Raw genomic sequence first — 115,343 nt, 5'->3', positions numbered from 1 at the left:
GCAGCAGTTTAACCAGCTTAGCCATCACACCGGCACGCTTGAGGGCAACACCCTGACTCTGCCTGGCTTTGGTTGCTGGTTCGCGCAGCTTTAAGCACGCTTTAAGCAAGCTTAAAACCGGTCAACAAGATTCACAGTGACTAGCGCACACCCACAAGAGCACCCTAAGGTGCTCTTTTTTTATCGGCAAATCTTACCTTGCATAACGGCGATTTTCTTTATCCTAACGATAAAAATAACTCACTTTTCTAAGTACCCACACTGAGCTAAAAATACAGCCATGTTGAATGGTTTTGCCCTTGGCAACCATGGCAACGATATTAATTCCTAGAGGATAAGAATATGAAATGCCAAGTTTTAAGTGTGTTATTTGCTATTAGCTTAAGCAATGCTTACGCCAGTGATGATTTACCAGTCGCCCCCGCGGAGACGATCAAGGAGTACACGCAGATGTGCCTAGACTGGGCCAGGGAAGATGACATCGACGAGCAAGGCTTGTACAAGTATGTTTTGGACTGCGTCAACGAGGAGTTGACCTCAGCGGGCTATCAAACTGTAGAAAAAGTAGATATCAAATAACCACTTAGCTTATTCATAGCAAGCGCTTTCAAACGCTTGCTATAAGCCTAGGGGAAAATAAAAGCCGCCTGGAATCCAGAGCGGCTTTTTTTATAGCGAGTTAGATGGACTTACTGCGAGCCCTATTTGGCCTTTTTAGCAGCGGCTTTTTGCTTTTCTTCCACCACCCATTTGCCATGCTCATAGGTTGCCTTCCAACCCGTGGCCTTACCATCTACCTCTGTCATCACATACTGAGACTTGGTTTTGCGGCTAAAGCGGACAATCGCCGGGTTACCATCCGAGTCCTCACTAGGCGCGTCGGCAAGGTAATAGAATTTCGGTGAAATTCGGTCACGGAAGCGTCGCAGCTCTTCCACTTTAGGCGCTCGTGTTTCCCTAGATTTCGGGAAGGTCGAAGCGGCAAGGAAAATACCTGCAGCGCCGTCACGTAACACAAAGTAGGCGTCCGATTTCTCACACTCTAGTTCCGGCAGGTGCACAGGATCCTCTTTTGGTGGCGCCGGCTCACCATTTTTCAACAGCTTGCGAGTGTTTTTACATTCTTCATTGGTACAGCCGAAGTATTTACCGAAGCGGCCGTTTTTCAGCTCCATATCGCTGCCACATTTATCGCACTCGATAATGGGACCATCATAACCCTTAAGCTTAAACTGACCCTGTTCAATAAGATAGCCGCTACAACCCGGGTTATTACCACAGACATGCAGTTTACGGTTTTCATCGATAAGGTAAGAGTCCATCGCCGTTTCGCACTTAGGACAGCGCTTCATCTGCATCAGGGTCGAGGTTTCTACGTCTTCCACCTCATCGGCGTTCACCGCTTCCTCACCTGGGGTAAGATTCATGGTGGTGGTACAACGCTCCTTCGGCGGCAGGTTATAGCCGGTACAACCCAAGAACACGCCGGTTGATGCGGTACGAATACCCATTTTACGACCACAGGTCGGACAATCGATATCGGTTTCCACCATCTGATTTTGGCGCATGCCGCCTTCGGCTTCATCGCCACCGGCAATGCTCAGCTGGCTGCTAAAGTCGGCGTAGAAGTTATCCAGTACCTGAGTCCACTGACGCTCGCCCTCGGCGATATCATCCAGACGTTCTTCCATTTTGGCGGTAAAGTCATAGTTCATCAGCTCGGTGAAATTCTCAAGCAGACGATCGGTGACGATTTCACCCATTTTCTCGGCAAAGAAGCGACGGTTTTCAACACGCACATAGCCGCGATCCTGAATGGTACTGATAATGGCCGCATAGGTAGAAGGACGACCAATGCCACGCTTTTCAAGCTCTTTAACCAGACTCGCTTCGCTAAAACGCGCCGGCGGCTTGGTAAAGTGCTGCTGCGGGTCAAGCTCAACCAAGGACAGTTCATCACCGACTTTTAATGCCGGTAGCGCCTGCTCTTCTTCGTTTTTCTTACGTACCGCTGGCTGCACTCGCGTCCAACCGTCAAAACGCATCACTCGGCCCTTGGCTTTAAGCTCAAAGTCACCGGCTTCTACGCGAATGGTGGTTAAATCGTATTGCGCCGGTACCATCTGACAGGCCACAAACTGGCGCCAGATCAGTTCATACAGCTTCTTGGCATCGGCGTCGACGCCTTCTACATGACCTGAAAGTATATTGACATCGGAAGGACGAATCGCTTCGTGCGCTTCCTGGGCATTGCCCTTAGCGCTGTAAATATTGGCGGTTTCCGGCAGATAATTAGCACCAAACTTGTCGTTAACATAGTCGCGACACATGTTTATCGCGTCTTGCGACAGGTTGGTCGAGTCGGTACGCATATAGGTGATATAACCGGCTTCGTACAGACGCTGCGCCAACATCATGGTTTTCTTTACGCCATAGCCCAGGCGCGTACTGGCTGCCTGTTGCATGGTCGAGGTAATAAAGGGGGCACTCGGACGGCTCTTGCTCGGCTTTTCTTCTACTTCGCTGACCACATAACGAGCATCTTGTAAAAGTGCCGTTGCGGCGTCGGCCTGTTCTTTATTTACAGGTTTGAATGCTTCACCTTGTTGTTTGCTCACCAACAGGCGCAGGGCTTCTTTCTTGGCGCTAACATCGGCGTGAATATCCCAGAATTCCTGAGGAATAAAGGCCTTGATCTCGCGCTCGCGTTCAACCAGCAAGCGCACGGCAACAGACTGCACGCGACCGGCAGACAAACCACGGGCAACTTTTTGCCACAACAGCGGCGACACCATAAAGCCCACAACACGGTCTAGAAAACGGCGGGCTTGCTGCGCCTGCACCATATCGGTGTTGAGTTCGCCAGGAGCTGAGAAGGCTTGTTGAATGGCATTTTTGGTGATTTCGTTAAACACCACGCGCTTATACTTATCTTTATCGCCACCGATAATCTCTTCGAGGTGCCAAGCAATGGCTTCCCCTTCTCTATCCAAATCGGTTGCGAGATAGATTTCATCGGCATCTTGGGCTAGCTTTTTCAGCTCCTGAACAACCTTCTCTTTACCGGGAAGGATTTCATAATGGGGCTGCCAGCCTTTTTCCGGGTCTATGCCCATGCGCGCAACTAGGTTTTGGTAGTCTCGCTTCTTTTTATAGGCCGCCTTTTCCTCCGGCGCCATTTTACGTACTTCTGCCGGAGACTTGCCTGCAGGTGCTTTGGCTTTACCCGAGCCAGACGTAGGTAAGTCACGGACATGACCAACGCTGGACTTAACGATGAAGTCCTTACCCAGGTATTTATTGATTGTTTTTGCTTTTGCAGGAGACTCTACAATGACTAGCGATTTGCCCATAATAGTCTAAGTTGACCCATCTCTTATATATAATGACTGCCCTTGTCCTGGGCACGAATAAATATAGGTATATCTACTATCACCCATTGTTACAAGCTTTAACACTAAACTTTTATCCAATCAGTGATTTTTTAACCAGCGCTTGCTGCGCTTTTAACCAGAGGCGAATTATGTAAAATAGCGGCCACTGGCTAGGGTCTGTTTATCTTTGCGGTTTACTTTATGTTCAATCTAAACGCATTCTGATCGCGACGCGAGCTATGCAGCTTAGTTATTCTATGTAAATAGTGAGCAACAAAGAGCAGGAGGCGTTTAGATGAACCCACAGGGCAGCGCTTGTAGTGTCTTTCTACTGTGTTATCGCATGCTCATGTAGAATAACTACACCACATATACTCTACCTTGTATAAATACACCTCAAACTGCTGCAGAAACAAACAGCAAAGGTCAACAGACCCTTTTGCGGGGCAAATATATAGGAATAAAAACAAAATTGCCAACCGCGCACCCTGCATTTACCTCCTAAAGCATAAAAACTGATTGTTTATCCCGTGTTCAGAGCCACAAAATCACGGTTAGCGGCCTGCTTATTTAGTGCGCAGATTGATAAAAAGTTATCGTTTTTCGCTGCATTAAAGCCGGTTCGCTGATAGGCTATAGCAAAATTATTATAATGAAGTTGATCGTTACTTATGTCTTCACAAGGTTCATTAAGTCTCACCACACGCATTATGCTGGGTATGGGACTGGGAGTATTTGTTGGCTTCCTGTTCAAATTTATCCTCGGCGGTGAACAAGAATTACTGTTGAACTTAGGGCTTTTTTCCCTGCCAATTAAAGCATTTTTCGTTGATGGCCTGTTCCATATCGGCGGACAAATCTTTATCGCCAGCTTAAAAATGTTAGTGGTGCCCTTGGTGTTTGTGTCCCTAGTTTGCGGTACCTGTAACTTAAGCGATCCGAAAACTTTGGGGCGTTTGGGCGGCAAGTCCATCGTTTTGTACCTTGCCACCACGGCCATTGCCATTACCGTTGCCATCACCCTGGCGCTGCTGTTTAACCCAGGTGAAGGCATCGCCCTGCCTCACGATGCCAGCTTTGATGCCAAACAGGCACCGACCCTGGCGCAGGTGATCATCAGCATGTTCCCGACCAACCCAATAGATGCCATGGCCAATGGCAACATGCTGCAAGTAATCGTCTTTTCTTTACTCTTTGGTGTCGCCATGGCCCTTAGCGGCGAAGCGGGACAGCGCTTAAGCGCAATTTTCGAAGACCTAAACAATGTGATTCTTAAGCTGGTGACCCTGCTTATGAACATCGCCCCATACGGGGTATTTTGTTTGATGGCAAAACTCTTTACCACCATAGAAATCGCACTGATCTGGAGCCTGGCCAAATACTTTGGCGTGGTGCTTTTGGCCCTGGCCATCCATGGTTTAATAAACTACTCGGTTATTTTCAAAGTCTTTACCGGCCTAAGTCCATTTAGATTCCTGGCGCAGATGAAAGACACCTGCTTGTTTGCCTTTAGTACCTCAAGCTCCAGCGCCACCATGCCGGTTACCCTTGAGACGGCAACCAAGAAGCTGGGCGCCAGCAACTCTGTGGCTTCTTTTACAGTACCTCTGGGCGCCACCATTAATATGGATGGCACCGCCATTATGCAGGGTGTGGCCACCGTATTTATCGCCCAGGTCTTTATGGTTGATTTAACACTATCCGATTACCTTATGGTTATTCTTACTGCAACTCTGGCCTCGGTAGGCACAGCCGGCGTACCCGGTGTTGGCCTGATCATGCTGGCCATGGTGCTTAACCAGGTTGGCCTGCCGGTAGAAGGGATTGCCCTGATCATAGGTGTTGACCGCCTGCTGGATATGACCCGCACCGCGGTTAATGTGACCGGCGACTGTATGGTGACCTGTGTGGTAGCCAAGTCCGAAGGTCAGCTCGATGAAGCCGTGTTTAACGACTTAGAATCGGCCAAGGAACTTGAAGAATACAACCCCAAGGCTAAGAGCTAACGGCTCAGGCCTACGGGCTGTGATCTGAAATAAAAAAGCCTCGCAACACGCGAGGCTTTTTTATCACACTATAAAATTAAGGCCTAAGACTTTTGCTCTTACTCCAAAGGCGCATCCCAAGCTGCTCAATGGTAATGGCAAAATTCTTCGCTACCTTCTCCGCCAGGCCTTTTTTCAGCTTATAGGTCACCTTGTAGGTTTGGTAGTCCTTCACCAGGTTTAATAGCTCATCGTCACTGGTGCTTATTCTATCCACCAGACCCTTGTTATGGGCATCCAAGGCAAACCAATGCTCCCCGGTGGCCACTTGCTCGATATCCAGCGCGGGACGATGCTCGGCAACAAACTGCTTAAATAAAGTATGAGTTTGCTCTATTTCTTCACGGAACTTTTCCCGACCCGCATCGGTATTTTCGCCAAACAGAGTCAGGGTGCGCTTATATTGACCCGCGGTGATCTGCTCATAGTCAATATCGTGCTTTTTAAGCACCTTATTAAAGTTAGGGATTTGCGCAATCACACCGATAGAGCCGACGATGGCAAAGGGCGCGGCGATTATTTCATCGGCCACACAGGCCATCATATAGCCACCGCTGGCGGCAACCTTGTCTATGGCCACGGTCAGCTTAATCTCAGCGTTTTTAAGACGTTGCAATTGCGATGCACCAAGGCCATAGCCGTGTACTACTCCGCCGCCGCTCTCTAAACGCACCAGCACCTGGTCTTTATCCTTATCCGCCAAGCTGATAATGGCGCTCACTTCCTGGCGCAAGGACTCAACTTCATGAGCATCCATAGAGCCTTTAAAGTCGATAACATAAAGCCGCCCCTTGGGCTCTTTGTCCGCCTCTTCCTTAGCCGCCTGCTTGCGCTCTTTATTAAGTACCTTTAACGCTTTTTTATCCAACGTATTGTCTAGGAAGTCATCCTTTATCTGCTTCATCTGCTCGGATAAATCATCTACTTCCAAAGTACCGGGTTTAGTTTTTGGCTTGGCCGCGGCGCCAACAATAAGAGCAATAACCACACCTATGGCCACCACTATGGTCAGGGCTTTAGCCAAAAACAGGCCATATTCAAACAAGTATTCCACTGAAATTCCTCTTAAATTTACTATGCAGGCAATGTAACACAGCGTACCGACATAAAAAAAGCCGCACCCTAAGGGTACGGCTTCAATCTCTAAGTTATACGCTTACTTGGCGATAACAGACGCATCTGAAATCGGCAATACCGTACCTTTAGTTGCCAGGTATGTAGCAAACTGGCGCTGCATTTCAGCGTTAGCCGCAGCACTGCTTTGCGCATCGGCACCTGCCATCTCATCCGGTGCCGGTGTTAGCAAGGAGCCATGGTGACCTTTAGCAAAGCGAACCAGGTAGCTGGCCGGCTCTGGAGTCATTTTCATCTCGGTAGCAACCGTTGCGCCCATCAAGAGCGACAAAGGAATGGTACCGGCGATCGGGTTGGTTGCCACTTGCACCGGAACCACGGTATCAGGTTTATTACCCGCACCGTCACCCACCACCGCAGTTGTCAGCACAGGTGTACCCTGAGCATTGACACGCATGGCGTAGTTGGTCGGATCGCCGGCATCAATAATGGTCTGCGCCGCAAATGAGAACTCACTGACCAGGCCTTGAATGTTCGCCAAGCTGGCACTGTCGCCTGTGGCTTGCAGTGAAGCCAGGAAGGCCTGATAACTACAAGTTACATAGGCTTCTTGGTTTTCTACATACTGAGCACAGCTGGCCAGGGCATCGCCTTGCATAAAGGCGCTAAAGGCGGCCGATTCTGCGCTACCTGCGCCTAACAATACCGAACCCTGGATAAAGGGACCGAAGGTATCGGAATTAAGTAAGATGCTGGCGGCACCGCCACCACCACTGCTCAGCGCTGCAGTATGCACCTTGAATAATGGGTCTACCTGAGGTGCCAGCGGCGTATTGGTTGTGGCCAAGAACGACGGCGACACGATAGAGCCCATAGAAATAGCACCCAGGCTCACGTCTTGGGCGTTTAGTTCAGGATCGCCACTGAAGTTTAAGGCCAAACGCAGACCCAATAGATCCGCAGTTGACTGGCGTACATTATCACGGCCCACCAACAAGGATTGCAGGTTCATATAGGCCAGGATAGAGCCGGTAGTAGCGTTAAAATCATCGGTACCGTCAAGATCCACATCGATACCGCGCTCACCGTGCGCCGGTAAATCTATGGCCACGGTTGCTAAGCCTTGCAGGCTAAGCGCACCAGTTAATGCCAGCATGTCTTCTTTTTGACGGGTAATACCGTGTTGTAAGATAACCACGGGCCAACCGCCTTCAGGCATGCTCATCGCTGGCAAGCCTAACTGACCACGAATGGCGTTTAGGGTGGCCAAATCGCTCGGCTTGGTGATCTGCACCGGCACATTGGCGTAACTTTGTACTTTCGGGATCTTGTTGTACTTGGTGAGGTGACGCTTATCATCTAGACCTAGATCGCGCAGTAACCCACCACTTAGAGCATGACATAAGGCATCCTCGGTCGTTTGTGGTTGCTCAGGGAAAGCTTCACCGACATTGGCTCTATGGGCCATCACCGCAACGGCATTATCGCAGGCACCCTGCCAGTAAATGTCGTTTAAATCGCTAAGCTCGGTGCCTTCAGGAGTCTTTAGATAGTTAGGAAGCAGCACGCTGCCTTTTTCATAACTGACCGCGTTAAACATCACAGGCACATCTTGCATGCCTTGCATGGCGAAGACCTGACCCACGGTAATAAGGGGCTGCTCTGGAATTTGCACCGCAGGCGTCGGCAGGCTTGGCTCTTGTATTGAGGCCGCCAGGATACTCTTAATGGTATTCAAGATTTCGCCGGCCGATTGCATGGTCATGGCCGCCGAATAAATAATATCGTCCTTGCTTAAATCTGTGCTGCCAACAATGACATTTTCATAGCTGTTGAGCACCGCCTGCAGTGATTTTTGCTCTGGCGTCACCAAAGGCTCTTCACCGCTGGCCAAGGCGTAAGTTGACGAAGACGCGATGGCGCGACCTTCACTGTCTTTCAGGCTGGTTGTTAATACCGTGATGTAAGAGCGGCCTTGCGTGAAAGGTTTCAACGGCACTACGGCCACTGCGTCACCACTGCCCTGGGTGATAAAATCTACGCCGAAGCCTAATTCTTTAACGAACTCACAAGCGATGCCAGCGGGCACCGCAGCACAGCTTTGCGAGCTTTGATCTGCGCCCATCACCACTTCAAAAATACGCACGCTACCCGGGGTGGCTGCCGAGGTTGGATCTAAGCTTACGCCGGCTGCGAATTTTAAGTCGATTTTAAATGGCGTTTGCGTCGACCAGCCGTCCAAGGCACCAAGGGCCAACTGGGGGCTACTGTAATCATCGCCTTCGCCGGGAATAGCTAAAGTACCGTCTTGAGTGCCGCTAAATAGCAGGTCGTTGGGAACCGACACAGCGCCGTTACTTGGGTCAAAAACCACGGTAGATAGTGGAATGACTGTTGGGGTTTCTGTTTTGATTTCTTCGAGCGTGTCTTCGCTGCCACAGCCAGCGAGAGCAGAAGCTACAGCGAGAGAAAGTAGCATTTTTTTCATTGTGTTGGCTCCAAACCTGTTCTTATTGTTCTGCGCAAATAATGTTAATCAAAATGATAGAAAATCGTTAATGACACATTAGACCAGTTTAACTTATCGTAAACAGGTACGTTTCGCTACTTAAATTTGTAATAAATCACTTACTTGTTTATTGACTGTGGTAAAATCCAGCAAAAATCATGCGCTAGGTGCTACTGATGCAAAACTACAATGCAAGTGCGAATGCACTAGACCAAAAAACTATACTTGTTACCGGAGCCGGCGACGGCATCGGCCGTGTTGCCGCCCTGACTTACGCCAAGCACGGTGCGACAGTGATCTTGCTGGGTAAAACCACCAAAAAACTTGAGGCCGTGTACGATGAAATCGTTGCCGCCGGTTACCCACAGCCTGCGATTGTACCTTTGGATTTAAAAGGTGCAACCAAGCAAAACTATCGCGACTTAGCCGCCACCATAGAGCAGCAATTCGGCAAGCTTGATGGCCTGTTGAACAATGCCAGTATCCTCGGCTCGCTAGGTCCCCTTGAGCACTTCTGCTCATCGACCTTTGAAAGCATTATGAAGGTTAACGTCACCGCCCAAGCGCTGTTAACCAAGGCCATGTTCCCTGTGCTGCGCAAGGCGCCGCATGCATCTATTATCTTTACCTCATCGGGTGTAGGCCGCGAGGGTCGTGAATTTTGGGGTGCCTACTCTATCTCTAAATTCGCCACCGAAGGCATGATGCAAACCTGGTCAAAAGAAGTGGGTAAAACCAACATCCGCATCAACTGTATTAACCCAGGTGCTACCCGCACCAGCATGCGTGCCAGCGCCTTCCCCGGTGAAGACAGAGATAAACTGGCGACGCCAGAAGATTTGATGCCGACCTACCTGTACCTGATGAGCGATGACTCAATCGAGGTAAATGGTCAATCGCTGGATGCGCAAACAAAAAAGTAGGCCAACAATTTAATTTGGCTTAGACATAAAAAACGCCGTATTACACGGCGTTTTTTATTGGCTGTTTCGCAGTGACTATCTGCGTTTCTTTTGCTGCTGCACACGTTGGTTGTGCTTTTTCACCGCCTTACGAATACGGTTCACCTGAGCGCGCTTATCCTTACGCTTAGGCTGCAGCTGCTCTACGGTCAACTTGGTTTGCTTTTCCGGGCGCAGGCCAACACTCTTACGTAGGTAGTTTACGCGACCCAGCTCCAGCTCTTCCCAGCCCCCCTGGGGCAAACGTTTATTCAGATCCAGCTCACCGTAGCGTACACGAATAAGACGGGATACTTCCACGCCCTGCGATTGCCACATACGGCGTACCTCACGGTTACGACCTTCACTCAGGGTTACATTAAACCACTTGTTGATCCCTTCACCACCCATGGGCTTGATGGTATGAAAGCGTGCCGGGCCGTCATCGAGCTCAACGCCCTTGGTCAGGGTTTTCAAGGTGTCATTGGTGACTTCGCCGAAGACACGTACCGAGTATTCACGCTCGATTTCATAGCTGGGGTGCATCAGGCGGTTCGCCAGTTCCCCGTCATTGGTAAACAACAACAGGCCCGAGGTATTGATATCCAAACGACCGATGGCAATCCAGCGATCGCCGTCGATACGCGCAGGCGGTCAAATACGGTGCGGCGGCCTTCAGGATCTTTACGGGTACACAACTCGCCTTCCGGCTTATGGTACATGATCACTCGACAAATACGCTCCGCCGGCTGCTCAATCTTGACGATATGGCCGTCAACACGGATCACCTGGTTTACTTCAACTCGGTCGCCCAAACGCGCCACCTTGCCGTCAACACTGACACGGTTCCCTTCGATGTACTTCTCCATCTCACGACGGGAGCCAACACCGGCACGGGCTAACACTTTTTGTAACTTTTCACTCATTAAGATGGTTCTCTCACAGAAGGATCATGTAATAGTTTTTCTATCTGGCTGTGCTGCTGCGCCGGTAAGGGCGGTAACTGCTCAAGGCCAGATAAAGAAAAATAGTCTAAAAATTCATTGGTGGTGGCATACAAGGCCGGTCTTCCCGGTACCTCTTTATGGCCTACCACCTTTACCCAGCCCCGCTCCTGCAGGGTTTTGATAATATTACTGGCCACGGTCACGCCGCGTACCTGCTCAATCTCACCCCGGGTAATGGGCTGGCGATAGGCGATAAGTGACAAGGTCTCCATCAGCGCCCGCGAATACTTGGGGGCACGCTCCACAAACAGCTGACTTAGCCAGGGGCTGAGACTGCTACAGGCCTGAAAACGATAGCCCGAGCCCACCTTGACCAGGCGAATGCCGCGGGTTTGATAATGCTCTTCTATGCTTTCCAGTGCCTGGTTCAGGCGCTTGGGCGCCACGCTGATATCACTGAGTAGGGTTTCTTTTAGTTGTTTTTTTGTCAGTGGTTGTGGTGATACAAAAATAGCCGCTTCAATAAGCTCGACCAGTTGCTCATCACTAATACGTCTGCTGCTCATGACTGCACCTCCGTCGCAGCGGCTATTATGGCAGAGCCGGGCCCGAAGGCAAAGCGCTTCATGCCTCTTGTGGTTTTAGGCGCACATGGATCAAAGACTCGCTCGTGGCCTGCTGACACAAGATCAGCCCTTCTTTGGTCAGCTCTAAAATGGCAATAAAGGTGACGACAACACCGGCACGGCCCTCGGATACGGTAAATAAGGCATGAAAGTCGAGGTAACCCGGCGCCTGTTGCAGCCGCGTGAGAATATCACTCATGCGCTGGCGGGTAGATAAGTGCTCCGGACTAATATGATGATGCTCAAAGGTTTTTGCCCGCGCCATCACATCACTCAGGGCCAGCATCAAATCCTGCATAGAGACATCGGGGAACAGCGGCTCGGGCTTGGCCTGCTCGTCAACCAGGGCATGAGCGGTAAAGATATCCCGCTCAAGGCGCGGAATTTCGTCGAGACGCTCTGCCGCCTTTTTAAATTGCTCGTATTCCTGCAGACGGCGCACCAGCTCGGCTCTGGGGTCTTCTTCGTCTTCCCCCAACTCCTGATGTACCGGTAACAACAATCGCGACTTAATTTGCGCCAACAGCGCCGCCATCACCAGGTATTCCCCCGCCAGTTCAAGCTGAAACTCGCGCATCATCTCCACATACTTCATATATTGTTCTGTGATGCTAAACACAGAAAGCTCCAGCACATCGAGCTTATGCTTTTTGATCAGATATAAAAGTAAGTCGAGGGGACCTTCAAAGGTTTCCAGTACCACCTCTAAGGCATCGGGAGGAATATACAAGTCCTCCGGCTTTTCTATCACGGCTTCGCCGCGGATAAAGGCCAGAGGTAACTTTTGTTGCTGGGGTATGACTTGCTCTGTCATTGAAATGGACTTGGGTCACCACAGCCTATGCGCAGCACCTCGATATCGTCTTCGGACATATCGATCACAGTCGTGGCCTGCTCGCTTAAATAGCCGCCGTGAATAATCACGTCCACCTGTTTTTCCAAACGCAGGCGGATTTCATCCGGATCTGACTCGGTAAACTGCTCACCTGGTAAAATTAGCGAGCAACTCATCAAGGGCGCATCCAGCTCTTCCAATAAAGCCTGGCTGATAGGATGGTCGCTGACGCGAATGCCTATGGTTTTCTTTTTCTCATTGAGGACCCGGCGCGGTACTTCTTTGGTACCTTTTAAAATAAAGGTATAGGGCCCCGGGGTATTGTTTTTAATCAGGCGGAACATCTGGTTATCGACCCGGGCATAGGTGGCAAGCTCAGATAAATCACGACATATCAGGGTGAAATTATGGTGCTTTTCGATGCCGCGAATGCGGGTGATGCGCTCCTGGGCTTGCTTTTCACCCAGTTGGCAGCCGATGGCATAGCCCGAGTCGGTTGGGTAGACCACCACCCCACCTTGGCGAATAATGTCCACCGCCTGCTGAATGAGGCGACGCTGCGGGTTTTGCGGATGGATATGGAAAAACTGACTCATGGCTGTCCTTGGTATTGTTTTATGACTGTGACTGCCAGCGTTGCCAGACGCCATCACAGTCTTTTGGTAAGTATAGGTTCTTTCCTAATTCTATGTAAGGTAAAGGGAAATGGAAATCAGAACCCTGTGAACCTAGCAGTCCATTTTCACGCGCCAGCTGGCCTAAAAACTGCCGCTCACACGGAGCCTGCTGGGTTTGTGCCACTTCCATGGCATCGCCGCCTAGGCCACTAAACTCGCCAATGAGCTTACGCAGCCATTTATTCGACATCTTGTAACGCCCGGGGTGCGCCAACACCGCCTGACCACCGGCGCTGTGAATGGCGTCGATAGCCGTGCCCATATCACACCAGGTACTTGGCACATAGCCGGTGTTACCTCGGCTGAGGTACTTTTTAAACACGCCTTGCATGGTTTTTGCGGCGCCCTGGGCCACCAGCACACGGGCAAAATGGGCGCGGGTTACCTGGGCTTTTTCAGCGAGCGCCAAGGCCTGCTCATGGGTGTTTTCAAAACCAGCTTTATCCAGACGTTCACCAATTTTAAGCGCACGTTCTCTGCGTTTTTGCTGCTGTTGACCTAGCAATTCGTTAAGCTCTTCGTTTTCAGTATCGACCTGCAGACCAACAATATGAATTTCAAAACTATGCCAGCGGGTGGATATTTCAACCCCAGGCACTAAGGTCAGCGGCAGGTTCAACTCGCTGATGGCGGCCTGCGCCGGTGCAATGCCCGCCAAAGTGTCATGATCGGTCAGGGCCAACACATCCACGCCCTTATCTGCGGCGCGCTGCACAAGCTCAGCAACGCTTAACTTGCCATCGGAAAATTGACTGTGGCTGTGGAGATCATACTTCAACGCGGTTATCCCATTGTGGTCTTTTGTTAAATCCCTGCCAGTGTACCATTTTATCCGGCGCCTAGGGGCAACTTATGTCATTGCCAAGGCCAGCAAAGTTTTCTTTGCACTTTTATGCCCCTTGGGGTTGACTCTGATGCCGAGGTAAGTTTTACTAACTGGCATAATTTTTCGGTTCAAAAAGAAATAAATATGCGCTCAGCAAAACTAATTCATATCACTTGGTGGTGGCACTCGAACTAGCGGGTGGGATTAGTCGTGGCTGTAGCCAGCACAGAACTGATAACAAACCCGCTCATGTCGCGGGTTTTTTTGTAACTAAATTTGGTAACTAACAATGATTTTTACTCAGTCTAAACACATGATGATTTGGTGGTGGCACTCGAACTAGCGGGTGGGCCTGATCATGGCTGAGCAATTTTCAAACCCGCTGCTTATCATTAAGTCAGCGGGTTTTTTATTATGTAGCGTTTAAAACCGAAAAAATCGGTTAAAACAAAAGGGAATGAGGACCTTTTTTATGATATTTAGTCACATCTCGACGACCGCCGGGCAAGTGACCAGCATTAGTTTGCGACGGGATTATATTCCGTCCGCGCTAAGCCTGTTTGCCAAGCTGGATAAGAGCAATGCCTTATTGCTGGAATCGGCGGAAATCGACTCCAAAGCCAATTTAAAAAGCCTGGTGCTGGTCGATGCGGCGCTGCGCATCGAGTGCAATGGCAACCAGGTACAGGTTCAGGCCTTGTCCAATAATGGTGCCCAGCTACTGCCTTATTTGCAGCAACACCTAAGCGATGCCAGCACCGAGTTGCAAAATGACACCCTGAATATTTGCTATCCAAGTGTTAACCAAAACCTTGATGAGCATGCCAAGCTCAAGGCCGCTAACGCTTTTGATACCCTAAGACAATGTATTGAGCGTATCGACAGCAACGGTGACAACCCCTTCTCGGTGTTTCTCGGTGGCGTAATGAGTTATGACATGGTCGCCAATGCGGAGGCTTTACCCAGCGTGCCCACCAAGGAAAACACCTGTCCCGACTATGTTTTTTATCTGGCAGAAACCCTGGTGGTGATTGACCATCAACAACAAAGCACAGAAATTATCGGCAATGTTTTTAATGGCCCCGAGGTTCATGCCAATTGTTTTGAGGTTGGGCAACAGGTTGAGCGCCTTAATGCGCTCTGTGACGACCTGAACGAATTCACGCTAGCGAGTACAACAAATCCCTTATCGCCAAGCCAGGCTCAGGTCGATATTGACGACGCCCTTTTTATGGCCCAGGTTAGCCAATTGCAGCAGCATATTATCGATGGCGATATTTTCCAGGTCGTGCCTTCGCGCACCTTTACCCTGCCCTGCACTGAGCCGCTGGCCGCCTACGCCAGATTGAAGCAGCAAAACCCCAGCCCTTATATGTTTTACCTGCGCGATCAGGATTTCAGCCTGTTTGGCGCTTCGCCTGAGTCGGCGCTGAAATATTGCGCCAGCAGCAACCAGGTTGAGGTCTACCCTATTGCCGGTACCCGACCACGTGGTAAAAACGCCGACGGCAGTATCAATCTCGACCTCGACTCGCGTATCGAGCTGGATCTTCGTGATGATGCCAAGGAGCGCGCCGAGCATATTATGCTGGTTGATTTGGCTCGTAACGATGTCGCCCGCATCAGCGAGGCCGGCACCCGTTATGTTAAGGAGCTGCTTAAGGTCGACCGCTATTCTCATGTGATGCACCTGGTATCGCGCGTTGTCGGTCAATTAAAGGATGATTTAGATGCCCTGCATGCCTATCAGGCCTGCATGAATATGGGCACCCTGGTCGGCGCCCCCAAAGTCAGCGCCGCCCGTCTTATTCGTGAGGTAGAGCAAAAACGCCGTGGCAGTTATGGCGGTGCCGTGGGTTATCTTACCGGCGATGGCTCCATGGATTCCTGTATCGTTATTCGCAGTGCCTTTGTAAAAGACGGCTATGCCCATGTCCAAGCTGGTGCCGGCGTGGTGTTTGACTCAGACCCACAAAGCGAAGCGGATGAAACCCGTGCCAAGGCCAGTGCCGTGCTAAGCGCTATTGCGGCTAGTCAATCTGCTCGCGAAAAGGAGACAAGGGCATGAAATATAAGATTTACTTCTTAGATAATATCGACTCATTCAGTTATAACCTGGTAGATGAGTTTGCCCAGCTAGGACAAGACCTGGTGGTGTATCGCAATACCGTCGATGCCCAGAGCATTTATCAGCGCATGTGCGCCGAAACCCAGCCCGTGGTGCTGGTGCTCTCTCCCGGCCCTGGTGCGCCAAGCGATGCCGGTTGCATGATGGCCTTAATTGAGCTGTGCCGTGGTCAATTTCCCATACTTGGCATTTGCCTTGGCCAGCAGGCATTGACTCAGGCTTATGGCGGCACTGTCGGTCACGCCAAGGAAACGGTGCACGGTAAGTCATCGGCTATTTCCTTGGCTCCACATCCGGCGTTTAGCGGCTTTGGCGATACCCTGGTGGTGGCCCGTTATCACTCCTTGGTGGCAACCAGCGTACCGACCCAGCTTGAAGTGATCGCCGAGTACGACGGCATGACCATGGCCATTTGCCAGGCGCAGGATAAGGTGCTCGGGTATCAATTCCACCCGGAGTCGATCCTCACGCCCAATGGCGCCCAATTACTGCGCCAAAGTCTAGACTATTTGACCGCTAAGGAGTAAGCCATGGACCTGTTAGCACAACTATACCAACAGCAGGACCTGAGCTTTGCCCAGGCAGAAGCGCTGTTTAACGACATTATGCAAGGACGTGTGGACGATATTACCCTGGCGGCCATCCTCACGGCACTCAAAATCAAGGGCGAATGCAGTGACGAAATCGCCGGTGCGGCCTCGGCCATGCGCGCCAATGCGGTGCCCTTTCACACCCAGGCCAAGGACTTAATCGACAGCTGCGGTACCGGCGGCGATGGCGCCAATACCATAAATATCAGCACCACCGCCTCTTTAGTAGCCGCAGCCTGTGGCCTTAATGTGGTCAAACACGGTAATCGCAGCGTCTCCAGCAACAGCGGCTCTTCCGACTTGCTTGCAAGCCTGGGCGTCAATATTAATATGACCCCAGAGCAGGCGGCTAATTTGCTTGAGCAAACCGGTTTTACATTTTTGTTTGCGCCCCTGTACCACAGCGGTGTAAAACACGCCATGGCGGTGCGCACCACCTTAAAAACCCGCACCCTGTTCAACCTGCTTGGTCCCTTGGCAAACCCGGCCAAACCTCAGGCGCAACTGCTTGGCGTGTACGACCCGGCCTTATGCCTGCCGATGGCAAAAACCCTAAAGCAACTGGGTTGCCAACGCGCCATGGTAGTGCACGGCAGTGGGACCGATGAAATTGCCCTGCACGGCGACACTAAAGTCGTAGAGCTAAATGATGGCCAGTTGCGCGAATATACCTTAAGCCCCAGCGACTTTGGCTTGGCACACTTTAGCCTGGACGAACTCAGCGGCCAGGGCCCAGAATATAATGCCAAGGCCACGCGCGCGATTTTAGCCGGCCAAGGGAGCGACGCGCATAACGGAGCCATTATTGCCAATGTCGCCGCCCTGTTGGTTATCAATAATAAGGCGAGCAGCTTTAAGGAGGCCGCCGAGCAGGTGCGCCAGGTTTTGGCCAGCGGCCAAGCACAACACACACTTAATGCCATTATCGAGGTGAGCCATGGCTAATGTTTTAGAAAAAATCGTCGCCGACAAGCGCATCGAAGTGGAAGCGCGTAAACAGGCACACCCACTGGCAAGCTTTAGCGCGCAAATCGTGCCAAGTCAGCGCGATTTTTATGCCGCCTTGAGTGCGGCGCCAACGAGTTTTATTCTCGAATGTAAAAAGGCCTCGCCCTCAAAGGGCTTGATCCGCGAGGTGTTTGACCTTGATGCCATCACCTCAGTGTACAAGCACTATGCCAGCTGCATCAGTGTGCTGACCGATGAAAAGTATTTTCAAGGCAGCTATGATTATCTGACCAAGGTACGTACCCTTGTGGACCAACCGCTGATCTGTAAAGACTTCTTTATCGACCCCTACCAGGTTTATCTGGCGCGCCTGCACGGCGGCGATGCCATTTTACTCATGCTTTCGGTGCTCGATGATGACACCTATCTGGAGTTGGCTGCGCTGGCGCACTCCTTAAATATGGCGGTGCTGACCGAGGTCAGTAACGAAGAAGAAGTCACTCGTGCTCTGGCCCTAGATGCCAAGATTATCGGCATCAATAACCGTGATCTTAGGGACTTAAGCACGGACTTGGCCACCACGGAGCGCCTGCGCTCACTTATTCCTGAAGATAAATTGGTGATCTCCGAGTCCGGTATCTACAGCCATCAGGATGTTAAGCGCCTAAGTCCCTTGGTGGATGGCTTCCTGGTAGGCAGCTCACTGATGGCCCAGGCAGATTTAGAAGGCGCCTGTCGCAGCCTGATCCTTGGCGAGAATAAGGTCTGTGGCCTGACTCGCATTCAGGATGCCCAGGCCGTGTACCAGGCCGGTGCCTATTATGGTGGCCTTATTTTCTACCCGGGCTCGCCCCGATATGTGGATATCGACTGCGCCTCTGCCATAGTCGACAGCGCACCGCTGCGCTATGTTGGCGTGTTTGTCGATGCCGATATTGCGCAGGTCAGCGAGTACGCCAATCGCCTTAAATTAGCTGCGGTGCAGTTACATGGTCATGAAGATGAGGCTTATATTCGCACCCTCCGTAACACCCTGCCCCTGACCTGCCAGATCTGGAAGGCCCAGGCGGTGGCCGACACCCTCCCCGTGGGTATTGCTGGGGTAGACAGAGTGCTGTACGACACCTATAGCAAAACGGCCAAGGGGGGTACAGGCGTGCAGTTCGACTGGAATTTACTCGGTGGCGCCACTGCGCCCTACATGCTCGCCGGCGGCATTCAAGCAGACAATATCGGCAGTGCCCAGCAAACCCAAGCTTTGGGCTTAGATTTAAATTCCGGGGTGGAGTCCACACCCGGGAAAAAATGTATTAATAAGATTAACGCTGCCTTTGCGGCAATTAGGAATTACTGAGGTAGTTATGAAAAATTCAGCCTATTTTGGCGACTTCGGCGGCATGTATGTGCCGCAACTTTTGGTCCCGGCGCTTAAGCAGCTAGAAGATGAATTTAACAAGGCGCAACTGGATGCCAGCTTCCAGAAAGAGTTCCACTCATTGCTAAACGAATATGCCGGCAGGCCAACACCCCTGACATTGACCCGCAATCTGGTCAAAAACCCTAAGGTAAAGCTCTACCTTAAGCGAGAAGATCTGCTCCATGGCGGCGCCCATAAAACCAACCAGGTGCTTGGCCAGGCCCTACTTACCAAGCGTATGGGCAAAAATGAGGTGATAGCGGAAACCGGTGCCGGACAGCACGGTGTGGCCACGGCCCTGGCCTGCGCCTTACTGGGCCTTAAATGCCGCATTTATATGGGTGCCAAGGACGTCGAGCGCCAGCAACCCAATGTCTTTCGCATGCGTTTAATGGGCGCCGAAGTGATCCCGGTCACCGCCGGCTCTGGCACCTTGAAGGATGCGGTCAACGAGGCGCTGCGCGACTGGTCTGCCAACTATAAAACCGCGCACTATTTATTGGGCACAGCGGCGGGGCCGCACCCCTTCCCGACCCTAGTTCGTGAGTTCCAAAAAATGATCGGTGAGGAAGCCAAGCAACAGGTATTGGCGGCGGAAGGCCGTTTGCCGGATGCGGTGATCGCCTGTGTTGGCGGCGGCTCAAATGCCATCGGCATGTTTAACGACTTTATCGACGAGCCTGGCGTCAAACTAATCGGCGTTGAGCCTGCGGGTAAGGGTCTGGACAGTGGCGAGCACGGCGCCACCTTGTGCAAGGGCACCAAGGGTGTGCTGCACGGTGCCTACACCTATATTATGCAAACCGAGCAGGGGCAAATTGAAGAGTCCTACTCGGTATCCGCAGGCCTGGATTACCCTGCGGTGGGACCGCAGCACGCCTATTTACATGAAACCGGGCGCGCCCAGTATGTGGGCATTACCGATGATGAAGCCCTGGATGCTTTTAAGGCATTGGCTCGCAATGAAGGGATCATTCCGGCGCTTGAGTCCAGCCATGCCCTGGCCTACGCCTTAAAGTATGCCGAGCAGCAAGAACAGGACACCATTTTAGTGGTTAACCTCAGTGGCCGAGGGGATAAGGATCTGGCCCATGTCCACACTGTGTTAGAAGCAAAAGGAGAGCAGTAATGAACCGCTATAGCACCACCTTCGCCAACCTAAGCGCCAACAACGAAGGTGCCTTTGTGCCCTTTGTCACCATAGGCGATCCCAACAAGGAGCAAAGCCTGGCGATTATTAAAAGCCTTATCGATGGCGGCGCCGATGCCCTGGAGCTGGGCATTCCCTTCTCCGATCCCATTGCCGACGGCCCGGTGATACAACAGGCCAATATTCGCGCCTTGGCGGCAAATATCGATACCGATACCTGCTTCGATATCATCAAGCAGGTGCGCGAGTATAACGCCGATATTCCCATCGGCCTGCTGCTGTATTCAAATCTGGTGTTTGCCAAGGGCATAGATAATTTTTATCGGTTGGCCAAAGAAGCGGGTGTGGACTCCATTTTGGTTGCGGATGTGCCTTTGCATGAATCCAAGGTCTTTCGCCGTGCGGCCATGAGCCAGGGCATAGCGCCTATTTTTATCGCCACGCCCAATGCCGATGATGACACCTTGCGCCAATGTGCCTCCTATGGCCGCGGCTACACCTATTTGCTCTCTCGCGCCGGGGTCACAGGCACAGAAACCAAAGCGCAGATGCCGCCCCAGGAGTTAGTCACTAAGTTGAGTGAGTATCACGCCGCTCCAGCCTTGCTGGGCTTTGGGATCAGCACCCCGGAGGATGTAAGGCAAGCACTGCAAAGCGGTGCAAGCGGTGCCATCAGTGGCTCGGCCGTGGTTAAAATCATTGCCCAGCATCTAGATGATGAAGCGGCCATGTGCCAGGCACTGCGCGAATTTTGCGCCGAGATGAAGGCGGCGACCCGCTAAGCTTGTAATCGGTCTTTAAGTGCCTTGGCGCACTTAAAGGCCACCTTGTTTTGCCCGGCAATTTCAATTTGTTCGCCGGTTTGCGGATTGCGGCCCATCTTGGTCGGATGATAGCTTAAGGAGAAGTTGCCAAATTTGGGAATAAATACCGCATCACCTTCGTGTAATGAACGACTAATGGCATCGAGCATGGCCGTAAGTGCCGCACCGCATTGCTTTTTCGTTAAACCGCTGTGTTGCCCCATGGCATCAATAAGCTGTTTTTTGTTCACTTGAATCCCTACTAAAAACTTTAAAGGCGCGCAGCCTAAAAGCGCAGCCCTTAAATGTCAAACCCAGCCTTTGTCCTTGAGCTTAGGGGCCGATGCTGGTAAAACACCTGCTACCAGAAGTAATGGATGTGGCTATGAGCACACTAATCGAATATATCCCGCTAATTTTATTTTTTGCCGTTTATAAAATGGTCGATATCTATTGGGCCACTGGGGTCTTGGTCGCTGCCAGCGCCATACAAATGGCCTACGCCTATTTTAAGGAAGGAAAAATCGGCACCCGCCACTGGGTGTTTTTCGCCATCGCCTTGGTGCTTGGCACCATGACCATCTTGTTTCGCGACGAGCACTTTATTCAGTGGAAGGCGACCTTCATCTACGCCATCTTGGCACTGACGCTTGTTATTTCGCGCTGTTTTTTCAAAAAGAACCTAGTACAAAAAGCCTTGGTTGGGCTCTTAAATTCCGTGGCCGAAAAGCAAAGTGACAGCAGTGCCGACAGTAACGCCGGCAGCAGTGATGCCAACAACATCTTGGTACCGCAAAAAGTGTGGGAGCAATTGAATATTTTTTGGGTGGTGTTGTTTAGTGCCATTGCCGCCCTCAATATCTATGTGGCCTATAACTTCTCCCTTGATTTTTGGGTGAATTTTAAGGTCTTTGGGCTGATGGGGATCACCTTTGTTGCCATCATCTTTACCATAGTGCGCGTCTACCCCTATTTTCCTGACGAACAGTCATAACCCTGCCTCAATCCATTGCTACACTTAATGCATCGCGCTGTAGCAATGGAGCGTTTCCTTGACTAATACCCAGTATCGCTGGCTTGAGCTTTTCTGCGTTTTTATCATATTGCCCCTGGTGGGCCTTGGCTTGCGTGAACATTTACAAAACTGGCTAATCCCGGCGCTGATCATTCTCACCGCTGTGTGTTGTTTTATTCTACTGACCGACCCTCATTTTAAACGCTTTCGCATTACCTCCATGGGCCAGTTTCCGGTAGTGAAAAAGCGCATGGCCACGTTTTTTCTGACCGGCGCCCTGCTCTCCGGGGTCTTGTACGGCATTATCAATCAGGAAAACTGGTTTAGTTACCCACTGCAATCGCCCATGAGCTGGTTGATGCTGCTCATCCTCTACCCCTTGCTCTCAGTCTTGCCGCAGGAGTTGATTTTTCGCACCTATTTCTTTCATCGCTATAAACCTATTATTCCCAATAAGACCAAGCGGGTGTGGCTAAGCGCCGCCGTATTTGCCCTGGCCCATGTGGTCTATGGCAATCTGGTGGCTGTGCTGTTGGCGTTTTTTGGCGGCTTATTGTTTTCTTACACCTATGCGCATTCGCGCTCGACTATCGCCTGCGTGCTTGAACATAGTTTATGGGGCTTGTGGATGTTTACGATTGGGGCGGGCAGTTATTTGGATGCGGGCGCCATATAGGCACCCGCGCTTGATTTAGAAACCAAAGATACTTACGGCGAAGAACTTGGTTGCCACGGTATTAATAAAGATCAGCAATAAGATCACTGGGATAAAGGTCGACAGTGAAAAGTTCACGTACTTTTCCATAAAGCTGCCGGCATAGCCGTCAGAGCCTTGTGAAAGCTCTTCGCTTAGCTTGGCCTTCTTCCAGCGATACATAACGAAAATACAGACCATCAGACCGTTGAGCGGCAATATGGTGTCATAAAAAACATCATATACCACATCGAACATGCTCTTGTCGCTGCCGCCATAATTGGTCAATTGTGTCAGCCAATCAACCATGCCAAAGGACAGGGTGCAGCCCACGGTCAGAATACCTATGGCGCCGGCTAACACCACAAGCGCTTTTTTACGGCTGTAGCCCTTTTCTTCAATCAAGGTCGCGGTAGGTACTTCAACGATCGACACCAAAGAAGTGATAGCGGCGAAGAACACCAATAAGAAGAATACAAAGGCGACGATGGATGCACCCACGTAACCTATATCGGTTTGCAGTGCCAGCAGAATTTTCGGCAGGTAAACGAAAATCATGGATACAGAAGAGTCGGATAACTCGCTTGGATCCGTGTTCGGATTAAAGCTGAAGATAGCCGGAAGCACCATAAGACCTGCGGTAAAGGCCACCAAGGAATCGGTGATCGCCACCATTTTCGCGCCACTGACGATATCATCTTTTTTCGAGATATAAGAGGCGTAGGTCATCAGGATACCCATGCCCAGCGACAGTGAGAAAAACGCCTGAGATAACGCGCCGTTTAACACACTGGCATTCATTTTAGAAAAATCAGGTACCACATAGTAACGCACCCCGGCCATGGCGTTGTCCAAGGTCAGTACATAGGCCACCAGGGCAATCAATAAAACAAACAGCGCGGGCATTAAAAACTTTGCCGCCTTTTCGATGCCGTCTTTTACGCCACCGACTAGGATAAGGTTGACCACCACGGCCACCACCAGCATATAGGCAAAAACGCTGTATTCATTAATAAAGCGCCCAAAGTTACCCGGATCGGCCAGGGCTTCAAGGTTACCGAAGGCAGTTTGTGCCAGATAGCCGAAGATCCATACGGTGATAACCATATAGAAAACGGCAATCATAAAGGGAGTCAATACAGCTAAAATGCCGGCACCACGCCAACGGGGTGAATTTCCCGATAGCTGGCGATAAGCACCGTAAGGGTCTTTTTGCGCCTTACGACCCATGGCCATTTCCGCCATCATCACAGGAAGACAAATAAAGGCCACAAACAGGGCATAGACGATTAAGAAGGCACCACCACCATTTTTGGTGGCCGATACAGGGAAACCAACCAGGTTACCGATACCAACCGCCGAACCGGCGGCTGCGAGAATAAAGCCCAGTCGCGAGCTAAAGTGTTCACGTTTTTCGCTCATAGAAAAACCTTGTTATTGTTTTAACCCGACTCTAGCAGTGTTAAACCGGCCTTTTCAAGCTTTATAGACGTATTTGCCCGAGTAAATCGGTGTGCATTTGTTTACAGCGTAAATTACGTGCATTCGTGTTAATACATGCCCTTTTATTCGTCAAGCGACTATGTCATTGCACGATAAAAATTTACAAGCGCCCTCAATGCTGGCTATCATAAAAGTAATTCATACCAACTACTTGGTTTTATTTATGTTGTACATGATTTACTCAACCGATGTTGAAAATTCGCTGGAAAAACGCCTTGCTGCTCGCCCTGCTCATTTAGCCCGTTTACAGGAGCTTGATAGCCAGGGTCGCTTGTATGTAGCCGGTCCGCTGCCTGCTGTTGACAGTAACGACCCAGGTGACGCCGGCTTTACCGGCTCACTGGTTATTGCCGAGTTCGACTCGCTGCAACAGGCACGGGAATGGGCCGCCGAAGACCCGTATATCGCCGCAGGCGTTTACGACAATTCTGTGGTTAAACCATTTAAAAAAGTACTCGGCGCATAAGTTCAGTAAAGGTTAATTGGTGTTTCGTATGCTAACCAATATGCCACCGCCTGTAGCTATGCCTACGGCTTAGCCTTTGGGATTATCCTCGGACTAATCCAAAGGATAAACCACAGGTTAACCCATATTAGGTTACCGAAGATTCACCGGGAGCTCTTTGAATCATGTTAAGACTAATCGCAGCCATCTTTATCACATTTACACTGTCTCTCTCTGCGGCCCATGCTGGTTCGCCCGCTAAGGTGGTCGATAAGAAGCAGGCAGTGGCGATTGCGAAAGAAGCCGAAAACGGTAAAGTTTTAAAGATTTCGGAACAAAAGGATAAATTCGTTGTTCGAATCTTAAACCCCAAAGGCCGAGTTATCGACATTATTGTCTCTAAACGCACGGGACAAGTTGAGAAGGAAAATAATTAATGCGTATTTTAGTCATCGAAGACGATTTGCATTTAGCAGATAACTTACGTAGCGCTTTAGAAAAAGAGCGTTATAGCGTGGATTTATGTAATGACGGCGAAGCCGGTTTATTCCACATTTGCGAATATCCGCTAGATATGGCGGTGGTCGACCTGGGTCTGCCAAAAATTGATGGTATCGAAGTAATTAAACAAGCCCGTAAAAACGGCGTTGATATTCCTATTCTAATTTTGACCGCTCGCGACCGCTGGCAGGACAAGGTCGAAGGCCTGGATGCCGGTGCCGACGATTACCTGACCAAGCCTTTCCATGTTGAAGAGTTGATCGCCCGTTGTAATGCCTTAATTCGCCGCAGCGCCGGACAGGCCAACCCGGAAATTAAAAATGGTCCTATCCGTATTCATACCCGCTCGCAGCAGGTCTGGGTTGACGACCGTGAGCTTAATTTAACCGCTTACGAATACAAGGTGTTGGAATACCTTATGGTTAATCCGCAAAAGGTAATTTCAAAATCGGAATTGACCGAGCACATTTACGATCAGGACTTTGACCTGGACTCCAACGTTATCGAGGTATTCGTACTGAGGTTACGTAAAAAGCTTGACCCTGAAGGCACGCTAAACCCTGTTGAGACCCTCCGTGGTCGAGGATACAGGTTGCGCTCCCAGTGGTAGTCAATCAAGTTTCACTGAAAATAAGACAAGGATTTATCCTTGTCTTTTTGTTGATCGTGGCAATGCCAATTCTCTTTGTCTCCATCGGCAATGCCTATCGCGCCTCCTTGATTGAGGCCACCGAAAAAACCCTCGAAGCACACCTCTACTCCTTAATTTCCGAAGTCGAATACTCGGAGCAAGGGGTGGAAATGCCACGCAGTATTCTTGCCCCAGAGCTCAACCGCGTTACTTCAGACACCTATGCGATGATCTACGCCGGTGAGCAACAGCTCTGGCAAAGTGAATCGGCGCTCAATACCGACTTTAAACCGGATCTCTTTATCACAGAAACCGGCAAGTCCGATTTTCGCCTGGTCACCCACAAGGGTAAAAAATATTGGCAGTTATCGCTTACCGGCATTCTTGGCAATCTCGACCAGGATATAGAAGCGCGCTTTATCCTGGTAAAAAGCAATGATGCCATTTTGCGCCTGATGGAAGGCTTTAAACAAACTTCCATTAACTGGATGCTGATCATGGGTGTGGTGATCACTGTATTGATGATTATCGGCTTTATCTGGAGCTCTCGTCCCCTGCAACGTCTGGATAAAGAAATTAAGGCCATAGAAAGCGGCGACAGCATGAGCATTAAGGGCCATTATCCAGTGGAGCTGCAAACCATTAAGGCGGATCTGAATCTGCTACTGGAATCACAGCTGCGACAAAAAGAACGTTATCGCGCTTCCTTAAGCGACCTCGCCCATGCTCTGAAAACCCCATTGGCGGTATTAAAGTCCAGCCCGCTGGCACAAGACAGTGATGCCCAGGAGCAACTCGACCGCATTAATGTGATGATCGAACACCAATTAAAGCGGGCCGCCACCGGCGCCTCCGATACCTGGAAAAAACAAACCCTGATCAAACCGGTTGCTGACTCCATCTTTAACGCCATGAGCAAGGTATATCGCGATAAAAATATCCAATTTAGCGTCGAGGTTAACAATAACCACTTCTTCCTTGGCGATAAAACAGATTTAATGGAACTGCTTGGCAACCTGGTGGATAACGCCTGTAAGGCCTGCGACTCAAAGGTGAGCCTTAAGGTAGTGCAGAAGAAAAAGCGCCTGCGCCTGATTATTGAAGACGATGGTCCCGGCGTTCCAGAGAATAAGCGTGAATTGTTATTGCAGCGCGGTACCCGCCTGGATAGCTATGAAAGCGGGCACGGTGTCGGTATGGCCATAGTTGCCGATTTGGTCAATGGTTACCATGGTCACTTAACCATAGGCGACAGCCCTCTTGGCGGCGCCCTGTTCGAACTAGAGTTTGATTATCAGGAAACCAGTTAAGCGCGGTGACACCCTATACACAGCGCTTTGTAGTTTCCTGGCCAGCCACAAACTGGAATAAGCGTACTAGGCCAATAAGTCGATGCTATCTAGCTCGACTTATACCAGTTCTGTTAAGTATGTGATCAGAGATAGCGTTGGATAAATGATATGCTAACTGCGTTGGAATTTTTCTTATGTAGTTATTCTCCATAGAAAAATTCCAACGCAGTTAGCATGATATTTAGCCCGCTAGAATGATTAGCTATTTAAGTGAATTGGTATTATTGGCAACTTGTGCATCGCTGCCTAACAAGGTAGCTATCCAGCGCCCTTCTTCACTCTCTTCAAGGGCGATCTTCACCACCATGGTCAGCGGCACCGACAACAGCATGCCGACACTGCCAAGCAGCCAACCCCAGAAAATTAACGATAAAAACACCACCAAGGCCGACAAGCCCAGGCCTCGCCCCATAAAACGCGGCTCTATCATGTTACCCATCACAGTATTGATAAGGATATAACCACCACCCACTATGGCTGCGGTCAGCGGACTTTGGGTAATAAGCGCCAGCAACACCGCGGGTACGGCGGCAATAATAGAACCTATATTGGGAATATAGTTGAACATAAAGGCAACCACACCCCAAAGCAGGAAGTAGTCGATATCAAGTAGCCACAGCATAAAGGTAACTAAGATACCAGTGGCCAGACTCACCAGGGTTTTAATCGCCAAATAGGAATTGATAGAGGCAAGAAAGCGGTCTATTTGCGCCATTTTCATGTCCGGATCATCCATCGCCAGGTGGATTTTATTGCCTATACTTGGCCCCTCAAACAGCATAAACACCACGGTGACTATGATTAAAAACAGGTTCGCCATCACGCCACCGAAGCCGGTGAGCATATTGGTGGCTACATCTATCATTTTGGCCGGGTCGAACATGGCCATAATTTGCGCCTTATCAAGAAAAATATTGTATTGCGCCAGGGTATTGACCAGCCATTCAAACTCGTTTTTTAACTGCTCTTTGTATTGAGGTAATTGCGCCGAAAAGTCATTAACCGACTGCCCTACCAAGCCTGCCAGGCTCAGAATCAAGCCAAAAACCAACATGATCACCAGAACAATGGCAAGCCCTTTAGGAATACGATAACGCCCCAAGGCATTGATCAGGGGGCTGCAGATCACCGCAATAAATACCGAGAGAATAAAGGGCACCACCAAGGGGCTGGCAATTTTAATCCCGGCCAAGACGATCACCAGGGACGCCAACACCATTAAACTTTTACTTGCTCCAATAAAGCTAGGCACAGTTAATTCCTTTTTGTTTTTCTGGGGTTAATTTGCGGTTTTTGAGCGCTAAATCGAAACAAACCTGATCGCGAAGCGACCTAGGCCCGTATACATCTTTCTTATTAACGCCTAGTTTAGGCGACTTACTAATGAAAATAAACTCTTGATATGGGACAAAAAATAGACGTAATCGGCACAGAGCCAGAAATGTCCTACACTTGTATAGAGCGGCTTGGCGTTATAGCGACATGAACATTCTTATTACCGGGGCCACCGGACTAATTGGCTCCGAGCTTTATAAACATCTGTTAAACCATCACAGCGTGACGGTGCTTACGCGCACGCCCGCTAATGCCTATTTGAAACTTGGGCACCGCATCGAAGCGGTACGCAGCCTGGACAAGGTTGATTTCAATGATACCGATGTGGTGATCAACCTAGCCGGTGAGCCCATAGTTAACAAACGTTGGACGCCAGAGCAAAAACAGCGGGTCTATGACTCTCGTATTACCCTCACAGAGGAAATTGCCGAGCGTATAAACCAGGCCGAGAAAAAGCCAAAAACCCTGATCTCCGGCAGTGCCATAGGCTATTACGGCCGCCAGGGCGAACAGGTGATTGGCGAAGATTATGAACATTGTTATGACGAGTTCAGCCACCAGCTGTGCAAAGACTGGGAGCAAGCGGCACAAAAGGCACAAACCCGAGTCTGTTTGCTGCGTACCGGCATTGTGCTTTCCGCCCGTGGCGGTGCGCTGACAAAAATGTTGCCGGCATTTCGCTGTGGTCTCGGTGGGCCTTTGGGCGATGGTCACCAGTATATGTCCTGGATCCACCTTGATGATATGGTGCAGGTGATCATGTATTTAATCAAATACGACCATATCAGCGGCCCCATCAATGCCACAGCCCCACACCCGGTGAGTAATGAAGAATTCAGCAAAACCCTGGCACAAATACTGCGTCGTCCCGCCTTTTTGCGCATGCCCAAAGCAGTGCTGCGACTGTTAATGGGAGAAATGGCCGATCTTATGCTGTACGGACAAAATGTGCAGCCCAAACGCATGCTCAAAGAAGGCTTTCGCTTTCGCCATCCCGAACTAAGACCGGCTCTTGCCCAAATCCTCAGCCGCCATTAGCGGCCTAGGCCAAAACAACCCCACTACATGATTTTACGCAGCAAACCACTGGTGTTTTTATTCAGTGTGCGGGCGATCATGGTGTAGCCCAGCACAGCCACAAATAAGGCACCGGACAAGGGACCAATCAACCAGATATCCGGATGCAACTTGCCCGGCAGTTCAAACAAGGTGCGCTGTACGATAAACAAGGCAATATCACTACTTAGCGCTGCAACCACACCAGCCACCAAACCGAGCAAGAGAAACTCATACAGGGTTGCATGACGAATAAGTTGTCCGCGAGCCCCCAGGGTACGAAGTATCACCACCTCCTGCATGCGCTCACCCAGACTCGCCTGTACCTGAGAAATAAGCACCAAGGCGCCGCAAACCACAACTATGGCAAGCACAAAACCAATCGCCAAAGAGACCTGCTCTATGGTTGAGCGAATTTGATCGACAAAGTTATCGACATCTATGGCTGTGATGGTCGGATACTGACGCAGCAACTGGGTAAAGGCCTTGCTTTGCCCCTCATCGATGCGCGCCGCGGCTATATAGGTTGCGGGGAAATCCGCCAGTACATCCGGGCTTAAAATCATAAAGAAGTTCGGCTTTAAGGTGGACCAGTTCACCTCGCGGAAGCTGGTGACCTTGGCCTCAAAGCTTTGTGCGCCAATTAAAAAACTCACTGAGTCGCCAAGCTTTATATCCAAACGTTCGGCCATGGACTGCTCCACCGACACCTCGCGACGGCTTTGCTCGTCAAACCATTGCCCGCCACTTAAGGTATTATGACTTGGCATCTCACTCACCCAGGTAAGGTTGAGCTCGCGGCCCACTCCCGAGCGCGCTTCCTCGTCTTTTTTCTCGTTGTCCTCTAACGACACCTCTCGGGCCACGGGCTCGCCATTGATGGCATTAACACGACCGCGAATAGTGGGGTAAAAACGTGACACTTCTATATTCTGGGCCGCGAGGTAATCACCGACCGGCTGCTTTTCTTCCTCGGTGATGTTCACTAAAAAGGCGTTCGGCGCATCCGCTGGCAGCTGAGATTGCCAGTCATTGATCATGTCGTTTTTCAGTACGATTAAAAACAGCAGCAACTTAATGGCCAGTGCAAAACTGATCAGTTGCACCGCATTGGCGTTGGCCCGCTTTTGAATCGAGGCAATGGCCAAAGACCAACTGTTTCCCGGGCTTAAGCCGAGCTTACGGCCACCGCCAAAAATCAGCTTGGAAAGGATAAAGAGCACCAAAACCACCGCCGCCGAGGATAAGAATAAAATGATAGTAATCATAATCTTACCGCTGAACAGCCACATTAAAGCAAAGACGGTAAAGGCAGACAGAGCAAGGTGAATCTTACTCACCAATAAACGGTCACCCAGGTTGCGACGCAAGACCCTTAGGGGGGGAATATCAAAAAGATCCAGCAGTGGTTTAATGGAGAACATTACAGCGCACACCACACCGATAAACACCGCACTTAACCAAGGGCGTATTGACGCCGGGGGCAACTGCACATCCATATTGGCGGCCATGTAATTGCCCGCCGCGTACTGCAGGCCATACCCTGCCGCTAAGCCAAGCAGCAGCGAAAAGCCACACACCAAGGCCAGGTGCAGCAGATAGATATTGCGAATTTGCGAGCGCGCTCCGCCTAAGGTTTTCATCATGGCCACCGGGTCGTACTGGCGCTCACAATAACGCTTTGCCGACACCGCAATGGCCACGGCTGCGAGAATAATGCCAAGCAAACCCGCCAAGAGTAAAAACCGCTCCGAGCGTTCAAGTGAGTTGGAAATGGGTGACTGTCTGTCTTTAACCCCATACCAGCGTTGATTCTCGGCCAGTTGGGGTTTTAACCACTGATAAAAGGCCTCAATCTTGTCGCTATCGCCGGCATACAACTGGCGATAAAACACCCGACTTCCGGGCTGGATGACCTTGGTTTTGTCAATGTCCGCTTCATTGAGCAGCACACGACGACTGCCGGAGAAAATATTAAAGGGCGCGTCCGGCTCTTCACTTAAGATGGCACTGACCTTAAAGGTCGCGGCGCCAAGCTCTAGGCTATCGCCCACCGCTAAATCCAGTGAATACATCACCGACTCATTGAGCCAAACCGTGCCTGGCTCTGGACCGCCCTTGGCAACCTGCTCTGGGGCATCGAAATCCCCTTTTATCAGCAACTCCCCCTTAAGAGGATACGCTTGTGAAGCCGCCTTGATGGCCGCCAATTGCATGCGCTCATTGGCAAACAGCATGGTATCGAAGAAGGTCAGCCGGGCGGTTTGCAACCCCATATTTTGCGCCTGCTCTTGATAATTCTCAGGCAAGGCATGATTACTGGCTAAGGCACGGTCGGCGGCGATAAAGGCGTTAGACTTTTGCAAAATAGCCTGGCCGATACGGTCGGTCACCGACGACAGGGTTAATACAGTCATCACCGCCAGAGCAATGGCGGCACAGATCACAGTCAGCTCGCCACGGCGCAACTCTCTAAAAAATAATCGTATCGCTAACTTAGCCCACATGCGCGCGCTCCTGAGGCTCACGTAGTTGGGTTAGCTCACCGCCCTCAATATGCAAGATGCGCTCACAGCGATGTGCCAGAGCTTCATCATGGGTTACCAGCACTAAGGTGGTGCCCTGCTGCTGATTAAGCTCAAATAGTAATTCTTCAATCAGCTTGCCGTTTTTGCTGTCGAGGTTGGCCGAGGGCTCATCGGCAAAGAGAATTTTGGGAGTGCCGACAAAGGCGCGGGCAATAGCCACTCTTTGCTGCTCACCACCGCTGAGTTGCGATGGGTAATGTTCAATACGATGACTCAAGCCCACTTTTTCAAGCAGTGCCAAGGCCTGCTCTTTGGCGTCTTTTTGATTGGCAAGCTCAGCTGGCAACATCACGTTCTCAAGGGCACTTAGGCTTTGTACCAGCATAAAAGACTGAAACACAAAACCGACCTTTTGCGCCCGCAAGGCTGCACGGCCTTCTTCATCAAGACTCTCAAGGGCGTCGCCATCAACAATAATGCTTCCGGATGTGGCTCTATCCAGCCCCGCCAACAGGCTTAGCAAGGTTGATTTACCCGAGCCCGAGGCGCCTACTATGGCCACCGACTCGCCCGGCTTGACATTAAAGCTGATGTCGCTGAGGATCGTTAAATCGCCGTCAAGCGTATTAACGGACTTGGTTAATTCTTTGACTTGAATAATGTTTAATTGAGATAACGCTGACATATGAATGCTTTAACCCTACGTATTTTGCTCGTCCTATTAGTTGTCACTAAACCATTTATGGCTTGGGCTGACAACCAAATCCTGATCCTAGGAGACAGCTTAAGCGCTGCCTATGGTCTAAAACAACACCAAGGTTGGGTGCAATTGTTACAAGATACGTATGAAGAGCAAAAAAAGCCCATTAAATTAATCAATGCCAGTATCAGCGGCGAAACTACCGGTGGCGCACTAAGGCGCCTAGAGGGCATTTTAGCCAGCCACCAGCCCAGCCATGTATTGATTGAACTGGGCGGCAACGACGGCCTGCGAGGTTTTCCTATTCCCAAGATGCAGCAAAATCTCACGGCCCTGATCAAACAAAGCCAGGCCGCCGGTGCCGAAGTGGCGGTGATGGCCATTCGCATCCCGCCCAATTATGGTCCCCGCTACACACAAATGTTTGAGGCCAGCTTTGCCACAGTGGCCGAACAACAGGGCGCTCATCTGCTGCCATTTTTTGTCGAGCAAGTCGCTACCGATGGCTCCTTGATGCAAAACGACAATATTCACCCCAATGCCCAGGCCCAGCCGCTGCTGCGCGATATTATGGCCGAGCATATCGAGGCCTGGTTAGCCGCCCCGCAATTAAGTGCAACTAATGCGGCTAAATAAGGCGCAAAAAGCGCTGTGATAACAGCGCTTTTTCAATAGTGGATAAAAAACCTTATCGATATGAATAATTTATAGGCAAACGATTCAACACCCACTTGCAATTGCAAAAATTATCCGTACTATTGCAGTCCTAGTCGGCATATAGCGCAGCTTGGTAGCGCACTGTCATGGGGTGTCAGGGGTCGCAGGTTCAAATCCTGCTATGCCGACCATTCTTTTCTCTCCCCAGTCAAATCTTAATTCGTTCTCGCACTCAAGGTGCGCTTTATTTCCTAAACAAACTTTTCCCCCCCTTAAAAAAATTTTTTCTTAGCGAAAACCTTACGTCCTTGTCTTTGTTTGCGTTTAGCCTTATTCCGACGTTATGCCCGTGTGTTGCAAATCCGCACCAGGGTAACGACAAAAAAATCCACGCCCTTACGTGATTAAGTTGATACGCTTAAGCGGTCAATTTTGCTCCAAGGGGATCACGATGCGTTTACCTAACTTACTGTTTCTACTCTTAACGCTATTTTTAGCGCCGCTGTTTTGCTCGCAGGCTTTGGCCACTGGCTCGGCGCAGCAAGCAGAGGACGAGGCCGCTATTAAGGCCCTCTTCTCCAGCTATATGAATAAGTACAACGGTTATATACAAGGAAAGTCGCTGGAACTTGTGGAGCAGTTATATATGCCCCGGGTCATGCTGATGTCCAGTGCCAACCCACCGGTGGCCATGAGTGCCGACGAGTTTGGCAAACAGGTGGTGGTCTTTCTCGATGGTTTAAAGTCCAAGGGGGTGGCCTCGGTCAACTGGCAACAGGTTAATGTGCGCCTGATCGATAAAAACATTGCCATAGCCACCAATGTGGCTGTTCGCTATCGCGATAATGGCGAGGTGTTCAATAAAGTCGGAGCAACCTACTTCTTGTATAAAACAGATGAAAATTGGCGTATTGCTAGTTTTGCGGTACATGAGCATACTGGAGTGCAAACTCTTTGATGTGATACATGGTTATGGAAGATTGGGATGCATATCGCCTGATACTGGCAATTCACCGGGGCAAGACGCTACGCAATGCGGCAAAAATACTGGCGGTGAATCACACCACGGTGGCAAGACGATTAGCACAACTCAATCACAGCCATGGCTATACCCTGGTGGAGTCTGCCCCCTCTGGGTACGCACTCACTCTGGCAGGGCATGCCTTATTGCAAACCGCGCAGCAAGTTGAGGCACTGGTACTCGCAGATAGGCATGCACAACGCGCAAATCACCTAGAACACAGCGGTCAAATTACCCTGTCTCTTCCCCCTGCCATTGCACAGTACCTGCTTCTTGAAGATTTGGGAACCTTTGCTAAACGCTACCCACAGATTCGCCTGGTGATGCAATGCAATTATCACCTTGTTGATATTGATAACTGCGAGGCGGATATTGTCATTCGCGTCGCCAATGAACCATGTGAGCACCTGGTTGGCCATCGCGCCGGCGCCGTGTATTTAAATTACTACGCCCAACGGGATTACCTCCTTAACAAAACCAGTGACGGGTACGCATGGCTGGTTGGCACAGCCGATGGTGCTCAAACAGATTGGATTAAGAACAGTCCATTTCCACACGCACCGGTGAGCTTAGTGATCGATGATTTAATAGTGCGCCATGATGCCGCCAGCAAAGGGCTTGGGCTTATACGCGGAGCCTGTTATATCGCCGATACCATGGAACAACTTACGGTAGTTGGAGATTCTGAGCCCCATGAATTTGCCCAAATGTGGGTTTTAACACATCCATCGCTTGTTGATGTTCCCAGAATCAAATTGCTAATGGGCGAACTCTACACTTTACTTAAGCAAAGACAGCATCGATTAATGGGGCGCGCCGCAAAGTTTATCTCTTAGGACCCTTTATTTATGGGTTTTAACCCAAAGATCGTTAACTAAACTACCAATAAGTCACTTTGCTAACAGGCCTATACAACCTACTATGCTATTGCTCATTGCTTTCGCCGTACTCTCTATCGCCGTGTCGTTTATGTGCTCTATTTTAGAAGCGGCATTGCTCTCCATTACACCTAGCTATATTGCTAAACAAAAATTAGAGAACCCGGTTCGCTATCAGGCACTGAAAAATCTCAAAGAAAGGATTGATCAACCGCTGGCGGCAATTCTCACCCTCAATACGGTGGCGCATACGGTCGGCGCTGCCGGGGTTGGCGCCCAGGTCACGGTCGTCTTCGGTAATGGTTATTTGGGTATCGCCTCAGCGGTCATGACAATTCTTATTCTCGTGCTATCAGAAATTATCCCAAAAACCATAGGCGCCCTGTTCTGGCGCCAGCTAGCCGTGGTATTGCCGCCAATCCTCGCCTTCTTAATCTGGACACTCAAACCCTTTATTTGGATTTCGGACAAAATAACGCGTTTACTCGGTGGCAGTGCCAGTGAAGAAGATCTGCGCTCAGAAATTAAAGCTCTGTCCTCTCTTGGCACCGAGCTTGGTAGTGTCGATGAGACCGAGCACAGAGCGATAAGCAACATTCTCGATTTACATACCATCAAGGTGCGCGAGGTTATGACGCCTCGCATCGTCTGTGAAACGCTCAAACCTGACTTGCCCCTTGATGACATTCGCGACAAGGTGCTCAAAAGCCAGTTCACCCGCTTTCCCATCCTGGATGAAGACGAGTCTCCCCACGGCATGCTTTTTAAGTCGGATCTGATTATGGTGGGCGACAAAAAATTCGCGATAGAGTTTGCTCGACCAGCTAAGGTCGTCTCTGACAACACCAGCTTGGAGCAATTGCTTACCCAGCTCCTAGAAGATCAGCATCATATGTGTTTGGTGTATGACGAGTACGGCTCGTGGCAAGGATTAATAACCATGGAAGATATTATTGAGACCATTATAGGCCGCTCAATTGTCGATGAAACGGATCAAATTGCCAACATGCGTCGCTATGCCCGACGACGCTGGCAGAAGCAGAAAAAAGCACAAAAGAAATCACAGGAATAATGTTTAAGGCAGGTCATCTCGCCAATTAGGATAAGTTGTCGATAACTAAAGCGTTTAAACATGGCTTTTTGGGGCGCTGATTTATTGTGCGTAAAATTTAAAAAATCTTTTTAAAACAACATTCATCACCTATAGTGTCGTATTCGTTACGTAATGATTTCGGGTGCATGTCGCAACCCTAACGTATTGCTGGAGGGGGTCTCTTGCTAATTTGAAGTCCAGTTAGCAAGGAGACCCACAAGATGAAAATGAAAGTAAATGTTCAGGTCATAAAAACCCTGCGTGATAGCCGCTGTTACTCGCAAGAGCAGCTGGCGGAGATGGCAGGATTGAGTTTACGCACGGTACAACGAATCGAGGCGAAGGGCGTTGCCTCATTGGAGTCGATAAAAAGCATGGCCGCGGCGCTGGATATCGATTGCCAGCAATTATTGGCTTTGGATCACAGTGTCCATATGCAAGACAGCGCATGTGCTGCCGGTGCGCCTGAGCACACTCAACCCTCTTCCACAGAGACTGGCTCAGAACCTGTCGCTGTGCAGGCTTCACAAGACCCGACTGCCGCTAAGCCGAAAACCAACAAGCACACCTATCTGTGGAGTATGCTATTGGTCATTGCCGCCAATGCCTTCGGTTTTTGGGGCATTTTTGATGCCTACAATGCCGGGCGCATCGATCAGGATACCATGCGTTTACTAAAAAACCTGGTGTCGCTGGCGCTGCTCTTTTCGGTGGGCCTGCTGGCCTACAAGGGCTACAAAGAAGGTATCTTTAAGTAATAGTCGCTTAACAAAAGCATCGGCGTTCTCCTTGCTAACTCCACTTTAACCAAAGGAGAAAACCCATGTTTAACAATAAATTAGAAATAAAACTTATCAGCGTAACCCTAGCAGTCTTTTTCATATACGTGCTTGTTGCAGGCATAGTATTGGTACAGTTATGGCTCCCCGATGGCATCGCACAAGAGCAAGCCATGATAATGGCCGAGCAGGACTTAGGCTTGCAAATTCAGAGCATGCTTGCAGGCCTTATTGGTTGTCTGCTTGTTGCTGCGATGAGTGTGCGTTTTGGTAAGGAGCTGGGATATAAAAATACCCTGGTGTGTGGCATCTTCCTCACCCTTTACGGAATCTTAGGAGTGTATTTGCACCCGCAACATGCTCTTTGGGCGCAATTTATAAAGGTGCTGGCACCATTGCCTATTACCCTGCTCACGGCCATGCTGCTTTGCAACATGCGTAAATGCTCCCTCAAAACCGCATAATTCTAAGTGACCCAACTAGGTGGCGACACAAGATGGCATAGCCATGTGTCGCCCCGCTCGCATACCCAGCACCGACGTTAAACTGTAATTCTCGTTCATTCACCGCCAATTGGTTAATTTTAATAGTGAAATAAGGTAAAAAGGCGCAACTTTGCGAATCTAGGAGAGCAATATGTCGCGTATTTTTAGTCTTAGTGCGGTTGCCGCCACACTCTTGAGTGCTCATGTTTATGCAGCAGATTTTAATTTTACTGGCCTAAGCGGCGCAAAAACCTTAGTGGTTATGCAAACCAAAGGGCAAGACTTACCTGCGGGTCAATTATCTGCAGCAACTCAGGCACAACTGAAAAAAGCAGCGGACGCCGCTCAATTTGATGCCAGCCAGGGTAGTACATTTGAGCTTCTAGCACCTATTGACTCGAACTATGAGCGCATTTTGGTTGTGGGTTTGGGTGACAAGGATGAGTTAAACGCTGCCAATCTGGCAAAGCTGGGTGGCAATGTTCATGGTCAGCTTAAAGCCAATAAAATCACCGATGTCGACCTGGCTTTCGCCGAGGTGCAAGGCCAATTAAGCAATGCGCAACTGGCAGCCCAGTTTGCCCACGGTGCCAACCTTCGCGATCACAGCTTCGATGTCTATAAAAAAGACGCCGATAAAACCACCGTCAGCTACCACTTTAGCGTTGCCAACGCCGAGCGCGCTCAAGCGGCCTACCAAGCCCTGAGTCATATCGAGCAAGGCGTATTTCTAGCCCGCGATCTAACCTCAGAAGTGGCCACAGAAATGACCCCGGTCGAATTTGCCAAAGCTGCTAAAGAGCTTGAGCAATACGGTGTCAAGGTAACTGTACTGGGACCAAAACAGCTTAAAAAGCTGGGCATGGGTGCTTTGGAAGGCGTTGGCCGCGGCAGTGAGCATGGCGCCCGCCTAGTTGTTGCCCATTACAAGGGGTCAGACGAGGCGCCTATCGCCCTAGTAGGTAAAGGCATTACCTTTGATTCCGGCGGCTACAGCATTAAAAGCGGCCCGTCTATCGCACGTATGAAATCGGATATGGCCGGTGCCGCCGCGGTACTGGGTACGGTTAAAGCCATGGCGCTGAGCAAGGCCGATGTCAATGTCGTTGCCGTCATGGGTATGGCAGCGAACATGGTTTCTCAATACGCCATTGCCCCGGGTGATGTACTACGCACCGCCGAAGGCTTAAGCGTAGAAGTGGTGAACACCGACGCTGAAGGCCGCCTGGTGCTAAGCGATGCCATGTGGTACGCCCGCGAGCATTATAAGCCGGAGATCATGGTGGATGTAGCCACATTAACCGGCTCTAAGGTACGCGCCCTTGGCGATCGCTACAGCGCCGTATTCTCTGATGATGATCAGCTTATCAGCGAGCTTACCGCCGCCGGTAAGGTAGTGAATGAGCAGGTATGGCGTCTGCCGCTGGGCTACAAAGACATGCTGAAGTCGGATATTGCCGACTTACAAAATGTCGGCTCGGGCGGTCCGGGTGCAACTACTGCCGCTTCTTTCTTACAACACTTTGCCGGTGACACCCGTTGGGTACATATAGATATCGCCGGGAATGCCCTGTCCAGCAAGGCCAAAGGCGAAGTGAATGTGGGCGGCACAGGTTACGGTGTGCGCCTGCTGAGCGAGTGGATTTTAAAAACCAAATAAGCGCACAGATGAAAAAGGTGGCTAAGGCCACCTTTTTTGTTGGTTGGGTAACCAGCTGGAAAGCCTAGCTAAAAAGCCCGGGTTAGAAGAAACCCAAGGCATTGTCTGAGTAGCTGACCAAGAGGTTTTTGGTCTGCTGATAATGTTCCAACATCATCTTGTGGGTTTCTCGCCCTACTCCGGACTTCTTGTAACCACCAAAGGCCGCATGAGCAGGATAATGGTGATAACAGTTGGTCCAAACGCGACCCGCTTCTATGGCGCGGCCCATGCGATAAGCGCGGTTCATATCCCGTGTCCATAAACCGGCGCCCAGACCAAACTCGGTGTCATTAGCGATGGCAATGGCATCGGCTTCATCCTTAAAGGTGGTAACACTCACTACCGGGCCGAAGATTTCTTCACGGAATACCCGCATCTGATTGGTGCCCTTAAACAGAGTCGGCTGAATATAGTAACCCTGACTAAACTCGTTATCGAAACGCTCCGCATCACCGCCAATAAGTACCTCGGCGCCCTCGTCGCGGCCAATGCTAAAGTAGCTCATGATCTTATCGAATTGCTGCTGCGATGCCTGGGCACCGACCATGGTTTCGGTATCAAGCGGATTACCGCGCTTAATTTGTTTGGTCCGCTCGACCACCTTGGCGATAAACTCATCATAGATACTCTCTTGCACCAATAAACGCGATGGACAAGTACAGACCTCGCCCTGGTTGAAAAACGCCAGCACAGCGCCTTCCACACACTTATCGATAAACTCATCCGATTGCTCAAGCACATCTTCAAAGTAGATATTGGGTGATTTACCGCCAAGCTCCACCGTTGACGGGATAATGTTTTCGGCGGCACATTTTAGGATATGCGCACCGACCGGGGTGGAGCCGGTAAAGGCGATTTTGGCGATGCGGGTACTGGTGGCCAGGGCTTGGCCGGCCTCGGCGCCATAGCCGTTAACCACATTAAGTACACCCGGGGGCAGCAAGTCGCCAATTACCTCGACCAGCTTTAAAATCGACGCCGGAGTTTGCTCGGCGGGTTTTAGCACCACACAGTTACCGGCAGCCAGAGCTGGCGCCAGTTTCCATGCTGCCATCAGCAGCGGGAAGTTCCACGGGATGATCTGTCCGACTACACCCAGGGGCTCATAGAAATGATAGGCCACGGTGTTTTCGTCGATATCACCGATACTGCCCTCCTGGGCACGAATACAACCGGCAAAATAACGGAAGTGATCCACCACCAAAGGAATATCCGCATTCAGGGTTTCTCGCACCGCCTTGCCGTTATCCCAGGTTTCCGCCACCGCCAACTGTTCCAGATTGGCCTCGATACGGTCGGCAATTTTCAGCAGCAGATTGCTGCGCTCGGTGACCGAGGTTTTTCCCCAGGCGGCTCTGGCCTGATGCGCCGCATCCAATGCCAGCTCGATGTCTTTGTCGTTCGAGCGCGGCACGCGGCAGAAGACCTCACCGGTAACCGGCGTGGTGTTATCAAAATAATTACCATCCACAGGCGGCACCCAGGCCCCACCAATGTAATTCTCGTATTGGGCGGCAAAAGACACCAGGGCGTCGGTTGAATTAGGTTTTGCATAGATCATTGTTATTGTCCTTCTTTGCTGCAATCCCTTTAACGCTAGACCAATTTGCCGATAAAAACTTGATTGTCATTCCATCTTGCTTGACTCCAAGTACACTTTTTGGCCATGCTAGAGCACGCCTTAAACAAGCTAAGGTCATAGCAAAGGAGCCTAGCCATGCCAGCAGCCACACACCCAGATGCACTCGAGCGCCTCGATACCTTGGTCGATCACCGCTCGGTGTTTAACGCCGATGGCGTGCAACTGTGTTTATACGACACCTATGAGCACAGTGACGGTGTGCCCTTTAAGGCAGACGAAATTATGTTTTGCGCCATGATCCAAGGGCGTAAGGTGATGCACCATTCGAGCCTGAGTCAGGGCCAGGACTTTATCCCCGGACAGAGCTTTGTAATTGCGCCACAAGAGCATGTAGCCATAGACTTCCCCGACGCCACCTTGAGCACACCGACCCGTTGTTTAACCATAGAAATAGACACCCAAAAGCTGCATCAGGTAGCCGGGCAAATGCGCCTGCAAAGCGATAGTGAGGCGTCCACGCAAACCGCCACCTTGCAACTGAATCACAGCGCCAGCACCCAGGGCGTGTATCAAAGATTAATTGAGGCATTTAGTGAAAATGAGAAAGACAGAGGCTTACTCATTGAGCTTGCCAGCACCGAATTACTGGTGCGCTTACTGCGTGAGCAAGAGCATAGCAAGTTACTAAGCTGTGCCCAGCAAGACCCTCAAGCCACCCTATGGCATGCTGTGGTCGCTCATATTGAGCACAACCTCGGCGGCCTTATTGATGTCGATACCCTGTGCAGCCTGGCCTGTATGTGCCGCAGCAAGTTTTTTAACGCCTTTCGCCTGCGCTTTGGGGTCAGCCCTCAAGCCTATATTCTTAAGCGCCGCTTAGAGCGGGCGCAGCTGTTGCTCAATCAGGGCAAGTCGGTGACCAATGCCTGCTTTGAAACCGGCTTTAACAGCGTCAGTCATTTTAGCCGTAGCTTTAAGGGCCATTTTGGGGTGTCGCCGCGGGGCTATCGCCAGCAAGGTGTGAGTTAAACGAAGAAGGCCGCATATGCGGCCTTGTTAGAGAAAATTAGCGCTTGGCTTAGTCAACCAAGTCTTCGGTGCCGACAATCAACCAAGGCGCCGCTTCGCTGTTTTTACGCTCCATATGCCAAATCTCATCGATACGCTCTTTAGCATGGGCAATACGGTCCTGATACTGGCCGCTAAAGTGGATGCTGATAGCCCACACATCATTGTCGCAGCTGGCGCGAACAATATTGGCATCAACAAACAACACTTCTGTCAGTACTTCACCCTGCTCGGCGCGCAGGGCCTTAAATTCCTCGATAAGCTCGGGAGCCAAATACTCCGACACCAGGTCAAAGTTATTGTCATTCCAGGCCTGCTGAATGGTGACATAGTGCTCTTTGGCAGCGCGTATAAAGCCGACCTGGTCAAAGTTTGGCGGTAGTTGCATGGGCACAGAGCTAGGTTGCGGCTGAGGCTGAGCCGAGGCGCTGCTTTGCTGCCACTGACCCTGGCTCGCATAGGCCTGGCCATGCGGCGTCGCCATCATGGGACGCGGCTGGTTTTTACGCATCGCCGAGCGAATAAACTTAAAGAGTAAAAATCCGATACCTGCAAGTAATAGAATTTCCAGCAGTTGCACGCCTTCAAAGTCATCACCCATCATGGCGGCAATTAGACCACCGGCCAGCAGGCCGCCAAGCACACCGGCCATAATGCCTTTTTTGCTCGAGGTTTTCTTCGCCGCCACCGTGCTGGTGTCCGTGGTTTGCTGTTTTTGTGTGGTCTGAGTTTGCTCGGTCTTACCGGTCGTGCGTTTCGAGCCAAACTTTTTACGCGCCTGGGCATCGAAGCTGGCGGTAAACAACACGCTCAATAGCGTTAACATAATTACCAGATTTTTCATGGTTATCCTTAAAAATAAATACTGGCGGCAGTGTACCTTAGCCCTAGGCTAAGGCAAGCAATTCGGGATATCAGGCAAGCTATATGCCCAGTTTTTAAGCATAAAAAGGCCCGTAAAATACGGGCCTAAATGCTCTGAAAAACCTAGAAGGAGTTATTCAAAAAACAGCTTAGTACGTGCTTTTTTACCCACTTCCGTCATGGTTTCGGCGTCATATAAACGACCGTTTATCATGGTGTATTGCACCTTATCGGACTGACGAATATCGCTGAGGATATCGCCGTCAATCACAATTAAGTCCGCCAGTTTACCTGCTTCCAAAGAGCCCAGGTTTTTATCCAAACCTAAGGTTTTGGCTGGGTCTAGGGTGGCGGTGCGGATCACCTCAAGGGGCGTCATGCCGCCTTGGGCAAACATCCACATTTCCCAATGCGCTGCCAGGCCTTCACGTTGACCGTGGGCACCCACATTCACTAACACACCTTGGTCTTGCAACTCGCCGGCAACACGGGCGTTATTGAAGTGGTTGTAGTGATGATCAGGCGCCTTGGTACGACGCATAGAGCGTGGCAATAACTGGTTTTTAGGGAAAATTTACTTAGACGCGGGTGGTTCCACACCTCGGTTTTATCGTACCAGTAGTTCTCACCCCAGATACCGCCGTAAGCCACGCCAAGCGTCGGCGTATAAGCCACGTCGCTTTGCGACCACAGCTGACGAATATCATCATAGATATTGGCCGCCGGAATAGAGTGCTCTATGGTGGTGTGGCCATCGATCACCATGGTGAGGTTATGCTGCAATAGTGAGCCACCTTCAGGTACCACCATCATGCCCAATTCGCGTCCTGCTTCAACCACCTGCTGGCGCTGATCGCGGCGCGGCTGGTTGTAAGATTTAACGCTAAAGGCACCGACCTTCTGCAAGCGCTCAAGATGGAATTTGGCATCATCCAGAGAATCAACGTGCGAGGTGTAACCCGGCATATTAGCACCATAGAGGATAGTACCGGTGGAGAAGATACGTGGGCCCACTATCTCGCCGGCTTTTTGCATTTCGCTGGCAGCGAAGATTTCCGTAGTATCGTTACTTGGGTCGTGAATAGTGGTGACACCTAGGGATAGACCGGCCAGGTTTTTCCAGTTCTGCTCGGGAATAATTTCATCACTACCCTGGCCGCCGTGGGCGTGGGCATCGATGATCCCCGGCATAATAGTTTTTCCGGCCACATCAATTATCTTAGCGCCTTCAGGGATCTGCACATCAGCCTGTGCACCTACGGCTTTAATATGCTTGCCATCGGTTAGCACCACGCCGTTTTCGATAACCTGCTCACCCTTCATGGTGATCACCTTGGCACCAACCAGGGCAATCATGCCCTTAGGCTCGGCCATGGCTTTTTTGAAACCAATATTTTCGCCGCTTTTCACCTTAAAGTCGGCATCGGCATCGCCTTTAATATTGAACATACCGTCGAGAGAAGCATGGTAAAGCTCAGGGCCCAGGCTCCAGTACAGGCGATCGCTGCTACCGCTCCAGCTGATGTTCTCACCAGCGCGCACAGAAAGCTGTTCAACCGGGAACTGGCTGTCTTTCGGGCCAATGCTGATGGTTTTGCCGCGCTCAACGAAAGGCGTTACATATACCTTGAAGCGCTCGGCAAATGCCAGGTACTGACCATCGGGCGAGATGCGGAATTCGGTGGCATGCTCGGACTCATACAGCTTACGAATTTTCTTACTCTCTAGCTCAACCACGCTGAAGGTCGGCTTAGGCCAAGGGCTCATCACATAAACGCGGTCATTGTCTTTACCGAATTGCGGCTGATAGCCGTGCTCGGTGATTAGCTCAGGCTTTTTCGGCTTATCCACATTGACCGCATAGATACCCGGTTTAAGCGACCATTCTGGCGCCAGCAAACTGCTGCCGGATGACTTTCTAAAGACCAGGGTTTCACCATCCGGGCTAAATGCCGGTTCCACATATTTGCCCGGCTCTGTGGTTAGGGTATCACCGCGGCCCGAGCGTGCAGAAACAACACGCACACTGCCCTGCTTTTCGTCGTCCCAGGTAACATAGGCGATTTGCTTACCATCACGTGAGAAGGTTGGGAAAAACTCAAAGTGATCGTCTTGCTTGGTCAGGCGTTTGATTTTGCCCGATTCAAGGTCGCGCTTGTAGATATGACCCATGGCCTCGAAAATCGCGGTTTCACCGTCCGGCGACACCTGCACATTGCGCAGCATTTTTACGTCAAATTCATCGGTATCCAGGTTTTGCGTAAAACGCAGCGCCTTTTGAATCGACTTGGTGGTTTCAACCTCAAAAGCGATTTCTTCGCTCTCGCCATTGTCTACGTCCAGCTTATGGATTTTACCGCCGGCCCAAAATACCAATGAGTCATTATCCGGCGTCCAGGCCATGGTTGGATACACGCCGTGAATGGCCCAGGTTTCCTGCATATCACGCTCAAGCTTATCGTACAGCTTGGTTTCTTTACCTGACTCTAAATCATAGAGGTAAAGCGTGCTTTGGAAGTCATCGCGCTTGATATAAGCTAGGGTCTTGCCATCGGGGGATGGCGTTGGACGAATGGCGCCGCCTGTGCCGCTTAGTATGGTCTCTATTTCGCCGGTTTCGCGGTCATAACGCTTAATTTTGTAGATGCCTTGCACCGAGTCTTTGGAATAGTGGAAGGTCTTACCTGGAGTGTCATCCTGAGAAAAATACACATAACGGCCATCCGGTGAAAACGCCGGCTCGCCCAGATCTTTTTGGTCATTTGGGCGCTCCGTTAACTGCACACCCGAGCCACCGGCCTTGTGATACATCCATACTTCACCGGCGCCCAATGAACGACTGGCGGTAAAGTGTTTACGGGCAACGATAAAGTCGCCGTCCGGGCTCCAGGCCGGGCTATTCAACAGGCGGAAGGATTCTTTGGTCACCTGGGTTTGCTCTGAGCCATCGACCTTCATCACCCAAATATTGTCGCCACCGCCTTGGTCTGAGGTAAAGGCGATATGTTGGCCATCAGGGCTAAAGCGCGGCTGCATTTGCCAGCCGATGTCCGAGGTCAGCTGAGTGGCCTTACCGCCGCTAATCGGCATGGTATAAATATCACCGAGCAGGTCAAATACCAGGGTTTGACCATCAGGGCTGATATCCACGTTCATCCAGGTGCCCTGGTTGACGCTGATTTTCGCATCCAAAAATTCGCCCTGTGGGCTGTCTACTTGCCATTTTTGTTCTTCTTTTGCGGCTTCCTCGGCATAAGCATTTGGCTGCGCCAAGGGCAGAGCCAGGGAAATTGCCAGTGCCAAGGCACTGTATAATGGAGTCTTCATAGAGTTCTCATCGGATTTAGTTATTATCACCCCCCTACTAAAACAAAATGTGTGACAAAGGGAAAGTCAGTTGGGGTTAATGGGCGAAAATGAGGGATGGATGTCCCCCCATTGCTCTCATTGCTAGGTTTGTGTTTAATCAAGCTTAGCTTATGCGTCAACTAGCGCTGCCAGTCACTGGGATCAAACTGATAATAGTCTTTAAGGACATTAAAAAGCTCGGCATCAAATTGGCGCATGGCGACGGGCTTCTCGATAAAGGTTTCGGTGGCTACGGCGAAAAACTCCGCCTCATTGGTGGCTCCATAACCATGCATAACATGAGGCATATTGTAGGCGATATGGCTCTTAAGCTTATTAAAGGCGCGCGAACACACCTCACCCCAACGCTGGTAGCTTTGCCTATTTGCCAATAAAGGTGTGCCATTGGTTTGTCCGGTCACCTGGTCGAGTTGATGGGCAAATTCATGAAACACCAGGTTGTGGCCATCGCCGGGCAAGCGATTGCCCTCAAGCACATCATGCCAGCTTAATACCAGGGTGCCGCCAGGCCAGGATTCGCCTTCACGTACCACCTGATGGTAACTGACCAGACCGGCCATATCACGCTCGGTCACATCGGCATAATAGGCACTGGGGTACAGCAATATCTCTTTAACATTGGGATACAAAGGCCAGGGTTTATTGAGCATAAGCAGACTGGCATTGGCCGCCACTACCAGCTTCATGGCCTCATTGACCCTTAAGCCATCGCGACCTAAAAAACGTTTTTCTCCTAAAAACCAACAGATATGACGCTCCAGCTTAGCCCTATCTGCATCCGTCATGGCGCGATAGATAGGCATGGCCCTTTGCAGTAACTGCTGTTGTGCCTGGTTTAAAGCGGCACCTTGATATTTACGTCGCCATAGACGCAAACGCAACTCGTCCTGGCGCCAATACACAAGCACAAACACCAGCATCAGGCCTATCAATACGACATTTATCATCTGTTAATTCCTTGACATAGTTACTTGTAAATATGACCCTTAGCCCGCTATTTCAATCTCAACGACACAAATTCACGTATAAAAACACATCATGACGCTTCCCATCTACGCGATAGAGCAGGCCTTTTTAGCCGCCCTAGAAAACCACAATGTCATAGTTCATGCTCCCACAGGCAGTGGTAAATCAACCTGCTTACCCCTTTGGGCCAAGGCTCGAGGGCGCGTTTTGGTGGTGCAGCCTAGACGCATCGCCGCCACTTCTCTGGCGGACTATCTGGCGATGCAAAGGCAGCAAAAGCCTGGGCAAGAAATTGGCTTTGCCATTCGCTTTGAGGCCCAACTGAGTGAGCAGACTCAGGTGGTGTTTGCCACTCCAGGGGTGGCCTTGCGCTGGTTTTTCGAAAATAAACTAAGCGATTATGATGTGGTGATGCTGGACGAATTCCACGAGCGTCGCTGGGATACAGATCTGTTATTGGCACTGCTAAAGCAGCATAACAGCCATCGCCTAATCGTCACCTCGGCCACCCTCAATGATAATCGATTGGCCGGCTATTTAGGCGCCAAAACCCTGCACAGTGAAGGCCGAATTTTCCCAATAGACTGTGAATATCTGGCTGACAACAGCCAAAGTATGCCCTCGCGTTTTGACTTGGCCCCACGGGTGCGCCAGGCCTGCGCTTATGCGTTAGAGCACAGCAACAAAGATATCCTGGTATTCTTACCCGGCCGCGCGGAAATTAACAGCTGCCTCAGTGCCTGTCGCGACCTGCCCGCCGAGGGCATTGCCCTGCATGGTGCCAGCCCAGTGAGCGAGCAACGCTGCGCCATGCAAGAAGGCACGCTGCGCCGCATTATATTCGCCACTAACGTTGCCGAAACCTCACTGACGGTACCGGGAATAGAGTGTGTGATAGACTCCGGCCTTGAACGGCGCACTCATCTACGCAAAGGCAAAACCGTGCTTGGGCTCGATGCCATAGCCAGAGACTCGCAACTACAGCGCAAGGGGCGGTGTGGGCGCACCGCACCGGGTCTTTATATCGCGCTTTTTGGTGAGCATGCGCCGCTATTGGTACAGACGCCGGTAGAGATAGAGCGCGAAGCCCTGGATGAGCTGGTTTTGGCCAGCGCCTGTGCTGGTATCGCCATAGATAATCTTGAGCTGCTGACGCCGCCGGCACCTTCCAGTCTGGCTCGGGCAAAACAGACCTTGAGCAAGCTCGATGCCATTGATGCCCAAGGCCTGGCCACCGAGTTGGGGCGACGCATTTATCCCCTGCCCGTGGATGCAGAGCTAGGTTACCTGATAGAAAAAATGCCCAGCTCCACCTTGCGCCAGGCCATGATAGACTTGGCTGCGGTTATCGCCACACCGGCGCAGCTTTATTCGCTGCCAAACCAAGACACACTTGCCGAGTTAGCCAAGGCCTTGGGTGAGCACCTTAAACACAGTGATATCGCCCTGTGCATTGCCGCGCTACGCGGCCAGTGCAATGAGCACCTGCACATAGAAGAGACGGCTCTGACTGAAGCACAAACCTACAGCAATTATTTACGCTCGGCCTATCAATTGCCAGAGATTGAACGCTGCGCCCGTTTCGATTATCAGGCGCTGATACAGGCCATAGCCAGGGCGCGCCCGGATTGTATATTTATGCGCCGAGATAACCGCCGCGGCGGCTTTGGCAATGGCGAACTGGAAATTCGCCCGGCAAAAAACTCCTTGTTAACCGAGGACCAAGAAGCTGCTCTGGTCCTGGCCACCTTTGCACTGGCGGGCAAAGGCAAAAAACACGCCGATACTTTGGCAACCTTATGCGCGCCTTTGACCTTAAAGCAGGTGTTGGAATTTGCCCCGACCACACCAAGACTCAGCAACTATTACTGGCATCCTGATGAGGTAAATACGGACGAGGGACTGGCGGGTGAAATAAGAGCCACCCTGACATACAGCTACGCCCAAGTTACCCTTACAAGCATGGATACCCGGGTAGACGATGAGCAGCTACTGCCAGCGCTAACCGAGTTGATATTAGATGGCAGCTTATTTCCCGGGGTTGCTCAGCAGGTGAGCGACGCCCTTGCCTACCATAATCTCTATCTGCTTTATCACCAGCAGGAGCAAGGCCTTGCCACCGCTGGCGAGCATTTACGAGCCAGACTTGTTGAATTAGGAATTCAAAGCCAGGAAGATTTAATGCTTATTGAGGCGGAAGATCTATATTACCAAGGGCTTGAGCCCTGGCAGAGCAAGGAATTTATGGAGCGTTTTCCGCTGCAACTGGTGTTGCCGGGGATGACTCTAGATATTGAGTATTTATTTAAGGCCAAGCGGGTCATAGCCCATTATCACTGCGGTGAGCGCAAAGACCCCCCCAAACGCTGGGAGTTACCGAGTTGGAGCGGTCTGCAAATTCGTTATAAAAAAGCCAGTAAGGTGGTAGATATTCGTTAATACCAATTCTGTTGAGTATGTGATCAGATATAGCGCTGGATAAATGATGTGCTAACAAGGCGAAATTTTTCTTATGTAGTTATTCTGCATAGGCGAGCAGACCCTAGCTATTTAAGTGAATTGGTTTAAGGCAGCTCTTCGCACAAGAGGTAATCCCGGCGATGACCCAGGCAGCGATTGCGGCCCTGCTCTTTGGCCAGATACAAGGCTTTATCGGCGTGCGATAACAATCTATCAGCATTGACCGCGCAGTCGATATCGGCGGCGCCGATACTGACACTGACCTGCAGACCGTGGGCCAGCACCGAGTAATCATAACTGGCTATCTGATGGCGAATGCGTTGTGCCCAGCACAGCGCCCCATCCTCATCAAGGCCTGGGAATAAGATGGTGAACTCTTCACCGCCCCAGCGCGCAAACAGGGCTTGTGGCGGTAAACAGCGGGCGATAATCTGCACCACGGTGGCAATGACCTGATCACCAACCAGGTGCGAATAATGATCGTTAATTTGCTTAAAGTGATCTATGTCTAATAACAGCAGGCTCAGCGGCTGCCCGTCACGTTGAGCTTGGACAAAATGCACCACTAGCCACTGGTCGAAGGCACGGCGGTTAGCAATGCCGGTCAGCTGGTCGTGAGTGGCCTGATGCTCAAAGGCCTGCGCTTGCTTCGCCAGCACCTGAGTTTGCTCCTTCACCCGCTTTTTCAATCTCGCCTCGGAGCGTTTAAGGTGATAAAAACGCAGTCGATAAACAAGCAGCAAGAGCAATAACAAGAGGGCCACAACAAATATTTTGAAGCCTAAAGTTTGCCAGACCTTGGGCGCTACTTTAATCTCTACCGCAGCACCGCTTGCTTGCCAGATGCCATACGGATATCGGGCGCGCACCTCGAAGCGATAACTTCCCGGTGGCAAGTTAGTGTATTCGGTAATATGCAGGTTGCCACGGTCAACCCAGTGTTGCTCGTAGCCCAATAAGCGGGTTTGATATTCAATACGCTCGGTCATCACATAACCGAGTCCCGCATAGGTAAAAGAAATACGGTTATGCTCCGGGGGCACATCAACCACGGTATTTTGATAGGCCTGTTGCGGATGGCTATCGAACTGCACCGCCTCTATGCTCACTGGCAACGCCATATTAGCCATACGGGTGAGTTTATTAGGGTCCACCATGACGGCGCCACGCGCAGTGGCTACCCAGACATTATTGTCGTTATGCAAAATAGCCGGATACTGAGAGCCGCCATTGGCTTGCGAGCTCAGCATGCCATCCCCCTGATCAAACAAGGTGTATTCCATTTGCCGCGCGGGCTGCTCCATACTGGCGATGATACTTGCACGGCTAACGCGCATAACGCCTCGGTTGCTGCTGAGCCAGAAGTAATCGAATTCGTCCACCACCACGGCAAACAGTTTATCAACGGGTAAGCCTTGCTCCTTGCCCACCTTCTGCAATTGTCCGGTCTCGCCGTTATAGCGTACCAGGCCGCGGTCAGTGGCCATCCATACCTGCCCTGGCTCCATTAGAAAGCCAAAGGCATACTCTGTATCGAATTGCTCATCTAACGACAACCGATAAAACTGGCCCTGCTCGAAGTAGCCCAAGCCAACCCCAGTACCAACCCAAATACGCCCCTTATAATCTTCGCTTAAGGCCATAATAAAGTTGCCCGGCAAACCGTCCTCATCGGTAAAGAACTGCAACTGCCCGTGTCTATCTCGGTGCACTAAACCCCCTGCGGTGCCTATCCAAACACCACCGTCATCCTGCTCCAAAACGGCGCGCACTTCATTGCTGGGCAAGCCGGTATCACGGTTTAAATAGCTGGTTAACTTCCGCCCATCGAAATACATCAGGCCGTCGGTATAGGTGCCGACAAAAATACCGCCGTCACTGCCCGAGGTCAGACTTAATACCGAAATGGGCGCGCCAGGGCGCTGCCCCAGGGGCGTGGCTCGGCCATTTTGATAGCGATTTAAACCATTGCTGGTGCCTAGATACAGGTATCCGTCGCTATGACTTAACAGGGTTCTTACATAATCGCCGGAGAGCCCCCGCGAGTGGCTTAGAGTGGTAAAAGGAGCCTGACGCAGGCGAAATAGTCCGGCATTGGTGCCAATCCAGATACTGCGTTCCTGGTCTTCTAATAAAGAAAGAATACGGTTGCTCGGCAGGCCAACATTGGCATCGAGTTTTTCTAGGCCGAACTCACTGTAGCGAAACAAACCGTGGTTAATGGTGCCAAACCAAATATCACCACGGTAATCGACCATCACCGCCGACACAGACTCATGCTTAAGCGCTTTATCCAGCAACTTGAAGCCTCTGTTCTCCTCACGCCAAATGCCCTGCTCAGCACCCACAAGCAAGCGCTGGTTATGATCCAGCGCCAGCTTATAAGTCATGCCATTGAGGGCATTGTTAGTCGTTTCAGGGCGCTGCATTTGCCCGTTTTGATAAACATATAAGCCATCACTGCTGGCCACCCACACCTTATCGCCCTGCTCGAGAACATGGTAAGTGCTGGCTCCGGTGAGAAAATGCAGATCTTGCCCTTGATAGCGACGCACTACGCCTCCGTCTTCAAGCGCCAGCCATAATGCGCCATCGCTTACACGCAGCGCAAAGTTGATCATATAGGCTGCAGCAGGCAAGGCCTGCCAAAAGTTGCCCTTGACGCTGCTCACACCGCCGCGAGAGCCGGCTACATACAACTCATGAGTTTGACTATCCAGGCTCAGGCTGCGTATCCCGGAATCGGGTAAACCCGTTTCCTCACCGCGAGTAAACAAGGTGAATTTACGGCCATTAAAGCGCGCCACCCCTTCCCAGGTACCAGCCCAAATATAGCCATCAGGAGTCTGTGCTAGGGCATTAATACTGTTGTGAGGGAGGCCATCACGGGTATCCCAGGTTTCAGCAAAATAATGACTCAGGGGGACATTTTCAGGGACGTTAACAGCCGCATTTGCAAACACGGGGGCAACTTCAGAGCCGGGGGAGCTCGTAGGGATCTGCTCAACTGCCTGTAAAGAAGCAGCAAGAGTCAAAAATACAAAAGTAAATATGCTGAAAATTAACGTCATGGAAATAAAAGTAAAGCGCACCTAGCCTATTTGAATTCTTAATTCTTGGTTTGAGGCAACATTAACATAAGATGAACGTATCACTTTACACGCTTGTGGCGTAATTACAAAGGATTACCTGATCATTTAGCGTCCACCTTCACATTTTTCATGGCTTAACTGTTAACTAGCCGGTTAGGTAGCGCTGCGGATCGCGAAATTTTTGCTGTAATTGTCCAATAAACTGGCCGCTATGCAGGCCATCCATCAGCGCATGGTGCACATCTAAAGATAAGGTCATGCTGCCCGTGCCCTTATCATATTGGCCAAATACCAGCTTAGGCACACCGCTGGCATTACCCTCATGGGTGGCGTGAGAAAAGGCGGAAAAGTTAAGCCAAGGCAGCACAGACACATGAATTAAATCACAGCGCCCTTCACTTTCGGCAAAGCATTCACTAAACAAGGGCTGTTGTAAGGCTCGGGTCTTGGCCTGAGCGTGCTGCTGACAATACTCGCTAAAACCTTGCACCGAAGGCAAATAACTAAAACGGAAGGTGTCATCGTCCGCCAATTGCACCACGCTGATACTGGGGTTGGCACAATGCACCGGACGGCCATCGACAATGCGCAGACCCATGGGCCAATATTCGGCGGCGCTAATATGTGCTAAATAAAGATAGGCTAAGAAAAAAGACTTTTGCTGAACACGACAATAATCGTACAAGGGTTCTGCCCTGAGGCTGACGCACACATTAAAGTAAGGTTGTTGGAAATCTTTAAAAAAGGAAAAGTGCTGATGCCTTTCCCAGTTATCTAAATCGACATAAGTGTAAGATGTTGACATAAGGTAATTACGTATAAAAAAGGCACGCTCTGGAGCATGCCTTATTCATCATTGCGGCGCAATCTATTACGCGCAAGTAATACCAATTCACTTAAATAGCTAATCATTCTAGCGGGCTAAATATCGTGCTAACTGCGTTGGAATTTTTCTATGGAGAATAACTACATAAGAAAAGTTCCGCCTTGTTATCACATCATTTTTCCAGCGCTATATCTGATCACATACTTAACAGAATTGGCATAAGAAAAGATTAAAGCCCGTTGGCAATAATTTCTTCAGCCAGTTCGTCAGCAACCACGTGCGTAGAAACCTGTTCAACGTCTGAACGTTGGAAGATTTCGATAAGGGTATCGTAAATGCCCTCAACGTGCTTGGTAGCCGCTTCTGCGCTGTAACCTTCTTCTTTCGTCTCGTAGTATACGTTGATGATACCACCAGCGTTGATCACGTAATCCGGTGCGTAAAGAACGCCCTTCTCACGCAGAATTTCACCGTGACGAGACTCGGCTAGCTGGTTGTTTGCACAACCGGCAATGATGCCAGCCTTAAGGCGTGGAATGGTATTGTCGTTTACCGTTGCGCCCAGGGCACAAGGTGCGTAAACGTCTACATCCAGGTCATAGATTTCATCGATGCCCACGGCAGTCGCATTGAACGCATTAACAACACGGGCAACCGACTCTTCATTGATGTCTGTTACGAATAGCTCAGCACCGGCATTGTGCAGGTGTTTACATAGGTCGTAAGCAACCGCGCCCAAACCTTGTACTGCAACCTTGACGCCCTCAAGGTTTTGGTGACCGTGCTTGTGCTGATACGCTGCTTTAATACCTAGGAATGTACCTAGCGCGGTGAAAGGCGAAGGGTTACCACTTTTACCTTCAAGACCCATTACATAGTTGGTCTCTTTGTGCATAACCATCACATCACCTGTGGTGATGTTTACGTCTTCGGCCGAGTAGTAGCTACCACCCATACGCTCTAGTTGCTTACCAAAGGCACGGAACAAAGCTTCCGATTTAATCGTTTTCGCATCACCTATGATCACCGACTTACCACCGCCGAACGGTAAACGCGCTACCGCGTTTTTGTAAGTCATACCCTTAGACAGGCGCAGAACGTCTGTTACTGCGTCTTCATCACTGGCGTAGTTCCACAGACGACAACCGCCTACCGCTGGACCTAGCTTGGTGTTGTGAACTGCGATAATTGCCTTAAGGCCTGATTCTTTATCGCTACAAAATACCACCTGCTCGTGGTTATCGAAGTCAACTTGATTAAAAACAGCCACTATTATTCTCCGAACTTTATACCCGAGATACGGGTGCGCTGAAATTGCCGCTGACTCTATCACTAAGTCACGTCTCTTACCACTCAATGAGATGATAAAGTCTCGACTGGTTAACAATGCAAATATTGCTTCCCACTTACCTTAATTATTTGAAAAAATTATGCAGGTAAATACCAAAAAGCAAATTTAGGAACCACTTCAAGCCAGCTTAGTAATAACATCTACCCCTTAGGTAGTGACGTTTACGTCAACGGCAATAATGATGTAAATATTTTAATACGCATTGGGGAATTGTCTAACCCCGAGGTGGCGGGAGCTGGCGCCGAAAAAGCGCCAGCCCAAGGTTACTGGTCAGACTTGATGATATTACTGAGTGTATTTCGCCATCCAGGTAAATACTTGCTCATACCAGTGTTTAAGATTATCCGGATTGCGGATCCAATGGTTTTCATCCGGGTAAACCACCAGGCGTGAGTCGATGCCCTTGCGCTGCAAGGTAGTAAAGGCACCCAGGCTTTGCGCATAAGGCACGCGATAGTCCTTCAGGCCCTGAATCACCAACATAGGAGTTTGCCAGTTTTCAACAAAGTTGGCCGGGTTATAACGCTTATAGTCCGCGTCTTTAGCCCAGAATGGCCCGCCCATTTCATGCTCGGCAAACCACAGCTCTTCGGTGCTTTGGTGGAAACTCGGCATATCGAACAAACCGGCGTGGTTTACCAGGCAGTTAAAGCCGGTCGGCCAGTTGCCTGCTATCCAGTTCATCATATAACCGCCGTAAGAGGCGCCGAGCGCACAACCGTTATCGGTATCAAGCCACTTATAGTTGCTCTTCACATAGGCCAGACCTTTTTGTAAGTCCTCAAGCGGCTTACCGCCCCAATCCCGGGAGATAGAGTTGGTGAATTCTTGGCCGTAGCCCACCGAGCCATGGAAATCTATCATCACCACGCCATAACCTTGTGCCGCCCACAACTGCGCATTCCAACGGCTATGGAACATATTGCCGAATGAACCCTGCGGGCCGCCGTGCACTAAAAACGCCAGCGGGTAACGTTGCTGCGGGTCGAATAAGGCCGGTTTAACCAAATAACCATACACCTGCTCATCGTTGGCGCCGGTAAACGAAAATTGCTCCGTCTCACCCAGTTGCAGGGTTTCCAGGTTGGCTTTATTCACCTGAGTCAGTTGACTCAATCCCGCACCATCGCGATTAATACGATACAGCTCTTTGGGAGAATTAAGGGCGTGGCGGGAGAAGATGATCTGCTGACCCTGCACCTGCACATCGCCGACGTAACCGTCGGAGAACAGGCTGCGCACATCGCCAAAGGCGGTGCTGATTTCAAATAAGCTGGTTTGTCCTAAATCTTTGGCGGTGGCATAGATTGCACGGCCATTAGGACCAAAGCTAAAGCCCTCGACGCTTCTGTCCCACTGCTGTGCCATGGACTGACGTTCACCAGTGCGCAGGTCAATCAATTGCAGGGTAAACTTATCCGCTTCAAAGCCGGGTTTACTCATGGCCTTATAGGCAAGATAACGACCATCACTGGAAAACTGTGGGCTTGAGTCCCAGGCTTTATTTTCCTCGGTCAGGTTACGCACCGCACCGCCTTCAATGGCTACTTCGAACAAGTCAAAGTTGGTGCTCCAGGCATTGTCCTTGGCCTTCACTTTGGCGCTAAACACCACCTTTTGCCCATCCGGACTAATGGCTACTTCTTCCATGCCGGAAAATGGTTTGGCCGGCACATCAGTTTGCCATTGCGGCGTCAGGTCTTTGGCATCTTTAATGATCTCCTTGCCCATGCTGGCAACAAACAAATGTCTGACCTTATCATCATTCCAGTGATCCCAATGACGCACCATCAGGCTATCGTAGACCTGTGCATTATGGGCAACACTCTGCTGTTGCTTCTCTTTGTCGAGTGAGCAGGCAAGCGTGTCACATTCGGGATACACATCAAAACTCACCACCAAGGAGCGGTTATCAGCGCTCAAACGATAGCCTTCGATATCCAGCGGGAATTGGGTGATAGGCTTGGCTTCACCGCCGGCTAATGGCAAATACCAAAGTTGCTGTGAGCCGGAACGCGACGATAGAAAATAGATGCCCTTACCGTCGGCACTAAAGCTGACGTCCGACTCGGTGCCGGTGCTGTAGGTTAATTGCTTTACTTGTGGCGGTTGCGCTTGCAGCGACGAGGCCATCGCACCAATTGCGGGTAGCGTCTGGGCGTAAAGCTCACTACCCTCAGGCGTTTTAATGGCGTAGATCAGGGTATTACCATCGGGTGACAGCGCCACGCTGTGAATTTTGTTTAGGTTATTAAGTTTATCTACCGTCAGTACATCAGCCTGAGCACTTTGACTGAAACCACTGAGACTGAGACCACTTAGCGCCAATGCAGCGGCGATACGAGTTGTTGTTATCATTATTTTACTCCATAAAAAAGAGCGCAAAAGCGCTCTTTTTCTAAGGTTTAGACATTACTTTAAAGCGCCGTCCAATTCTTCGATTTTTGCTTTCCAAATAGCTGGACCTTGAGTGTGCGCATTGGCACCTTCACTGTCTACCGCTACGGTTACAGGCATGTCTTCCACTTCAAATTCGTAGATGGCTTCCATACCCAGGTCTTCGAACGCCACCACGCGGGCTTTCTTGATTGCTTTAGCAACCAGGTAAGCGGCGCCGCCGACGGCCATCAGGTAAACCGCTTTGTTTTCTTTGATTGACTCAACGGTTGCCGGGCCACGCTCTGCTTTACCTATCATGCCGATAAGGCCGGTTTTCTCCAGCATCAGGTCGGTGAATTTATCCATACGCGTTGACGTTGTTGGGCCTGCTGGGCCTACCACTTCGTCGCCAACGGCATCAACCGGGCCCACGTAGTAGATAAACTTGTTGGTGAAATCCACACCCTCTGGCATGCCTTCACCGCTTTCGATCATGCCTTGCAGGCGTTTGTGCGCAGCATCACGACCGGTGAGGATTTTACCGCTTAGTAGCACGGTCTCACCCATTTTCCACTCTTTGATATCTTCTTTGGTCAGGCTATCAAGGTTTACGCGACGCGTGTCTGCACCTACTTCCCAAGTCACTTCTGGCCAGTCTTCAAGCTTTGGCGCTTTAAGGTCGGCCGGGCCGCTGCCATCTAGCGTGAAGTGTACGTGACGGGTCGCCGCACAGTTAGGGATCATCACCACCGGCTTAGAGGCCGCGTGCGTTGGCGCAGTTTTAACCTTGATATCAACAACCGTGGTTAAACCGCCCAGACCTTGTGCGCCAATACCGGTTTTGTTAGCGCGCTCGAAGATTTCCAGACGCAGTTTTTCTTCTGTAGTCTCGGCGCCACGCTCCATTAGCTCGTGAATATCAACCGGATCCATAAGAGATTCTTTTGCCAGTACCGCGGCTTTTTCTGCGGTACCGCCGATACCTATACCCAACATGCCCGGCGGACACCAGCCTGCGCCCATGGTTGGTAAGGTTTTTTCAACCCACTCGGCGACATCGTCAGACGGGTTAAGCATGACCATCTTGGTTTTGTTTTCAGAGCCGCCACCCTTAGCGGCGATCATCACTTCCACTTCACCACCTGGTACCAGGTCGATGTGCACAACAGATGGCGTATTGTCCTTGGTGTTCTTACGTGAACCGGCAGGATCGGCAACGATAGAGGCACGCAGTGGATTATCCGGATTTAGGTAAGCGCGACGGGTACCTTCGTCAACCATTTGCTGCACCGTCATGTCCGTTTTATCCCACTTCACGTCCATACCCACTTTTACGAAACAGGTCACGATACCCGTATCCTGACACAGTGGACGTTTGCCTTCAGCAGACATACGAGAGTTAATTAGGATTTGTGCAATGGCATCTTTTGCCGCTTTGTTTTGCTCTTTGTTATATGCTTTTTCAAGCGCCTGAACAAAATCCAAGGGGTGATAAAACGAAATGTACTGCAACGCATCGGCAATGCTGTCGATGAAGTCTTGCTGACGAATAGTGCTCATAAATCTTCCTTCATACTGGGTCGTGGTGCCATTAACAAGCAATGGCAGGCACGACAACTCGGTGACGTGCGCACGGTGAGAGACCGCGACTTCTGAAAAAGTGTAACTTATGATACCCTCCCAGCCCGTTTCGGGCTAGCTCTTCGAGTTGAAGATAATGACAAAATCGCAATTGCACTGCATCAAGGCGCCAATACAGGCACAACCCTGTGATGTTTTTACCCATTTTCACCATTTGCCGGGGGCTATTTTCCTCGACTCGGCAAGCGATAGCCATGTCAATAGTCGCTATGACATCATCGCCTTTGCGCCTACCAAGTGGCTCAGTGTTGAAGATGGCAAGGCTATGTTGGACAACCAGCCCCTAGAACAAGACGTTTTTGTGCAAATGCAGGCCGAGCTCGGCGCACTATGCCCGGACAGAGCCCCTTATGGCCTGCCCTTTAACGGCGGTTGGCTTGGCTATTTTGGCTATGATCTGGGTCGCTTATTGGAGCGACTGCCCGAAACCGCCGAAAAAGATATTCACCTGCCCGAGATGCAAATTGGTTTGTATCTCGATGCGCTGATTTTTGATAAGACCGCCAAGCAATGGTATTACCTGGCGCAGCCTAGTATCGACGCCGAAGCCGGATTACAAAAATACCTCAACCAGCTTGAAAAGGCCCCCAAGGCCGGTGACTTTGCCCTGAGCTCAAAGTGGCAATCGAATATGAGTTATGCGTTTTATGCGCAGCAATTTGCCAAAATTCAGGACTATTTGCGCAGCGGCGATTGTTACCAAATCAACCTGGCACAGCGCTTCTGCGCCCAGTACCAGGGCTGCGAATGGCAAGCCTATCAGCGTCTGCGCGAGCATAACAAAGCGCCCTTTTCCGCTTTTATTCGCCTAACCCAAGGCGCCATTTTGTCCATCTCGCCGGAGCGCTTTATCGAGGTAAAAGACAAGCAGGTGGAAACCAAGCCCATCAAGGGCACACTGCCGCGTAGTAAGGACGCGCAAGAAGACAAGGCGCTGGCCGAGCAACTTGCCAGCTCGCCAAAGGATCGCGCCGAAAATGTCATGATAGTGGATTTGCTGCGTAACGATTTAGGTAAGGTCGCTAAACCCGGCAGCGTCACCGTACCCTCGCTGTTTGCTATCGAGAGCTTCCCGGCGGTGCATCATTTGGTCAGCACGGTGCAATCCCAACTGGCGGAAGGTAAAACCGCCATAGATCAGCTGCGCGCCGCTTTTCCAGGAGGCTCGATCACCGGAGCGCCGAAAATCCGCGCCATGGAGATCATCGAAGAGCTGGAGCCACACAGACGCAGCCCCTATTGCGGCTCCATCGGTTACTTGAGCGCCTGCGGCGATATGGACACCAGCATTACCATTCGTACCTTGGTTGCGAACGAAAATAAGCTCTACTGCTGGGCCGGCGGCGGCATAGTCGCGGACTCAAATGTTGATTTGGAATACCAGGAAACCTACCATAAGGTAAATAAAATCTTACCCGTATTAGAGTGAGTATCGCCTTTTGCCAGCCAGTACCTGTGCCCAGTTGATCAGCCGCTTTAACCTCTCGCAGGTTATAGATCCGCAGCCCAAGCGCCACCCAAAACGGCGCAGCGCTGTGGTTATGCTGCTTAGCGACTCGCCCCAGGGCGCTCAGGTCCTGCTGTGTAAACGCCCTCGCCATTTACGCAGTCACCCCAGTCAATTATGTTTTCCCGGCGGCAAGCAGGAGCGCCAGGACGCCAGTCTCAGGCACACCGCACTGCGAGAATTGCATGAAGAACTCAATATTGCCCCGCGCGAGGTGGATATTATCGGTCACCTCGAGGACATCGAAACTCTAGGCGGCATGGTCATTACCCCCTATCTGGCCTATCTGCACCCAGGTGCCCATTGGCAGCTGGATCGCAATGAAGTGGATGCCGCATTTTTTATGCCCTTTTCAACCCTGGTTGAGCGCCAAAACTGGTACCCTCTTCGCGTTGAGCGCAGCGGTTCCCCGTTAGAATTCCCTTTACTGAACACGCCCTACGGAGTGCTATGGGGCGCTACCGAGCGCATCATCAACCAATTCATTCAACAGCTTGGCCTGAACAGCTAAAAAACACCGCAAAGAAAATCAGTTCCCGGGATTACATCTATAATTATTTAACGTTATCATGGCCGACCGTTCAAAGGTTATGTGAGTAATAGGTTATATGATCAGTGCATTCGATATGTTCAGCATTGGTATTGGACCCTCCTCGTCGCACACAGTAGGCCCTATGCGTGCCTCGCGACTGTTTGTCCAAGCTCTTGAGCAGCAAGGTAAGCTTAAGGATGTTACCGAAGTTAAAGCCGAGCTGTTTGGCTCGTTAGGCCAAACGGGGGTCGGCCACGGCTCGGGTAAGGCGGTGATCTTAGGATTAGCCGGCTATGATCCTGAAACCGTTGATGCCGATGCGGTACCGGATATCCTAGACAAAATCGAGCAAGAGCAAGTCATTCACCTCGACAAAAAGCATCAGGTCAAATTTCCCAAGCAAGGCGCGATTGTCTTCCATCGCCGTAAAACCTTGCCCAAGCATTCTAATGCCATGGAGCTGATAGCCTTTAAAGACAAAGAGATTATCGCCTCCCAGGTGTACTACTCCATCGGCGGCGGCTTTATCGTCAGCGATGAAGATTTCGATAAAGAAAAACAGGCGGCACTGGATATTCGCGAGCAAAATCCGGCGCCCTACCTCTTTGATAGCGCCCAAGAGCTTTTAGAGCTGTGTAAAGAGTCAGGGCTAAGCGTCTCCAGCCTGATGATGGCCAATGAAAAAACGCTGCGCAGCGAGAGCGATATTCGCGATGAACTCTTCCATATCTGGGAAGTAATGAAAGCCTGTACCGAGCGCGGCATACGCACGGAAGGTATTTTACCCGGTGGTCTTAAGGTACGCCGTCGTGCCCCAAGCCTGTATTTAAAGCTCAATGTTGAGAGCAATAACGACCCACTGCGCGCCATGGACTGGGTTGATTTATTCGCCTTGGCGGTGAATGAAGAAAATGCCGCCGGCGGCCGCGTGGTTACGGCACCGACCAATGGTGCGGCGGGTATTTTGCCTGCGGTGCTTATGTACTACCACACCTTTATCAAGGAAGTGGATAAGGAAATCGCCACCCGTTACCTGCTCACCGCAGCGGCTATTGGCATCCTGTATAAGAAAAACGCTTCTATCTCCGGCGCCGAAGTAGGCTGTCAGGGCGAAGTGGGCGTGGCCTGCTCCATGGCCGCCGGTGCGCTCACCGAAATCATGGGTGGCAATGCCACTCAAGTTGAGAATGCTGCGGAAATCGGCATGGAACACAACCTGGGCCTAACCTGCGATCCGGTTGGTGGTCTGGTGCAGGTACCTTGTATCGAGCGTAACGCCATGGGCGCGGTGAAAGCCATTAATGCCTCTCGTCTGGCCATGCGTGGCAGCGGCGAGCAAAAAGTGTCCCTGGACAAGGTGATTAAGACCATGTGGGATACGGGCAATGATATGAAAACCAAGTACAAGGAAACCGCCCGTGGTGGTCTTGCGGTTAATATTATTGAGTGTTAACTCGGCTTCGAGTTACAAATAAAAAAGGCGACCTAGGTCGCCTTTTTTAATACGCTCAAAAGCGCCAGCGCTTAGCGTACCGGCAGCTCAATATTGGCAAACATGGCATCCACATCGTCCTGGTTGCGCAACAAACAGGCTTTTTCTACTCTGTCTTTAGTCAGATGCGGGGCAAAACGCTCGATAAAGTCGTACATATACCCGCGCAGGAAGGTGCCCTTTCTAAAGCCAATCTTAGTGGTGCTGGCTTCAAATAAATGACTGGCATCGATACAGACCAGATCTGTGTCGCTCACCTGATCTATGGCCATAGAGGCAACCACACCCACTCCTAATCCTAAACGCACATAGGTTTTAATCACATCTGCATCGGTGGCAGTAAAGACGATATGCGGCTCGTGACCATGGGCGTTAAAGGCCTTGTCCAGCTCGGAGCGACCGGTGAAACCAAAGACATAGGTGATAAGTGGATATTGGGCAATATCGGCTATGGTGAGGCTATGGGCCTTTTTCGCCAAGGGGTGATCCTTAGCCACGACAATACTGCGATTCCAGTGATAACAAGGCAGCATCACTAGATCCGAATACAAATGCAATGCCTCGGTGGCAATGGCAAAATCCGCATCACCGCGGGCGGCGGCGTCAGAGATTTGCTGTGGCGTGCCCTGATGCATATGCAAGGACACCGCCGGATACTTTTTCATAAAGCCCTGGATCACACCAGGTAAGGCATAGCGGGCTTGAGTATGGGTGGTGGCAATATTGAGTTTACCCTGATCCGGCAAGGTATGCTCATTGGCCACGGCTTTAATGCCCTCAACCTTAGAAAGAATTTCTCGAGCAATATTAATAATGTCGTTACCGGCGCTGGTAACATGGGTCAAATGCTTACCACTGCGGCCAAATATCTGCACACCGAGCTCGTCTTCAAGCATACGAACTTGCTTAGAAATCCCCGGCTGGGAGGTATAAAGACTCTCTGCGGTGGCGGACACATTGAGGTTATGATTAAGCACCTCAACTATGTACTTTAGCTGCTGTAATTTCATGATATTTACTTTCTTTTATTATTTTACTTAAAAACAAACACAAGCAGCGGCCACAAGGGGCAGCGCTGGGCGCCGCAACGCGTATGTCAATTTAGACAGCCAAACGACGAATCGGTAAACGTCAAAATGAGCCAACTATTGCGGAGGGTTAGGCTAGCATATTTAATTGCCACTCGGTACTGTTGATTTAGCTGTCAGCCCCAGAGGTCTTACCATTACGCACACTGTGCTTACGCTAACACCCTCATGTTAACAGCGAGTACATTATCGCAAGGGAAGAAAAAAGCCGCTTAACAGCGGCCTTCTTAATTAAGACAGGAAGATAAACTTGAGCACAAATAAGGCACTGAGTATCCAGACACTGATACTGACCTCGTTGGCCTTATTACAAACCACCTTCACCGCGGTATAAGCGATAAAGCCTAGCGCAATACCATGGGCAATCGAGAAGGTCAGCGGCGTCATTAGTAATACAACGGCCACAGGGATGGCGTCTGTCATATCGTCCCAATCAACCAGTTTCAGGTTTTGCAGCATCAAGATAGAAACATACAAAATCGCCCCCGCAGTGGCATAGGCCGGCACCATGGAGGCTAATGGCGCAAAGAACATCATCAATAAGAAACACAGGCCCACCACAACGGCGGTTAAACCTGTGCGTCCACCGACGGAAACACCGGCCACCGACTCAATATAAGAAGTCGTAGTTGAGGTGCCCAGCATGGAGCCGGCTATGGTAGCGCTACTGTCGGCGCTCAATGCACGACCCAGGCGCGGCATACGCCCTTCATCATCGGCCAGGCCCGCTTTTTGCGTTACCGCAACCAAGGTGCCCGAGGTATCAAATAAGTCAACGAATAGGAATGCAAAGACCACACTGAGCATAGAGAGCTCAAGGGCACCGGCGAAATCCAGTTGCATAAAGGTCGGCATAATAGATGGCGGCGCCGAGACAACCCCCTGATACTCAACCAAGTCCAACCCAAGGGCCACCAAGGTAACCAGCATAATACTGATCAAAACACCGCTTTTGATATCGCGATACAGCAAGGCGGCAATAATAAAGAAGCTCAAAATAGCCAAAAGCGGACCACTGCTGGTGATATCGCCCATCTGCACCAGGGTCGCCGGGCTGGCAACAACAATGCCGGCATTTTTTAAGGCGATCAAGGCTAGAAATGCACCTATACCCGTGGCGATGGCTCTTTTTAACACTAAAGGAATGGCGTTGATAATCCATTCCCGCACCTTAAACAGGCTTAGCAGTAAAAAGATACTGCCCGACATAAAGACCGCGCCCAATGCCGCTTGCCAGGTGTAACCCATGCCTAGCACCACACCATAAGTGAAAAAGGCGTTCAGCCCCATTCCCGGCGCCAAGGCCAGCGGATAATTGGCCCAAAAACCCATAATAAAACAGCCAATTGCTGCGGCAATACAGGTAGCGACAAAGGCCGCGCCTTGGTCCATCCCCGCTTCCGCCAGCATCGCCGGGTTAACAAAAACAATGTACACCATGGTGATAAAGGTAGTGATACCGGCAATCACCTCACGTTTCACAGAGCTTCCATGCGCTTTGATCTTAAAAACACTCTCTAGCATTGGTCTTTTTCGAGCTAATAAACAAGCCGGCAATGCTAGCACAAATACGGACAAATGACCGCATAAATAGCCGCTTTAACCCATATTTCCGTGCAAACTTTTAATCTCGGCTAAAAAATACCGTTTAAAAAAGAGGCAAAAAAAAGCTTGCACCCAACAACTGTATAAACTACTGTATATAAATACTGTATAAAACACTGTATATCGTTTACTTTACCCCCAGCGAGGCAATTATGTTACATACAGCAGCGGTTCGACACGTAAAAAGCTATCATCAAGAAAACCCGGTGGCCATTAACCTGGTGCATACAGAAGATGAGATCTCAGCATCTTTTGAATTACTGAAAATTATCCATCGCTACAATAGCAGTAATGGTTGGACCCTGCTGGTTGCACCGGATCATATCCCCAGCCGCGACCTGCTAGATTCTTGCTCTATCGACACCAGTAAGCTCTTGGTTATCCGCCGCAAACACATTGTTGATTGCGAATATATGCTTAATTGTGCACTGCAAAACGGTCGCTTCGCCGCCATTGTTACCTGGACGGATATTGTTACCTTGGCGCAACTTGAAGCCATGCAACTCAATACCCATCAGGCCAAGGCGCAATTATATTGCTTTGCCTCCGATGCTGACGCGGATTCCGATGCCGTTCAGACCAAGCTGCCCCAAGCCATGCAAATTTGCTAATACCAATTCTGTTAAGTATGCGATCGGGTATAGCGCTGGATAAATGATATGCTAACAAGGCGAAATTTTTCTTATGTAGTTATTCTCCATAGAAAAATCACAACGCCGTAAGCATGATATTTACCCCGCCAGAGCGATTAGCTATTTAAGTGAATTGGTATAAAATGCGGCTTTTGCCTTTGTGGGATCATGTATGTGTTATTGTGGGTCTGAGAAACAGTATACCGATTGTTGTGGCCGCTTTATCAGCGGGAGTGAACAAGCTGGTGATGCCCTTACTCTGATGAAATCGCGCTACAGCGCCTTTTGCACCCAGGCCATTGAGTATTTAGTTGCCACTTGCTCGGCGGCAGCCCTCAAGAATAACCAGGCAGAAGATGTCGCCGAATTTGCCGAAGCGGCTAAATTCACCAAACTTGAGATAGTCGACACCGACCTCACTGCCTATCCAGCCGAGGTTGAATTTAAGGCCTATTATCTATTTGCCAATAGCCTGTGTTGTATTCATGAGCGCTCGACCTTTATCCAACAAGATGGTCATTGGCTTTACGACGCGGGTACCCTGATGCCCACAACAGAACGTAAACTCAGTCGCAATGACTCCTGCCCCTGTGGCAGCGAAAAGAAATTTAAAAAGTGTTGTGGAAGCTAGAATAAAAAAACGCCCTCACTGGGGTTGTGTGGGCGTTGAGAAGAGCACTTATTCTCTTGGGCCAACCGGCACCATAATGTGCGCATAGGGAGTTCCTTTCCACATAACATAGGGACCACCTGCATAGGGATCTGTGGGTAAGCTATCCAAAAGAGCGTTATCCGGCATAATAATCATCAAATGTGGACCTTCTACGATCCATTGATTATCTTCCGTCTCCCCTTCTGCATAAGGGTCGGTATTACTGGCACCACCATCTCCGGCCAGCATATAGGAAATACCTACCGCTTTAGCCTGAAACGGCTTTTTATTGGTCCAGGCATCCGCCCACTCCATCCAAGGCCCATCCATACACATGGGTGCGGTACCGCTTAGGCTTGGTGGTGTAGGAAAACAGGTGTAATTACTGCTGCCTTCTTGCAACACATTTTGTTGCCAGTCCATCACTGTTACCTTATCTCTTAACGTCGGCGGTGCGGCGCTCAAAGCATCCTCTAATAAGGCTTGTTTATCTTCATCAGCAATGGCTGAGCCGGCCAAAGCGGCCAGTGATGCACTCAGCAGTAGAGCGTTTGTTTTGTTCATAACACTATCCTCAGGTGAGTTTTACTACCTTTAATACTGCCTTAATGAGTATAGACGTACCTGACCCAGTGCCCAGTATTTATGGTTTGTGTTGGCGTGTTATACGCTGACAAATTGTTTCTGTGCTTTCATATCGTGATTTTATCTTAAAAAGCGACGACCTTGATTTGCATAAACTTTCGACAAGATGACTTATATCTATGCGGTTATCGGCATAATTTAGTATTTCTTTAGTTTTTTTCTTTACTTGAAAGCTCAGTTTGCTATTATCGCCGCCGTTGCTTAGGAGGGGTTCCCGAGCGGCCAAAGGGATCAGACTGTAAATCTGACGGCATTGCCTTCGCTGGTTCGAATCCAGCCCCCTCCACCACTTTTCTAAAGTTTAATAAGCACGCATCCATTTTTAGTGGAGGGGTTCCCGAGCGGCCAAAGGGATCAGACTGTAAATCTGACGGCATTGCCTTCGCTGGTTCGAATCCAGCTCCCTCCACCACTTCTTTCTTACTAGTTTCCAGTAAATAAAGCCTAGCTCATAGGTAAACTGCTATAACGCATCGAGCCTAACCATGGCATCGCTTGGTATTAAAACGCCAATTCTAAACTCGTTCCCTGCTCTCGTAACCAGGCCTTAGCTTCTTGCGTCTGTGCACAATGTTGATTAACCAAATGCCAAAACCTTGGACCATGATCCATATATCGAATATGGGCCAGCTCATGCACTAAAACATAATCGATCACCCAGGTTGGTGCCCCCGCCAGCAGAGTATTTAAGGTCAGCCTGTGCCGACGATCACAACTGCCCCAGCGGCGTTTATATACACGTACCTTAATGTCCACAGCCTTTACGCCCATGCGCGATTGCCAATAATCTAATCGCATATAAATAAAGCGCGCTAACTCCTCGGCCATAAATGCCAGTAAGAGCTCTTTAGCTTTCTCCTGCTGATGTCGGACTCGAGCGCTAATACACAGCTCAATGCTGTTATCTTGTAATCTCACCGAGCTGGCCTTAGCACCTTTGATCACCACAGGCACAGACCTACCGAATAAACTTAAGGTTCCATCATCCAGGGGGCGACTTTTAAGCCTGTACAGTTCACCCTGACGATCTAGTTGTTTGCTGATCCAATCTCGTTTACTGGCGACAAACTCGGCGATAAAGCGCTCACAGGTGCCCGTTGGCGCCTTAACCAGAAGTTGTTGGCGTTTGACTATTATGGCGACGGTCGAGCGTTTCCCGCTGTAGGTGATTTGATAGTCCATCGGCACATCGGGTGCCAAATTTGGGAGCACAATAAGGCCTTGTCTAAAATGTTAGCTAATCGTTCGGGTGAATGATATCAGGCTTTTGCAGACAGTGGTTAGCCGCCCCAAGCCAAGGTTAAAGCAATTTATGCACCGCTTCATATTCAAAGCAGGTGATCTCATGCATATTGGCACTGGGGTCGCGAAAATAAAGTGAATGTGAAACCAGGTGATCCGCCAAAGTTACCTTAACATCCTGCCCTTCTAGGTGGCGACGCCAGTGGACAAAGGCCTGCGCATCGGCGGCAAAGGCAATACCATTGCTGCTGCGGCTGCCTTCAAACAATGCCAGGCAAATGGTCTTTGCCTGATCTTGCAACATAAGTGGACCATCGTCCTGATGGTGATACCAAAATTCCAGCTCCGGGACTATCTCAAAGCCCATCACATTACGATAAAACACCAGGGCCTGCTGCATGTCTTTTACCTGCAGGTGACAATGATGCACGCCTCGTAGTAATGGTGCCTTAGTCATAACTCATCCCAATCTCGTGTCCGAGTTGACGTAAAAAGTCCTGCATATAGGCGGTGCGATGCTCGGCTTCAATGCGAGCACTGTGAGTGTTCATGGTGCTGGCTAAACCCAGTAACTTAACGAAGAAATGATCGAGCGTGTATTTGCCATCATCCGCCTCGCGCTCATGGCAAAAAGGATCGTTAGGATGATACAAGCCGCGGCAAATGGCACCGCCCACCTTCATACAGCGGCTGATCCCCACCGCGCCCAAGGCGTCCATACGGTCAGCGTCTTGCACTATTTGTGCTTCCAGCGTCAGCGGGGTGACATTGGCGCTAAAACTATGGGCAACAATGGCATGATGAATGGCCTCTAAATATTGCGTTTCGTAGCCTATGCTATGCAAAAATGTCAGCGCCTTATCGGCGGCCAGCAAAGAAGCCTTGGCACGATCCGGATGGTTTTTCGCTACCGCCACACAATCATGCAGCCAGGCTGCCGGTAAAACCACCGCCATTTCGGCCTGCTCTTGCACACACAAGCGTTTGGCCACCTGCACCACGCGCTCGATATGGGTGATATCATGGGCCGCATCGGCACTGCCGCAATCAAGGATAAATTCTCGGCATTGTTGTTCTAATTGCTGCATTGCTTCGGGCAATATTAGGGCCTGATTATTCACTGTTTCTCGCTCTGTGCTTGGCTTAGTTATAGGCTTATTCAGGCGCATTATAAAATTAGCGCCCAGGTCATTGTAACCGACAATAAAGGACTGATAGCTAATTGGCAAAATTAAATTTGAGTATCGGCCTGCGACTACCTAGAATAGCGCCTCAATTTACTATCAGGAGCTGCAATGGCCGGCGCAATTTATCTTCAACCTGGGCGCGAAAAATCACTTAAGCGCAAACACCCTTGGATTTTCTCCAAGGCAGTCAAAAAAGTGAAAGGCAATTTGGCCCTAGGCGATACAGTGACCGTCTACGACAGCCAGGGTAAATTCCTTGCCACCGCCGCTTACAGCCCAGAATCACAGATCCGTGCCCGCGTATGGAGCTTTGACGAGCACGAGCAAATCGATGTGGAGTTTTTCCACAAACGCCTATTGCGTGCCCTGGATGCGCGCCAACACACCATAGCCGAAGGCGGCTTAACCGGTTACCGCCTGTGTGCGGCCGAGTCGGATGGCCTGCCTGGTATCACCATAGATAAGTTCGCCAACTACCTGGTTTGCCAGCTGCTTAGTGCCGGTGCCGAGCGTCATAAGGGCGATATTGTTGCCGCCTTGCAGCGTATCTTCCCAGATTGCGCCGTCTATGAGCGCTCAGATGTGGATGTGCGCAAAAAAGAAGGCCTGGCGCCGACCACGGGGCCATTAATTGGCGAAGCCCCATCGGCTCCGGTACTGATCGAAGAAAATGGCCTCACCTGCGAAGTGGACATTATCGGTGGCCATAAAACCGGTTTTTACTTGGATCAGCGTGACAGCCGCGCCGCCCTTGAGCGCTATGTCAAAGACAAGGACGTGCTTAACTGTTTCTGTTACACCGGCACCTTTGGCCTGTATGCACTGCGCGGCGGTTGTAAGGAAGTCACCAATGTTGATGTATCACAAAATGCCCTGGATATAGCCAAACGCAATGTTGAGCACAACCAGCTGGACATGAGTAAAGCGCACTTTGTTAAGCAGGACGTGTTTAAGCTGCTGCGCGAATACCGCGAGCAAGGGCGTAAATTCGACACTATTGTGATGGATCCGCCGAAGTTTGCTGAGTCTAAGGCCCAGCTTACCGGCGCTTGTCGTGGCTATAAGGATATCAATATGCTGGCGATGCAATTGCTTAAGCCTGGCGGCACCTTATTGACCTTCTCCTGCTCGGGCTTGATGGAGCAGAACTTATTCCAAAAAGTGGTGGCTGATGCGGCGCTGGATGCGCACCGTGATTTACTAATTGTCGAGCGTTTAAATCAGGCCGCCGATCACCCCATCTCCGGCCCCTACCCGGAAGGCTTTTACCTTAAAGGCCTTGTTTGTAAGGTCTACTAGTCACCTCTGCAACCCGAGAGTGAGTGCCATTTGGCGCTCACTTTTGCTATCGCTTCTGGCTAGCTCACTTCCAGCATCTGCACACCGACACTATATTGACCGTCGTCTTCACGGGTGCAACGCACCACACGGGTTAAGGCATTTAAGGGAGCCACACTGGCTGTGGCAGATTGAATTCGTACCTTGATGGTAGCGCCGGGATCGACGGCAGTATCGAGAAATAATTGCATCCCGGAAGCGCTTAAATCATGGCAAATTGCCGTGCGACTAAACACCTCCTGGCCCTGATTGACTTCAACGGTAGCCTGGGCATCCACCAACATGCGGCGGAAATTGCGTTGCTCTTGATGATAAAGCATAAGGATCTCCTCAAGCTCTTTAAATCAGTGTCTGCAAGCGCTCCATTAGCTCATTCATCGCCAAAGGTTTAACAAAAAACCCATCACAACCAACCTCAAAGGCGTGTTTTTTAGCTGCCTCAGACTCCAGTCCAGACACCATTAAAATAGGGATGTCTTTGGTCTCTGGCGTGTTTTTCAGTATACGACAGGTGTCGAACCCATCCAGCCCGGGCATACATACATCCAGCATGATGGCATCGGGATGAAAAGTAAGCGCTTCTTTTAAGCACTGCTCACCTGATTTTGCGTACTTCAACTCAAACTGCTCACCTAATACATGAGTGTAGAAGGTAAAGTTAAAATACTCATCATCAACAACCAGCAACCTGGCTTTATTCTGTGTACGCAACACGACCTCCGTCCTTGTCTATGCGCTTATCATAATTGTAATTATAACCCAGCAGACATTAAGCTCACTGCGGCTTAAGTCTTACTAAGGTATTCACTTATAACATTAAGGACCCGCTTGGCAGACACCGGATAAGGGGTACCCAAGGTTTGCGCGAATAAAGAAACGCGCAGCTCCTGCTGCATCCAAAATATTTCTGTTAATGCCTCAGGTTGTGGCTCCCCTTTAGGGTGCTTGGCCAGGCATTTTTTATAGGCCTCAGCGACCTTATCCAGCTCCAGGGTGCAGAGACGATCACGATTCGGATCCACCGGCAGTTTTTCCAAACGGCGCTCAATGGCCTGCATATAACGGCTCAGGTCGGCCATTTTATCGGCGCCATGATGACTGACAAAGCCTTTAAAAATCAAGCTCTCAAGCTGGTTTTTTATATCGCCATGGGCGGTGATCATACTGAGATCCACCTTACCGCGCATGCGCTTATGAATGCCATGGGCACGACTGAGCACCTGCTCCACCTGCAAGGCGATAGCAACCACAGTATCGCCAAGCTCGCCGCGGATATGCTCCTTGGCGGCATTAAATTGCTCGGCGTCTCGAATATCGCCGAAGTTTGCCAATAGTTTATCCACGGCGGCGGCGATACAGTCATCAATCAGCAACTGCACCTTGCCAAAAGGATTAAAATACAGGCCCAGCTTGGCTTTATTGGGCAGGTTTTGCTGCAAGTATTTTATCGGCGATGGAATGTTCAACAGCACCATACGACGTAACCCCTGCTGATGAGCCGCCTGCGCCTTGGTCGGCGAGTCAAACAGCTCAATGGCGGTGCTGTCTTTTTTATCTACCAGGGCCACAAAGGCTTTAACCTCGTATTGCCCCTGTTTTTTCACATAGGACTCGGGCAGCGCCTCAAATTGCCATTCGGTCAGCCCTTGGCGCTCAATGCCTTCATCGGCCACCTGAGACAGGGTATTACTGACCTTATCCGCCAGCTGGGCCTTCAGCGCATCCAAATCATAGCCGCGCGCCACCAAGGTATTTCTATCGTCGCGCACCTCAAAGGCCATGCGCAAATGCTCATCCACCGCCAATGGGTCAAATTGCTCGGCTTCAACCTTGGCTCCGGTCATACGGAATAGACGCAGTGCCAGGGCATCCACCAGCTTACCTTGCAGCGGCTCCACCGAGCTCAATACCGCATCGGCATAGTTAGGGGCTGGCACAAAATTGCGGCGCTGGGCTTTGGGTAAGGACTTTATCAGCGCACAAATAAGCTCATGTCTAAAGGCGGGAATATGCCAGTCAAAGCCCTCATTTTGCACCTGGTTAAGCAGTGCCAGAGGGATTTGCACCGCCACACCATCGACATCCTGCCCCGGCTCAAAGCTGTAGCTCAGCGGCAATACCAGGTTGCCCTGCATCCAAATATCCGGGTAATTATCGGCGGTGATCTCATCGGCACCATGGCGCATCAGCGCTTCCTTGCTCATATGCAAGAAGCGTTTATCTTTGCGCTTTTGTTCCTTATACCATTTCAAGAAGCTGACGCGGTTACAGACATCCGCCGGAATATGCTTATCGTAGAACTCGTACAGGGTATGCTCGTCGACCAAGATATCGCGACGGCGCGCCTTGTTTTCTAAGTCCTGTACTTCCTCAATAAGCTTGCGATTCACCTGCAAAAAGGACTCGTTAGCGCCTAACTCCTGCTCCACCAAGGCGGTGCGGATAAAGATTTCACGGCTGACAACCGGGTCGATTTTGTCATACTGGCTGCGCTTTTTCGCCACTATGGTCAGGCCATAGAGGGTTTGTTGTTCGAAGGCGATAACCGCCCCGGCTTTTTTCTGCCAATGGGGTTCGCTGTAGCTGCGCTTGACCAGATGCTGTGCCAGTGGCGCCAGCCAGGCGACATCGATTTTGGCATTGATACGGGCGTAGAGTTTGGACGTTTCCACCAGCTCCGCCGACATCAGCCATTTTGGCCGCTTTTTAAAGAGATTAGAGCCCGGGAAGATATGGAACTGGCTGTTGCGTGCACCCTGATAAAAGGCGTTTTTATCGTCCTTTTGCCCCACATGACTCAGCAGGCCGCTAAGCAGGGCCTGATGCAGAGTCTCAAAGCTGGGCTCATTGCTCGCGTCTTTTAAGCCCATTTCTTCGCAGATGGTCGATACCTGATAAACGATATCCTGCCATTCACGAATGCGCATATAGGCAAAGAACTCCTGCTTGCAGAGCTTGCGGAACTGATTATTGGTCAGGGCTTTTTGTTGCTCTTCGAGGTAGTTCCACAGGTTTAAAAAGGCGATGAAGTCCGAGTCATCATCATTAAAACGCCCGTGCAGTTCATCGGCCTTGCCTTTTTTATCTTGCGGACGCTCGCGCGGGTCTTGAATGGCCAGGGCCGCGGTGATGATGATCACCTCACGCATAGCCCCAAGCGGCACGCTTGCCAGCACCATTTTTGCAAGACGGGGGTCAAGCGGAATGCGCGCCAAATCGCGACCCATTTTGGTGAGCTCGATTTGACTGCGTTGCTTCGCCGGTTTAACCGCCTCAAGCTCTTCAAGTAACCGCACGCCATCATTGATATTGCGGCTATCCGGCGGCTGCACAAAAGGGAAACGGCTGATATCACCAAGGCCAAGGCCAAGCATCTGCAAGATAACCGAGGCCAGGTTTGTGCGCAGGATCTCAGGGTCGGTAAACTCCGGACGCCCTAAAAAGTCTTCTTCGGAATAAAGACGAATACAGATACCCGCTTCCACACGTCCACAACGACCCTTACGCTGATTGGCACTGGCCTGAGAGACCGCTTCAATTGGCAGGCGCTGTACCTTGGTACGATAACTGTAGCGGCTAATACGGGCGGTACCCGGGTCTATCACATAACGGATCCCCGGCACGGTTAACGAGGTTTCCGCCACATTGGTGGCAAGGACAATACGGCGCTTATTACCTGGATGGAAAATTCGGTTCTGCTCGGCATTAGATAAGCGGGCATACAAGGGCAGTATTTCGGTATGCTTGAGGTTGCGCTTGCTAAGGGCATCGGCGGTGTCGCGAATTTCCCGCTCACCATTCATAAAGATCAGGATATCGCCCGGGCCTTCGTCGTAGAGCTCGTCTACGGCATCGAAAATGCCTTGCAGTTGGTCGTTTTCATCCTGCTCCTCGTCGCTGCCGCTAAGCTCTGTGATCGGCCTGTAACGCACTTCCACCGGGTAGGTACGCCCGGACACCTCGATAATAGGTGCGTCGTTAAAGTGACGAGAAAAACGCTCCGGATCTATGGTCGCCGAGGTAATAATGACTTTTAAGTCCGGGCGCTTGGGCAGCAGATTCTTCAGATAACCGAGAATAAAGTCGATATTCAGACTGCGCTCGTGGGCCTCATCGATAATGATGGTGTCGTACTGGTTGAGATAGCGGTCGTTTTGAATCTCCGCGAGCAGGATACCGTCTGTCATCAGTTTAATATAACTGCGCTCGCTGACCTGATCGCTAAAACGAATTTTAAAGCCGACGGTTTGACCAATTTCGCTTTCCAACTCTTCGGCAATACGGGCGGCAACGCTACGTGCCGCTAGGCGACGTGGTTGAGTATGGCCAATTAAGCCTTCAACGCCACGACCTAGCTCTAGGCAGATTTTCGGGAGCTGAGTGGTTTTACCCGAGCCGGTTTCACCGGCAACAATCACCACCTGATGCTTGGCAATCGCCGCTTTAATATCTTCGCGTTTTTCACTAACGGGTAAGGCCGCTGGGAAACTGGGCTTAGGCAACTCGGCCAAACGCTTGGCGCGAGCAGCAATACTGGCATCAATACTGGTGGCAATCTTAGCAAGAACACCCTGCTGTTTTTGGGCGTCGGCTATTTTTTGCACCCCTTGTAGGCGTTTTTTGAGTATAAATTGGTCTTTTTTTAAACACTCATTGAGCTTGGCATACAAGGATTTGCTGGCAGACACACAGGCCTCTAAATAACGGCATAAAATGGCTGCTCAGCTTAGCAAAATATCGCTCTAAAGTGTATCGTTAGACAAAGCGTTTTCCAGGCGCATAATTGTCATGCAAGTGCTTGTCCAGCGCCAACAAAATATGGGCCCGAGTGATGATCCCCATGAGCTTGCCTTGCTCATCGCACACCGGATACATTTTCGGCTTATCTATCTTCATGTTTTCGGCGACCGTCATCACGCTATGATCAGGCGTGACACACAAGGGCTCCTTGGTCATCACATCACCAACCACGCAGTGTGCTTCGTTTTGATAGGTAGAATTAAGCATTTGTTGCAAGCAGTCTTGCTCAGAAACAAAACCAATGACGGTACCGAGATCATCGATCACTGGGCCACCGGTTTGACAGCTTTGAAGAAGTTTTTCCACCGCGCTTTCAATGGACATATCGGCTTTGAAAGTCACAGGTCTGTGGTTATAGTAATCAGCGACTTTAATAGATTGCATACGCACCCCCAAAATTATTAGCGCCAACATTGTAAATATAGTTGGCGCCAGGATTTTTGCGTAGCTAGGGGAGTAATTATTCGTCTTTAAAAATAGCCACATAGGTTGGGGTTGTACTGCTCTTACTGGCGCGATACATACCGCCGTATTAAACGGCATGCTGATGTTGCCCTTGGCATCGACTATGATCACCCCGCCTGTGCCACCGGCTTCGAACATGGGCCCAAAGATCACCTCGTTACCGGCCTGCTCAATGCTCTTGCCTTGGTATTGCACTCGAGCACAAATATCACTCGCCACCTGATAACGAATAAAGTACTCACCATGCCCCGTGGCCGATACCGCACAGGAGGCATTATCGGCAAAGGTACCTGCGCCTATTACCGGTGAATCACCAATGCGGCCAAAGCGCTTGGCCGTCATACCGCCGGTGCTCGTGCCTGCGGCGATATTGCCGTGGCTATCGAGGGCAACAGCACCGACCGTACCCATCTTGTATTGGCTTGGCAATGCCTGATGCAGGGCCTGATAATCCTTGGTGGCCGATTTGGCCTTATCCAGCTTTTCCTTGGCTTTAAGTAGCGCCTCATAACGGTGCTCGGTATCAAACACACTGTTTTCCACCAACTTCATACCCTGCTGCTGGGCAAACTCTTCCGCCCCTTCTCCACTTAACATCACATGCACAGAATTGGTCATCACCAGACGAGCTAAATCGATGGGGTTTTCAATATGTTTGACTCCGGCTACGGCGCCCGCTGCACGGGTACGACCATCCATAATCGAGGCATCGAGCTCATGCTCACCCTCGTAGGTGTACACCGCGCCTTTACCGGCGTTAAAGTAAGGGGAATTCTCCAGCACATTAATGGCCGCATTGATGGCATCCAGACTGGCGCCCCCTTGGTCTAACACCGCATAGCCTGCTTCCACCGCTTCGCTCAATTTGGCGCGATACGCCTTTTCTTGCTCCGGCGTAAAGCGTGCCTTTTCAATGGTCCCGGCACCGCCGTGAATGGCGATGGCTATGGGATTCGCAGGGGTATCGGCTAGCGACGAAAAAGAAGAAAGACTAAGAAGTGCCAAGGCACCGAGTAAAGACGATTTCATATCTTGCTCTAATGATGGAAATAAGAGCATTCCACTATGCGCATTCTTCCTAACGGGCGCAAGCACTTGCGATAAAGCGTTTTCCTTTTTTCCGCAACGAGTTGCAGGCATAAAAAAAGCCCGAGTGGTTAGCTCGGGCTCAAAGTTGGGATTTTTTTACCTGTTACTTGCTTAAATCCAGCATCAGCTTATTCAAGCGGGTTACAAATCCGGCCGGGTCTTTTAAGCTGCCGCGCTCGGCAAGCAAGGCCTGGTCCAGCAGTACCTCTGACCACTGAGTGAACTTGTCTTCGTCCTGCTCATTGTTAAGGTGCTTAACCAACTGGTGCTCAGGGTTTAGTTCGAACACAGGCTTGGTTTCCGGCACCTTTTGACCGACGGACTCCATAAGCTTGATCATCTGTGAGCTCATATCGTGCTCATCGGCAACCACACAGGCCGGTGAGTCCGTTAGGCGATGGGTAAAGCGTACTTCCTTGACCTTATCGCCCAGCGCCGTTTTAATGCGCTCAAGCAAGCCTTCCACTTCCTTCTCAGACTCTTCTTGGGCCTTTTTACTCTCTTCGTCGTCAAGGTCACCTAAGTCCAAATCACCGCGGGTGATCGACTGGAACTGCTTGTCTTGGAACTCGGTGAGGTGGCTCATCATCCACTCGTCAACACGGTCGCTCAGTAGCAAGACTTCGATGCCCTTCTTGCGGAAGATCTCAAGGTGTGGCGAGTTCTTCGCCGCCTCAAAGCTGTCGGCCACCACGTAGTAAATCTTGTCCTGGCCTTCGCTCATGCGCTCGATGTACTGCTCAAGCGACACATTCTGCGTCGCTTCGTCCGTGTGTGTTGAAGCAAAGCGCAACAGCTTGGCAATGGCTTCTTTATTCGCCATGTCTTCCGCCGGACCTTCTTTGATAACGCTACCGAACTCATCCCAGAAGGTTTGATACTCTTGCGGTTTGTTCTTACCCATGCGATCCAGCATTTTCAACACGCGAGACGTACAGCCCTTACGAATTGTTTGGGTGATCTTGTTGTCTTGTAGAATCTCACGGGACACGTTTAGCGGCAGATCGTTCGAGTCCAGCAGACCTTTTACGAAACGCAGGTAGCTTGGCATAAACTGCTCGGCGTCATCCATGATAAATACGCGTTGTACGTAAAGCTTTAAGCCGCTTTGACGCTCGCGGTTATACATATCAAAGGGGGCACGCTTAGGAATGTACAGCAAGCTGGTGTATTCGGTTTTACCTTCCACCTTGTTGTGTGCCCAGGTCAGCGGCTCTTCCCAGTCGTGACCTACATGCTTGTAAAACTCCTGGTATTCTTCATCGCTGATCTCTGACTTATCACGAGTCCACAGCGCCTCTGCCTTATTGATGGCTTCCCAGTGACCCGGTTGTGCTTCGATTTTCTCGCCATCCGGGCCTTCTGATTCTGGCACTGGCTCACGGTACATCTCTACCGGAATGGCGATATGATCTGAGTATTTATTAACGATGCCGCGCAGGCGGAAATCATCGAGGAACTCTTTTTCATCGTCGCGCAGGTGCAGGATGATTTCGGTACCACGGCTGTCTTTGTCGATCTCGGCCAGGGTGTAATCGCCCTCGCCTTTTGATTCCCACTCGATAGCGTGCGTTTCACCGGCTTTGCGCGTGCGCACGGTTACTTTGTCGGCCACGATAAAGGCCGAGTAGAAACCCACACCGAATTGACCGATCAGCTGCGAGTCTTTGGCTTGGTCGCCGGTCAGGTTTTTGAAAAATTCTGCGGTGCCTGATTTAGCAATGGTGCCTAAGGCGCTGATCACTTCATCACGGGTCATACCGATACCATTATCGGCAATGGTTACCGTGCCCTTGTCCTTATCGGCGCTGATACGCACCTTGAGTTCTGCATCGCCTTCGTACAGGTCGCCATTTTCAAGGGCTAGAAAGCGCAGTTTATCTGCGGCATCAGAAGCATTCGATACCAGCTCACGCAGGAAAATCTCTTTGTTTGAATACAAAGAGTGGATCATTAAGTTAAGCAGTTGCTTTACTTCAGTCTGAAAGCCAAGCGTTTCTTTTTCTGATGTTGCTGTCATTTCTCTCTCCGTTAGCAAACAGGTTCAACTGAGTAGGTTGATAACCAGATATGCTCTTGTATATGGGGTGATGCGGTTGGGATTCAAGAGAGAAAAAACGAAAAAAGCGCCAAAAGGCGCCTTTTTGCTGGATTTTAGAGCAAATCAATCGTCAAAGGTGACCTGCTTACGACCGTTAAAGGCATGGGATAAGGTCATGCCATCCACCAGGTCTAATTCGCCACCGACAGGCACGCCATGAGCGATACGCGATGCGCCCACCTGGTATTGCTTACACAGCTCGGCAATATAATGGGCTGTGGTCTCGCCCTCTACCGTCGGGTTAGTCGCCAGGATCACCTCGTTGATCCCTCCCGCAGCCAGTTTTTGCTCGAGCACATCCAGGCCAATTTCTTTTGGGCCTATGCCATCAAGGGGTGACAAGTGACCCATTAATACAAAGTACAGGCCCTGATAGTGCCCGGTTTGCTCCACTGCTAATACGTCGCTGGGCGATTCCACCACACACAGCAAGCCGGAATCCTGGCGTTTAATATTACCGCACAGCTCGCACTGCTCTTGCTCGGTAAAAGTACGACAACTGTTGCAATGACCAATATCCACCATGGCCTGGCTTAACGCAGCCCCCAATTGGCTGCCGCCCTCACGGTCACGCTCCAATAAGTGAAAGGCAATCCGCTGAGCCGATTTCGGGCCTATGCCCGGTAAACAACGCAAAGCATCAACAAGTTGAGTTAATTTTGGCGAAAGCTGCATGTAAATTCCGATTAAGCTGCGACACTGTGTAATTCAGCGCTCTATTATGTGGCGTTAAGGTACCAAAGCCAAGCGCAAAAGTATAAGGGAGTTGTTAGCCCTAGTTTGAGGCCGACTCGATTAGCTCTTGATATGGCGTAACTTTAAGTTCTGACTGAGCACTGTGTTTCTCATACAAGAAAGTGGTCGAGCCACCACCCTCTTTGTAGGCATTTAAAGGGCAATCATCGGAAAGGTTATCGCGAGTGCCGCTCAGCAGCAAGTCGGCCTTGCCATCGCCGTTAAAGTCGGCGATTAATTGCACAAACAATTTAAACGTATCCTTGACCACGCCACACTCTCGCGTGTGTGAGCCAAGCACGGTCTCAAACAAGCGTGGGTTACTTTTGTTATTAACAAGCGAGAGCTCACCTAGGGTCTTGCCTTTAACTAGGGTTTCAAGCTCACGTTGTGCTTGCTGCTTCATTTCGTCGCTCTCAATCCCACCTGGTAATGGAATGATGCTGGCGGGAATATGGTGCCACCAATTGGCAGAGTCCATATCAAAATGATTTTCCTTGGCCACCTTGACCTGATCAAGCAGGGTCAACTCGGCGCACGCTGCACCGTAGACGAGTTCCCGGCCAAATTCCTCTCGTGATTTGCCATAGCAACCGCGCTTGATCAAGGCTGAATACTCCTCGCAACTGGCATATTTGCTTAGGCTTCCTTCCCCATCCGCATCCGGGCAAAAGAATTCGCCACCGTCCTCAATCATACGTTTATAGGGGACTTTATATTCTTCGATTGCCTGGAGGGCTTTCAAGCTTCGGTCGTCGGCTTGAACGTGCGTCACACCAAGCGCAAGCAGTGTCGTCGTCATTAAAATTGGGGTTAGTTTGAACTTCATAGCTGAGTATCCTTTCTCTTGGTTTTTTATGGTGATGCCAATGATAAAACATCGGGGTACATGTGAGTATTGGTCTTAGGGACTAATGGACAAAAAAATAGCGCCATAAGGCGCTAATTTTTATATGGTTCTTTATTAGAACGGCATTTTGAAGCCAGGAGGTAGATTCATACCACCGGTTACTTCTGACATGCGTTTTTGGCTTTCTTCGGCTACACGACGTACGGCGTCGTTACAGGCCGCGGCAAGCAAGTCTTCAATCATGTCCTTGTCGTCTTCCATCAAGCTCTCATCTAGCTCAACGCGACGTACATTGTGGCTACCCAGCATGGTTACTTTAACCAGGCCGGCACCGGCTTCACCTGTTACTTCTAAGTTTGCGATTTCTTCTTGGGCTTTTTGCATGCGCTCTTGCATCATCTGCGCTTGCTTCATCATGTTACCCATTCCACCTTTAAACATAGTGTTCTCTCTTCATTTAAATCTATGCTGGCAAAGATAAGGCCAGCGAGGAAAAATTACAATGGCTGCACCGAGTTTTCATCAAGGTTCGCCGAAAATTGCGTCATTAAGCGCTGCACATTGTGATCGCTGTGCATGGCCGCCACCGCCTGTTGCAAACGCTGGGCGTCGAGCGCTTCTTGGATCAGTTTCGGTGTACCCGCTACCTCGGGGCTAAACTCTATATGCAATTCTATGGGCTCGCCCAGTTGCTCGCTAAAACACTGCACCAAGCGTTCGCGCAACGCCGGGCCATCCAGGTGTTGCTGACTGGCGTCGACCTGCAAAAACACCTGATTTTGTTCCTTACGGTAGCAGCTTTGCAAAGCAAACTGACGGGTACGCCCACCTAAATTCATCTCGTCTATCAAGGCCGCCCAGGCATCTTGCTGATGGGCGAATTTGATGTCGCTGATACTGCTGGTAAAGCCCTCAGGCACAGGGATCACCAAAGGCTGCTCTTGCGCCTCGGCATTTGTCACCGGTGCTTGTAGCTGTTGCAACAGCTCAGGGGCCAGCTTTTGCGGATCCGGCTGATGCCTATCAAGCAGGCGCTGCGCCGGCGTTTGCTTACGCTTGGCCGCTTCTTGCTGTTGCTGTTGCTGTTGCTGTTGCTGAGCAGGCTCTGCCGTGGCAACTGCGGGGGCAACTGCAGTTGCTACTGCGGTATCAAAATAACCTGGTGATGCGCTTAGTTCGGCCCGCTCACCCCGGGCCGCTGCCTTTTTTAGGTCATCGCCGCCTTGGGTCACTTCATTGCGGCTTTGCGCCCTTTGGCCAGCTGCGGCTGCAGGCGAAGGCGTTGCCGAAGGCGTTGCCAGCTTACGGTTTTGCAGAATACGGGCGATGGCCGATTGAGTTTGCTCTTCCAAGGCATGCAGCTGCTCGGCCGGCGCCGCCTGACCTTGACTGTCCTGCTCAGGGCTTACTGGCTGCATTTGCTCAGCGCTTACTGACTGCATTTGCTCAATGTGGGGTTGCGCTTGCACTTGGTCTTGTTCTTGAACAGCACCCTGAGGTACTTGCTCTAACGCTGCTTGGTGCTGGAACCCAGGCTCTGCTGTATTAGGCTCCGCTGGCTCGCCGCCCTGATAACCTAACTCTTGAGCCTGTTGTAGCACGGCATCAAATTGCGCCGCCGCTTCTTGCTCCTGCGCCACTTCCTCATCCATTTCTACAGTGGGTGCAGAGGATGCAGAAGGTACTTCAGGTGCAGACACAGGCTCTGGCTTAGCAGCCTTGGGCGCTGAGGCCAGCTCATTATTATTGCGGGCCAGCATGGCACGCAAATTAGCCGCTTGCTCTTGACCCGAGGCCTTAGGGCTGGCCATCTCGGCCACATTCGCTGGCGCTGTTGGCATGGAGGCCAAGGCCGCAGGCTCGAAGGCCAATAAACGTAACATCAGCATTTCAAAGCCCACCTGTGGTGAGCTGCTCCATTGCAAATCACGTTTACCGCTTAACAGCAATTGGTACAGAGTGTGAATATGCTGAGGGTCGGCGCTGCGGGCCGCCGCACTTACGTATTCGGCGTCGCGCTCGCTAAGCGCCGCGGCGCTGGGCACCAACTGAGTCAGCTGAATGCTATGCATCAGATTTAATAAGTCATCCAGCACCGCAACATAATTTGGGTTACGCTGCGCTAAGGCTCGGGTTTGCTGCATCAGCTCGGCGCCATCGTGCAGGAGCACGGCACTCAGTAGCTGCTGGGCAAAACGCACATCCATCAGGCCGAGCATGTCTTTGACCGCTTCTTCCACCAGCTGCCCATTGGTTTGGGCTATGGCTTGATCGGTCAGACTTAAGGCATCCCGCATACTGCCGTCGGCAGCCTTAGCCAATACAGCCAGTGCCGAGTCTTCGTAATGGATTTGTTCCTGGCCAAGAATATGCTGCAGCTGGGTGCTGATCTGCGGTACAGATAAGGCGCTTAAATTAAACTGCAAACAGCGAGATAAGATGGTTACCGGTAATTTTTGCGGATCGGTCGTCGCCAGCAGGAACTTCACATGTTCGGGGGGCTCTTCCAAAGTCTTTAACAGCGCGTTAAAGCTGTGTTTGGAAAGCATGTGCACCTCATCGATAAGGTACACCTTAAATTGACCTCGTGTTGGTGCATATTGCACGTTATCGAGGATTTCCCGCGTGTCTTCAACCTTGGTGCGCGATGCCGCATCGATTTCGATAAGATCTATGTACTTACCCGCTTCGATATCTAAGCAGGTGCTACATTGGCCGCAGGGCTGAGCGGAAATGCCCTGCTCACAGTTCAGGCTCTTGGCAAAGATACGGGCGATGGTGGTTTTACCCACGCCTCGCGTCCCGGTAAACAAATAGGCATGGTGCAGACGCTGCTCATTTAGCGCGTTAACCAAAGCTTGTTTAACATGGTCTTGACCAACAAGTTGGTGAAAGGTTTGCGGTCGCCATTTCCTGGCCAGAACCTGATAGCTCATTGCTTAATCGCCTTCGAATTCGACTAGTTTAAATACGTCAATTCCCTGTTGGCGCACGCGTTGCTCACCACCTAAATCAGGTAAGGAGACAACAAACGCAGCATGTGTTGCTTCGCCGCCAAGCTTGGCAACGAGTTTAGCGGTGGCTTCAATGGTGCCGCCAGTTGCTAATAAATCATCAACTAACAATACCTTATCACCGGCCACTATAGCGTCTTGGTGCAGCTCCAGGGTATCTTCACCATATTCTAACTGGTAGCTTTGTGCAATGACCGCACGAGGTAATTTGCCCGGCTTACGCACCGGAATAAAAGGCACACCTAACACATAAGCCAAAGGTGCGGCAAAGATAAAGCCACGAGATTCGGTACCAATGATCTTGGTAAAGCCCAGGTCTTTATACTTATTCACCATGTGATCTATGGTCAGTTGTAATGCCTTGGGGTCGGCTAACAGGCTGGTAACGTCACGGAACATAATGCCCGGTTTAGGATAATCGGCAACCGTGGCAATGGATTGCTTGATGTAATCAAGATCAGCAGCGCTCATAACTCATTTCATGTTTTGTTTTGTTTAGCGCTGCATTATATACCCAAACGATTTGAAGATACATGCTTGGGCGCTATCACAGGGGGTCAATACACGGGGGGATAATGTGCCGGCGAGCCCCTTTTTAGTTGCTTTAACACAATGTGAAAAACAAAAAAGCCACCTGGCTAACAAGTAGCGAGGTGGCTCAAACACGGAAGTATTTAATTACAGAGCAGCAAAAACCGCGTCTGTTTTGGCCGCACAGATGAAATCATTCTTGTGCAAACCTTTAATAGAGTGTGACCACCAAGTGATGGTTACCTTGCCCCACTCGGTCAGAAGACCTGGGTGGTGACCTTCTTCTTCAGCCATGGCGCCTACTAGATTAGTGAACTCTAGTGCTTGCTTGAAGTTTTTGAACTTAAATACACGCTCAAGCTGCATAATGCCATCACGTACTTCAGGCACCCACTCAGGGATATCTCTGATCAATACTGCCAATTCATCATCTGACACCTTAGGCGCATCCGCACGACACGCTTCACATTTTTGTGCGCTTAATTCAGACATTACTAATTCCTTAACTTGCTAATTTTTCTTTAGGGGGAAATTTTGGCTCAAACAAGCCTAATTCTTTTGCTTTAGCTACTAACGCCATTAAATCCATTTGAGAAATATCAAATAAATCATGGATAGAGTTAATGGTGTAGTAAACAGGTTGCATAATATCGATTCTGTAAGGCGTGCGCAGCACATCCTGTACATTCATTGGGTTAATTTCCGGCTCATCACCGTAAACATACTGAGTCTCACCCGGGCTCGATAAGATACCGCCACCGTAAATACGCAGACCTTTTTCGGTTTGCATTAGACCAAACTCAACGGTAAACCAGTATAGACGCGCAAGATATACGCGGTCTTTTTTATCCGCCGCATAGCCTAGCTGGCCGTATTTATGAGTAAACTCGGCAAAATCCGGGTTGGTCAGCATGGCGCAGTGACCAAAGATCTCGTGGAAAATATCCGGCTCTTGCAGATAGTCGAACTCTTCACGGGTACGAATAAAGGTCGCTACCGGGAATTGCTTGTTGGCCAACAGGCGGAAAAACTCATCAAAGTCGATAAGCGCTGGTACAGGGGCAACCTGCCAGCCGGTTTCACGCTCTAGTACTTCGTTCAGCTCATGCAACTGCGGAATACGATCATGTGGCAGGTTAATTTTCTTTAAACCTTCCAGGTACTCATCACACGCCTTGCCTTCGATACAGGCCAGTTGACGCTCAACCAGTTCTGCCCAAATTTGGTTTTCTTCATCGCTCCAGTGGATCACGCCGTTTTCATCGGGTGTCTTGGAAACATACTTGCTTGACTTAGCCATAATAACCTTTGCATCTTCGACCAACCGCGCACCTAAATACGCCATTGGCAGCTAATCTGTGTTAACCAGATACTAAGTAAAAGTACGAAAATTTGTAATAGATGGAGTCGATATGGGTTTTGGGCAAACCCGCAAACACGTAAAGATAAAAATACACCTGAGTTTCGAAAAATAAACACCCCTTTATTTTAAAGGGGTGAACAATAAATACTTGTAACGTTTTTGATACAGTCGATTTTAAATGGACGCCAAGCCCATTTCTAAATCCGCAATAATTTCATTAACATCTTCAAGACCAATGGAAATGCGTACCAGGCCATCGCTTATCCCGGCGGCGCGGCGCTGCTCAGGCTCATAGGTGGAGTGTGTCATCGAGGCCGGATGCTGTATCAGGGTTTCGGTGTCACCTAAACTCACGGCCAAGGTGCAAAGCTCAAGCGAATTTATAAAGGTCTCCGTCTTTTCTAACGAGGCTTTAAGCTCAAATGCAATCACCCCGCCTGCGTCTTTCATCTGCGTGCCGATAAAAGCATGGCCGGGGTCCCCTGCCAGACCAGGGTAATACACCTTTTCAATTTTTTCGTGAGCGGCCAAATACTCGGCCACCTTATGTGCCCCTTGGCAATGCGCCTGCATGCGTACCGACAGGGTTTTTAAACCACGCAGGATCAACCAGGCGTCGAACGGGCTCATGGTCGCGCCTATGTCCTTAAGCACGGTAAATTTTATGGTTTCTATATGCTCGGCGCTGCCACATACCAGGCCTGCCACTACATCGCCATGACCATTTAGGTATTTTGTGGCGCTGTGTACTACTAAATCCGCACCCAAGGTGGCCGGTTTTTGCAACAACGGGGTCAAGAAGGTGTTATCAACAACGCTTATCAACTGATGCATTTTGGCAAAAGCACAGATCTGCTCAAGATCATACACCCTCATATTCGGGTTAGCCGGGGTTTCCAGAAATACCATTTTAGTGTTCGGTCGGCGCGCCGCCTTAATGGCGTCCAGATCACTGAAATCGACAAAGGTCACTTCTACACCATAGCGAGTGAGCAGATGACTGAATAAGGCATAGGTGCAGCCATACACTGTGCTGGAGGCGATCAGGTGATCGCCGGCGCTTAAAAAGCTCATGACCGCCGCCGATACCGCGCCCATACCCGTGGCGCAGGCCGCTGCATCTTCACATTGTTCAAGTGCCGCCAGTCGCTCTTCAAGCTCGCGTACCGTGGGGTTGCCCAGGCGCGAATAAATATAACCCGCTTCTTCACCGGCAAAGCGTGCGGCCCCTTGCGCTGTATTGTCGAAAACAAAAGTAGAGGTTTGGTATAAGGGCGCGGCCAGCGCCCTGTGAGGATCCTGTCGACCTTGCTCGCTGTGGATGCAAAGGGTTTGGTCTGTGTATGTGTGTTTGCTCATAATGCACCTTTTTTCTTTTAAAATAGGGGCATAATTGTTTGAAAAACAAGCACGCTAGCCGCTTGGACGGCCAGCTAACACCATTTTAGGGCCAAAAAAGCGTCAACCTTAGTTGACGTTTTTTTGCTCTTCATTATTTTGCTTATCGGCGCGAGCCAGACGACTGGCCAAACTTTTCACCGTGGCCCTAAGCAGCGAAGGTTTGGCTTCAAGCCGCGGTAAGGGACGACAGAGCTCCATGGTTTTATAGCCGATACGTGCGGTGAGCACGCCGGCACTGAGGCCCTGCGCCGCCCGAGTCGACAACACGCTCAACAACTTGCCGCCAAAGGCAGTGGCGGCCAAATCTGCGAGCATTTCGGTGGAACCGACAAACAGCATCTGCTTAAGCAAACTGCGGTATAAGCGCACCCGGCTCATATAACCGAGCGCCAGGCCATAGTTATTAGCCAAGGTATCCACAAGCTTTAAACCGCGCCACAGCACCGCCAGCATATCGACCACGGCTAAAGGGCTGACCGACACCAGCACAGCAGACTCCACCGCATAACGATTGATCAACTTCTTGGCTTGTTGGTCCTGACTGACCAACAAGGTATCGCGATATAAAATCATCACCTCGCGGTCGCTTAAATGATCGCCAATGCGGGCCTTAAAAGTTTCAAATTCTGGGTGGGTTTGAATTTGATTCACACTTTGTAACCAGGGCAAAGCCTGCCCTATTTGCTCGCTCTCGAGCAAACGCTCGGCCTGCTGCTGATGATGTTGGTTGACTTTTAAACGCTTTAAATTCACCAGTTCACGCCATAACAAGCGCCCCATTAATAGTACAGCCAAGGCGATCACGGCGCTGTATAAGGCACCTAACCACCATGCGGTGGCAAAGCTGGCCATAATGCTTAGCCCGGTCTCCACCAGGATTAAACTCAGCAGTAAAAATACGAATAAGCGTTTTAACAAGGAGCCCTTGCGGCCCTTGATTGTCATTTCAATACTTTGTTCAAGCTCAGACTCATCACCAAACACAGCTTCTTCATCGCTGATTGGTGCCTGCTCGGTGCGCGCCACTATCTGTGCACCTTTTAGTTCTTCTGCGACCTGCTTAGGGCCTTGCTCTTGTATGCGGCGTCCGGCGCTCAACTTTACTTCGTCGCTCATCGCAGCTTATCTCCCAATAAAAATTCTAAGGCATGGTCGAGGCGCATATGACGCAACTTGCCGTCATTGCCAGGCAGCGGCGCAAAATCAATATAATCAAAACCTTGCTTTGGCCACTGGCCTTCGCTTAGACGATGCCTCGGCGGTTGCGGTGGTAAATAGGTGAGCCAGTTTCCTTCATTCAAGGGTTTACCGTAAATACAGTGCAGATCACGCCCTTGCTCGCTCACCATCTTGCTTTGGGTGGCACACACCCCGGCCATGGCCATGGTGTCCACTTCAACTCCGGCAAAGGCAAGCTCGTTGGCCTTGGCCTTTACTAAGTCATGAAGCAGCAAGGCTAAATCCTGATGGTAATTAACCCCCACCTGATCCGCCTTATTGGCCACAAACAACAGCTTATCTATATTGGGGCGGAACAAGCGTCGCAACAGGTTGCTTTTACCGTATTCGAAAAACGCCAGTAGCTCGGTAATGGCTTCGGCCTGCTCGGCAAAAATGTCCGGACCGAGTTTTAATGCCTGAAGTAAATCCACCAGCACCACCTGGCGGTCAAAACGGCAGAAATAGTCCTTATAAAACGGCTTAACCACCTGATTTTTATAGGCCTCAAAGCGCGCTTCCAACTGCTTGTACTGGGTGTTTTCGCCCTGTAGATCCGGCGTTGGGCATGGGAAAAAAGCCAACAGCGGCGCCCCTTCCAGTTCACCTGGAATAAGCATGCGCCCGGGCTGCAAATTGGCGGCATGGGCATGGGCCTTTATGGCCGTAAGCGTCTGCTTATATTCATTGCTGAGCGCCTTAAGCTGCCCCTCGTCCACCTGAGCCTGACTATCAAAGTCAGCCAGTTGCGCTAAAAAAGCCTCGCTATGGACGCGACGCACTCTGGAATTGAGCATGGTGAGCTGACGTTCACTCCAGGTGGCGTAATCCATGTTCAACATGGGTAAGTCCATTAACCATTCGCCGGGGTAATCGATTAAATCTATGGTCAGGGTTGCGGTGTCGCCAAGTTGCGCCCGCAGCCCGCGTTCGGGACGATAGCGCATGGCCAAGCGCAATGTATTAATGCGCTTGGTGGATTGTGGCCATTGTGGTGGCTCCTGAGTAATGCTTTCAATCGCATGACGATAGCCAAAGGTTGGAATATTCAGCGCTTTTTGTGGCACCTGGGCGGTCGCTATATGGCGTCCTTCACGCATAACGCGAAAAAACGGCAGGTTTTTATCATTGGCCTGCTCGCTTAAATGATGTACCAAGGCGGTAATAAACGCAGTTTTTCCGCTGCCTGACAGGCCGGTCACCGCCAGTGTGATATGACCATCAAGGGTGCGCTGCAGTGTTTTCTTAGCTTTATCTTTAAGTGTGTCAAGGCGAGAGTAGGACAAATTAGCTCCTTTATCCTTATAACAATAAAAGGATAAGCCGACGGGGTCAGCTTATCCATTGGGCAGGATGGGATTATTAGAGTTTGTTTATTTCTCGGCTCACCGTAAAGGTTGGCGAGGTCACATGGGTTTCCATACGTTGAATACGTGTATCCAAATCCGTCATAAACTCTTTTAAATCTTTCAGTGCCCTGCGCGGCGGCTCACCCTTTTGCCACACCTTGGCTTTTACTTCGCCCACATGTGCCGCTTTCTGGGCTTCACCTTTGGTATCCTCGGCAGGTTTGGTGTCAAGAATAAACCAGGCGGCAATATAGGCGACGACAGGCAGTGAGCCACCGGAAAGCAGTACGGCGGTCACAAAAATAATGCGTACCAGCCACAGCTCGATATTAAAGTAGTCGCTGAGCCCCGCACACACCCCGGCTAATTTACCGCGTTTGGGGTCGCGATAGAGTTCGCGTTTAGTGCTCATACCTTATTCCTCCACTGCGGAGATTCCTGATCGAGCAAGGTTTCCAGCGTATGAATACGCTCGGCCATTTTTTCGGCCTTATGCGCCAGCTCATTCAATTGACGATGCTCGTGTTCGCTCAAACCCTGGCTTACTTGCTTTTTACTGCGGTAGTGCAGAATAAGCCACAGCGGCGCCACGAATATCATAAATATAACTATGGGGGGCATTAATAAATCAAAATCAAACATCTTCCTCTCCTGCCTGTTGCTTCGGCGTATTATAAGTGTGGGCGTAGCCGTGAAACTTGTCGAGCTCGCCCACTAATCATTGTTATTCTGCTTTATCACTTTTACCCATTTTCGCTTTAAGCGCCGACAATTCGTCGTCGATCTTCTCGTCTTTTTCCAACTGTTCAATCTCGTCGGATAGTGACTTTTGACCTAGCTCGTAAGACTCAACCTGGGCTTCTAAACCGTCGATTTTAGTTTCGTAACGCTCAAACTTATCAAGGGCATCCTGCACCTTGTTACCATCAAGGGTTTTCTTCACATCAAGGCGCGATTGCACCGAGCGCTGACGTAAAATAATGGCTTTTTGACGGGCCTTGGCATCGCTTAGCTTTTCCTGCAAGGTGCTGATCTCTTGCTGTAGCTTATTGATGTGCTCTTCAACGTGCTCCATCTCGCGCTCTAAAGCCACTTGGGCTTCCGCCGCCTTGTTCTTTTCGATAAGCGCAGCACGAGCCAGGTCTTCACGGTCTTTCGACAGCGCCAGCTCGGCTTTTTCCTGCCACTGCTCAACCTGTTTGTTCAGTGTTTCTAAACGACGGCTAAGGTCTTTCTTTTCCGCCAGTGTTTTTGCCGAAGTAGAACGCACCTCAACCAAGGTGTCTTCCATTTCCTGAATGATCAGGCGTACCATCTTTTCAGGATCTTCAGCCTTGTCTAAAATGGCATTGATATTCGAATTAACGATATCTGCAAAACGTGAGAAAATTCCCATAATCTTATACCTCAAATGTAGAAGTCTTCGTTGACTACTCTAGGTGGTATCAAGTAGCTTGCCAACTTTAAAATAACTTAATAAAGCCATATTTTTCATTTAGTTATACCACTTTTAACAAACCTCTTTCTAATCGTCAAATAATGAAATACACTAAGCTTTAGCAAATATTACTAAGAGTTAGTGTAAATGAGTCAGTTTAGTAAAAATGACAATCTACTCGGCCAATCAGACAGTTTTTTATCCGTACTCGATCAGGTTTCGCAACTGGCGCCGCTGGATAAGCCCGTACTGGTTATTGGTGAGCGCGGTACAGGTAAAGAGCTGATCGCCGCCCGTTTGCACTACCTCTCGCGCCGTTGGGATCAAAACTATGTCAGCCTGAACTGCGCGGCTTTAAATGAAAACCTGCTTGAAAGCGAGCTTTTCGGCCATGAAAGCGGTGCCTTTACCGGCGCCAGCAAACGTCATGAAGGCCGTTTCGAGCGCGCCAATGGTGGCACCCTGTTCCTCGATGAACTCGCCAATACCCCCGCCGCGGTGCAGGAAAAACTACTGCGCGTTATTGAATATGGTGAGTTTGAACGAGTCGGTGGCCGCGCGCCTATCAAGGTCGACACCCGGTTAATATGTGCCACCAATGAAGACTTGCCCAGCCTGGCCGAGAGCGGGCACTTTCGCCATGACCTGCTCGACCGCCTGGCCTTTGATGTGATCACCTTGCCGCCACTACGTGAGCGCCAGGAAGATATACTGTTATTGGCAGAGCACTTCGCCATCAACATGGCCCGCAACCTAGGCTGGGAGCTTTTCAGCGGCTTTACCACCCGCGCCAAACAAGCTCTGTTGGAATATCACTGGCCCGGCAATGTGCGCGAATTGAAAAATGTTATCGAGCGCAGTCTTTATCGCCACGGCAGTGAAGACCTGGCGGTACACAGCATACATCTCGACCCTTTTGCCAGTCCATTTCGACCGCAAGCCTCGAGTAACCGTAAAGCTGCTATGCCCTTATCAAGCGCTCACGAGCAAACACCAAGTTCTGATGTTCCAGCCGCGGCAACCGCGCCGAGCAGCCCGACCCTGCCTGGCTTTAGCTTCCCGTGCGATCTAAAGCAGCTATCCGCCGAATACGAAACCGAACTGTTGCGCCAAGCGCTTAAATTTAGTCAATTTAATCAAAAGAAAACTGCACAAATGCTCGGATTAACGTATCATCAACTGAGAGGATATTTAAAGAAATACAATTTGCTTGATTCGCAGCAAAAACAAGAGGCTTAGCCCGTGTATAAATGGTTGTTAGGCACTGTGGCGGTGGTTCTCGCCGGGTGCCAAAATGAAGATGCCCGCTATGCGCCCATAGAAGGCATGGTGTACTGCGCCGAAGCCAACCCGGTGTCATTTAACCCCCAGGTGACCACCTCCGGCTCCACCATAGACCTCATTTCCAAACAACTGTACAACCGCTTGCTGCGTATCGACCCGGTCACCGGTGAGTTTATTCCCGAGCTCGCCACCAGTTGGCAAATCAACAAAGATGGCACAGAAATCACCTTTAAACTGCGTGAAGATGTGCAGTTTCACACCACCGCCTATTTTACGCCAACACGCCTGCTTAACGCCGATGATGTGGTTTTCTCCTTCAATCGTTTATTCGATGTTTATAACCCCTATCACTTTGTCGGTGAAGCCAATTACCCATATTTTCAAAGTGTTGGCTTAGATCAATTGATCCGCAATATTCGCAAAGATTCAGAATATCAGGTGACCTTTGAGCTTTTTAACGCCGAGAGCAGCTTTTTAGCCAACCTGGCCACCGACTTTGCCGCCATCACCTCGCGGGAATATGCCATGAAGCTGATGGAAAGCGAGCGTATGGAGCTGTTTGATCAGTATCCGGTGGGCACAGGTCCCTTTGTTTATCGCGAGTTTCAACGGGACCGCTTTATTCGCTATTACAGCCACCCGGATTACTGGGAGCATCAGGTGAACCTCGACCAGCTGGTGTTCGATATCACCCCCAACGGTACCACGCGCATCGTTAAGCTGTTGACCAAGGAATGCGACGTTACTCCGCACCCCAGCGCCACTCAGCTCGATGTATTACGCGAGCGCAGCGACATAGACTTGCAGCAACAGGATAATTTAAACATCGGCTATTGGGCCTTTAACACTGAGCGCGTGCCCTTTAACGACCCCGATGTGCGCCGCGCCCTTGCCCACGCCATTAATGTCGATAAAATCATGCAGGCGGTGTATTACGGCCAGGGTGTTAAAGCCACTTCTATGTTGCCGCCCATCAGCTGGGCCTATCAGGAACAAAACAACCTGCCCGAATACAATCCGGACAAGGCCCGGGAGCTGCTGACCGAAGCCGGTTATGAAAATGGCTTTGATATGAGTATTTGGGCCATGCCGGTAAGTCGAATCTACAACCCTAACGCCCGCAAAATGGCGGAGCTGATGCAAAGCGACCTGCGCGAGGTGGGTATTAAGGTGCGTATCGTCGAATACGAATGGAACACCTTTTTGCAGCGTGTTGATGAGCATCGCCACGACAGCGTGCTATTAGGCTGGGCTGCCGACACCCCGGATCCGGATAACTTCTTTAGCCCCTTACTCAGTTGTGCCGCCACCTTCAGCGGTAAAAACCCGGCCAACTGGTGTAACCCGGAATTCGACTTTTTACTCACCCAGGCCCTGGCCACCACAGATCAAGCCCAGCGCAAGGCATTTTATGTTAAGGCGCAGCAAATGATCGCCGAGCAGCTGCCGTTGCTGCCTCTGGCCCACGGTAAACGCTCACAGGCTAATGATGCGAATATTCAAGGCATTACCCTGAGCCCCTTTGGCGGTATTTCCCTGGCCCACGCGAGTAAAATGCCATGATATTAGAGTTTGCCATTCGCCGCTTTTCCTTGCTGCTATTTATGCTCTTTACCTTGAGCCTGTTCACCTTTTCCCTGGGCTATTTGTTTCCCGGCGAGCCACTGACCAATTTCAGTGGTATAGAAACCGCGGGCTTTTCACAAAGTGCCGAGCTACGCGCCAAGTATCACCTCGATGAGGGCTATATCAGCCAGTACCTGGCCTTTGTCGGGCGTATTTTACAGGGAGACTGGGGCTTGTCTTTTGCCTCGGGGGATTCGGTTTTTAGCCATGTGCTCACCCTGGCACCGGCCACCTTTGAGCTTGCCGTGTATGCGTTATTGGTATCTGTTATCGTTGGCGTGCCCGCCGGTATTCTCGCGGCGCTGTCGCAGGGGCGTTGGCCCGATAAACTGATCAGCGGCATCACCCTAGTGGGTTATTCGGTGCCTATATTTTGGTTGGCGCTTTTGTTGATCATGATGTTTTGCCTGCAACTAGGTCTGTTCCCCATGTCTGGGCGCATCAGCTTGTTGTACGAAATACCCGCCAGCACTCACTTTATACTTCTCGATGTAATGATCGCCGGTTTTCCCTATGGCGGTCAGGCCTTTGCCGATGCTCTGCATCACCTGGCGCTGCCAACCTTGGTGCTGGCCACCTACCCAACCACGGTATTGGTGCGTTTTACCCGCGATTCCATGCTTAATGTGCTGGAGCAAAATTACATTAAAACCGCTCGCGCCAAAGGTCTTAGCCGCCGCCAGTTGATCATGCACCACGCCTTGCGCAATGCCTTACTGCCGGTAATTAAACAAATCGGTTTGCAGTTTAGCGCCTTGATCACCTTGGCGATGATCACCGAAGTAATTTTCTCCTGGCCGGGCATAGGCCGTTGGCTTATCGACAGCATTTATCAGCGTGACTTCCCCGCTATTCAGGGTGGCCTGTTAGCCATTTCGGTGTTTATTATTTTTGCGACTATTTTCACCGAGTTACTCTACACCCTGCTCGACCCGATCTCACGGAATCAAGCGCATGGCAAACTTTAAATTATTTACCGAGCAATCCAATATCTCGCCGCTTTCAAGACTGTGGCGTAGGTTTAGGGCCAATCACGTTTCCCTGGTCGGCCTATGGTTGTTCTTGGCGCTGACTGTGTTAGCCGCCACCGCCCCCTTGTTAGCGCCTTATGGTATCAATGAGCAGCACGCCGATGCGCTGCTGATCCCGCCCTCCTGGCACGAAGACGGCGATGTACGCTTTATTCTCGGCACCGATGACTTGGGTCGCGATGTACTTTCCCGATTGATGAACGGTGCTACCTACACCTTTGGTTTATCCATAGTGGCGGCGCTGATGGCCACCCTGGTCGGCGTGCTGGTGGGCACGGTTGCGGGGATCAGCCGCGGACTGCGAGCCAGTTTTTTAAATCACCTGCTTGATATCACCTTGTCTATCCCCTCGCTGCTGCTGGCTATTATTATTATCGCCATTCTCGGTCCGGGTTTGATGAATACCGTCTGGGCCATTATTTTTGCATTGCTGCCACAGTTTATTCACTCGGTTCGAAATCTGGTGGTGGAAGAGCTGGGCAAGGACTATATCAGTGCCTTTCGTTTGGACGGTGCCAACCGTTGGCAAATTTTGGGGCGCGGTATTTTCCCCAATATTTACGAGCACATAGTGGTTATCTTCACCATGGCCTTGTCGCTGGCTATTTTAGATATTGCCGCCTTAGGTTTTCTAAAACTCGGCGCCCAACCCCCAACCGCGGAATGGGGCGCAATTTTGGCGGAAAACCTCGGCTTAATTTATCTGGCGCCTTGGACCGTAGCCCTACCGGGGATCTTGTTATTCTTGGCCGTGCTGTCCACCAACCTGGTTGGTGATGGCCTGCGCAATGTGCTTAAAGAGCGACGGGCGGACTGATGCAGTTACTTGATATTCGCAACCTCACCATAGAACTAAAGACCTCGAACTCCATTATTCGTGTGGTCGACGGTGTGAACTTCAGCCTTAAAGAAGGTGAAGTGCATGCCCTTATTGGTGAGTCCGGCTCGGGGAAAAGCCTAATCGCCAAAGCCCTGGTAGGTGCCTTAAACCAACGCTGGGAAGTGCGTGCAGACCGTATGCATTGGCGCGGCGTGGATCTAATGCGGCTGTCCGATGAAAAGCGTCGTAAGCTGGTAAGCCAAGACCTGGCAATGATCTATCAGGAGCCGAGTCGCTGCCTCGACCCGACGGCAAAAATCAGCGATCAGCTCGAAGAAAGTATTCCCGAAGCGGATTACAGCGGTAATATTTTCCAACGTCGCCGCGCAAAGAAAAAACGGGTGCGCGCCCTTTTACATAAGGTGGGGATCAAGGAGCACTCCAAGGTGCTCTCAAGCTACCCCCATGAGCTCTCCGAAGGCATATGTCAAAAGGTGATGATCGCCATGGCCATCGCCCGCTCACCGCGCTTACTTATTGCCGATGAGCCGACCACGGCACTCGATAGCACCACGCGGGCTCAGGTATTCAGACTGTTAAAAAGCTTAAACCAGCTGAAAAACATGTCCATCTTGATGATCTCCCATGAACTAGAAGAGCTCACCGATTGGACTCATGGTATAAACGTACTTTATTGCGGCCAGATGGTGGAAGCTGGGCCGACCGAGCAAGTATTTGCCCATCCGCGCCATCCCTATACCAAGGCGCTGTTACAAAGCCTGCCCGACTACGATATTGCACTGGGCCATAAACAGCCGCTGTATGCCCTAAAAGGCACCATACCTACCTTGCAGCACCTTCCCATAGGTTGTCGTCTGGGTCCTCGTTGTCCCAACGCACAAAAAGCCTGTGTGGTAACGCCCAAGCTGGAAAAAGAGCATGGCCACAGTTATGCCTGCCATTTTCCACTGCATAAGCAGGAGCAAGACTGATGCAACCACTCCTAAAAGTGCAAGCACTGAATAAGCTGATCAATGTCCGTGCCGGTTTGCTTAACCGTAAAAAGGTGGCCCTGCTCAAGGATATCTCTTTTTGCATTGGTCTGGGCGAAACCCTGGCAGTAATAGGTGAAACCGGAGCCGGTAAAAGTACCCTGGCCAAGGTATTGGCCGGCGCCGATGAATTCAGTAGCGGGCAAATTATTCTCGAAAGTGAGTTAATTAAGGATGGTCCCAAACATTTAGGCGATAGCAGTGCCATCCGCCTGATATTTCAAGACCCGACCACCTCGCTAAATCCGGCACTGACCATAGAGGAAACCCTGGACGATTGTCTGCGCTTTAACACGGATTTAAGCGCTGCCGAGCGTCTGGAAAAAATTAAACAAACCTTGTCTAAGGTTGGCCTGCTGGTCGAGCACCGTCATTATTATCCGCATATGTTTTCCGGTGGTCAGCTACAACGGGTGGCACTGGCAAGAGCACTGATCCTGGACCCTAAGGTCTTGGTACTTGATGAAGCTCTCTCTTCCTTAGACCCTTCGGTACGAGCGCAAACGGTGAATCTGTTGCTGGAGCTGCAGCGCGAGACGGGTTTAAGTTATGTGCTGATCACCCACCACCTGAGTCTGGTAAAGCATATGAGCGACCAGGTGATGGTGCTGGATCATGGCGAAATCGTCGAGTACGGTAACACCCAGGAGATATTCGCCAATCCGCAATCGAAAACCTGTCAACGCCTGCTAACCTGCTAGCGCCAGTAAAAAAGCCTTTAGGGCGTTGTCTGTTGTTTTGGCACCACAGCCCCCTTCTCAACCAACATATCAAGCATGGCATGATCCTTAACAAGGTAGACTGGAGTTCGGCCAAGCTTATCTTTTTGAGCTAAAAACTCGGGGGAGCGCTCACTCAACCACTTCGCCAATGCATAGTTGTTGTAATACACGGCAAAATGCAAATCGTTAGCCTTGCTTTCAGCCAAATCACTCGGCAGCGTCAGGCCTAATTTTTTAAAGTACATATAACACTCTGGGCTAGCCCCCATACCGATAACGCCGGCTAAATTATATTCTTCATGTCCCGCAATCACGCTCTGCGCCATTTCGCAGCCCTGCTGCTGCGGACCACGGATCAGGTTGGCCTTAAGTTCGGGTATCATAGCGGCAAGTTTCAATACCGCCCTTTGCTCAGGCTCTGACAAGGCGGCAATATTTTTTTCATGCCGTTGCACCCGCTCAATAAACACCTTTGCCAGATTATAGTAGTCCGCTTTATTTCCTTCTTTCGGGTATTCTACGAAGAAATGCGCCAAATCCATCAGCGTATACTTACCCTCTTGTTCAAACATCCAGGCCATTTCCGCCGATTTAACGTAGGACAGCGCCTGAGTCATGTCTATGGTTCTCATCGTGCGCGTGCTCACTCGACTGGTCACACTGAACTTATCCTGTGGATATGACAGCTTTGCACCCGCCTTAACCAGCAGACGCGCTGACTCGACCTGATCGTTATAAACGGCACGAAATAAGGGGGAGAATAAAATTTCATCCTTGGGGGTATAACGCAAGGTCCTTGAAGCGAGATAATCCATATCTGCATCGTATTTTAACAGCACCCGTACGACATCCACCGGATCTTGATATACCGAGTCGCCCTTGACGTCATCCCAGCTGCTTTGCGCCCATGCCAATGCCGCATGCAATGGGGTATAGGATTTATACTTGTCGTTATAGACATAAGACGGGTCACCACCTTCACGTAACCAGCGCTCAACTTCAAAGCTATCACCCTTTTGTGCATGGTAAAACACATTATGAGTTGCCGGTGGCATACCTGTTTCCGTCGCTAGCACTGTGTTTCCAAGTTGCAGGCTAGTGATCGCCAAGAGTATAAATCTATACATGAAATTCTCGTTATTCTTATTAGTTGGTTAGATAAAGTCTTGACGTTCGTTTTCCTAAACTTGGCCAAGGCTGTGAATTCTATTTATAGAATATTATTTTATTTAGCATATCAGTTTTGTATGAAATATAAACAGAATACAGCAATAAAAAAGGCCGCTAATGCGGCCTTTCTTTTATACTTTGCGATTATTACTCGCCTTGCGGTGCCATTGGCTTACGCAGTACTTCCGCTTGCGCTTCCAGCGCTTCTACGAAGGTCTGGTAGTTTTTGTTAGCCAACTGCATGGTCAGGCTTTGCTTGATCTGCTCGTTCACCTCGGTTTCGCTCGGCGTGTTTACCGACTTAAGCGCTACCAAGGCTACGTTGCCGTTATTAAGCTCAACCAAATCAACCACAGGAGCCGTATCTGGGTGCGCCAGTTTGAACACCTGCTGAGTCAATGCTGGCGGTACGCTAAAGGTACGGCGCGTTAGCTTATCTTCACTTTGTAGCTCCACACCCGCTTGCTCTGCTAAGGTAGCGATTGCTGTGCCCGCTTGTAGCTCAGCGAATAGAGTCTCGGCCTGCTCTTTGGCAAGCGCTGAGGCTTTTTCTGCTACTAGGATATTTTTAATTTGCTCACTTACCTGGGCCAATTCTTTGGTAGCCGCCGGCTTGTGCTCAACAACACGCACTACCACAACATGCTCACTGCCCAGCTCTAACACTTCAGAATTAACACGGTCTTCAAGCAGCTCTGGCGAGAAGATAACTGAAGCAACATTAGGCTGATTTAGCGGTGCAGGCAGTTGCGCACGCGCTAGCAAGTCTGTGGTTTGCACAGTAGCGCCAATGGCAGTTGCCGCATCTTCCAGGCTATCCGATACTTCAAACGCCAGCTCTGCAAGCTCGGTTTGCTTCTCGTAATAAATGTCGGCTTTTTCTACTTTCTCAAGCTCGCTGCGGATCTCAGGCTCAACATCGGCTAAGGCCTTGCTTTCACCCGGCTGTAAGTCGGTTAGTTTAATGATGTGATAACCAAACTCAGATTGAACTACCTCTGAAAGCTGACCCACCTCGGTTAGGGCAAATGCAGCGTTTTCGAAGTCAGGGTCAAGCATGTCGCGCTCAATCCAATCAAGATCACCACCTAGCTCGGCACTCACTATGTCATCTGACTGAGTTTCAGCAAGCTCGGCAAAGTCGGCACCCTGTTGTAATTGTGCAAGCAGCTCTTCGGCTTTTTGCTCGGCCGCAGCGTCGTCTTCGCTGTTCTCAACTAGGATATGAGCAACACGGCGCTTTTCTGGCTCGCTGTACATAGCCATATTCTGCTGATAATACTCAGCAATTTGCTCGGCGCTGATAGGCGCTGCTAATTCAAGATTGTCGGCGTTAAGCTCAACGTAAGCCACTTTAACCTGCTCAGGAGCTAAGAACTGCGCCTGGTTCAAGTCATAGTAGTTTTGAATTTCTTCATCGCTTACGGACACCGTTTCTTTGTACTTGGCATTATCAAGCACTAAGTAATCGATGGCACGTTCTTGCTGCTGCAGACCAACCGCCTGGCTTAGTTCGTTACTAAGCGTGAAGTCGGTACCAGCCAAGGCGCTTACCAGTTGTGAGCGGGTCATTTCTTTACGAAGAAACTCGCGGAAGTCATCGGCCTGGTAACCCATTTGACGCATTACCTGAAGGTAACGGTCGTTGCTGAACTTGCCGCCAAACTGGAAGGCAGGCATGTCTATAATTGCTTTACGTACTTCTGCGTCGCTGATGCGTAAACCCATTTCTGCCGCTAATTGCGATTGTAGTTCTTGTTGGATTAAGCGATCGATAACAGACTGGCGAAGTTGTGCCATAAAGCTTGGGTCATTGGCTAGTTGCGCAAAGTATTCACCGAATTGCTGCTCTTGACGAGCGCGTTCGTTGTCGAATGCTCTGGCAAAGTCGCGCTGCGTGATTTTTACCCCGTTCACCTCAGCGACGGATTGCTCGGTAGTCTGACCTAAGTAGCCCCCGATCCCTGCCAAAGCAAAAGATAAAATCACTAGCCCTAGAATGATTTTGGCCGCCAAGCCTTGCGAGCCTTCTCTGATTTTTTCTAGCATTTATCTTTATCTCTATTTATTTAGTACCCCCTCCACTGTGCTTGGTTTTTGCCTCGCAATAAAGTGAAGGATATAAAAAAAGCGTATCTTAGCAGATACGCTTTTTCACTTGAAGCTAACAATCGTTTTCCGTTTGCTAGCAATTCAAGCTTCGCAAATTAATTAACTGCGTCTTTAAGCGCTTTGCCTGCTTTGAACGAAGGAATGGTTGCAGCAGCAATTTGAATTTCTTCGCCAGTTTGTGGGTTACGGCCGGTGCGAGCAGCACGCTCACGTACAGAAAAAGTACCGAAACCAACTAGAGCAACTGAATCGCCATCTTTAAGTGCATTTGATACTGACTCAATGAATGAATCCAACGCACGACCGGCAGCCGCTTTAGAGATATCAGCATCAGCTGCGATTTGATCGATTAATTGAGACTTATTCACAATATCATCCCCTTACATTGTTATTATCCAGAGCGACTCAGCTTGTGAAAAATGTTCAGCTGGAGAGCATCTCTGTGCTATTTAATTTAGAAAAGAACGCATCCTTTCCAAACGCCTTAATCGTCTTGAAACCTAGGCCACATAAGGCCTAGGCTCAAATCCAGTGCCTAACTTATCACACCTTAGTGATTTGAAAAGCCCTTTGAGAGATTTTTTTACTATTTTCACTCACTTTTTGCGCAATCAGCGCTAAAACGCGCAATTGGCTGGGCTAAAGCTATCTCCAACACCTGGTCAATCCACTGCACAGGGTGAATAGACAGGCCTTCACGCACATTTTCGGGGATCTCTTTTAAGTCGCGCTCATTCTTTTGCGGAATGAGCACCGTCTTAATACCACCTCGGTGTGCCGCCAAGAGTTTCTCTTTTAGGCCACCGATAGGCAGGACTTCACCACGCAGGGTAATTTCCCCTGTCATGGCAACATCCGAGCGCACCGGGTTACCGGTCAGACTGGAAACCAAGGCGGTGACCATGGCGATACCTGCACTTGGGCCGTCTTTTGGCGTTGCCCCTTCCGGCACGTGCACATGAATATCACGCTTTTCATGGAAATCCGCGTTAATGCGCAGCTTCTCAGCGCGGTCGCGCACTACCGTCATGGCCGCTTGAATCGACTCTTTCATCACATCGCCCAAAGAGCCGGTATAGCTTAGCTTGCCCTTGCCCGGTACCGCCGATGATTCTATGGTCAGCAAATCACCGCCCACTTCGGTCCAAGCCAAACCTGTTACCTGACCAATGCGGTCATCACCTTCGGCCTTACCATAGTCGTGGCGCTGCACCCCAAGGTATTCCTCAAGGTTGCTCTCGTCTATGGTGATATGCTTCAGGCTCTTATCAAGCAGGATGTTTTTCACCGCTTTACGGCACAGCTTAGAGATTTCACGCTCAAGGCCACGCACACCCGCTTCACGCGTGTAATAACGAACAATACCGATAATGGCGCTGTCGTCTATGGTCAGCTCGTTTTCCTTTAAGCCGTTACGCTTGATCTGTTTAGGAATAAGGTGCTGCTTGGCGATATTGAGCTTCTCGTCTTCGGTGTAACCGGACAGGCGGATCACTTCCATACGGTCCAACAAGGGGCCAGGAATATTAAAGCTGTTCGAGGTCGCCACGAACATCACATCCGACAGGTCGTAATCCACTTCAAGGTAATGATCGGCGAAGGTGCTGTTTTGCTCCGGATCTAATACCTCAAGCAATGCCGACGACGGGTCGCCACGCATATCCGATGACATCTTATCGATTTCATCAAGCAAGAACAGCGGGTTGCGTACGCCCACCTTGGTCATATTCTGGATAAGCTTACCCGGCATAGAACCTATGTAGGTACGACGGTGACCACGGATCTCCGCTTCATCACGGACCCCACCTAAGGCCATACGCACATATTTACGACCGGTGGCACGCGCAATACTCTGCCCCAGTGAGGTTTTACCCACCCCCGGAGGACCAACCAAACACAAAATAGGCCCTTTAAGCTTATTGGTACGCTGCTGCACCGCTAGGTATTCAATGATGCGGTCTTTGACCTTTTCTAAACCGTAGTGGTCGGCATCAAGGATTTTCTGCGCCCCGGCCAGATCTTTTTTCACCTTGGATTTTTTCTTCCACGGTACATTGGTGATGGTTTCTATGTAGGAGCGCACAACCGTGGCTTCTGCCGACATAGGCGACATCATTTTCAGCTTTTTGAGCTCGGCCATGGCTTTTTCTTCGGCCTCGGCCGGCATGCCCGACTCGGCAATTTTCTTTTGCAGCCCTTCGAACTCGTCCGGCACATCGTCAAGCTCGCCAAGTTCTTTTTGGATGGCCTTCATCTGCTCGTTGAGATAATACTCACGCTGCGATTTTTCCATCTGCTTTTTCACTCGGGCGCGGATCTTCTTCTCGACCTGCAGCAGATCGATTTCGCCTTCCATCATGGCCATCAGGTATTCCAAGCGCTCGGTGACATCACTGATCTCCAGCACCTTTTGCTTTTCCGGCACCTTAATCGGCATATGCGCGGCCATAGTATCGGCCAAGCGCGCCGGCTCTTCGATACCAGATACCGAGGTCAATACCTCAGGCGGGATCTTTTTATTCAGTTTTACATAGCCTTCAAACTGGCTTATCGCACTGCGAATAAAGATTTCATGCTCACGCTCATCAATATCGCTGGAGGGAATATATTCAACCTCGGCAACAAAAAAATCGTCTTCTTGGGTGTATTTTTCGATACGCGCACGCTGCGTGCCTTCAACCAGTACCTTAACCGTGCCGTCAGGCAGCTTTAATAGCTGTAATACGCTGGCAACCGTACCTACGGTATAAATTTCATCACTGGTTGGATCGTCCACCGAGGCGTCTTTTTGCGCCACCAGGAAAATTTGTTTGTCATTCTCCATCGCTGCTTCAAGGCAACGAATGGATTTTTCACGACCGACGAATAGCGGGATCACCATGTGGGGATACACCACCACGTCCCTTAAAGCCAGTACAGGAATCTCTACGCGATCCGTTCTTTCAAGCGTCATGCTAACTCTCTTCGGACTTCTTAAAATTTAATGATTACCCAAGTATATGGGGATTGGCTGGGCAAAGTTCAACAAATTTATAAAAAAAGGAGCCTGAGGCTCCTTTTTATTTAGAATTGCTTATTTTTTACACCACTTCATTGAAATGAAAGGGTATTATTCAGAAGCAGCCTTATCCTGATTATTGTTCTCGTAGATAAGTATGGGGTCTGATTCACCCTTGATCACGGTTTCGTCGATCACCACCTTGCTGACATCTTCCATCGACGGCAATTCGTACATGGTATCAAGCAATACGCCTTCTACGATTGAACGCAGACCACGGGCACCGGTTTTACGCTCCATCGCTTTGTGAGCAATGGCTTTAAGTGCGTCTTCACGGAACTCGAGCTCAACATTTTCCATCGCAAAAAGCGATGCAAACTGTTTAGTCAGTGCGTTTTTCGGCTCATTCAAGATTTGGATAAGTGCATCTTCATCGAGCTCGGTTAATGTCGCAACCACAGGCAGACGACCGATAAACTCAGGAATCAGACCATATTTAACCAGATCTTCCGGCTCGACATCTTTAAATGATTCGCTCAGGCTGCGCTCGGCGCTGCTCGATTTCACATCGGCGCCAAAACCAATTCCAGTATTCTTAGCGCTGCGTTGCTCGATAACCTTATCAAGACCGGCAAAAGCACCACCACAGATAAATAGGATCTTAGAAGTATCAACCTGCAAGAATTCCTGCTGCGGATGCTTACGGCCACCTTGTGGTGGTACCGAGGCTACCGTGCCTTCAATCAGTTTCAATAAGGCCTGCTGTACACCCTCACCAGATACATCACGGGTGATAGACGGGTTATCAGACTTACGAGAAATCTTATCGATTTCATCGATATAAACGATACCACGCTGTGCTTTTTCAACGTCGTAATCGCATTTTTGCAATAGTTTCTGGATGATGTTTTCAACATCCTCACCCACATAACCGGCTTCGGTTAAGGTGGTGGCATCGGCCATGGTGAAAGGCACATCCAATAGGCGCGCCATGGTCTCGGCTAGCAGGGTTTTACCACTACCGGTAGGACCGATAAGCAGGATATTACTCTTGCCTAGTTCAACACCGTCACTGTTACCAGCGTTGCGCAGACGCTTATAGTGGTTATACACAGCAACCGACAGTACTTTCTTGGCGTGTTCTTGGCCAATTACATAATCATCGAGGTGAGAGCGGATCTCTTTAGGAACCGGCAACTTGTCGGATGCGCTCGCCTTAGGTGCGATATCCTTAATTTCTTCCCTGATGATGTCGTTACACAGGTCAACACACTCATCACAAATATAAACGGATGGGCCTGCGATCAACTTACGTACTTCGTGCTGAGATTTACCACAAAACGAGCAGTACAGCAGTTTACTTGTCTTTTCGCCGTCTGTTGGTTTATCGGACATTCAGCTACCTCATTCTTTACGCTACGAGCTTTATTACATTGTAGCAAATGGACTTCTTAAACAAATATACCAAACTTTGCGGCGCATTGCGCCGCCAATTGGTTATAAGCGCGGCAATTAGATTACTTGGCGCGTCGGTCGAAAACAGAGTCAACCAAACCGTATGCAACCGCTGCATCGGCATTCATAAAGTTATCACGGTCGGTATCATTGGCGATTACATCCAAAGGCTGACCCGTGTGCTCTGCCATCAATCTATTTAGCTTATCTTTGATAGACAGGATTTCTTTAGCGTGAATTTCAAAATCAGACGCCTGACCTTGGAAGCCACCCAGCGGTTGGTGGATCATCACGCGTGAGTTAGGCAGACAATGACGTTTACCCTTGGCACCACCTGAAAGTAAAAATGCGCCCATGCTGGCTGCTTGACCTACACACAAGGTGCTAACGTCAGGCTTGATAAAATTCATGGTGTCGTAGATAGACATGCCCGCAGTAACTGAGCCACCTGGAGAGTTGATATACAGGTGAATGTCTTTTTCTGGGTTTTCTGATTCTAAGAATAGCAACTGGGCCACAATCAGATTGGCCATATGGTCTTCAACCGGACCCGTTAAAAAGATGATTCGCTCTTTAAGAAGGCGCGAGTAGATGTCATAAGAGCGTTCACCCTTAGCGGTTTGCTCTACCACCATGGGAACTAATGCGTTAATCGGATCTGTCATACCATTGTTCATTATTACTTGATTCCTTAATGAGCGACACAAACTAAAATGGCTCGGTGCTTTGCGAGCAAAGCATACGAGCCATTTAAACGTTGCTTGTAACTTAAGTCAACGACTTATTGAGCCGCCTGCGGGTTCATGATGTCGTCGAACGCAGTTTCTACGTCAGTTACTTTAGCTTTCTCAACGATTGCGTCAATCGCTTGCTCTTCCATGGCAACGTTGCGCATTTGCTGCATTAGTTGCTCATTAGCTTTGTAGTACTCAACTACTTCACTTGGATCTTCGTAAGCAGAAGCCATAGTGTTGATTAGCTCTTCAACTTTAGCGTCGTCAGGCTTGATTTCGCCAGACTTGATCACTTCACCTAGAAGTAGACCAGTTTTAACGCGCTTGATAGCTCGCTCTTGGAAAAGCTCAGCTGGAAGCTCAGGCATGTTTTGTGCGTTGCCGCCAAAACGCTGTGCAGCTTGCTGACGAAGTGCGTCGATTTCTTGTGCGATAAGCGCTTTAGGCACTTCGATTTCGTTTTGTGCTAGAAGACCTTCGATAGCCTGCTCTTTTACCTTAGCTTTAACAGCTTGGCTAAGCTCACGGCTCATGTTCTTCTTCACTTCTTCTTTAAGAGCGTCAACGCCACCTTCGGTGATACCGAATAGTGCTGCGAACTCTTCGTTAAGTTCAGGAAGCTCTTGTACTTCTACTTTCTTCACAGTGATAGTGAACTGCGCGTCTTTACCTTTTAGGTTTTCAGCGTGGTACTCTTCTGGGAAAGTTACATCGGCAACAACTTCTTCACCGGCTTTCTTACCAACGATGTTGTCTTCGAAACCAGGGATCATACGACCTTGGCCAAGCTCAAGTGGGAAGTTCTCAGCTTTACCGCCTTCGAACTCTTCACCGTCGATAGTACCAACGAAGTCGATAGTAACGCGTGCATTGTCGCCAGCAGCTTCTTCAGACTCAGTCCATGAAGCGTGTTGCTTACGTAGCGTCTCTAGCATGTTAGCTAGGTCTTCGTCTTTAACTTCAACAACTGGTTGCTCAACTTCGATGTTCTCTAGGCCTTTAAGCTCAACTTCTGGGTAAACTTCAAAAGTAGCTTCAAACTCTAGGTCTTTACCTTCTTCTAACGCTTTAGGAGCGAAAGTAGGTGCACCGGCTGGGTTGATTTTTTCAGCGATGATGGCATCGATGTAGTTGCGCTGCATTAGGTCGCCAGCTACTTCTTGAAGTACAGCGGCGCCAAAGCGTTTTTGGATGATAGAAACTGGTACTTTACCCGGACGGAAACCGTCGATACGCTGAGTTTTAGACAGTTGTTGTAAGCGTTTTTTAACTTCGGTCTCAACGTTCGCTGAAGGAACAGTGATAGTCAGACGGCGCTCAAGGCCTTGAGTCGTCTCAACAGAAACTTGCATGATTTACCTCAATCTTCAAATATGGCGGCTTTGCGCCTTAGTTACATACACGGCGATCGTTTATCATGGCCAATCACGCAAAATGGCAATTTTGCCGCGGTGATGACGGGGGCGATCCCTATGCCTGCACTGCCCTACGGGCACTTATGTTTAACAATAGACGCGGCATTATAACCTAATATTTATAAGAGTCGAGAGCGCAGGCCAAGAAATTAGCGGAACTGCGGCTTTTGCGCCCAGCTTAGCGCATTTTACATACTGATCACGTCGTAACGACAGCAGATAGGTATAAGCTGATGGTTTCTATGCAGGAGAAAAACTAAAAAGAAAGAATAATTATTTTAATGAGGGATAATAAGGTCGCTGACTAGGTTTATGTCTGCGACTGCTGGGTGTTTAGACCCAGTTAATTTGCTTTCTAATAAGAGAGTGCTCGGTGATGCAGGATTAAAACCCTGCGACTAATGGGCGACAAAACCCAAACCAAGTGCATTTTTTTCTTATTAAGAAAGTGGTCGGCGATGCAGGATTTGAACCTGCGACCCCTTGGACCCAAACCAAGTGCGCTACCAAGCTGCGCTAATCGCCGATACTCAAATTGTGTTTTCTAAATATTTTTTCGCTTTCACCTTAAGAAAAGGTGGTCGGCGTTGCAGGATTTGAACCTGCGACCCCTTGGACCCAAACCAAGTGCGCTACCAAGCTGCGCTAAACGCCGATATGCGTATATTTAGAAAAATGGGGCGACTGACGAGACTTGAACTCGCGACAACCGGAATCACAATCCAGGGCTCTACCAACTGAGCTACAGCCGCCACAATAATGGCGCACCCGGAAGGATTCGAACCTTCGACCGACGGCTTAGAAGGCCGTTGCTCTATCCGACTGAGCTACGGGCGCGGTGCAACGAATACTTCTTCGTGTGCTATCAAGTATTACTTTCATTTTGAAAGTGGTCGGCGATGCAGGATTTGAACCTGCGACCCCTTGGACCCAAACCAAGTGCGCTACCAAGCTGCGCTAATCGCCGATACTTGCCGCTGCCTAAGGAATCAAACTTGACCCCTCGTTGACAACGGGGTGCATAATAGTGATTTGACCTGACGAGGTCAAACATTTTTTTCGCCCCAACAGTGCGTTTGCTTATTTTTAACCCGCTTTGTTTAAGTTTTGACGATTTTGTTCGATATTTTATCAATTTAGCCCACAAAACAGTGCTTTCCTTATGGTCACAGCTTGGCTATGCAGCGCTTTTCTGCGAAAATATTGGCCTAGTCCGGTGCGGTAACCCCTTTTTATACCGCAAGGGACAAATAAAAGTATTTCGTTCTAATTATGTGTGACTATTTTAGCGCCCCCTAAAGAGCACACTCACCCAATTGAAGGTTACTCATGACGGCAAACATCATTGATGGTAAGGCAATTGCAAAGCAAGTTCGCGCCCAAGTGGCAGCGCGTGTTGCCGAACGTAAAGAGCAAGGTCTGCGCGCACCAGGCCTGGCGGTTGTACTGGTAGGTCAAGATCCGGCAAGCCAGGTTTATGTAGGCTCTAAGCGTAAGGCATGTGAAGAAGTAGGCTTTGTTTCTAAGTCTTACGATCTGCCAGGCGATACCAGCGAACAACAACTTCTTGATTTAGTTGATCAGCTAAATACCGATCCTGAGGTTGATGGCATCCTAGTCCAATTGCCGCTTCCAGAGGGCCTGAACGCCGAGAAAGTACTAGAGCGTATTACTCCACATAAAGATGTAGATGGCTTCCACCCTTATAATATCGGTCGCCTTGCCCAGCGTATGCCGGCACTACGTCCTTGTACACCAAAAGGTATTATTACCCTGCTGGACTCAACCGGCGTTCGTTACAAGGGTATGCACGCAGTAGTTGTAGGCGCGTCAAACATTGTTGGTCGTCCTATGTCACTTGAGTTGCTACTGGCGGGCTGTACTACAACCGTATGTCATAAGTTCACCCAAGACTTAGAAGCCCATGTTCGCCGCGCCGATGTAGTAGTGGTGGCTGTAGGTAAGCCGGAGTTTATTCCTGGCGAGTGGATCAAAGAAGGTGCCTTGGTGATCGATGTGGGTATTAACCGCTTAGACGACGGCACCCTGGTTGGCGATGTAGCCTATGATGTTGCCAGCCAACGCGCCAGCTATATTACTCCGGTTCCAGGCGGTGTGGGCCCGATGACGGTTGCAAGCTTGATTGAAAACACCTTGGAAGCCTGTGAAAACTACCACAGCTAAGTAATAGTGTTAATCACGCCAAAGGCCAGCTTTAAATGCTGGCCTTTTTGTTTTCCCATCTCGAACGCAGTAATTGCACCCCTTGCGGCGTTACCGAAAATACTATCATCGCCATCATCAAGGCATATTGCCAACCTTGATACGTCTCTGCCAATAACAGCACTGCGGTAATAATTCCGGCGATGGGATTGGCTATTGTGCCAAAGGTAAACTCCACCACAGACATACGTCCCAACAGCCATACATATAAGCTATAAGCCACTGCGGTGTTGGGCAGCACCAGCCACAAAATTGTCAGCCATTGTTGGCGCTCGATGGGATTTTGCAGCACCTGATAAGCCTCGGGCTCAATATAAAATGCCTGGATAAGCGCAGCAATTGCAAGCAAAGCGCCGCCGAGGATCAGCTGCCAGGTCAGTACCGTCCACCAATGAATATGCATGGAGAACTTTTGCACCAGGGCACTGCCAACCACCATGCACAACAAGGAGGCAAATAACGCCAGCATGCCAATCAAGGTTAAGCTCACTTCGTTGGGATCGAACAAGAGCCAGGCTAAAAAGACCAGAGCCAGTGCGCAAATGGATTGCACTAAGGCGGGCCTCTGCCCTTTCACCAGCCAAGCATAAAGCAGCGCCACCACAGGTACGGAAACCATGCCAACCCCGGCAATGGCCGCTGGCAAATTAACCGCCATCATAAAGATACAGGCAAAAAACAGGGCGATATTCACCGTAGCCAATAGCAGCAAGGGGCGCCATTGCCCAACTCTGGGCAAAGAGGGTTTAAGAAGCCACAGCGCAATCCCAGCCGGTAAGGCCCGCAAGGCACCAAGTAAAATGGGTGGCCAGTCGGGCATGGTGTACTTGGTGATCGCATAGGTGGTTCCCCATAAGAAGGCGGGGATCATGGCAAGAAAAATATTCATTCGGATTCCTGATTGATAATAACGGCAGCCAGGCTAAAACCTCAAGCTAGCTTGAGGTCAAGACAGAAACGACAAACAAAAACGCCGCGAACAAATGCGCGGCGTTTTTAACAAGGCGTTATACCTTTGCGTTTACGCTTTACGCCAGGTGGTTTTACCGGCGCTATCTTCCAGCACCACACCCAAGGCCGTAAGCGCATCACGGGCTTCATCTGCCGCCGCCCAGTCTTTGTTCTCACGGGCCAGACGACGCTGTTCAATCAGCGCTTCGATGTGCGCCGCCTCATCGTCGTCCTGCTCCCCCTGAAGGAAAGCCGCTGGGTCTTGCTGAGCAATACCTAATACTTCCGCCAGCTTAACCAGCAGGTAAGCATGTTGACCCGCCGCTGGAGCATCTTCACCCTTAAGGCGGTTCACTTCTTTTGCCAGCTCGAATAACACAGGCAAGGCTTCCGGCGTATTGAAGTCATCATTCATGGCCGCTTCAAAACGCGCCGCATACTTGTTGCCTTTAAGCTCAATCTCAACCGGCTCAACATCACGTAAGGCGGTGTAGATGCGCTCTAAAGATGCGCGGGCTTGCTCCAGGTTTTCCTGCGAGTAGTTCAACTGGCTGCGATAATGGCCATTGATCAGGAAGTAGCGCACGGTTTCACGATCGTAGGCTTTTAATACCTCACGCACGGTAAAGAAGTTGCCTAATGACTTAGACATCTTTTCTTTATTTACCTGCACCATGCCGGTGTGGATCCAGGTTTTCACATAGCGGCCATTGTTAGCACAGCACGACTGGGCAATTTCGTTCTCATGGTGTGGGAACTGCAGATCCGAACCACCACCGTGAATATCAAAGTATTCGCCTAGGTGCTTAGAGCTCATGGCCGAACATTCGATATGCCAGCCCGGGCGACCTTCACCCCAAGGTGACGACCAGCTTGGCTCACCAGCCTTGGCTTTTTTCCATAGCACGAAGTCCAAAGGATCGTCTTTGCCTGCGGCAACTTCAACACGCGCACCGGCCTGAAGCATCTCTAAGTCTTGCTGTGATAGCTTGCCGTAATCATTAAAGCTGGAAACATCGAATAGCACGTCGCCGCTTTGCGCTACATAGGCGTGCTCTTTGGCAATAAGACGCTCGATCATGGCGATAATGTCATCCATATGACCCGTTACCGTAGGCTCGATATCCGGCGCCAAAATATTTAGGGCAGCAAAGTCTTCATGCATGGAAGCCGTCATACGCTTGGTTAAAGCGTCGATAGGCTCTTTGTTTTCATTGGCGCGAGCAATGATCTTATCGTCGACATCGGTAATGTTGCGCACATAGGTGACATCATAGCCAAGGTAGCGAAGGTAACGGTTCATCACGTCGAACGACACATAAGTACGGGCGTGGCCAACGTGGCAATAATCGTAAATGGTGATCCCACACACATACATGTCCACTTTATTGGCATTCAAGGGCTCAAAGTGTTCTTTTTGACGTGAAAGTGTGTTGTATATCTGCAACATTACAAGGGGATCCTATCGGTTATATTAATGGCGCTATCTTACCACCGCACTGGGCAAGCCGCCACCGAACAAAAGACCAAAAGCAACAAATTAAAGGACTTAATGGCCCTATCCTCCCTTAGTCAATTGAGTGTTTCACTGCTGTGAGATAAAATAATCTTTTCACCTCAATACATAGAGAATCATCATGGTTGTATTAGAAACCAATATGGGCACCATCAAGCTGGCGCTATTTGAAGCAGAAGCACCTAAAACAGTTGCCAACTTTTTAAACTACGCCAAATCAGGCTTTTACGATGGCACTATTTTCCACCGTGTTATCGATGGCTTTATGATCCAAGGTGGTGGTTTTACACCAGGTATGGACCAAAAGTCTGTGCAAGACCCAATTGATAACGAAGCCAACAACGGCCTAAGCAACAAAGTGGGCACGGTAGCCATGGCGCGTACGCCGGATCCACATTCGGCCACAGCTCAGTTCTTTATTAATGTGAACAACAACGACTTCCTGAACTTCAGCAGCGAAACGTCGCAAGGCTGGGGTTACTGTGTATTTGCCGAAGTTGTTGAAGGCATGGACGTAGTAGAGAAGATCAAAGGCGTAGCCACTGGCTCTGCTGGCTTCCACCAGGATGTGCCACTTGAAGATGTGGTGATCACTAAGGTTACTGTAGAGTAATACTTTAATAAGCGCGGCTCTGTCGCGCTTTTTGCTATTAAGGGCCCTATGAAACGTACGCTGTTTATTTCCGACCTGCATTTGAGCGCCGCTCAGCCAGATATCACCGCCGCCTTCTTTGAGTTTTTAGATACCCATATAGATGCAGATGTGGATGCGCTTTATATTCTCGGTGATTTTTTTGAGGTCTGGGTTGGTGATGATGCCAATGAAGCACTGAGCGATGATATTGCCACAAGATTAAAAGCGATAAGTGATAGTGGCGTGAAGGTCTACTTTATTCATGGCAACCGTGACTTTCTGATCGGCAAGAAATACGCAGCCCAGGCGGGCATGACTTTACTGCCCGAGCAAAGCGTAATCAACCTCTACGGCACACAAGTGGTGCTGCTCCATGGCGATGAAATGTGCACGCAGGATATCGAATATCAAAAGTTTCGCCGCAAGTCTCGCGGTTGGTGGTGGCCGAGATTAATGCTGGCCATGCCACTTTGGTATCGCCGCCGCGTTGCTCGCAATGCGCGCATTAAGAGTAAAATGAGCCAGAAAAACAAACACGCCGAGATTTTAGATGTAGAGCCTGGTGCGGTACTAGACACCTTTACCGCACATCAGGTGGAACTGATGATCCACGGTCATACCCACCGCCCCGCTATTCATGATCATGGCGGTAAAACCCGGGTGGTACTGGGTGATTGGTATCAGCACAGCTCCTACATAGTGGCCGATGCTAGCGGCCTGACCCTGTGCCATGGCCATGAGCGCGAGCGCCTTTACTTTAAATAGCTCACACCGGAAAAAAGATAAGCCCAGGCACAATTAGCGCGTGGGCTTTTTTGTTTTAGTTAGGCGTTTTAAGTTGGCCACTTTTTAGTTAACCGCTAAGCGGCAACGGGGGCGCCACTGTGAAACTTAAAATCCTTATCCGGCGAAGCAATTAACTCCGCTTCCACCTCACCAAAAAACGCGATGCGCTCGGAAATATCCTCACCGGCGAGAGCCGAAGCCAGGGTCAAATAATCCTGATAATGACGCGCTTCCGAGCGCAGCAGGGAGACATAAAACTCACCCAGACGCGCATCCACATGGGGCGCCAACATGGCAAAACGCTCACATGAGCGCGCTTCAATATAGGCACCACAGATCAGCTTGTCGATCAAAGCCTGGGGCTCATAGGTGCGTACATGGCGCAACAACCCCTTAGCATAACGGCTGGAGGTGATTTTATCGTAGTCGATACCGCATTCCTGCATGATCTCCAGCACCTGATAAAAGTGGTGCAACTCTTCTTTTATCAAAAGCACCATTTTATCTATGAGTTCCTGGCCATAAGGTACGCTGGATTTGGGGATCATGGATTTGTTGAGTCTATTGTGATCGGCAAGAGCACGCCAATCGCCGACCTGGCGATAGGTAAAGTCTTCATAAGGCTTAAGCCACTGCAACAAGGCCTCACCACTTTGCTCGTCCACCGCATAACGGCGAATAAGATACATGGCGCTCTGCGCGGCTTTAAGTTCACAGATCAGGTGATCGGTCAGAATAATGCGCAGATTTTCCGGCTTTTTCGCTTCTTCAACCCAGGATTGCGGTGTTTCACAGCGCAAAAAAGAATGAATAGGTGCTAATAATTCTTGGTACTTGGCCAGCATAACTTCAATCAATATCTTGGTAATTGGCGCTATTTTACCATATTCATCGCGCGGGGGGACTTTCTTGACAAACCTCAAGCTCTGGACGATACATAAATGAGTGCTGGTGAAAAATAATACAGCCAAAAACCAGTTTATTTAAGGGGTAACTATATGATTCTAAATCATCTTTGGGGCTTGTACGCCCATCCGGTTGAAGAGTGGCAAACCATCGACAACCGCCACGAAAGTCTACTTTACAGCTTATCGCATATTCTACTTATCGCCCTGATCCCCAGTATCATGGGTTATTATTCAGCCGTTCATTTAGGTTGGAGCGTCGGCACCGGCGATCCCGTCTATCTGACTCACGACAGCGCACTGCTTATTGGTGGCGCCATGTATGTGGCCTTGATTGTCGGCGTATTTGCGCTGGCCTATTTGGCTCATTGGATGGCAAAAACCTTCGGTGCCGAGCCGACCTTTACGCAAACACTTGAGCTTGCGGCCTATACCTCAACGCCGGTATTTATGGCGGCCTTTGCAGCCTTCTATCCGACCTTGTGGTTTATTGTCTGCGTTGGTTTGGTGGCGCTCAGCTATTCGGTCTATCTACTCTACACCGGCGTGCCAATCTTGATGCATATTCCTCACGAACGCGGTTTTATCTATGCCAGCTCTGTGGTGACCTGTGGCTTGGTGCTCTTGGTGATTATCCTCGCGGCGACCGCTATTTTATGGACCAACGGCATAGTCTCACCTGTCTTTAGCTAGCCGCCTTCAGCCGCTAGCAATAATTTTAAGCAATAAAAAAGGAGCCAAAGGCTCCTTTTTTATTGTCTATTCGCTTAAT

The 115,343-nt window shown here is 50.2% G+C and carries 97 protein-coding genes, 8 tRNA genes and 3 pseudogenes (2 of these 108 running past the window's edge); 45 read left to right on the top strand and 63 right to left on the bottom strand.

The window, feature by feature from the left end; genetic code table 11:
- Positions 1–94, top strand: the 3' end of a protein-coding gene (locus tag C2M34_RS13450) for an alpha-glucosidase family protein (protein WP_105259061.1). It extends 1,523 nt beyond the left edge of the window; the window shows 94 of its 1,617 coding nt (coding positions 1,524–1,617); the start codon falls outside the window, past its left edge; its stop codon occupies positions 92–94.
- Between the two features lie 248 nt (positions 95–342).
- On the top strand, positions 343–579 hold the full coding sequence (locus C2M34_RS13445; protein ID WP_105199215.1) for a hypothetical protein: 237 nt from the start codon (positions 343–345) through the stop codon (positions 577–579).
- Between the two features lie 122 nt (positions 580–701).
- Here C2M34_RS13445 and topA read toward each other — a convergent pair whose 3' ends face one another.
- Positions 702–3,353: a type I DNA topoisomerase gene (gene topA, locus C2M34_RS13440; protein ID WP_105199214.1), complete on the bottom strand. Its 2,652-nt coding sequence runs from the start codon at positions 3,351–3,353 to the stop codon at positions 702–704.
- A gap of 692 nt (positions 3,354–4,045) precedes the next feature.
- On the opposite strand from topA, the gene C2M34_RS13435 reads away from it, so the two are divergent.
- A complete protein-coding gene (locus tag C2M34_RS13435) occupies positions 4,046–5,380 on the top strand; it encodes a dicarboxylate/amino acid:cation symporter (protein ID WP_105199213.1) in 1,335 nt (444 codons plus the stop codon).
- A 76-nt stretch (positions 5,381–5,456) separates the two neighbouring features.
- Here C2M34_RS13435 and sohB read toward each other — a convergent pair whose 3' ends face one another.
- On the bottom strand, positions 5,457–6,473 hold the full coding sequence (sohB, locus tag C2M34_RS13430; protein WP_105259060.1) for a protease SohB: 1,017 nt from the start codon (positions 6,471–6,473) through the stop codon (positions 5,457–5,459).
- A 102-nt stretch (positions 6,474–6,575) separates the two neighbouring features.
- Complete coding sequence (locus C2M34_RS13425; RefSeq protein WP_105259059.1) at positions 6,576–8,981, bottom strand: VolA/Pla-1 family phospholipase; 2,406 nt, start codon at positions 8,979–8,981, stop codon at positions 6,576–6,578.
- Positions 8,982–9,178: 197 nt separating this feature from the next.
- Between C2M34_RS13425 and C2M34_RS13420 the strand changes: the two genes are divergently transcribed.
- Positions 9,179–9,925, top strand: coding sequence for a YciK family oxidoreductase (locus C2M34_RS13420; RefSeq protein WP_105199210.1), 747 nt, complete (start codon positions 9,179–9,181; stop codon positions 9,923–9,925).
- A 75-nt stretch (positions 9,926–10,000) separates the two neighbouring features.
- Here C2M34_RS13420 and rluB read toward each other — a convergent pair.
- From rluB to rnm, 5 genes and pseudogenes are all read right to left on the bottom strand, one after another.
- Positions 10,001–10,869: pseudogene (gene rluB, locus C2M34_RS13415) on the bottom strand (23S rRNA pseudouridine(2605) synthase RluB).
- Positions 10,869–11,456, bottom strand: coding sequence for an SMC-Scp complex subunit ScpB (gene scpB / locus C2M34_RS13410; protein WP_105199208.1), 588 nt, complete (start codon positions 11,454–11,456; stop codon positions 10,869–10,871). The pseudogene rluB and the gene scpB overlap by 1 nt, the downstream one beginning before the upstream one ends.
- 58 nt (positions 11,457–11,514) lie before the next feature.
- Positions 11,515–12,330 carry a segregation and condensation protein A gene (locus tag C2M34_RS13405; RefSeq protein WP_105259058.1) on the bottom strand — a complete coding sequence of 272 codons (816 nt, stop codon included), beginning with the start codon at positions 12,328–12,330 and terminating at the stop codon, positions 11,515–11,517.
- On the bottom strand, positions 12,327–12,947 hold the full coding sequence (locus C2M34_RS13400; protein WP_105199206.1) for an L-threonylcarbamoyladenylate synthase: 621 nt from the start codon (positions 12,945–12,947) through the stop codon (positions 12,327–12,329). The genes C2M34_RS13405 and C2M34_RS13400 overlap by 4 nt, the downstream gene beginning before the upstream one ends.
- 19 nt (positions 12,948–12,966) lie before the next feature.
- Positions 12,967–13,806, bottom strand: coding sequence for an RNase RNM (rnm, locus tag C2M34_RS13395; RefSeq protein ID WP_105199205.1), 840 nt, complete (start codon positions 13,804–13,806; stop codon positions 12,967–12,969).
- 520 nt (positions 13,807–14,326) lie between these two features.
- On the opposite strand from rnm, the gene C2M34_RS13390 reads away from it, so the two are divergent.
- The 6 genes from C2M34_RS13390 to trpA are packed head-to-tail and all read left to right on the top strand — an operon-like array spanning position 14,327 to position 20,869.
- Positions 14,327–15,922, top strand: a complete 1,596-nt coding sequence (locus tag C2M34_RS13390; protein ID WP_105259057.1) for an anthranilate synthase component 1 — start codon at positions 14,327–14,329, stop codon at positions 15,920–15,922.
- On the top strand, positions 15,919–16,509 hold the full coding sequence (locus tag C2M34_RS13385; RefSeq protein WP_105259056.1) for an aminodeoxychorismate/anthranilate synthase component II: 591 nt from the start codon (positions 15,919–15,921) through the stop codon (positions 16,507–16,509). Before C2M34_RS13390 ends, C2M34_RS13385 begins: the two co-directional genes overlap by 4 nt.
- A 3-nt stretch (positions 16,510–16,512) precedes the next feature.
- A complete protein-coding gene (trpD, locus tag C2M34_RS13380) occupies positions 16,513–17,517 on the top strand; it encodes an anthranilate phosphoribosyltransferase (protein WP_105199202.1) in 1,005 nt (334 codons plus the stop codon).
- Entirely contained in the window at positions 17,510–18,874 is a 1,365-nt protein-coding gene (trpCF, locus tag C2M34_RS13375; RefSeq protein WP_105259055.1) for a bifunctional indole-3-glycerol-phosphate synthase TrpC/phosphoribosylanthranilate isomerase TrpF, read from the top strand. The genes trpD and trpCF overlap by 8 nt, the downstream gene beginning before the upstream one ends.
- Before the next feature lie 7 nt (positions 18,875–18,881).
- Positions 18,882–20,066: a tryptophan synthase subunit beta gene (gene trpB / locus C2M34_RS13370; protein ID WP_105259054.1), complete on the top strand. Its 1,185-nt coding sequence runs from the start codon at positions 18,882–18,884 to the stop codon at positions 20,064–20,066.
- Positions 20,066–20,869, top strand: a complete 804-nt coding sequence (gene trpA / locus C2M34_RS13365) for a tryptophan synthase subunit alpha (RefSeq protein ID WP_105199199.1) — start codon at positions 20,066–20,068, stop codon at positions 20,867–20,869. Before trpB ends, trpA begins: the two co-directional genes overlap by 1 nt.
- On the opposite strand, the gene C2M34_RS13360 is transcribed toward trpA, so the two are convergent.
- On the bottom strand, positions 20,866–21,141 hold the full coding sequence (locus C2M34_RS13360; RefSeq protein WP_105259053.1) for an HU family DNA-binding protein: 276 nt from the start codon (positions 21,139–21,141) through the stop codon (positions 20,866–20,868). The genes trpA and C2M34_RS13360 overlap by 4 nt on opposite strands.
- A gap of 134 nt (positions 21,142–21,275) precedes the next feature.
- Between C2M34_RS13360 and C2M34_RS13355 the strand changes: the two genes are divergently transcribed.
- Positions 21,276–21,884, top strand: coding sequence for an inner membrane-spanning protein YciB (locus tag C2M34_RS13355; RefSeq protein WP_105199252.1), 609 nt, complete (start codon positions 21,276–21,278; stop codon positions 21,882–21,884).
- 58 nt (positions 21,885–21,942) lie between these two features.
- On the top strand, positions 21,943–22,581 hold the full coding sequence (locus C2M34_RS13350; protein WP_105199197.1) for a CPBP family intramembrane glutamic endopeptidase: 639 nt from the start codon (positions 21,943–21,945) through the stop codon (positions 22,579–22,581).
- Positions 22,582–22,596: 15 nt separating this feature from the next.
- Here C2M34_RS13350 and C2M34_RS13345 read toward each other — a convergent pair whose 3' ends face one another.
- Entirely contained in the window at positions 22,597–24,021 is a 1,425-nt protein-coding gene (locus C2M34_RS13345) for a sodium-dependent transporter (protein ID WP_105212918.1), read from the bottom strand.
- 244 nt (positions 24,022–24,265) lie between these two features.
- Here C2M34_RS13345 and C2M34_RS13340 point away from each other — a divergent pair, with 244 nt between their 5' ends.
- The 4 genes from C2M34_RS13340 (at position 24,266) to C2M34_RS13325 (ending at position 26,989) form a co-directional block, all read left to right on the top strand.
- On the top strand, positions 24,266–24,568 hold the full coding sequence (locus tag C2M34_RS13340) for a YciI family protein (RefSeq protein ID WP_105199251.1): 303 nt from the start codon (positions 24,266–24,268) through the stop codon (positions 24,566–24,568).
- A gap of 164 nt (positions 24,569–24,732) precedes the next feature.
- Positions 24,733–24,984, top strand: a complete 252-nt coding sequence (locus tag C2M34_RS13335; RefSeq protein ID WP_105199195.1) for a PepSY domain-containing protein — start codon at positions 24,733–24,735, stop codon at positions 24,982–24,984.
- The gene (locus C2M34_RS13330) at positions 24,984–25,658 is read left to right on the top strand and encodes a response regulator transcription factor (RefSeq protein ID WP_105199194.1); all 675 of its coding nucleotides are present in this window, start codon (positions 24,984–24,986) and stop codon (positions 25,656–25,658) included. Before C2M34_RS13335 ends, C2M34_RS13330 begins: the two co-directional genes overlap by 1 nt.
- Positions 25,652–26,989, top strand: a complete 1,338-nt coding sequence (locus tag C2M34_RS13325; protein WP_105199193.1) for an ATP-binding protein — start codon at positions 25,652–25,654, stop codon at positions 26,987–26,989. The genes C2M34_RS13330 and C2M34_RS13325 overlap by 7 nt, the downstream gene beginning before the upstream one ends.
- Positions 26,990–27,233: 244 nt before the next feature.
- On the opposite strand, the gene C2M34_RS13320 is transcribed toward C2M34_RS13325, so the two are convergent.
- Complete coding sequence (locus tag C2M34_RS13320) at positions 27,234–28,250, bottom strand: AI-2E family transporter (protein ID WP_442792495.1); 1,017 nt, start codon at positions 28,248–28,250, stop codon at positions 27,234–27,236.
- A gap of 263 nt (positions 28,251–28,513) precedes the next feature.
- Between C2M34_RS13320 and C2M34_RS13315 the strand changes: the two genes are divergently transcribed.
- The gene (locus tag C2M34_RS13315; RefSeq protein ID WP_105259052.1) at positions 28,514–29,404 is read left to right on the top strand and encodes a TIGR01777 family oxidoreductase; all 891 of its coding nucleotides are present in this window, start codon (positions 28,514–28,516) and stop codon (positions 29,402–29,404) included.
- Positions 29,405–29,427: 23 nt separating this feature from the next.
- Here the strand turns inward: C2M34_RS13315 and C2M34_RS13310 are convergent, their stop codons facing one another.
- Both C2M34_RS13310 and C2M34_RS13305 read right to left on the bottom strand, forming a co-directional pair.
- Complete coding sequence (locus C2M34_RS13310) at positions 29,428–31,929, bottom strand: ABC transporter permease (RefSeq protein ID WP_105259051.1); 2,502 nt, start codon at positions 31,927–31,929, stop codon at positions 29,428–29,430.
- A complete protein-coding gene (locus C2M34_RS13305; RefSeq protein WP_105212921.1) occupies positions 31,919–32,635 on the bottom strand; it encodes an ABC transporter ATP-binding protein in 717 nt (238 codons plus the stop codon). The genes C2M34_RS13310 and C2M34_RS13305 overlap by 11 nt, the downstream gene beginning before the upstream one ends.
- On the opposite strand from C2M34_RS13305, the gene C2M34_RS13300 reads away from it, so the two are divergent.
- The 8 genes from C2M34_RS13300 (at position 32,636) to C2M34_RS13265 (ending at position 39,223) form a co-directional block, all read left to right on the top strand.
- Positions 32,636–33,286: an arylesterase gene (locus tag C2M34_RS13300; RefSeq protein ID WP_105259050.1), complete on the top strand. Its 651-nt coding sequence runs from the start codon at positions 32,636–32,638 to the stop codon at positions 33,284–33,286. It begins immediately after the preceding gene.
- Positions 33,287–33,421: 135 nt separating this feature from the next.
- A tRNA-Pro gene (locus tag C2M34_RS13295) sits at positions 33,422–33,498 on the top strand.
- 260 nt (positions 33,499–33,758) lie between these two features.
- Positions 33,759–34,265: a DUF6841 family protein gene (locus C2M34_RS13290; protein ID WP_105259049.1), complete on the top strand. Its 507-nt coding sequence runs from the start codon at positions 33,759–33,761 to the stop codon at positions 34,263–34,265.
- Positions 34,266–34,279: 14 nt separating this feature from the next.
- Positions 34,280–35,164 (top strand): LysR family transcriptional regulator, encoded by an 885-nt coding sequence (locus C2M34_RS13285; protein WP_158681452.1) that lies wholly within the window; start codon positions 34,280–34,282, stop codon positions 35,162–35,164.
- Between the two features lie 85 nt (positions 35,165–35,249).
- Complete coding sequence (locus C2M34_RS13280) at positions 35,250–36,278, top strand: CNNM domain-containing protein (RefSeq protein ID WP_105259047.1); 1,029 nt, start codon at positions 35,250–35,252, stop codon at positions 36,276–36,278.
- Between the two features lie 242 nt (positions 36,279–36,520).
- Positions 36,521–37,057 (top strand): helix-turn-helix domain-containing protein, encoded by a 537-nt coding sequence (locus tag C2M34_RS13275; RefSeq protein ID WP_234398819.1) that lies wholly within the window; start codon positions 36,521–36,523, stop codon positions 37,055–37,057.
- A gap of 65 nt (positions 37,058–37,122) precedes the next feature.
- Positions 37,123–37,542, top strand: a complete 420-nt coding sequence (locus tag C2M34_RS13270) for a hypothetical protein (protein WP_105259046.1) — start codon at positions 37,123–37,125, stop codon at positions 37,540–37,542.
- A gap of 172 nt (positions 37,543–37,714) precedes the next feature.
- A complete protein-coding gene (locus C2M34_RS13265) occupies positions 37,715–39,223 on the top strand; it encodes a leucyl aminopeptidase (RefSeq protein WP_105259045.1) in 1,509 nt (502 codons plus the stop codon).
- Between the two features lie 82 nt (positions 39,224–39,305).
- On the opposite strand, the gene exaC is transcribed toward C2M34_RS13265, so the two are convergent.
- Positions 39,306–40,826 carry an acetaldehyde dehydrogenase ExaC gene (gene exaC / locus C2M34_RS13260; RefSeq protein WP_105212932.1) on the bottom strand — a complete coding sequence of 507 codons (1,521 nt, stop codon included), beginning with the start codon at positions 40,824–40,826 and terminating at the stop codon, positions 39,306–39,308.
- Positions 40,827–40,982: 156 nt separating this feature from the next.
- Here exaC and C2M34_RS13255 point away from each other — a divergent pair, with 156 nt between their 5' ends.
- Positions 40,983–41,876: a helix-turn-helix domain-containing protein gene (locus tag C2M34_RS13255; RefSeq protein WP_105259044.1), complete on the top strand. Its 894-nt coding sequence runs from the start codon at positions 40,983–40,985 to the stop codon at positions 41,874–41,876.
- A gap of 49 nt (positions 41,877–41,925) precedes the next feature.
- Here the strand turns inward: C2M34_RS13255 and C2M34_RS13250 are convergent, their stop codons facing one another.
- From C2M34_RS13250 to C2M34_RS13240, 3 genes and pseudogenes are all read right to left on the bottom strand, one after another.
- Entirely contained in the window at positions 41,926–42,759 is an 834-nt protein-coding gene (locus tag C2M34_RS13250; RefSeq protein ID WP_105199180.1) for a Tim44 domain-containing protein, read from the bottom strand.
- A gap of 153 nt (positions 42,760–42,912) precedes the next feature.
- A pseudogene (locus C2M34_RS13245) lies at positions 42,913–46,106 on the bottom strand (amidohydrolase family protein).
- 161 nt (positions 46,107–46,267) lie between these two features.
- Positions 46,268–47,095 carry a M90 family metallopeptidase gene (locus C2M34_RS13240; protein WP_105259043.1) on the bottom strand — a complete coding sequence of 276 codons (828 nt, stop codon included), beginning with the start codon at positions 47,093–47,095 and terminating at the stop codon, positions 46,268–46,270.
- 91 nt (positions 47,096–47,186) lie between these two features.
- Here C2M34_RS13240 and C2M34_RS13235 point away from each other — a divergent pair, with 91 nt between their 5' ends.
- A complete protein-coding gene (locus tag C2M34_RS13235; protein WP_105259042.1) occupies positions 47,187–49,553 on the top strand; it encodes a DEAD/DEAH box helicase in 2,367 nt (788 codons plus the stop codon).
- Between the two features lie 125 nt (positions 49,554–49,678).
- Here C2M34_RS13235 and C2M34_RS13230 read toward each other — a convergent pair whose 3' ends face one another.
- The 5 genes from C2M34_RS13230 to C2M34_RS13210 form a co-directional block, all read right to left on the bottom strand.
- The gene (locus tag C2M34_RS13230) at positions 49,679–52,537 is read right to left on the bottom strand and encodes a ligand-binding sensor domain-containing diguanylate cyclase (RefSeq protein ID WP_158681451.1); all 2,859 of its coding nucleotides are present in this window, start codon (positions 52,535–52,537) and stop codon (positions 49,679–49,681) included.
- Positions 52,538–52,811: 274 nt separating this feature from the next.
- Positions 52,812–53,471 carry a CatA-like O-acetyltransferase gene (locus C2M34_RS13225; RefSeq protein WP_105259041.1) on the bottom strand — a complete coding sequence of 220 codons (660 nt, stop codon included), beginning with the start codon at positions 53,469–53,471 and terminating at the stop codon, positions 52,812–52,814.
- Positions 53,472–53,721: 250 nt separating this feature from the next.
- On the bottom strand, positions 53,722–54,762 hold the full coding sequence (locus C2M34_RS13220) for a Leu/Phe/Val dehydrogenase (RefSeq protein ID WP_105199175.1): 1,041 nt from the start codon (positions 54,760–54,762) through the stop codon (positions 53,722–53,724).
- Positions 54,763–55,128: 366 nt separating this feature from the next.
- Positions 55,129–57,201, bottom strand: coding sequence for a S9 family peptidase (locus C2M34_RS13215; protein WP_105259040.1), 2,073 nt, complete (start codon positions 57,199–57,201; stop codon positions 55,129–55,131).
- Positions 57,202–57,255: 54 nt separating this feature from the next.
- Complete coding sequence (locus C2M34_RS13210; protein WP_105259039.1) at positions 57,256–58,782, bottom strand: fumarate hydratase; 1,527 nt, start codon at positions 58,780–58,782, stop codon at positions 57,256–57,258.
- Positions 58,783–58,939: 157 nt separating this feature from the next.
- Here C2M34_RS13210 and pabB point away from each other — a divergent pair, with 157 nt between their 5' ends.
- From pabB to C2M34_RS13195, 3 genes are all read left to right on the top strand, one after another.
- Complete coding sequence (pabB, locus tag C2M34_RS13205) at positions 58,940–60,292, top strand: aminodeoxychorismate synthase component I (protein ID WP_105259038.1); 1,353 nt, start codon at positions 58,940–58,942, stop codon at positions 60,290–60,292.
- Between the two features lie 10 nt (positions 60,293–60,302).
- Positions 60,303–60,881 (top strand): NUDIX hydrolase, encoded by a 579-nt coding sequence (locus C2M34_RS13200; RefSeq protein WP_105259037.1) that lies wholly within the window; start codon positions 60,303–60,305, stop codon positions 60,879–60,881.
- Positions 60,882–60,978: 97 nt separating this feature from the next.
- The gene (locus C2M34_RS13195; protein WP_105199170.1) at positions 60,979–62,355 is read left to right on the top strand and encodes an L-serine ammonia-lyase; all 1,377 of its coding nucleotides are present in this window, start codon (positions 60,979–60,981) and stop codon (positions 62,353–62,355) included.
- 71 nt (positions 62,356–62,426) lie between these two features.
- Here C2M34_RS13195 and cysB read toward each other — a convergent pair whose 3' ends face one another.
- Positions 62,427–63,404 carry an HTH-type transcriptional regulator CysB gene (gene cysB, locus C2M34_RS13190; protein WP_105199169.1) on the bottom strand — a complete coding sequence of 326 codons (978 nt, stop codon included), beginning with the start codon at positions 63,402–63,404 and terminating at the stop codon, positions 62,427–62,429.
- Between the two features lie 309 nt (positions 63,405–63,713).
- Complete coding sequence (locus C2M34_RS13185; RefSeq protein ID WP_105199168.1) at positions 63,714–65,006, bottom strand: NCS2 family permease; 1,293 nt, start codon at positions 65,004–65,006, stop codon at positions 63,714–63,716.
- Positions 65,007–65,239: 233 nt separating this feature from the next.
- On the opposite strand from C2M34_RS13185, the gene C2M34_RS13180 reads away from it, so the two are divergent.
- Positions 65,240–65,698 carry a hypothetical protein gene (locus C2M34_RS13180; protein WP_234398818.1) on the top strand — a complete coding sequence of 153 codons (459 nt, stop codon included), beginning with the start codon at positions 65,240–65,242 and terminating at the stop codon, positions 65,696–65,698.
- Positions 65,699–65,891: 193 nt separating this feature from the next.
- Entirely contained in the window at positions 65,892–66,350 is a 459-nt protein-coding gene (locus C2M34_RS13175; protein WP_105199166.1) for a YchJ family protein, read from the top strand.
- A 48-nt stretch (positions 66,351–66,398) separates the two neighbouring features.
- Here the strand turns inward: C2M34_RS13175 and C2M34_RS13170 are convergent, their stop codons facing one another.
- Positions 66,399–66,935 carry a hypothetical protein gene (locus C2M34_RS13170; protein ID WP_105199165.1) on the bottom strand — a complete coding sequence of 179 codons (537 nt, stop codon included), beginning with the start codon at positions 66,933–66,935 and terminating at the stop codon, positions 66,399–66,401.
- 285 nt (positions 66,936–67,220) lie between these two features.
- Here C2M34_RS13170 and C2M34_RS13165 point away from each other — a divergent pair.
- Both C2M34_RS13165 and C2M34_RS13160 read left to right on the top strand, forming a co-directional pair.
- Positions 67,221–67,305 (top strand) — tRNA-Tyr (locus C2M34_RS13165).
- 38 nt (positions 67,306–67,343) lie between these two features.
- Positions 67,344–67,428, top strand: a tRNA-Tyr gene (locus C2M34_RS13160).
- 89 nt (positions 67,429–67,517) lie between these two features.
- On the opposite strand, the gene C2M34_RS13155 is transcribed toward C2M34_RS13160, so the two are convergent.
- From C2M34_RS13155 to C2M34_RS13145, 3 genes are all read right to left on the bottom strand, one after another.
- Entirely contained in the window at positions 67,518–68,228 is a 711-nt protein-coding gene (locus C2M34_RS13155) for a M48 family metallopeptidase (RefSeq protein WP_158681450.1), read from the bottom strand.
- Positions 68,229–68,316: 88 nt separating this feature from the next.
- Positions 68,317–68,715: a VOC family protein gene (locus C2M34_RS13150; protein WP_105259035.1), complete on the bottom strand. Its 399-nt coding sequence runs from the start codon at positions 68,713–68,715 to the stop codon at positions 68,317–68,319.
- Positions 68,708–69,346, bottom strand: coding sequence for an HD domain-containing protein (locus C2M34_RS13145; RefSeq protein WP_199774401.1), 639 nt, complete (start codon positions 69,344–69,346; stop codon positions 68,708–68,710). Before C2M34_RS13145 ends, C2M34_RS13150 begins: the two co-directional genes overlap by 8 nt.
- 207 nt (positions 69,347–69,553) lie before the next feature.
- Here C2M34_RS13145 and C2M34_RS13140 point away from each other — a divergent pair, with 207 nt between their 5' ends.
- Complete coding sequence (locus C2M34_RS13140) at positions 69,554–70,744, top strand: class I SAM-dependent methyltransferase (protein WP_105199162.1); 1,191 nt, start codon at positions 69,554–69,556, stop codon at positions 70,742–70,744.
- A 59-nt stretch (positions 70,745–70,803) separates the two neighbouring features.
- On the opposite strand, the gene C2M34_RS13135 is transcribed toward C2M34_RS13140, so the two are convergent.
- The 19 genes and pseudogenes from C2M34_RS13135 to pspA form a co-directional block, all read right to left on the bottom strand.
- The gene (locus C2M34_RS13135) at positions 70,804–71,103 is read right to left on the bottom strand and encodes a PilZ domain-containing protein (protein ID WP_105199161.1); all 300 of its coding nucleotides are present in this window, start codon (positions 71,101–71,103) and stop codon (positions 70,804–70,806) included.
- A 19-nt stretch (positions 71,104–71,122) separates the two neighbouring features.
- Positions 71,123–71,497, bottom strand: a complete 375-nt coding sequence (locus tag C2M34_RS13130; protein WP_105199160.1) for a response regulator — start codon at positions 71,495–71,497, stop codon at positions 71,123–71,125.
- A gap of 71 nt (positions 71,498–71,568) precedes the next feature.
- Positions 71,569–75,471: an ATP-dependent RNA helicase HrpA gene (gene hrpA / locus C2M34_RS13125; protein ID WP_105259034.1), complete on the bottom strand. Its 3,903-nt coding sequence runs from the start codon at positions 75,469–75,471 to the stop codon at positions 71,569–71,571.
- A gap of 67 nt (positions 75,472–75,538) precedes the next feature.
- Complete coding sequence (locus C2M34_RS13120) at positions 75,539–75,967, bottom strand: CBS domain-containing protein (RefSeq protein WP_105199158.1); 429 nt, start codon at positions 75,965–75,967, stop codon at positions 75,539–75,541.
- A 76-nt stretch (positions 75,968–76,043) separates the two neighbouring features.
- A pseudogene (locus tag C2M34_RS13115) lies at positions 76,044–77,077 on the bottom strand (isoaspartyl peptidase/L-asparaginase family protein).
- A 163-nt stretch (positions 77,078–77,240) separates the two neighbouring features.
- Positions 77,241–79,157 carry a molecular chaperone HtpG gene (gene htpG / locus C2M34_RS13110; RefSeq protein ID WP_105259032.1) on the bottom strand — a complete coding sequence of 639 codons (1,917 nt, stop codon included), beginning with the start codon at positions 79,155–79,157 and terminating at the stop codon, positions 77,241–77,243.
- A gap of 144 nt (positions 79,158–79,301) precedes the next feature.
- Complete coding sequence (gene recR, locus C2M34_RS13105; protein ID WP_105199156.1) at positions 79,302–79,913, bottom strand: recombination mediator RecR; 612 nt, start codon at positions 79,911–79,913, stop codon at positions 79,302–79,304.
- Positions 79,914–80,013: 100 nt separating this feature from the next.
- Positions 80,014–80,802, bottom strand: a complete 789-nt coding sequence (locus C2M34_RS13100; protein WP_105259031.1) for a hypothetical protein — start codon at positions 80,800–80,802, stop codon at positions 80,014–80,016.
- A 135-nt stretch (positions 80,803–80,937) separates the two neighbouring features.
- Complete coding sequence (locus tag C2M34_RS13095) at positions 80,938–81,264, bottom strand: YbaB/EbfC family nucleoid-associated protein (RefSeq protein WP_105199148.1); 327 nt, start codon at positions 81,262–81,264, stop codon at positions 80,938–80,940.
- A 56-nt stretch (positions 81,265–81,320) separates the two neighbouring features.
- A complete protein-coding gene (gene dnaX, locus C2M34_RS13090; protein ID WP_105259030.1) occupies positions 81,321–83,759 on the bottom strand; it encodes a DNA polymerase III subunit gamma/tau in 2,439 nt (812 codons plus the stop codon).
- A 3-nt stretch (positions 83,760–83,762) separates the two neighbouring features.
- Positions 83,763–84,308, bottom strand: a complete 546-nt coding sequence (apt, locus tag C2M34_RS13085; protein ID WP_105199146.1) for an adenine phosphoribosyltransferase — start codon at positions 84,306–84,308, stop codon at positions 83,763–83,765.
- A gap of 207 nt (positions 84,309–84,515) precedes the next feature.
- Positions 84,516–84,860: a 4a-hydroxytetrahydrobiopterin dehydratase gene (locus tag C2M34_RS13080; protein WP_105199145.1), complete on the bottom strand. Its 345-nt coding sequence runs from the start codon at positions 84,858–84,860 to the stop codon at positions 84,516–84,518.
- Between the two features lie 10 nt (positions 84,861–84,870).
- Entirely contained in the window at positions 84,871–85,668 is a 798-nt protein-coding gene (gene phhA, locus C2M34_RS13075; protein WP_105199247.1) for a phenylalanine 4-monooxygenase, read from the bottom strand.
- Between the two features lie 237 nt (positions 85,669–85,905).
- Positions 85,906–87,090 carry a methionine gamma-lyase gene (megL, locus tag C2M34_RS13070; protein WP_105199144.1) on the bottom strand — a complete coding sequence of 395 codons (1,185 nt, stop codon included), beginning with the start codon at positions 87,088–87,090 and terminating at the stop codon, positions 85,906–85,908.
- Between the two features lie 108 nt (positions 87,091–87,198).
- Positions 87,199–88,248, bottom strand: a complete 1,050-nt coding sequence (locus C2M34_RS13065) for a TIGR01620 family protein (RefSeq protein ID WP_105212956.1) — start codon at positions 88,246–88,248, stop codon at positions 87,199–87,201.
- The gene (locus C2M34_RS13060) at positions 88,245–89,636 is read right to left on the bottom strand and encodes a YcjX family protein (protein WP_105259029.1); all 1,392 of its coding nucleotides are present in this window, start codon (positions 89,634–89,636) and stop codon (positions 88,245–88,247) included. Before C2M34_RS13060 ends, C2M34_RS13065 begins: the two co-directional genes overlap by 4 nt.
- Before the next feature lie 76 nt (positions 89,637–89,712).
- Positions 89,713–90,111 (bottom strand): envelope stress response membrane protein PspC, encoded by a 399-nt coding sequence (gene pspC / locus C2M34_RS13055; protein WP_105212958.1) that lies wholly within the window; start codon positions 90,109–90,111, stop codon positions 89,713–89,715.
- The gene (pspB, locus tag C2M34_RS13050) at positions 90,108–90,341 is read right to left on the bottom strand and encodes an envelope stress response membrane protein PspB (protein ID WP_105259028.1); all 234 of its coding nucleotides are present in this window, start codon (positions 90,339–90,341) and stop codon (positions 90,108–90,110) included. Before pspB ends, pspC begins: the two co-directional genes overlap by 4 nt.
- Positions 90,342–90,423: 82 nt before the next feature.
- Positions 90,424–91,095 carry a phage shock protein PspA gene (gene pspA / locus C2M34_RS13045; protein WP_105199139.1) on the bottom strand — a complete coding sequence of 224 codons (672 nt, stop codon included), beginning with the start codon at positions 91,093–91,095 and terminating at the stop codon, positions 90,424–90,426.
- A gap of 189 nt (positions 91,096–91,284) precedes the next feature.
- Here pspA and pspF point away from each other — a divergent pair, with 189 nt between their 5' ends.
- Genes pspF through C2M34_RS13015 form a run of 6 tightly spaced genes read left to right on the top strand, consistent with a single transcriptional unit; the run spans position 91,285 to position 97,651 of the window.
- Complete coding sequence (gene pspF / locus C2M34_RS13040; RefSeq protein ID WP_105259027.1) at positions 91,285–92,376, top strand: phage shock protein operon transcriptional activator; 1,092 nt, start codon at positions 91,285–91,287, stop codon at positions 92,374–92,376.
- A gap of 3 nt (positions 92,377–92,379) precedes the next feature.
- Positions 92,380–93,984 carry an ABC transporter substrate-binding protein gene (locus C2M34_RS13035; RefSeq protein ID WP_105212960.1) on the top strand — a complete coding sequence of 535 codons (1,605 nt, stop codon included), beginning with the start codon at positions 92,380–92,382 and terminating at the stop codon, positions 93,982–93,984.
- On the top strand, positions 93,981–95,015 hold the full coding sequence (locus tag C2M34_RS13030) for an ABC transporter permease (RefSeq protein ID WP_105199136.1): 1,035 nt from the start codon (positions 93,981–93,983) through the stop codon (positions 95,013–95,015). The genes C2M34_RS13035 and C2M34_RS13030 overlap by 4 nt, the downstream gene beginning before the upstream one ends.
- Positions 95,002–95,895, top strand: a complete 894-nt coding sequence (locus C2M34_RS13025; protein ID WP_105259026.1) for an ABC transporter permease subunit — start codon at positions 95,002–95,004, stop codon at positions 95,893–95,895. The genes C2M34_RS13030 and C2M34_RS13025 overlap by 14 nt, the downstream gene beginning before the upstream one ends.
- Positions 95,895–96,890 (top strand): oligopeptide/dipeptide ABC transporter ATP-binding protein, encoded by a 996-nt coding sequence (locus C2M34_RS13020; protein WP_105259025.1) that lies wholly within the window; start codon positions 95,895–95,897, stop codon positions 96,888–96,890. The genes C2M34_RS13025 and C2M34_RS13020 overlap by 1 nt, the downstream gene beginning before the upstream one ends.
- On the top strand, positions 96,890–97,651 hold the full coding sequence (locus C2M34_RS13015) for an ATP-binding cassette domain-containing protein (RefSeq protein WP_105199133.1): 762 nt from the start codon (positions 96,890–96,892) through the stop codon (positions 97,649–97,651). Before C2M34_RS13020 ends, C2M34_RS13015 begins: the two co-directional genes overlap by 1 nt.
- A gap of 17 nt (positions 97,652–97,668) precedes the next feature.
- Here C2M34_RS13015 and C2M34_RS13010 read toward each other — a convergent pair whose 3' ends face one another.
- From C2M34_RS13010 to C2M34_RS12955, 12 genes are all read right to left on the bottom strand, one after another.
- Positions 97,669–98,799 carry a hypothetical protein gene (locus C2M34_RS13010; RefSeq protein WP_158681449.1) on the bottom strand — a complete coding sequence of 377 codons (1,131 nt, stop codon included), beginning with the start codon at positions 98,797–98,799 and terminating at the stop codon, positions 97,669–97,671.
- Positions 98,800–98,989: 190 nt separating this feature from the next.
- Positions 98,990–100,891, bottom strand: coding sequence for a SurA N-terminal domain-containing protein (locus C2M34_RS13005; protein ID WP_105259023.1), 1,902 nt, complete (start codon positions 100,889–100,891; stop codon positions 98,990–98,992).
- Between the two features lie 158 nt (positions 100,892–101,049).
- Positions 101,050–101,322 carry a nucleoid-associated protein HU-beta gene (gene hupB / locus C2M34_RS13000; RefSeq protein ID WP_105199131.1) on the bottom strand — a complete coding sequence of 91 codons (273 nt, stop codon included), beginning with the start codon at positions 101,320–101,322 and terminating at the stop codon, positions 101,050–101,052.
- A 224-nt stretch (positions 101,323–101,546) separates the two neighbouring features.
- On the bottom strand, positions 101,547–103,907 hold the full coding sequence (gene lon, locus C2M34_RS12995) for an endopeptidase La (protein ID WP_105259022.1): 2,361 nt from the start codon (positions 103,905–103,907) through the stop codon (positions 101,547–101,549).
- A gap of 156 nt (positions 103,908–104,063) precedes the next feature.
- Positions 104,064–105,347: an ATP-dependent protease ATP-binding subunit ClpX gene (clpX, locus tag C2M34_RS12990; RefSeq protein ID WP_105199129.1), complete on the bottom strand. Its 1,284-nt coding sequence runs from the start codon at positions 105,345–105,347 to the stop codon at positions 104,064–104,066.
- A gap of 122 nt (positions 105,348–105,469) precedes the next feature.
- Positions 105,470–106,084: an ATP-dependent Clp endopeptidase proteolytic subunit ClpP gene (gene clpP / locus C2M34_RS12985; RefSeq protein WP_105199128.1), complete on the bottom strand. Its 615-nt coding sequence runs from the start codon at positions 106,082–106,084 to the stop codon at positions 105,470–105,472.
- Positions 106,085–106,188: 104 nt separating this feature from the next.
- Positions 106,189–107,493 carry a trigger factor gene (tig, locus tag C2M34_RS12980; RefSeq protein WP_105259021.1) on the bottom strand — a complete coding sequence of 435 codons (1,305 nt, stop codon included), beginning with the start codon at positions 107,491–107,493 and terminating at the stop codon, positions 106,189–106,191.
- Between the two features lie 512 nt (positions 107,494–108,005).
- Positions 108,006–108,082 (bottom strand) — tRNA-Pro (locus tag C2M34_RS12975).
- Between the two features lie 52 nt (positions 108,083–108,134).
- Positions 108,135–108,211, bottom strand: a tRNA-Pro gene (locus C2M34_RS12970).
- A gap of 21 nt (positions 108,212–108,232) precedes the next feature.
- A tRNA-His gene (locus tag C2M34_RS12965) sits at positions 108,233–108,308 on the bottom strand.
- Between the two features lie 8 nt (positions 108,309–108,316).
- A tRNA-Arg gene (locus C2M34_RS12960) sits at positions 108,317–108,393 on the bottom strand.
- 53 nt (positions 108,394–108,446) lie between these two features.
- Positions 108,447–108,523: transfer RNA gene (locus C2M34_RS12955), tRNA-Pro, on the bottom strand.
- Positions 108,524–108,885: 362 nt separating this feature from the next.
- Here C2M34_RS12955 and folD point away from each other — a divergent pair.
- Positions 108,886–109,740 carry a bifunctional methylenetetrahydrofolate dehydrogenase/methenyltetrahydrofolate cyclohydrolase FolD gene (folD, locus tag C2M34_RS12950; protein ID WP_105199126.1) on the top strand — a complete coding sequence of 285 codons (855 nt, stop codon included), beginning with the start codon at positions 108,886–108,888 and terminating at the stop codon, positions 109,738–109,740.
- A 31-nt stretch (positions 109,741–109,771) separates the two neighbouring features.
- Here the strand turns inward: folD and C2M34_RS12945 are convergent, their stop codons facing one another.
- Both C2M34_RS12945 and cysS read right to left on the bottom strand, forming a co-directional pair.
- On the bottom strand, positions 109,772–110,668 hold the full coding sequence (locus C2M34_RS12945) for a DMT family transporter (RefSeq protein ID WP_105259020.1): 897 nt from the start codon (positions 110,666–110,668) through the stop codon (positions 109,772–109,774).
- 132 nt (positions 110,669–110,800) lie between these two features.
- Positions 110,801–112,180, bottom strand: coding sequence for a cysteine--tRNA ligase (gene cysS / locus C2M34_RS12940; protein WP_105199124.1), 1,380 nt, complete (start codon positions 112,178–112,180; stop codon positions 110,801–110,803).
- A gap of 187 nt (positions 112,181–112,367) precedes the next feature.
- On the opposite strand from cysS, the gene C2M34_RS12935 reads away from it, so the two are divergent.
- Together C2M34_RS12935 and C2M34_RS12930 are read left to right on the top strand one after the other, a co-directional pair.
- Positions 112,368–112,859: a peptidylprolyl isomerase gene (locus C2M34_RS12935; RefSeq protein WP_105199123.1), complete on the top strand. Its 492-nt coding sequence runs from the start codon at positions 112,368–112,370 to the stop codon at positions 112,857–112,859.
- A gap of 48 nt (positions 112,860–112,907) precedes the next feature.
- Positions 112,908–113,645 carry a UDP-2,3-diacylglucosamine diphosphatase gene (locus C2M34_RS12930; RefSeq protein ID WP_105259019.1) on the top strand — a complete coding sequence of 246 codons (738 nt, stop codon included), beginning with the start codon at positions 112,908–112,910 and terminating at the stop codon, positions 113,643–113,645.
- Positions 113,646–113,740: 95 nt separating this feature from the next.
- Here C2M34_RS12930 and miaE read toward each other — a convergent pair whose 3' ends face one another.
- On the bottom strand, positions 113,741–114,511 hold the full coding sequence (gene miaE / locus C2M34_RS12925) for a tRNA isopentenyl-2-thiomethyl-A-37 hydroxylase MiaE (RefSeq protein ID WP_105259018.1): 771 nt from the start codon (positions 114,509–114,511) through the stop codon (positions 113,741–113,743).
- Between the two features lie 153 nt (positions 114,512–114,664).
- On the opposite strand from miaE, the gene C2M34_RS12920 reads away from it, so the two are divergent.
- Positions 114,665–115,264, top strand: coding sequence for a Yip1 family protein (locus C2M34_RS12920; RefSeq protein ID WP_105199120.1), 600 nt, complete (start codon positions 114,665–114,667; stop codon positions 115,262–115,264).
- A gap of 74 nt (positions 115,265–115,338) precedes the next feature.
- On the opposite strand, the gene purF is transcribed toward C2M34_RS12920, so the two are convergent.
- Positions 115,339–115,343, bottom strand: partial view of an amidophosphoribosyltransferase gene (gene purF, locus C2M34_RS12915; RefSeq protein WP_105199119.1) — the end only. It continues 1,510 nt past the right edge of the window; only the last 5 of its 1,515 coding nucleotides appear in the window; the start codon falls outside the window, past its right edge — the gene reads right to left on this strand; the stop codon is at positions 115,339–115,341.

Source organism: Pseudoalteromonas sp. T1lg88, assembly GCF_002964765.1.
Classification (GTDB): domain Bacteria; phylum Pseudomonadota; class Gammaproteobacteria; order Enterobacterales; family Alteromonadaceae; genus Pseudoalteromonas.
This window is presented reverse-complemented; position numbering and strand designations above follow the sequence as displayed.

Coding starts and splice junctions, on each gene's coding strand:
- C2M34_RS13445 (WP_105199215.1), top strand. CDS start 343: ATGAAATGCCAAGTTTTAAGTGTGTTATTTGCTATTAGCTTAAGCAAT.
- topA (WP_105199214.1), bottom strand. CDS start 3,353: ATGGGCAAATCGCTAGTCATTGTAGAGTCTCCTGCAAAAGCAAAAACA.
- C2M34_RS13435 (WP_105199213.1), top strand. CDS start 4,046: ATGTCTTCACAAGGTTCATTAAGTCTCACCACACGCATTATGCTGGGT.
- C2M34_RS13425 (WP_105259059.1), bottom strand. CDS start 8,981: ATGAAAAAAATGCTACTTTCTCTCGCTGTAGCTTCTGCTCTCGCTGGC.
- C2M34_RS13420 (WP_105199210.1), top strand. CDS start 9,179: ATGCAAAACTACAATGCAAGTGCGAATGCACTAGACCAAAAAACTATA.
- scpB (WP_105199208.1), bottom strand. CDS start 11,456: ATGAGCAGCAGACGTATTAGTGATGAGCAACTGGTCGAGCTTATTGAA.
- C2M34_RS13405 (WP_105259058.1), bottom strand. CDS start 12,330: ATGACAGAGCAAGTCATACCCCAGCAACAAAAGTTACCTCTGGCCTTT.
- C2M34_RS13400 (WP_105199206.1), bottom strand. CDS start 12,947: ATGAGTCAGTTTTTCCATATCCATCCGCAAAACCCGCAGCGTCGCCTC.
- C2M34_RS13390 (WP_105259057.1), top strand. CDS start 14,327: ATGATATTTAGTCACATCTCGACGACCGCCGGGCAAGTGACCAGCATT.
- C2M34_RS13385 (WP_105259056.1), top strand. CDS start 15,919: ATGAAATATAAGATTTACTTCTTAGATAATATCGACTCATTCAGTTAT.
- trpD (WP_105199202.1), top strand. CDS start 16,513: ATGGACCTGTTAGCACAACTATACCAACAGCAGGACCTGAGCTTTGCC.
- trpCF (WP_105259055.1), top strand. CDS start 17,510: ATGGCTAATGTTTTAGAAAAAATCGTCGCCGACAAGCGCATCGAAGTG.
- trpB (WP_105259054.1), top strand. CDS start 18,882: ATGAAAAATTCAGCCTATTTTGGCGACTTCGGCGGCATGTATGTGCCG.
- trpA (WP_105199199.1), top strand. CDS start 20,066: ATGAACCGCTATAGCACCACCTTCGCCAACCTAAGCGCCAACAACGAA.
- C2M34_RS13355 (WP_105199252.1), top strand. CDS start 21,276: ATGAGCACACTAATCGAATATATCCCGCTAATTTTATTTTTTGCCGTT.
- C2M34_RS13345 (WP_105212918.1), bottom strand. CDS start 24,021: ATGAGCGAAAAACGTGAACACTTTAGCTCGCGACTGGGCTTTATTCTC.
- C2M34_RS13340 (WP_105199251.1), top strand. CDS start 24,266: ATGTTGTACATGATTTACTCAACCGATGTTGAAAATTCGCTGGAAAAA.
- C2M34_RS13335 (WP_105199195.1), top strand. CDS start 24,733: ATGTTAAGACTAATCGCAGCCATCTTTATCACATTTACACTGTCTCTC.
- C2M34_RS13330 (WP_105199194.1), top strand. CDS start 24,984: ATGCGTATTTTAGTCATCGAAGACGATTTGCATTTAGCAGATAACTTA.
- C2M34_RS13320 (WP_442792495.1), bottom strand. CDS start 28,250: ATGGTGTTGGCGTCCCTGGTGATCGTCTTGGCCGGGATTAAAATTGCC.
- C2M34_RS13315 (WP_105259052.1), top strand. CDS start 28,514: ATGAACATTCTTATTACCGGGGCCACCGGACTAATTGGCTCCGAGCTT.
- C2M34_RS13310 (WP_105259051.1), bottom strand. CDS start 31,929: ATGTGGGCTAAGTTAGCGATACGATTATTTTTTAGAGAGTTGCGCCGT.
- C2M34_RS13305 (WP_105212921.1), bottom strand. CDS start 32,635: ATGTCAGCGTTATCTCAATTAAACATTATTCAAGTCAAAGAATTAACC.
- C2M34_RS13300 (WP_105259050.1), top strand. CDS start 32,636: ATGAATGCTTTAACCCTACGTATTTTGCTCGTCCTATTAGTTGTCACT.
- C2M34_RS13290 (WP_105259049.1), top strand. CDS start 33,759: ATGCGTTTACCTAACTTACTGTTTCTACTCTTAACGCTATTTTTAGCG.
- C2M34_RS13285 (WP_158681452.1), top strand. CDS start 34,280: ATGGAAGATTGGGATGCATATCGCCTGATACTGGCAATTCACCGGGGC.
- C2M34_RS13280 (WP_105259047.1), top strand. CDS start 35,250: ATGCTATTGCTCATTGCTTTCGCCGTACTCTCTATCGCCGTGTCGTTT.
- C2M34_RS13275 (WP_234398819.1), top strand. CDS start 36,521: ATGAAAATGAAAGTAAATGTTCAGGTCATAAAAACCCTGCGTGATAGC.
- C2M34_RS13270 (WP_105259046.1), top strand. CDS start 37,123: ATGTTTAACAATAAATTAGAAATAAAACTTATCAGCGTAACCCTAGCA.
- C2M34_RS13265 (WP_105259045.1), top strand. CDS start 37,715: ATGTCGCGTATTTTTAGTCTTAGTGCGGTTGCCGCCACACTCTTGAGT.
- exaC (WP_105212932.1), bottom strand. CDS start 40,826: ATGATCTATGCAAAACCTAATTCAACCGACGCCCTGGTGTCTTTTGCC.
- C2M34_RS13255 (WP_105259044.1), top strand. CDS start 40,983: ATGCCAGCAGCCACACACCCAGATGCACTCGAGCGCCTCGATACCTTG.
- C2M34_RS13250 (WP_105199180.1), bottom strand. CDS start 42,759: ATGAAAAATCTGGTAATTATGTTAACGCTATTGAGCGTGTTGTTTACC.
- C2M34_RS13240 (WP_105259043.1), bottom strand. CDS start 47,095: ATGATAAATGTCGTATTGATAGGCCTGATGCTGGTGTTTGTGCTTGTG.
- C2M34_RS13235 (WP_105259042.1), top strand. CDS start 47,187: ATGACGCTTCCCATCTACGCGATAGAGCAGGCCTTTTTAGCCGCCCTA.
- C2M34_RS13225 (WP_105259041.1), bottom strand. CDS start 53,471: ATGTCAACATCTTACACTTATGTCGATTTAGATAACTGGGAAAGGCAT.
- C2M34_RS13215 (WP_105259040.1), bottom strand. CDS start 57,201: ATGATAACAACAACTCGTATCGCCGCTGCATTGGCGCTAAGTGGTCTC.
- C2M34_RS13210 (WP_105259039.1), bottom strand. CDS start 58,782: ATGAGCACTATTCGTCAGCAAGACTTCATCGACAGCATTGCCGATGCG.
- pabB (WP_105259038.1), top strand. CDS start 58,940: ATGACAAAATCGCAATTGCACTGCATCAAGGCGCCAATACAGGCACAA.
- C2M34_RS13195 (WP_105199170.1), top strand. CDS start 60,979: ATGATCAGTGCATTCGATATGTTCAGCATTGGTATTGGACCCTCCTCG.
- cysB (WP_105199169.1), bottom strand. CDS start 63,404: ATGAAATTACAGCAGCTAAAGTACATAGTTGAGGTGCTTAATCATAAC.
- C2M34_RS13185 (WP_105199168.1), bottom strand. CDS start 65,006: ATGCTAGAGAGTGTTTTTAAGATCAAAGCGCATGGAAGCTCTGTGAAA.
- C2M34_RS13180 (WP_234398818.1), top strand. CDS start 65,240: ATGTTACATACAGCAGCGGTTCGACACGTAAAAAGCTATCATCAAGAA.
- C2M34_RS13175 (WP_105199166.1), top strand. CDS start 65,892: ATGTGTTATTGTGGGTCTGAGAAACAGTATACCGATTGTTGTGGCCGC.
- C2M34_RS13170 (WP_105199165.1), bottom strand. CDS start 66,935: ATGAACAAAACAAACGCTCTACTGCTGAGTGCATCACTGGCCGCTTTG.
- C2M34_RS13150 (WP_105259035.1), bottom strand. CDS start 68,715: ATGACTAAGGCACCATTACTACGAGGCGTGCATCATTGTCACCTGCAG.
- C2M34_RS13145 (WP_199774401.1), bottom strand. CDS start 69,346: ATGCAGCAATTAGAACAACAATGCCGAGAATTTATCCTTGATTGCGGC.
- C2M34_RS13140 (WP_105199162.1), top strand. CDS start 69,554: ATGGCCGGCGCAATTTATCTTCAACCTGGGCGCGAAAAATCACTTAAG.
- C2M34_RS13135 (WP_105199161.1), bottom strand. CDS start 71,103: ATGCTTTATCATCAAGAGCAACGCAATTTCCGCCGCATGTTGGTGGAT.
- C2M34_RS13120 (WP_105199158.1), bottom strand. CDS start 75,967: ATGCAATCTATTAAAGTCGCTGATTACTATAACCACAGACCTGTGACT.
- htpG (WP_105259032.1), bottom strand. CDS start 79,157: ATGACAGCAACATCAGAAAAAGAAACGCTTGGCTTTCAGACTGAAGTA.
- recR (WP_105199156.1), bottom strand. CDS start 79,913: ATGCAGCTTTCGCCAAAATTAACTCAACTTGTTGATGCTTTGCGTTGT.
- C2M34_RS13100 (WP_105259031.1), bottom strand. CDS start 80,802: ATGAAGTTCAAACTAACCCCAATTTTAATGACGACGACACTGCTTGCG.
- C2M34_RS13095 (WP_105199148.1), bottom strand. CDS start 81,264: ATGTTTAAAGGTGGAATGGGTAACATGATGAAGCAAGCGCAGATGATG.
- dnaX (WP_105259030.1), bottom strand. CDS start 83,759: ATGAGCTATCAGGTTCTGGCCAGGAAATGGCGACCGCAAACCTTTCAC.
- apt (WP_105199146.1), bottom strand. CDS start 84,308: ATGAGCGCTGCTGATCTTGATTACATCAAGCAATCCATTGCCACGGTT.
- C2M34_RS13080 (WP_105199145.1), bottom strand. CDS start 84,860: ATGTCTGAATTAAGCGCACAAAAATGTGAAGCGTGTCGTGCGGATGCG.
- phhA (WP_105199247.1), bottom strand. CDS start 85,668: ATGGCTAAGTCAAGCAAGTATGTTTCCAAGACACCCGATGAAAACGGC.
- megL (WP_105199144.1), bottom strand. CDS start 87,090: ATGAGCAAACACACATACACAGACCAAACCCTTTGCATCCACAGCGAG.
- C2M34_RS13065 (WP_105212956.1), bottom strand. CDS start 88,248: ATGAGCGACGAAGTAAAGTTGAGCGCCGGACGCCGCATACAAGAGCAA.
- pspC (WP_105212958.1), bottom strand. CDS start 90,111: ATGAGCACTAAACGCGAACTCTATCGCGACCCCAAACGCGGTAAATTA.
- pspB (WP_105259028.1), bottom strand. CDS start 90,341: ATGTTTGATTTTGATTTATTAATGCCCCCCATAGTTATATTTATGATA.
- pspA (WP_105199139.1), bottom strand. CDS start 91,095: ATGGGAATTTTCTCACGTTTTGCAGATATCGTTAATTCGAATATCAAT.
- pspF (WP_105259027.1), top strand. CDS start 91,285: ATGAGTCAGTTTAGTAAAAATGACAATCTACTCGGCCAATCAGACAGT.
- C2M34_RS13030 (WP_105199136.1), top strand. CDS start 93,981: ATGATATTAGAGTTTGCCATTCGCCGCTTTTCCTTGCTGCTATTTATG.
- C2M34_RS13025 (WP_105259026.1), top strand. CDS start 95,002: ATGGCAAACTTTAAATTATTTACCGAGCAATCCAATATCTCGCCGCTT.
- C2M34_RS13020 (WP_105259025.1), top strand. CDS start 95,895: ATGCAGTTACTTGATATTCGCAACCTCACCATAGAACTAAAGACCTCG.
- C2M34_RS13015 (WP_105199133.1), top strand. CDS start 96,890: ATGCAACCACTCCTAAAAGTGCAAGCACTGAATAAGCTGATCAATGTC.
- C2M34_RS13010 (WP_158681449.1), bottom strand. CDS start 98,799: ATGTATAGATTTATACTCTTGGCGATCACTAGCCTGCAACTTGGAAAC.
- C2M34_RS13005 (WP_105259023.1), bottom strand. CDS start 100,891: ATGCTAGAAAAAATCAGAGAAGGCTCGCAAGGCTTGGCGGCCAAAATC.
- lon (WP_105259022.1), bottom strand. CDS start 103,907: ATGACGCTTGAAAGAACGGATCGCGTAGAGATTCCTGTACTGGCTTTA.
- clpX (WP_105199129.1), bottom strand. CDS start 105,347: ATGTCCGATAAACCAACAGACGGCGAAAAGACAAGTAAACTGCTGTAC.
- clpP (WP_105199128.1), bottom strand. CDS start 106,084: ATGAACAATGGTATGACAGATCCGATTAACGCATTAGTTCCCATGGTG.
- tig (WP_105259021.1), bottom strand. CDS start 107,493: ATGCAAGTTTCTGTTGAGACGACTCAAGGCCTTGAGCGCCGTCTGACT.
- folD (WP_105199126.1), top strand. CDS start 108,886: ATGACGGCAAACATCATTGATGGTAAGGCAATTGCAAAGCAAGTTCGC.
- C2M34_RS12945 (WP_105259020.1), bottom strand. CDS start 110,668: ATGAATATTTTTCTTGCCATGATCCCCGCCTTCTTATGGGGAACCACC.
- cysS (WP_105199124.1), bottom strand. CDS start 112,180: ATGTTGCAGATATACAACACACTTTCACGTCAAAAAGAACACTTTGAG.
- C2M34_RS12935 (WP_105199123.1), top strand. CDS start 112,368: ATGGTTGTATTAGAAACCAATATGGGCACCATCAAGCTGGCGCTATTT.
- C2M34_RS12930 (WP_105259019.1), top strand. CDS start 112,908: ATGAAACGTACGCTGTTTATTTCCGACCTGCATTTGAGCGCCGCTCAG.
- miaE (WP_105259018.1), bottom strand. CDS start 114,511: ATGCTGGCCAAGTACCAAGAATTATTAGCACCTATTCATTCTTTTTTG.
- C2M34_RS12920 (WP_105199120.1), top strand. CDS start 114,665: ATGATTCTAAATCATCTTTGGGGCTTGTACGCCCATCCGGTTGAAGAG.